At 67.9% G+C, this 113,029-nt stretch carries 108 protein-coding genes and 1 pseudogene (1 of these 109 cut by a window edge); 63 read left to right on the top strand and 46 right to left on the bottom strand.

The annotated features are described in order from the left end of the window. A protein-coding gene (locus ACFU5V_RS02010; protein ID WP_378696428.1) for a class I SAM-dependent methyltransferase crosses the window boundary here: on the top strand, nucleotides 1-426 show its 3' portion. The gene continues 237 nt to the left of window position 1, outside the view; 426 of the gene's 663 nt are visible here — the last part of the coding sequence; its start codon lies off the left edge, out of view; it ends in the stop codon at nucleotides 424-426. Here ACFU5V_RS02010 and ACFU5V_RS02005 read toward each other — a convergent pair. From ACFU5V_RS02005 to ACFU5V_RS01980, 6 genes are all read right to left on the bottom strand, one after another. Continuing rightward, nucleotides 402-1,490, bottom strand: coding sequence for a prenyltransferase (locus ACFU5V_RS02005; protein WP_378696426.1), 1,089 nt, complete (start codon nucleotides 1,488-1,490; stop codon nucleotides 402-404). The two genes, ACFU5V_RS02010 and ACFU5V_RS02005, sit on opposite strands and share 25 nt — an antisense overlap. Further along, nucleotides 1,487-2,227 (bottom strand): class I SAM-dependent methyltransferase, encoded by a 741-nt coding sequence (locus ACFU5V_RS02000; RefSeq protein WP_011597010.1) that lies wholly within the window; start codon nucleotides 2,225-2,227, stop codon nucleotides 1,487-1,489. The genes ACFU5V_RS02005 and ACFU5V_RS02000 overlap by 4 nt, the downstream gene beginning before the upstream one ends. Then, nucleotides 2,221-3,468 carry a glycosyltransferase family 4 protein gene (locus ACFU5V_RS01995; RefSeq protein WP_378696424.1) on the bottom strand — a complete coding sequence of 416 codons (1,248 nt, stop codon included), beginning with the start codon at nucleotides 3,466-3,468 and terminating at the stop codon, nucleotides 2,221-2,223. The genes ACFU5V_RS02000 and ACFU5V_RS01995 overlap by 7 nt, the downstream gene beginning before the upstream one ends. 90 nt (nucleotides 3,469-3,558) lie before the next feature. After that, the gene (locus ACFU5V_RS01990; protein ID WP_378440518.1) at nucleotides 3,559-4,422 is read right to left on the bottom strand and encodes a TIGR03619 family F420-dependent LLM class oxidoreductase; all 864 of its coding nucleotides are present in this window, start codon (nucleotides 4,420-4,422) and stop codon (nucleotides 3,559-3,561) included. Between the two features lie 199 nt (nucleotides 4,423-4,621). Beyond that, nucleotides 4,622-5,536, bottom strand: coding sequence for an SDR family oxidoreductase (locus ACFU5V_RS01985; RefSeq protein WP_378696422.1), 915 nt, complete (start codon nucleotides 5,534-5,536; stop codon nucleotides 4,622-4,624). Then, nucleotides 5,533-6,321 carry an SDR family oxidoreductase gene (locus ACFU5V_RS01980; RefSeq protein WP_378441548.1) on the bottom strand — a complete coding sequence of 263 codons (789 nt, stop codon included), beginning with the start codon at nucleotides 6,319-6,321 and terminating at the stop codon, nucleotides 5,533-5,535. Before ACFU5V_RS01980 ends, ACFU5V_RS01985 begins: the two co-directional genes overlap by 4 nt. Before the next feature lie 61 nt (nucleotides 6,322-6,382). Here ACFU5V_RS01980 and echA20 point away from each other — a divergent pair, with 61 nt between their 5' ends. Genes echA20 through ipdC form a run of 4 tightly spaced genes read left to right on the top strand, consistent with a single transcriptional unit; the run spans nucleotide 6,383 to nucleotide 9,874 of the window. Then, complete coding sequence (echA20, locus tag ACFU5V_RS01975; RefSeq protein WP_072938840.1) at nucleotides 6,383-7,159, top strand: (7aS)-7a-methyl-1,5-dioxo-2,3,5,6,7,7a-hexahydro-1H-indene-carboxyl-CoA hydrolase; 777 nt, start codon at nucleotides 6,383-6,385, stop codon at nucleotides 7,157-7,159. A 5-nt stretch (nucleotides 7,160-7,164) separates the two neighbouring features. Then, nucleotides 7,165-8,058: a cholesterol ring-cleaving hydrolase subunit IpdA gene (gene ipdA / locus ACFU5V_RS01970; RefSeq protein ID WP_124390159.1), complete on the top strand. Its 894-nt coding sequence runs from the start codon at nucleotides 7,165-7,167 to the stop codon at nucleotides 8,056-8,058. Further along, a complete protein-coding gene (gene ipdB, locus ACFU5V_RS01965) occupies nucleotides 8,055-8,816 on the top strand; it encodes a cholesterol ring-cleaving hydrolase subunit IpdB (protein ID WP_378696420.1) in 762 nt (253 codons plus the stop codon). Before ipdA ends, ipdB begins: the two co-directional genes overlap by 4 nt. Further along, on the top strand, nucleotides 8,813-9,874 hold the full coding sequence (gene ipdC / locus ACFU5V_RS01960) for a (3aS,4S,5R,7aS)-5-hydroxy-7a-methyl-1-oxo-octahydro-1H-indene-4-carboxyl-CoA dehydrogenase (protein ID WP_378696418.1): 1,062 nt from the start codon (nucleotides 8,813-8,815) through the stop codon (nucleotides 9,872-9,874). The genes ipdB and ipdC overlap by 4 nt, the downstream gene beginning before the upstream one ends. 57 nt (nucleotides 9,875-9,931) lie before the next feature. On the opposite strand, the gene ACFU5V_RS01955 is transcribed toward ipdC, so the two are convergent. Continuing rightward, nucleotides 9,932-10,210, bottom strand: a complete 279-nt coding sequence (locus ACFU5V_RS01955; RefSeq protein WP_378441817.1) for a DUF2277 domain-containing protein — start codon at nucleotides 10,208-10,210, stop codon at nucleotides 9,932-9,934. Nucleotides 10,211-10,233: 23 nt separating this feature from the next. After that, complete coding sequence (locus ACFU5V_RS01950; protein ID WP_378696416.1) at nucleotides 10,234-11,460, bottom strand: glycosyltransferase family 87 protein; 1,227 nt, start codon at nucleotides 11,458-11,460, stop codon at nucleotides 10,234-10,236. 137 nt (nucleotides 11,461-11,597) lie between these two features. Here ACFU5V_RS01950 and ACFU5V_RS01945 point away from each other — a divergent pair, with 137 nt between their 5' ends. After that, nucleotides 11,598-12,236 (top strand): PadR family transcriptional regulator, encoded by a 639-nt coding sequence (locus tag ACFU5V_RS01945; protein ID WP_378696414.1) that lies wholly within the window; start codon nucleotides 11,598-11,600, stop codon nucleotides 12,234-12,236. Here the strand turns inward: ACFU5V_RS01945 and hutC are convergent. Together hutC and ACFU5V_RS01935 are read right to left on the bottom strand one after the other, a co-directional pair. Continuing rightward, nucleotides 12,169-12,936, bottom strand: coding sequence for a histidine utilization repressor (gene hutC, locus ACFU5V_RS01940; protein ID WP_072938860.1), 768 nt, complete (start codon nucleotides 12,934-12,936; stop codon nucleotides 12,169-12,171). The genes ACFU5V_RS01945 and hutC overlap by 68 nt on opposite strands. 100 nt (nucleotides 12,937-13,036) lie before the next feature. After that, nucleotides 13,037-17,716 (bottom strand): NAD-glutamate dehydrogenase, encoded by a 4,680-nt coding sequence (locus tag ACFU5V_RS01935; RefSeq protein WP_378696412.1) that lies wholly within the window; start codon nucleotides 17,714-17,716, stop codon nucleotides 13,037-13,039. Between the two features lie 227 nt (nucleotides 17,717-17,943). Between ACFU5V_RS01935 and ACFU5V_RS01930 the strand changes: the two genes are divergently transcribed. From ACFU5V_RS01930 to hutG, 4 genes are read left to right on the top strand one after another with little or no spacing between them, the layout of a single operon-like run. Further along, the gene (locus ACFU5V_RS01930; RefSeq protein ID WP_378696410.1) at nucleotides 17,944-19,380 is read left to right on the top strand and encodes a purine-cytosine permease family protein; all 1,437 of its coding nucleotides are present in this window, start codon (nucleotides 17,944-17,946) and stop codon (nucleotides 19,378-19,380) included. Between the two features lie 59 nt (nucleotides 19,381-19,439). Then, the gene (gene hutU, locus ACFU5V_RS01925) at nucleotides 19,440-21,116 is read left to right on the top strand and encodes a urocanate hydratase (protein WP_378433700.1); all 1,677 of its coding nucleotides are present in this window, start codon (nucleotides 19,440-19,442) and stop codon (nucleotides 21,114-21,116) included. Between the two features lie 47 nt (nucleotides 21,117-21,163). Beyond that, nucleotides 21,164-22,387 carry an imidazolonepropionase gene (hutI, locus tag ACFU5V_RS01920; protein WP_378696408.1) on the top strand — a complete coding sequence of 408 codons (1,224 nt, stop codon included), beginning with the start codon at nucleotides 21,164-21,166 and terminating at the stop codon, nucleotides 22,385-22,387. Then, entirely contained in the window at nucleotides 22,384-23,346 is a 963-nt protein-coding gene (hutG, locus tag ACFU5V_RS01915; RefSeq protein WP_378696406.1) for a formimidoylglutamase, read from the top strand. The genes hutI and hutG overlap by 4 nt, the downstream gene beginning before the upstream one ends. 22 nt (nucleotides 23,347-23,368) lie before the next feature. On the opposite strand, the gene ACFU5V_RS01910 is transcribed toward hutG, so the two are convergent. Beyond that, nucleotides 23,369-24,202 carry an alpha/beta fold hydrolase gene (locus tag ACFU5V_RS01910; RefSeq protein WP_378696404.1) on the bottom strand — a complete coding sequence of 278 codons (834 nt, stop codon included), beginning with the start codon at nucleotides 24,200-24,202 and terminating at the stop codon, nucleotides 23,369-23,371. A 230-nt stretch (nucleotides 24,203-24,432) separates the two neighbouring features. On the opposite strand from ACFU5V_RS01910, the gene ACFU5V_RS01905 reads away from it, so the two are divergent. Continuing rightward, entirely contained in the window at nucleotides 24,433-24,636 is a 204-nt protein-coding gene (locus tag ACFU5V_RS01905; RefSeq protein WP_005244612.1) for a cold-shock protein, read from the top strand. 79 nt (nucleotides 24,637-24,715) lie between these two features. Here ACFU5V_RS01905 and ACFU5V_RS01900 read toward each other — a convergent pair whose 3' ends face one another. After that, a complete protein-coding gene (locus tag ACFU5V_RS01900) occupies nucleotides 24,716-25,093 on the bottom strand; it encodes a hypothetical protein (RefSeq protein ID WP_378696402.1) in 378 nt (125 codons plus the stop codon). Nucleotides 25,094-25,277: 184 nt separating this feature from the next. Here ACFU5V_RS01900 and ACFU5V_RS01895 point away from each other — a divergent pair, with 184 nt between their 5' ends. The 5 genes and pseudogenes from ACFU5V_RS01895 to ACFU5V_RS01875 all read left to right on the top strand — a co-directional run bounded on the left by ACFU5V_RS01895 (nucleotide 25,278) and on the right by ACFU5V_RS01875 (nucleotide 29,358). After that, entirely contained in the window at nucleotides 25,278-26,429 is a 1,152-nt protein-coding gene (locus tag ACFU5V_RS01895) for an acyl-CoA dehydrogenase family protein (protein ID WP_378696400.1), read from the top strand. Nucleotides 26,430-26,441: 12 nt separating this feature from the next. Continuing rightward, complete coding sequence (locus tag ACFU5V_RS01890; protein WP_378696398.1) at nucleotides 26,442-27,590, top strand: CaiB/BaiF CoA transferase family protein; 1,149 nt, start codon at nucleotides 26,442-26,444, stop codon at nucleotides 27,588-27,590. A 36-nt stretch (nucleotides 27,591-27,626) separates the two neighbouring features. Then, nucleotides 27,627-28,289, top strand: a complete 663-nt coding sequence (locus ACFU5V_RS01885; RefSeq protein WP_378433707.1) for an IclR family transcriptional regulator — start codon at nucleotides 27,627-27,629, stop codon at nucleotides 28,287-28,289. A 154-nt stretch (nucleotides 28,290-28,443) separates the two neighbouring features. Then, nucleotides 28,444-28,717: pseudogene (locus ACFU5V_RS01880) on the top strand (hypothetical protein); the annotation flags it as partial. Between the two features lie 200 nt (nucleotides 28,718-28,917). Beyond that, on the top strand, nucleotides 28,918-29,358 hold the full coding sequence (locus ACFU5V_RS01875; RefSeq protein WP_378433708.1) for a hotdog fold thioesterase: 441 nt from the start codon (nucleotides 28,918-28,920) through the stop codon (nucleotides 29,356-29,358). Nucleotides 29,359-29,395: 37 nt separating this feature from the next. On the opposite strand, the gene ACFU5V_RS01870 is transcribed toward ACFU5V_RS01875, so the two are convergent. Together ACFU5V_RS01870 and ACFU5V_RS01865 are read right to left on the bottom strand one after the other, a co-directional pair. Next, nucleotides 29,396-30,088, bottom strand: a complete 693-nt coding sequence (locus tag ACFU5V_RS01870) for a MarR family winged helix-turn-helix transcriptional regulator (RefSeq protein WP_378433709.1) — start codon at nucleotides 30,086-30,088, stop codon at nucleotides 29,396-29,398. A gap of 3 nt (nucleotides 30,089-30,091) precedes the next feature. Continuing rightward, nucleotides 30,092-31,756, bottom strand: coding sequence for an AMP-binding protein (locus ACFU5V_RS01865; protein ID WP_378696395.1), 1,665 nt, complete (start codon nucleotides 31,754-31,756; stop codon nucleotides 30,092-30,094). 174 nt (nucleotides 31,757-31,930) lie between these two features. Between ACFU5V_RS01865 and ACFU5V_RS01860 the strand changes: the two genes are divergently transcribed. Beyond that, a complete protein-coding gene (locus ACFU5V_RS01860) occupies nucleotides 31,931-34,027 on the top strand; it encodes a 3-hydroxyacyl-CoA dehydrogenase NAD-binding domain-containing protein (protein WP_378696741.1) in 2,097 nt (698 codons plus the stop codon). Further along, the gene (locus ACFU5V_RS01855; RefSeq protein WP_378696393.1) at nucleotides 34,027-35,172 is read left to right on the top strand and encodes an acyl-CoA dehydrogenase family protein; all 1,146 of its coding nucleotides are present in this window, start codon (nucleotides 34,027-34,029) and stop codon (nucleotides 35,170-35,172) included. Before ACFU5V_RS01860 ends, ACFU5V_RS01855 begins: the two co-directional genes overlap by 1 nt. 82 nt (nucleotides 35,173-35,254) lie before the next feature. Here ACFU5V_RS01855 and ACFU5V_RS01850 read toward each other — a convergent pair whose 3' ends face one another. The 4 genes from ACFU5V_RS01850 to ACFU5V_RS01835 are packed head-to-tail and all read right to left on the bottom strand — an operon-like array spanning nucleotide 35,255 to nucleotide 40,578. Next, a complete protein-coding gene (locus ACFU5V_RS01850) occupies nucleotides 35,255-36,625 on the bottom strand; it encodes an MFS transporter (RefSeq protein WP_378696391.1) in 1,371 nt (456 codons plus the stop codon). A gap of 37 nt (nucleotides 36,626-36,662) precedes the next feature. Next, a complete protein-coding gene (locus ACFU5V_RS01845) occupies nucleotides 36,663-38,225 on the bottom strand; it encodes a long-chain fatty acid--CoA ligase (RefSeq protein ID WP_378696389.1) in 1,563 nt (520 codons plus the stop codon). A gap of 20 nt (nucleotides 38,226-38,245) precedes the next feature. Beyond that, nucleotides 38,246-39,184 carry an amidohydrolase family protein gene (locus tag ACFU5V_RS01840; RefSeq protein ID WP_378433714.1) on the bottom strand — a complete coding sequence of 313 codons (939 nt, stop codon included), beginning with the start codon at nucleotides 39,182-39,184 and terminating at the stop codon, nucleotides 38,246-38,248. Nucleotides 39,185-39,216: 32 nt separating this feature from the next. After that, complete coding sequence (locus ACFU5V_RS01835; RefSeq protein ID WP_378433715.1) at nucleotides 39,217-40,578, bottom strand: MFS transporter; 1,362 nt, start codon at nucleotides 40,576-40,578, stop codon at nucleotides 39,217-39,219. Nucleotides 40,579-40,787: 209 nt separating this feature from the next. Here ACFU5V_RS01835 and ACFU5V_RS01830 point away from each other — a divergent pair, with 209 nt between their 5' ends. The 4 genes from ACFU5V_RS01830 to ACFU5V_RS01815 all read left to right on the top strand — a co-directional run bounded on the left by ACFU5V_RS01830 (nucleotide 40,788) and on the right by ACFU5V_RS01815 (nucleotide 45,398). After that, nucleotides 40,788-41,489 carry a helix-turn-helix domain-containing protein gene (locus tag ACFU5V_RS01830; RefSeq protein ID WP_378696387.1) on the top strand — a complete coding sequence of 234 codons (702 nt, stop codon included), beginning with the start codon at nucleotides 40,788-40,790 and terminating at the stop codon, nucleotides 41,487-41,489. A gap of 294 nt (nucleotides 41,490-41,783) precedes the next feature. After that, a complete protein-coding gene (locus ACFU5V_RS01825; RefSeq protein WP_378696385.1) occupies nucleotides 41,784-43,565 on the top strand; it encodes a bifunctional 3-(3-hydroxy-phenyl)propionate/3-hydroxycinnamic acid hydroxylase in 1,782 nt (593 codons plus the stop codon). After that, complete coding sequence (locus tag ACFU5V_RS01820; RefSeq protein WP_378696383.1) at nucleotides 43,562-44,425, top strand: alpha/beta fold hydrolase; 864 nt, start codon at nucleotides 43,562-43,564, stop codon at nucleotides 44,423-44,425. Before ACFU5V_RS01825 ends, ACFU5V_RS01820 begins: the two co-directional genes overlap by 4 nt. 31 nt (nucleotides 44,426-44,456) lie before the next feature. Beyond that, nucleotides 44,457-45,398, top strand: coding sequence for a 3-carboxyethylcatechol 2,3-dioxygenase (locus ACFU5V_RS01815; RefSeq protein WP_378696381.1), 942 nt, complete (start codon nucleotides 44,457-44,459; stop codon nucleotides 45,396-45,398). Between the two features lie 411 nt (nucleotides 45,399-45,809). On the opposite strand, the gene ACFU5V_RS01810 is transcribed toward ACFU5V_RS01815, so the two are convergent. Continuing rightward, nucleotides 45,810-46,700 (bottom strand): LysR family transcriptional regulator, encoded by an 891-nt coding sequence (locus ACFU5V_RS01810; RefSeq protein WP_378696379.1) that lies wholly within the window; start codon nucleotides 46,698-46,700, stop codon nucleotides 45,810-45,812. A gap of 181 nt (nucleotides 46,701-46,881) precedes the next feature. Here ACFU5V_RS01810 and ACFU5V_RS01805 point away from each other — a divergent pair, with 181 nt between their 5' ends. Genes ACFU5V_RS01805 through ACFU5V_RS01795 form a run of 3 tightly spaced genes read left to right on the top strand, consistent with a single transcriptional unit; the run spans nucleotide 46,882 to nucleotide 49,983 of the window. After that, nucleotides 46,882-48,363 (top strand): sodium:solute symporter, encoded by a 1,482-nt coding sequence (locus ACFU5V_RS01805; protein ID WP_378696377.1) that lies wholly within the window; start codon nucleotides 46,882-46,884, stop codon nucleotides 48,361-48,363. A 28-nt stretch (nucleotides 48,364-48,391) separates the two neighbouring features. Continuing rightward, the gene (locus tag ACFU5V_RS01800; RefSeq protein ID WP_378696375.1) at nucleotides 48,392-49,027 is read left to right on the top strand and encodes a TetR/AcrR family transcriptional regulator; all 636 of its coding nucleotides are present in this window, start codon (nucleotides 48,392-48,394) and stop codon (nucleotides 49,025-49,027) included. Continuing rightward, nucleotides 49,024-49,983: a C-terminal binding protein gene (locus ACFU5V_RS01795; protein ID WP_378696373.1), complete on the top strand. Its 960-nt coding sequence runs from the start codon at nucleotides 49,024-49,026 to the stop codon at nucleotides 49,981-49,983. Before ACFU5V_RS01800 ends, ACFU5V_RS01795 begins: the two co-directional genes overlap by 4 nt. A 28-nt stretch (nucleotides 49,984-50,011) precedes the next feature. On the opposite strand, the gene ACFU5V_RS01790 is transcribed toward ACFU5V_RS01795, so the two are convergent. Both ACFU5V_RS01790 and ACFU5V_RS01785 read right to left on the bottom strand, forming a co-directional pair. Beyond that, the gene (locus ACFU5V_RS01790; RefSeq protein ID WP_378696371.1) at nucleotides 50,012-50,794 is read right to left on the bottom strand and encodes a class II aldolase/adducin family protein; all 783 of its coding nucleotides are present in this window, start codon (nucleotides 50,792-50,794) and stop codon (nucleotides 50,012-50,014) included. A gap of 110 nt (nucleotides 50,795-50,904) precedes the next feature. Continuing rightward, nucleotides 50,905-51,489 carry a TetR/AcrR family transcriptional regulator gene (locus tag ACFU5V_RS01785; protein WP_378696369.1) on the bottom strand — a complete coding sequence of 195 codons (585 nt, stop codon included), beginning with the start codon at nucleotides 51,487-51,489 and terminating at the stop codon, nucleotides 50,905-50,907. A 98-nt stretch (nucleotides 51,490-51,587) separates the two neighbouring features. On the opposite strand from ACFU5V_RS01785, the gene ACFU5V_RS01780 reads away from it, so the two are divergent. From ACFU5V_RS01780 to ACFU5V_RS01770, 3 genes are all read left to right on the top strand, one after another. After that, nucleotides 51,588-52,985 carry a cytochrome P450 gene (locus tag ACFU5V_RS01780; protein ID WP_378696367.1) on the top strand — a complete coding sequence of 466 codons (1,398 nt, stop codon included), beginning with the start codon at nucleotides 51,588-51,590 and terminating at the stop codon, nucleotides 52,983-52,985. Nucleotides 52,986-53,062: 77 nt separating this feature from the next. Then, nucleotides 53,063-54,586 carry an MFS transporter gene (locus ACFU5V_RS01775; RefSeq protein WP_378696365.1) on the top strand — a complete coding sequence of 508 codons (1,524 nt, stop codon included), beginning with the start codon at nucleotides 53,063-53,065 and terminating at the stop codon, nucleotides 54,584-54,586. Next, nucleotides 54,576-55,172 carry a TetR family transcriptional regulator gene (locus tag ACFU5V_RS01770; RefSeq protein ID WP_072938902.1) on the top strand — a complete coding sequence of 199 codons (597 nt, stop codon included), beginning with the start codon at nucleotides 54,576-54,578 and terminating at the stop codon, nucleotides 55,170-55,172. Before ACFU5V_RS01775 ends, ACFU5V_RS01770 begins: the two co-directional genes overlap by 11 nt. Nucleotides 55,173-55,176: 4 nt before the next feature. On the opposite strand, the gene lhgO is transcribed toward ACFU5V_RS01770, so the two are convergent. Next, nucleotides 55,177-56,382, bottom strand: a complete 1,206-nt coding sequence (gene lhgO / locus ACFU5V_RS01765; RefSeq protein WP_378696363.1) for an L-2-hydroxyglutarate oxidase — start codon at nucleotides 56,380-56,382, stop codon at nucleotides 55,177-55,179. A gap of 42 nt (nucleotides 56,383-56,424) precedes the next feature. Between lhgO and ACFU5V_RS01760 the strand changes: the two genes are divergently transcribed. The 10 genes from ACFU5V_RS01760 to ACFU5V_RS01715 all read left to right on the top strand — a co-directional run bounded on the left by ACFU5V_RS01760 (nucleotide 56,425) and on the right by ACFU5V_RS01715 (nucleotide 65,128). Continuing rightward, entirely contained in the window at nucleotides 56,425-56,694 is a 270-nt protein-coding gene (locus ACFU5V_RS01760; RefSeq protein WP_378696361.1) for a helix-turn-helix domain-containing protein, read from the top strand. 80 nt (nucleotides 56,695-56,774) lie between these two features. Beyond that, on the top strand, nucleotides 56,775-57,347 hold the full coding sequence (locus ACFU5V_RS01755) for an ATP-dependent Clp protease proteolytic subunit (RefSeq protein ID WP_378696359.1): 573 nt from the start codon (nucleotides 56,775-56,777) through the stop codon (nucleotides 57,345-57,347). A gap of 65 nt (nucleotides 57,348-57,412) precedes the next feature. After that, nucleotides 57,413-59,719 carry a carbamoyltransferase HypF gene (gene hypF / locus ACFU5V_RS01750; protein WP_378696357.1) on the top strand — a complete coding sequence of 769 codons (2,307 nt, stop codon included), beginning with the start codon at nucleotides 57,413-57,415 and terminating at the stop codon, nucleotides 59,717-59,719. Nucleotides 59,720-59,763: 44 nt separating this feature from the next. Further along, nucleotides 59,764-60,513 (top strand): hydrogenase assembly protein HupF, encoded by a 750-nt coding sequence (locus ACFU5V_RS01745; protein WP_378696355.1) that lies wholly within the window; start codon nucleotides 59,764-59,766, stop codon nucleotides 60,511-60,513. Further along, on the top strand, nucleotides 60,510-61,226 hold the full coding sequence (locus ACFU5V_RS01740) for an SIS domain-containing protein (protein ID WP_378696353.1): 717 nt from the start codon (nucleotides 60,510-60,512) through the stop codon (nucleotides 61,224-61,226). Before ACFU5V_RS01745 ends, ACFU5V_RS01740 begins: the two co-directional genes overlap by 4 nt. Next, nucleotides 61,223-62,323 carry a hydrogenase expression/formation protein HypE gene (gene hypE / locus ACFU5V_RS01735; RefSeq protein WP_378696351.1) on the top strand — a complete coding sequence of 367 codons (1,101 nt, stop codon included), beginning with the start codon at nucleotides 61,223-61,225 and terminating at the stop codon, nucleotides 62,321-62,323. Before ACFU5V_RS01740 ends, hypE begins: the two co-directional genes overlap by 4 nt. A gap of 26 nt (nucleotides 62,324-62,349) precedes the next feature. Beyond that, complete coding sequence (locus tag ACFU5V_RS01730) at nucleotides 62,350-62,622, top strand: HypC/HybG/HupF family hydrogenase formation chaperone (RefSeq protein WP_005244643.1); 273 nt, start codon at nucleotides 62,350-62,352, stop codon at nucleotides 62,620-62,622. A 25-nt stretch (nucleotides 62,623-62,647) separates the two neighbouring features. Further along, the gene (gene hypD, locus ACFU5V_RS01725) at nucleotides 62,648-63,775 is read left to right on the top strand and encodes a hydrogenase formation protein HypD (protein WP_087558187.1); all 1,128 of its coding nucleotides are present in this window, start codon (nucleotides 62,648-62,650) and stop codon (nucleotides 63,773-63,775) included. Between the two features lie 24 nt (nucleotides 63,776-63,799). Next, nucleotides 63,800-64,591, top strand: coding sequence for a DUF6390 family protein (locus ACFU5V_RS01720; protein ID WP_378696739.1), 792 nt, complete (start codon nucleotides 63,800-63,802; stop codon nucleotides 64,589-64,591). Nucleotides 64,592-64,627: 36 nt separating this feature from the next. Continuing rightward, nucleotides 64,628-65,128, top strand: coding sequence for a hypothetical protein (locus ACFU5V_RS01715; protein WP_378696349.1), 501 nt, complete (start codon nucleotides 64,628-64,630; stop codon nucleotides 65,126-65,128). A gap of 7 nt (nucleotides 65,129-65,135) precedes the next feature. Here ACFU5V_RS01715 and ACFU5V_RS01710 read toward each other — a convergent pair whose 3' ends face one another. The 5 genes from ACFU5V_RS01710 to ACFU5V_RS01690 all read right to left on the bottom strand — a co-directional run bounded on the left by ACFU5V_RS01710 (nucleotide 65,136) and on the right by ACFU5V_RS01690 (nucleotide 71,782). Continuing rightward, nucleotides 65,136-65,903: a DeoR/GlpR family DNA-binding transcription regulator gene (locus ACFU5V_RS01710; protein ID WP_378696347.1), complete on the bottom strand. Its 768-nt coding sequence runs from the start codon at nucleotides 65,901-65,903 to the stop codon at nucleotides 65,136-65,138. Nucleotides 65,904-65,914: 11 nt separating this feature from the next. Continuing rightward, nucleotides 65,915-68,143: a 4-hydroxythreonine-4-phosphate dehydrogenase PdxA gene (gene pdxA, locus ACFU5V_RS01705; RefSeq protein ID WP_378436857.1), complete on the bottom strand. Its 2,229-nt coding sequence runs from the start codon at nucleotides 68,141-68,143 to the stop codon at nucleotides 65,915-65,917. A 76-nt stretch (nucleotides 68,144-68,219) separates the two neighbouring features. Continuing rightward, a complete protein-coding gene (locus ACFU5V_RS01700; protein ID WP_378696345.1) occupies nucleotides 68,220-68,924 on the bottom strand; it encodes an SDR family NAD(P)-dependent oxidoreductase in 705 nt (234 codons plus the stop codon). Further along, on the bottom strand, nucleotides 68,921-70,150 hold the full coding sequence (locus ACFU5V_RS01695; protein ID WP_378696343.1) for an exo-alpha-sialidase: 1,230 nt from the start codon (nucleotides 70,148-70,150) through the stop codon (nucleotides 68,921-68,923). The genes ACFU5V_RS01700 and ACFU5V_RS01695 overlap by 4 nt, the downstream gene beginning before the upstream one ends. 57 nt (nucleotides 70,151-70,207) lie before the next feature. Further along, nucleotides 70,208-71,782: an ABC transporter substrate-binding protein gene (locus ACFU5V_RS01690; RefSeq protein WP_378696341.1), complete on the bottom strand. Its 1,575-nt coding sequence runs from the start codon at nucleotides 71,780-71,782 to the stop codon at nucleotides 70,208-70,210. A 397-nt stretch (nucleotides 71,783-72,179) separates the two neighbouring features. On the opposite strand from ACFU5V_RS01690, the gene ACFU5V_RS01685 reads away from it, so the two are divergent. The 8 genes from ACFU5V_RS01685 (at nucleotide 72,180) to ACFU5V_RS01650 (ending at nucleotide 79,171) form a co-directional block, all read left to right on the top strand. Beyond that, the gene (locus tag ACFU5V_RS01685; RefSeq protein WP_378696737.1) at nucleotides 72,180-73,115 is read left to right on the top strand and encodes an ABC transporter permease; all 936 of its coding nucleotides are present in this window, start codon (nucleotides 72,180-72,182) and stop codon (nucleotides 73,113-73,115) included. Further along, on the top strand, nucleotides 73,112-74,056 hold the full coding sequence (locus ACFU5V_RS01680; RefSeq protein WP_378696339.1) for an ABC transporter permease: 945 nt from the start codon (nucleotides 73,112-73,114) through the stop codon (nucleotides 74,054-74,056). Before ACFU5V_RS01685 ends, ACFU5V_RS01680 begins: the two co-directional genes overlap by 4 nt. A gap of 1 nt (nucleotide 74,057) precedes the next feature. After that, entirely contained in the window at nucleotides 74,058-74,873 is an 816-nt protein-coding gene (locus ACFU5V_RS01675; protein ID WP_378696337.1) for an ABC transporter ATP-binding protein, read from the top strand. Then, nucleotides 74,870-75,727 (top strand): ATP-binding cassette domain-containing protein, encoded by an 858-nt coding sequence (locus tag ACFU5V_RS01670; protein WP_378696335.1) that lies wholly within the window; start codon nucleotides 74,870-74,872, stop codon nucleotides 75,725-75,727. Before ACFU5V_RS01675 ends, ACFU5V_RS01670 begins: the two co-directional genes overlap by 4 nt. Continuing rightward, nucleotides 75,727-76,683, top strand: coding sequence for an aldo/keto reductase (locus tag ACFU5V_RS01665; RefSeq protein ID WP_378696333.1), 957 nt, complete (start codon nucleotides 75,727-75,729; stop codon nucleotides 76,681-76,683). Before ACFU5V_RS01670 ends, ACFU5V_RS01665 begins: the two co-directional genes overlap by 1 nt. A 14-nt stretch (nucleotides 76,684-76,697) precedes the next feature. Then, entirely contained in the window at nucleotides 76,698-77,462 is a 765-nt protein-coding gene (locus ACFU5V_RS01660) for an HpcH/HpaI aldolase/citrate lyase family protein (RefSeq protein ID WP_378696331.1), read from the top strand. Between the two features lie 87 nt (nucleotides 77,463-77,549). Continuing rightward, nucleotides 77,550-78,125 (top strand): hemerythrin domain-containing protein, encoded by a 576-nt coding sequence (locus ACFU5V_RS01655; protein ID WP_378696329.1) that lies wholly within the window; start codon nucleotides 77,550-77,552, stop codon nucleotides 78,123-78,125. A 95-nt stretch (nucleotides 78,126-78,220) separates the two neighbouring features. Next, a complete protein-coding gene (locus tag ACFU5V_RS01650; protein ID WP_378696327.1) occupies nucleotides 78,221-79,171 on the top strand; it encodes a ScbA/BarX family gamma-butyrolactone biosynthesis protein in 951 nt (316 codons plus the stop codon). Here the strand turns inward: ACFU5V_RS01650 and ACFU5V_RS01645 are convergent. Next, complete coding sequence (locus ACFU5V_RS01645) at nucleotides 79,168-79,815, bottom strand: ScbR family autoregulator-binding transcription factor (RefSeq protein WP_378696325.1); 648 nt, start codon at nucleotides 79,813-79,815, stop codon at nucleotides 79,168-79,170. The two genes, ACFU5V_RS01650 and ACFU5V_RS01645, sit on opposite strands and share 4 nt — an antisense overlap. Nucleotides 79,816-79,850: 35 nt before the next feature. On the opposite strand from ACFU5V_RS01645, the gene ACFU5V_RS01640 reads away from it, so the two are divergent. Together ACFU5V_RS01640 and ACFU5V_RS01635 are read left to right on the top strand one after the other, a co-directional pair. Then, entirely contained in the window at nucleotides 79,851-80,828 is a 978-nt protein-coding gene (locus ACFU5V_RS01640; RefSeq protein ID WP_378696323.1) for an NAD-dependent epimerase/dehydratase family protein, read from the top strand. A gap of 101 nt (nucleotides 80,829-80,929) precedes the next feature. Then, nucleotides 80,930-81,721, top strand: coding sequence for a hypothetical protein (locus ACFU5V_RS01635; RefSeq protein ID WP_378696321.1), 792 nt, complete (start codon nucleotides 80,930-80,932; stop codon nucleotides 81,719-81,721). On the opposite strand, the gene ACFU5V_RS01630 is transcribed toward ACFU5V_RS01635, so the two are convergent. From ACFU5V_RS01630 to ACFU5V_RS01560, 15 genes are all read right to left on the bottom strand, one after another. Beyond that, nucleotides 81,718-81,972 (bottom strand): HypC/HybG/HupF family hydrogenase formation chaperone, encoded by a 255-nt coding sequence (locus ACFU5V_RS01630; protein WP_276137480.1) that lies wholly within the window; start codon nucleotides 81,970-81,972, stop codon nucleotides 81,718-81,720. The genes ACFU5V_RS01635 and ACFU5V_RS01630 overlap by 4 nt on opposite strands. Nucleotides 81,973-81,975: 3 nt before the next feature. Further along, on the bottom strand, nucleotides 81,976-82,482 hold the full coding sequence (locus ACFU5V_RS01625; protein ID WP_378696318.1) for a hydrogenase maturation protease: 507 nt from the start codon (nucleotides 82,480-82,482) through the stop codon (nucleotides 81,976-81,978). Between the two features lie 6 nt (nucleotides 82,483-82,488). Next, nucleotides 82,489-82,608, bottom strand: a complete 120-nt coding sequence (locus tag ACFU5V_RS01620; protein ID WP_378433342.1) for a DUF6893 family small protein — start codon at nucleotides 82,606-82,608, stop codon at nucleotides 82,489-82,491. Beyond that, entirely contained in the window at nucleotides 82,605-84,017 is a 1,413-nt protein-coding gene (locus ACFU5V_RS01615) for a hypothetical protein (protein ID WP_378696316.1), read from the bottom strand. Before ACFU5V_RS01615 ends, ACFU5V_RS01620 begins: the two co-directional genes overlap by 4 nt. Then, a complete protein-coding gene (locus tag ACFU5V_RS01610; protein WP_378696314.1) occupies nucleotides 84,014-84,661 on the bottom strand; it encodes a DUF6084 family protein in 648 nt (215 codons plus the stop codon). Before ACFU5V_RS01610 ends, ACFU5V_RS01615 begins: the two co-directional genes overlap by 4 nt. Next, entirely contained in the window at nucleotides 84,658-85,302 is a 645-nt protein-coding gene (locus ACFU5V_RS01605; RefSeq protein ID WP_378433345.1) for a DUF5947 family protein, read from the bottom strand. The genes ACFU5V_RS01610 and ACFU5V_RS01605 overlap by 4 nt, the downstream gene beginning before the upstream one ends. Next, entirely contained in the window at nucleotides 85,302-86,258 is a 957-nt protein-coding gene (locus ACFU5V_RS01600; RefSeq protein WP_378433346.1) for a NifU family protein, read from the bottom strand. Before ACFU5V_RS01600 ends, ACFU5V_RS01605 begins: the two co-directional genes overlap by 1 nt. A gap of 10 nt (nucleotides 86,259-86,268) precedes the next feature. Then, on the bottom strand, nucleotides 86,269-88,062 hold the full coding sequence (locus ACFU5V_RS01595; RefSeq protein ID WP_378433347.1) for a nickel-dependent hydrogenase large subunit: 1,794 nt from the start codon (nucleotides 88,060-88,062) through the stop codon (nucleotides 86,269-86,271). An 86-nt stretch (nucleotides 88,063-88,148) separates the two neighbouring features. Beyond that, the gene (locus ACFU5V_RS01590; RefSeq protein ID WP_072938985.1) at nucleotides 88,149-89,204 is read right to left on the bottom strand and encodes a hydrogenase expression protein HypE; all 1,056 of its coding nucleotides are present in this window, start codon (nucleotides 89,202-89,204) and stop codon (nucleotides 88,149-88,151) included. A gap of 160 nt (nucleotides 89,205-89,364) precedes the next feature. Beyond that, nucleotides 89,365-90,150, bottom strand: coding sequence for a hydrogenase nickel incorporation protein HypB (gene hypB, locus ACFU5V_RS01585; protein WP_378696312.1), 786 nt, complete (start codon nucleotides 90,148-90,150; stop codon nucleotides 89,365-89,367). 5 nt (nucleotides 90,151-90,155) lie between these two features. Beyond that, nucleotides 90,156-90,485, bottom strand: a complete 330-nt coding sequence (hypA, locus tag ACFU5V_RS01580) for a hydrogenase maturation nickel metallochaperone HypA (RefSeq protein ID WP_378696310.1) — start codon at nucleotides 90,483-90,485, stop codon at nucleotides 90,156-90,158. Nucleotides 90,486-90,576: 91 nt separating this feature from the next. Next, complete coding sequence (locus ACFU5V_RS01575; protein WP_378696308.1) at nucleotides 90,577-91,725, bottom strand: acetyl-CoA C-acetyltransferase; 1,149 nt, start codon at nucleotides 91,723-91,725, stop codon at nucleotides 90,577-90,579. A gap of 19 nt (nucleotides 91,726-91,744) precedes the next feature. Continuing rightward, nucleotides 91,745-92,350, bottom strand: coding sequence for a TetR/AcrR family transcriptional regulator (locus ACFU5V_RS01570; protein ID WP_378696306.1), 606 nt, complete (start codon nucleotides 92,348-92,350; stop codon nucleotides 91,745-91,747). A 91-nt stretch (nucleotides 92,351-92,441) separates the two neighbouring features. Beyond that, complete coding sequence (locus tag ACFU5V_RS01565; RefSeq protein ID WP_378696304.1) at nucleotides 92,442-93,245, bottom strand: SDR family oxidoreductase; 804 nt, start codon at nucleotides 93,243-93,245, stop codon at nucleotides 92,442-92,444. Then, on the bottom strand, nucleotides 93,242-94,462 hold the full coding sequence (locus ACFU5V_RS01560; RefSeq protein ID WP_378696302.1) for an acyl-CoA dehydrogenase family protein: 1,221 nt from the start codon (nucleotides 94,460-94,462) through the stop codon (nucleotides 93,242-93,244). The genes ACFU5V_RS01565 and ACFU5V_RS01560 overlap by 4 nt, the downstream gene beginning before the upstream one ends. A 48-nt stretch (nucleotides 94,463-94,510) precedes the next feature. Between ACFU5V_RS01560 and fadD3 the strand changes: the two genes are divergently transcribed. Genes fadD3 through ACFU5V_RS01535 form a run of 5 tightly spaced genes read left to right on the top strand, consistent with a single transcriptional unit; the run spans nucleotide 94,511 to nucleotide 100,099 of the window. Further along, on the top strand, nucleotides 94,511-96,058 hold the full coding sequence (fadD3, locus tag ACFU5V_RS01555) for a 3-[(3aS,4S,7aS)-7a-methyl-1,5-dioxo-octahydro-1H-inden-4-yl]propanoyl:CoA ligase (protein WP_378696300.1): 1,548 nt from the start codon (nucleotides 94,511-94,513) through the stop codon (nucleotides 96,056-96,058). Beyond that, a complete protein-coding gene (locus tag ACFU5V_RS01550) occupies nucleotides 96,055-96,927 on the top strand; it encodes an enoyl-CoA hydratase (RefSeq protein WP_378696298.1) in 873 nt (290 codons plus the stop codon). Before fadD3 ends, ACFU5V_RS01550 begins: the two co-directional genes overlap by 4 nt. Beyond that, nucleotides 96,928-98,088: an acyl-CoA dehydrogenase family protein gene (locus ACFU5V_RS01545; protein ID WP_378696296.1), complete on the top strand. Its 1,161-nt coding sequence runs from the start codon at nucleotides 96,928-96,930 to the stop codon at nucleotides 98,086-98,088. Further along, entirely contained in the window at nucleotides 98,085-99,053 is a 969-nt protein-coding gene (locus tag ACFU5V_RS01540) for an acyl-CoA dehydrogenase family protein (protein WP_378696294.1), read from the top strand. Before ACFU5V_RS01545 ends, ACFU5V_RS01540 begins: the two co-directional genes overlap by 4 nt. Then, the gene (locus ACFU5V_RS01535; protein ID WP_378696292.1) at nucleotides 99,050-100,099 is read left to right on the top strand and encodes an acyl-CoA dehydrogenase family protein; all 1,050 of its coding nucleotides are present in this window, start codon (nucleotides 99,050-99,052) and stop codon (nucleotides 100,097-100,099) included. Before ACFU5V_RS01540 ends, ACFU5V_RS01535 begins: the two co-directional genes overlap by 4 nt. 51 nt (nucleotides 100,100-100,150) lie before the next feature. On the opposite strand, the gene ACFU5V_RS01530 is transcribed toward ACFU5V_RS01535, so the two are convergent. Beyond that, on the bottom strand, nucleotides 100,151-100,963 hold the full coding sequence (locus ACFU5V_RS01530) for an HAD family hydrolase (RefSeq protein WP_378696290.1): 813 nt from the start codon (nucleotides 100,961-100,963) through the stop codon (nucleotides 100,151-100,153). A gap of 66 nt (nucleotides 100,964-101,029) precedes the next feature. Between ACFU5V_RS01530 and ACFU5V_RS01525 the strand changes: the two genes are divergently transcribed. Then, nucleotides 101,030-101,911, top strand: a complete 882-nt coding sequence (locus ACFU5V_RS01525) for an aldo/keto reductase (RefSeq protein ID WP_378433359.1) — start codon at nucleotides 101,030-101,032, stop codon at nucleotides 101,909-101,911. A gap of 66 nt (nucleotides 101,912-101,977) precedes the next feature. Here the strand turns inward: ACFU5V_RS01525 and ACFU5V_RS01520 are convergent, their stop codons facing one another. Continuing rightward, complete coding sequence (locus ACFU5V_RS01520) at nucleotides 101,978-103,153, bottom strand: cytochrome P450 (RefSeq protein ID WP_378696288.1); 1,176 nt, start codon at nucleotides 103,151-103,153, stop codon at nucleotides 101,978-101,980. Nucleotides 103,154-103,294: 141 nt separating this feature from the next. Here ACFU5V_RS01520 and ACFU5V_RS01515 point away from each other — a divergent pair, with 141 nt between their 5' ends. The 3 genes from ACFU5V_RS01515 to ACFU5V_RS01505 all read left to right on the top strand — a co-directional run bounded on the left by ACFU5V_RS01515 (nucleotide 103,295) and on the right by ACFU5V_RS01505 (nucleotide 105,100). Further along, nucleotides 103,295-104,146, top strand: a complete 852-nt coding sequence (locus ACFU5V_RS01515) for an SDR family oxidoreductase (RefSeq protein ID WP_378696286.1) — start codon at nucleotides 103,295-103,297, stop codon at nucleotides 104,144-104,146. Continuing rightward, complete coding sequence (locus tag ACFU5V_RS01510) at nucleotides 104,143-104,871, top strand: acetoacetate decarboxylase family protein (RefSeq protein ID WP_378696284.1); 729 nt, start codon at nucleotides 104,143-104,145, stop codon at nucleotides 104,869-104,871. Before ACFU5V_RS01515 ends, ACFU5V_RS01510 begins: the two co-directional genes overlap by 4 nt. A gap of 64 nt (nucleotides 104,872-104,935) precedes the next feature. Then, nucleotides 104,936-105,100, top strand: a complete 165-nt coding sequence (locus ACFU5V_RS01505; RefSeq protein ID WP_378696282.1) for a hypothetical protein — start codon at nucleotides 104,936-104,938, stop codon at nucleotides 105,098-105,100. A gap of 27 nt (nucleotides 105,101-105,127) precedes the next feature. Here the strand turns inward: ACFU5V_RS01505 and ACFU5V_RS01500 are convergent, their stop codons facing one another. Next, on the bottom strand, nucleotides 105,128-106,015 hold the full coding sequence (locus ACFU5V_RS01500) for a LysR family transcriptional regulator (protein WP_378696281.1): 888 nt from the start codon (nucleotides 106,013-106,015) through the stop codon (nucleotides 105,128-105,130). 110 nt (nucleotides 106,016-106,125) lie between these two features. On the opposite strand from ACFU5V_RS01500, the gene ACFU5V_RS01495 reads away from it, so the two are divergent. The 6 genes from ACFU5V_RS01495 to ACFU5V_RS01470 all read left to right on the top strand — a co-directional run bounded on the left by ACFU5V_RS01495 (nucleotide 106,126) and on the right by ACFU5V_RS01470 (nucleotide 112,914). Then, on the top strand, nucleotides 106,126-107,607 hold the full coding sequence (locus ACFU5V_RS01495; protein ID WP_378696279.1) for an aldehyde dehydrogenase family protein: 1,482 nt from the start codon (nucleotides 106,126-106,128) through the stop codon (nucleotides 107,605-107,607). Next, complete coding sequence (locus ACFU5V_RS01490; RefSeq protein ID WP_378696277.1) at nucleotides 107,604-109,322, top strand: hypothetical protein; 1,719 nt, start codon at nucleotides 107,604-107,606, stop codon at nucleotides 109,320-109,322. The genes ACFU5V_RS01495 and ACFU5V_RS01490 overlap by 4 nt, the downstream gene beginning before the upstream one ends. Further along, the gene (locus ACFU5V_RS01485; RefSeq protein ID WP_378696275.1) at nucleotides 109,322-110,326 is read left to right on the top strand and encodes a membrane dipeptidase; all 1,005 of its coding nucleotides are present in this window, start codon (nucleotides 109,322-109,324) and stop codon (nucleotides 110,324-110,326) included. Before ACFU5V_RS01490 ends, ACFU5V_RS01485 begins: the two co-directional genes overlap by 1 nt. Further along, nucleotides 110,323-111,060, top strand: a complete 738-nt coding sequence (locus ACFU5V_RS01480) for a hypothetical protein (RefSeq protein WP_378696273.1) — start codon at nucleotides 110,323-110,325, stop codon at nucleotides 111,058-111,060. The genes ACFU5V_RS01485 and ACFU5V_RS01480 overlap by 4 nt, the downstream gene beginning before the upstream one ends. Beyond that, nucleotides 111,057-111,446 (top strand): RidA family protein, encoded by a 390-nt coding sequence (locus ACFU5V_RS01475; protein ID WP_378696271.1) that lies wholly within the window; start codon nucleotides 111,057-111,059, stop codon nucleotides 111,444-111,446. The genes ACFU5V_RS01480 and ACFU5V_RS01475 overlap by 4 nt, the downstream gene beginning before the upstream one ends. A gap of 127 nt (nucleotides 111,447-111,573) precedes the next feature. Beyond that, nucleotides 111,574-112,914, top strand: coding sequence for an MFS transporter (locus ACFU5V_RS01470; protein WP_378696269.1), 1,341 nt, complete (start codon nucleotides 111,574-111,576; stop codon nucleotides 112,912-112,914). Nucleotides 112,915-113,029: the final 115 nt, after the last annotated feature.

The following is a 113,029-nucleotide window of genomic DNA, read 5'->3' as shown; positions in this document are numbered from 1 at the left end:
CACCAGCCGGGCTGGGAGTTTCACGAGCCGGCGTTCGTCGACCCGCACACCGGTCGGCTCGACACGGTCGGCCGGTTCCGGCACACGATGGCGGATTCGGGGCTCGAGGAGTACGTGGTGGCGGTGCTGGGGCGGTCGTCGACGGTCGCGACGTTCTGGCGCACCCCCGTGGACTTCGTGTTCATCGACGGCGGGCACACGTCGGAGGCGGCGTCGGCGGATCTCGAGGGGTGGGCGCCGTGGGTGAACGTGGGCGGCGCCCTGGTGATTCACGACGTGTTCCCGGATCCGGCCGACGGCGGGCGGCCGCCGTTCGAGATCTACGAACGAGCCCTGGCGTCAGTACAATTCAAGGAGACGTCCGTCACCGGCTCGCTGCGCGTTCTCGAGCGGGTGGGCGGTCAGACCGGCGAACCGCTGGCATGACAGTAGTCGCCGCACCGGTCGGGGCCGATCGGTAGTCCCACGGGCAGCGCCGCGTCCCGGAAGATCCCGTGTCCGGGCGTGGTGCGGGACAACGCGTCCGCGGCGAGGATCATCGCACCGCCCGTCCACGTGGTCTGCTCGACCGGCCACCGTTTGCCGTCGCTGTAGACGAGTCCGGTCCAGTACGAGCCGTCCGGATCCCGCAGGTGCTGCATGGCGGTGAACTGCGCGAGCGCGCGGGCGTGCTCCCCCATCGCGTCGAGCGCCAGCACCAGCTCACACGTTTCGGCGCCGGTCACCCACGGCCGGTGGTCCACGCAGCGGATGCCCAGCCCCTCGACCACGAAATCGTCCCACCGCGAGTCGATACGGTCCGACGCGGCCTCACCGCGGACGGCGCCCCCGAGGATCGGGTAGTACCAGTCCATGGAGTATTCGTCCTTGATCGCGAACGACTCCGGGTGCTGCCTGATCGCGTGCCCAAGTGTGTATTTCGCGAACTCCCATTCCGGTTGCGGGTCGTCGACCAACCGGGCGAGCAGCAGACCACAGTGCAGGCTGTGGTGAATGCTGGAGTTCCCGGTCAGCAGCGCCTCCGCACAGTCCTGCCCGTTCTCGCCGCGGGCCCACCAGATTTCGCCGCTGAGCGCCTGCATGTCGACGACGAAGTCGAGTCCGCCCTGCACCGACGGCCACAGCCTGTCGACGAAGTTCCGGTCGCCGGTGATCAGGTAGTGGTGCCACACCCCGACCGCAAGGTAGGCGCAGAAATTGCTGTCGGAATCGTGATTCTCGACGGTCCCGTCGCGGAACTTCATCGGCCACGAACCGTCCGGTCGCTGCGTGCGCCGCGACCACTCGTACGCGCCCTCCGCCTCGTCGCGCAGTCCGGCCGCGGTGAGCGCCATGGCGGATTCGACGTGATCCCACGGGTCGGTGTGCCCGCCGGCAAACCACGGCAGCGCCCCCGACGACTCCTGCGCTGCCGCGATCGACCGTGCCGTCTGTCGGACCTGGCTCTCCGACAGCACGTTCGGTACCGACGGGACGCCGGCGGCTCTCACCGCGGCGCCTTCACCACGCTCGGTTCCCTGGGCTTCTCGAGGTAGAACACGACGCTCTTGCCGACCACCGGGTTGAGCACCTTCTCCGCGGTGCGCGTCAGCCAGGGCGCTTTCATCATGTCCCACACCAGAACCTGGTGGTAGGCCTTCGCTAGGGGATTGTCGTTGTTCTCCACTCCCACCGCGCACTTGAGCCACCAGTACGGGGAATGCAGGGCGTGCGCGTGGTCGCGGCCCCGCACCTCCAGCCCGGCGGCGGTGAGCTTCTCCGCCAGTTCGTCGGCGCGGTAGATGCGGACGTGACCGCCCTCCACCTCGTGGTACGCGTCGGACAGCGCCCAGCAGATCTTCTCCGGCAGCCACCGCGGAACCGTCACCGCCGCAACACCACCCGGCTTGAGGATGCGAGTCAGCTCGGCGATGGCGCGGCCGTCGCGCGGAACGTGTTCGAGGACCTCGGAGATGAGGACGACGTCGAACGTCGCATCCTCGTACGGCAGGTTCAGCGCGTCGCCGACCTCCACCCGCGCCGAGGCGCCCGCGGGGACCTCGCCGACCTCGGCCATCGCCACGAACATCTTCTCGACGTCCGCGAGTTCGTCGGCGTTCTGGTCGAAGGCGATGACGTCGGCGCCGCGTCGATACAGCTCGAACGAGTGCCGTCCGGCACCGGCCCCGATGTCGATCACCTTGTCGCCGGGCTTCACACCCAGCCGGTCGAAGTCCACGGTCAGCACGATCGGCCTCCTTGACGGGTCTGCGCTATCGCTTCGGCATAGGTTTGCGCGGTTGTCGCGGCCACGGCGGCCCAGCTGTAGCGCTCGAGCACGCGGCGGCGACCACCGTCGCCGAGCAGGCCGCGGCGCTGCGGGTCGTCGAGCAACGCGCCCAGCACGTCCGCGAGTTCCTGCGGGTCGCCGGGCGTCACCAGCACTCCCGCCTCCTCGTCCGTTCCGACCACCTCGGGAATGGCACCTGCACGGCTCGCGACCAGCGGGGTGCCGCACGCCATCGCCTCGACGGCAGGCAGCGAGAAGCCTTCGTACAGCGACGGCACGCACGCGACGTCGGCGGACGCCAGCAGCGCGGCCAGTTCTGCGTCGTCGATGCCCGACACGGTTCGGACGACGTCACCGATGGCCAATTCCTCGATGAGCTTCTCCGTGACTCCGCCGGGTGCCAGCTTGGTGACCAGCACCAGTTCGACGGCGCGCTCGGTGTGCACCTTCGCGACGGCTTCGAGGAGCGTCGACACCCCCTTCAGCGGCATGTCGGCGCTGGCCACGCACACGACGCGGCCCGGAACCCGTTCGGCGGCCGGGGGTCGGAACACCTCGGTGTCCACCCCCAGCGGAACGGTCCGCAGGTTCGCGGCGGGAACGTCGAACGCGGCGCTGATGTCGTCGGCGGACGACTGCGACACCGTCAGCAGTGCGGGGATGGCGCGCGCCACCCGTTTCTGCATGCGCAGGAAGCCGTACCAGCGACGGACCGTCACCTTGCGCCACCACTTCGCCGACGCCAGGTCCAGCTCGCGGTCGCGGGTGATCGGATGGTGGATGGTGGCGACCACGGGGAGCCCGGCCTTCCGGAGTTGCAGCAGCCCGTAGCCGAGGCACTGGTTGTCGTGCACCACGTCGAACTCGTCGGCCCGCTTCTTCAGCAGTCGCGCGGCGCGGAGGCTGAACGTGAGCGGTTCCGGGAAACCGGCCGTCCACATGGTCGCGACCTCGAGCACGTCGACGGCGTCGCGGAACTCACGGGGGTGCGGCGTTCTGAACGGATCCGGCTCGCGGTACAGGTCGAGGCTGGGGACCTTCGTCAGCGTCACCCGGGGGTCGACGTCCGGGTACGGCTGGCCCGAGAACACCTCCACCTGATGGCCGAGTTCGACCAGCTCACGGCTGAGATGGCGGACGTACACACCCTGCCCACCGCAGTGGGGCTTGCTTCGGTACGACAAGAGTGCGATGCGCACGGACTTCGGCCTCTCCTCGAGCAGTTGGCAAGCAATACTAGAACACGTTCTTACTCGGGGTGTGTCCTTGTTCCATCCAACCGCACTCACTCACCCCACCGCGGTCGACTCGCGCAATCCCTCGAGTTTTCCCGCCAGGCGTCCGAGGTAGGCGAGGACCTCCTCCTCGCTGCGGTCGGGCACTCCGTACACCACTTCGGTGACGCCGAGGTCCTTCCATCGGCGCAACTTGTCGACGTCCGGTTTGCCGTCGAGCACGACGATCCGCGGTTCGCCGTCCCTGCCGGCCTCGCGCCACATCCGCTGCAGCGCGGCGACGCGGTCGTCGATGTCCTGCTCGATCGGAGTGGTCATCCAGCCGTCGGCGGATTTCACGATCCACCGGAAGTTCTTGTCGTTGCCGGCGGCGCCGACGACCACCGGCGGCACCCGCACCGGCTTGGGCCACGCCCAGCTCGGACCGAAGCTCACGAACTCGCCGTCATAGGACGCCTCGTCCTGCGTCCACAACGCGCGCATCGCCTCGAGGTACTCCCGCAGCATCGTCCGCCGCCGCCCCGGCGGGACGTTGTGGTCGGTGAGCTCGTCCAGATTCCACCCGTACCCCACGCCGAGGATCACCCGCCCGCCGCTGAGGTGGTCGAGCGAGGCGATCGTCTTGGCCAGCGTGATCGGATCGTGCTCCACGGGCAGCGCCACCGACGTGCCCAGTTCGATCCGCTCCGTGACCGCAGCCGCCGTGGCGAGGGCCACCCACGGGTCGAGGGTGCGCATGTAGCGGTCGTCGGGCAGCGACGCGTCCCCCGTCTGAGGATGCGCCGCATCGCGTTTCACCGGAATGTGTGTGTGCTCGGGCACGTAGAACGAGTCGAATCCGGCGGCCTCTGCACCCCTCGCGGCCGAGGCCGGCTCGATCCCGCGGTCACTCGTAAACAACGTTATGCCGAATTTCACGAATTCTCCTTGGCCGAGAGCCATTTCCTTCATGCACAGTAACTTCTGGACACCTGTTTATCAATGTGTCCAAACAACTATCCAGTTCTCCGCGCGGCCGGACGAACGGGACGCTCGTTCGATCTGACGCAACGGGCGTCCCGTTCGTCCCCCAGGTGAGCGGCAATGCGTCCCCCGGCACACATCGCCACTCACCTGCTCAGGCGCCGTAGACCGGGACCGGGTCCTCCGCCTTCGCGAGCAGGTCCGCGACGACGGGCCCGATCTCCTTCGGCTCCCAGCGCGCACCCTTGTCCTGGGCCGGGCCGTGCCGCCAGCCCTCGGCGACGGTGATCTTGCCTCCCTCGACCTCGAACACGCGACCGCTCACATCCTTCGACTCCACACTCCCGAGCCACACGACGAGCGGGGAGATGTTCTCCGGCGCCATCGCGTCGAAGCCCTCCTCGGGGGCGGCCATCGCCTCGGCCATCGCACCACCGGCGCCCACCGTCATCCGGGTACGGGCGGCGGGCGCGATCGCGTTGACGGTGACGCCGTAGTTCTTCAACTCCGCGGCCGCCTGAATGGTCAGCTCCGCGATCCCCGCCTTCGCGGCGGCGTAGTTGCCCTGCCCGATCGAGCCCTGCAGTCCGGCACCGGAACTGGTGTTGACGACTCGGGCGTCGATCGGATTGCCCGCCTTCGCCTCGGCCCGCCAGTACGCGGCGGCGTGCCGCAGCGTCGCGAAATGCCCCTTGAGATGCACCCGTACGACGGCGTCCCACTCCTGCTCGCTCATCCCGACGAGCATGCGGTCGCGCAGGAATCCGGCGTTGTTCACCAGCACGTCGAGCCGCCCGTACGTGTCGATCGCCGTCCGGATCAGGTTCTCGGCCCCGGCCCAGTCCGCGACGTCGTCGCCGTTGACGACGGCCTCGCCACCTGCGGCCACGATCTCCGCGACCACCTGCTCGGCGGGACTCTCCCCGGTCGCGGAACCGTCGAGTCCGGCCCCGATGTCGTTGACCACGACCTTCGCCCCCTCGGCGGCGAACGCCAGCGCGTGGGCGCGTCCGATTCCGCGCCCGGCGCCCGTCACGATGACGACGCGACCGTCGACCACTCCACTCATGCCTTCTCCTCTGTAGATACTGTTGCTGCCGCCAGGAAGGCGGGTCGTTCCCCGCCGCCGTGGACGGTCAGTGTCGAACCGCTGACGTACGCCGCCAACGGTGAAGCCAGGAATACCGCGCAGTTGCCGACATCCTCGGGGCAGGCCATCCGGCCCAGCGGGACCGTGTTCCCGACGGCCGCGATTCCCGCCTCGTCCCCGTAGTGCAGGTGCGCGAGTTCGGTGCGAACCAGGCCGACGACCACCGAGTTGACCCGCACCTTCGGCGCCCACTCGACCGCCAGGCTGGTGGTCAGGCTGTCGACGCCGGCCTTCGCCGCCCCGTACGCCGCAGTGCCCGGCGAGGGCCGCGACCCGCTGACACTGGAGATGTTGACGATCACGCCACCCGAATCCTGGGTCTGCATCTGAGCGTTCGCGACCTGCGAGACGAGCAGCGGGGCAAGGAGGTTCAGCTCGACGATCTTCGAGTGGAACTTCGGGCTCGCGTCCGCTGCGAGGGCGAACGGCGCCCCGCCGGCATTGTTGACCAGGACGTCGAGGCGGCCGTGCCGCTCGACGATCCGGTCGACGAGACCCTGTACCTGCTCCGGGTCGCGGATGTCGCACGGTAGGAATTCGGCGGCGCGTCCGTCCACCGCCACGGGGTCGTCGCCCGGCCGGCGAGCGCAGGCGACCACCGTCGCCCCCGCCCGCAGGAAGGTGCGGCTGATGCCCGCGCCCACCCCGCGAACTCCGCCGGTCACGAGCACGACGCTTCCGGTCATGTTGGAACCTGTTTCCATCGTGCTACCCTACCAAGCAATTGCTTGGTGCGTGAAGTGCGGATCTGACGAGGAGAAAACAGTGGGAATTCGGAGCGAGACAGATCCGGGGGGCATCACCACGGTCACCGTCGACTACCCGCCCGTGAATGCCATCCCCTCCCGGGGCTGGTTCGAGCTGGCAGACGCCGTGCTCGACGCGGGCCGGAACCCGGACACCCACGTGGTGATCCTGCGAGCGGAGGGACGCGGGTTCAACGCCGGCGTCGACATCAAGGAAATGCAGGCCACCGAGGGGTACGGCGCGCTGGTCGACGCCAACCGGGGCTGCGCGGCCGCGTTCGCCGCCGTCTACGACTGCGCCGTGCCCGTGGTGGTCGCGGTCAACGGGTTCTGCGTCGGCGGCGGCATCGGGCTGGTCGGCAACGCCGACGTGATCGTGGCATCCGACGACGCCGTCTTCGGACTGCCCGAGGTCGACCGCGGGGCGCTCGGCGCCGCCACCCACCTCGCCCGGCTCGTCCCCCAGCACATGATGCGCACCCTGTACTACACGGCGCAGAACGTCACCGCCCAGCAACTCCAGCATTTCGGGTCGGTGTACGAGGTGGTGCCACGCGAGAAACTCGACGACACCGCCCGCGACATCGCCGCCAAGATCGCGGCCAAGGACACCCGGGTCATCCGCTGCGCCAAGGAGGCGATCAACGGCATCGACCCCGTCGACGTGAAGACCAGTTACCGCCTCGAGCAGGGCTACACCTTCGAACTCAACCTCGCGGGCGTCGCGGACGAGCACCGCGACGAGTTCGTCGAAACCGGCAAGCCCCGCTCCAACTCGAACAACAGGAAAGGCTGACATCGATGGCGAGCAAGCGCGACAAGAGGATGTCGCTCGACGACGCGGTCGGGGAACTGCGCAGCGGAATGACCATCGGCCTCGGCGGCTGGGGTTCGCGCCGTAAGCCGATGGCGCTGGTCCGGGCGCTGCTGCGCTCGGACGTCACGGACCTCACCGTCGTCACGTACGGCGGCCCCGACCTGGGGCTGCTCTGCTCGGCGGGCAAAGTGAAGAAGGCGTACTACGGGTTCGTGTCCCTCGATTCGGCCCCGTTCTACGACCCGTGGTTCGCGAAGGCGCGCACCGGCGGCGAGATCGAGGTCCGCGAAATGGACGAGGGCATGGTGAAGTGCGGACTCGAGGCCGCCGCCGCCCGACTGCCGTTCCTGCCGATCCGCGCCGGACTCGGCTCCGACGTCCGGAACTTCTGGGGCGACGAACTGCGGACCGTCACCTCCCCCTACCCCGACGCGTCCGGCCGGTCGGAGACGCTGATCGCGATGCCGGCCCTGAATCTCGATGCGGCACTGGTGCATCTGAACCTGGGCGACAAGCACGGCAACGCCGCCTACACGGGGGTCGACCCCTACTTCGACGACCTGTACTGCGCGGCCGCCGAGAAGCGGTTCGTCTCCGTCGAACGCGTGGTGGAGACCGAGGAACTGGTGAAAACCGTTCCGCTGCAGAACCTGATCCTCAACCGCATGATGGTCGACGGCGTCGTCGAGGCACCGAACGGCGCCCACTTCACCCTCGCCGGCGACAGCTATGGCCGCGACGAGAAGTTCCAGCGCCACTACGCCGAATCGGCGAAGACCCCTGAGGGATGGCAGCAGTTCGTCGACACCTACCTGTCCGGCAGCGAGGACGACTACCAGGCGGCCGTGAAGCGATTTGCAGAGGAGTCCCAGGCATGACCGAGACCACCACCGACGTCACCCGCGCCGAGTACTGCGCGATCGCGTGCGCCGAGATCTTCTCCGGCGCAGGCGAGATCATGGCCAGCCCGATGGCAACGCTGCCGTTGATCGGCGCCCGCCTCGCGCGACTGACCACCGAACCCGACCTGCTCATCACCGACGGCGAAGCACTGATCTTCGCCGACACCCCCGCCGTCGGCGCGAAGGCACCGGTCGAGGGCTGGATGCCGTTCCGGAAGGTGTTCGACGTCGTCGCGTCCGGTCGCCGCCACGTGGTGATGGGCGCCAACCAGATCGACCGGCACGGCAACCAGAACCTGTCGGCGTTCGGCCCGCTGCAGCAGCCGACCCGGCAGATGTTCGGCGTCCGCGGCGCGCCCGGCAACACGATCAACCACCCCACCAGCTACTGGGTGGGCAAGCACACGTCGCGGGTGTTCTGCGACCAGGTCGACATCGTCTCCGGCGTCGGCTACGACCGGATCGACCCCGACAATCCGGCCTACCGGTTCCACCACCTGCACCGCGTGGTGACCAACCTCGGGGTGTTCGACTTCGGCGGACCCGGACACACGTTCCGGGCGCTGTCGCTGCACCCCGGCGTCACCGCCGAACAGGTCGTCGAGAACACCTCCTTCGAGGTCGCCGATCTCGACGACGCACCCGTCACCCGGGACCCGTCCGAGGAAGAACTGCGGCTGATCCGCGAGGTCCTCGACCCCCGCAGCCTGCGCGACCGAGAGGTGTCGGTATGAGCACGCTCCGCACCGCACTGACCGACCTGGTCGGTGTGCAGCACCCGGTCGTGCAGACCGGAATGGGCTGGGTCGCCGGACCACGACTCGTCGCGGGCACCGCCAACGCCGGCGGTCTCGGCATCCTCGCGTCGGCCACGATGACGTATGACGAACTCGCCGCCGCGATCACGAAGACGAAGACGCTCACCGACAAGCCGTTCGGGGTCAACATCCGCGCCGACGCCACCGACGCCCCGCAACGCATCGACCTGCTCATCCGGGAGAACGTGCGCGTCGCGTCGTTCGCGCTGGCCCCCAAGCAGGAACTGATCGCGAAGCTGAAAACCGCCGGGGTGGTGGTCATTCCGTCGATCGGCGCAGCCAAGCACGCCAAGAAGGTGGCGTCCTGGGGAGCCGACGCGGTGATCGTGCAGGGCGGCGAGGGCGGCGGTCACACCGGACCGGTGGCCACCACCCTGCTGCTGCCGTCGGTGCTCGACGCCGTCGACATCCCCGTCGTCGCCGCGGGCGGCTTCTACGACGGCCGCGGGCTCGCCGCCGCCCTCGCGTATGGAGCCGCCGGCGTCGCGATGGGCACCCGCTTCCTGCTCACCCAGGAATCGACGGTCCCCGACTCCGTCAAACAGGAATACCTCGCCCGCGGACTGCAGGACACCACCGTCTCCCGCAAGGTCGACGGCATGCCCCACCGGGTCCTCAACACCGAACTCGTCGACAGCCTCGAACACTCCGGCAACGTCCGCGGACTGGTCGCCGCCGCCCGCAACGCGTCGAAATTCAAGGCCATGACCGGGATGAAATGGTCGACGCTCGTCAAGGACGGCCTCGCCATGAAGAAGTCCGGCGACCGCACCTGGCAGCAGATCATCATGGCCGCCAACACCCCGATGCTGCTCAAGGCCGGGCTAGTCGACGGCAACACCCACGCCGGTGTCCTCGCCTCCGGTCAGGTCGTCGGGCTGCTCGACGACCTGCCCACGTGCAAGGACCTCATCGACGGCATCGTCGCCGACGCGATCAAACGCATCGACGCACTCGGCGCCCTGCGCGCCTGAGACCGAACGAACGGGACGCTCGTTGGATCTGACGCAACGAGCGTCCCGTTCGTCCGTTTAGGGGGTGGCGGCCTTCGCCGCGATGCGCGCCCGGACCTCCGGCCGCCGCAGCGGGGGCACGGTCTGCGGGGGCTGCTTGCGCGCCGGCAGTGCGGCGAGGAGCTTCGTGGTGGCCTCGGTGACGACGGCTACCGCCTCCTCGAACGGTTCACGGTTGGCGTCGGAGAGCTTCTGGATTCCGCTGACCTTCCGGACGTATTGACGCGCCGCCGCCTCGATCTCCTCCGCGGTGGCCGCCGGTTCGAGTCCGCGCAGCTCGGTGATGTTTCGGCACATGACTCGACGATAGCGCCGACGCCTCAGCTTCGGGCGGGCTCCAGCGCGTCGTCGTCGGCGGGCACCGCGGCGGGTTCGACGTCCGGGAGCGGGGTGCGGGACCGCGCGGCCACGACCGCGGCGCCGAGCAGGACGAGGGCGACGAGGCACTGCGAGCTGCCGATCACCTCCCGGACGGCGGCCTCCACCCAGCCGGACGAGGAGGACTGCAGCACGAAGTTGGGGCCGATCAGGAAGATCAGCGTCGCGGCGCCGACCACCGGCCGCCAGCTGCGATACTGCGGTGCGATCAGGATCGGAATCAGCAGGATGCTGTACGCCCAGTGGTGGGTGACGGCGAACGGCGCCGCGAGCAGCGATGCCAGGGCCACGACAGACAGCGCGATCAGGTGTTCACCCGACCGGGTGAACCGGTACGCCGACCATGCTGCGGCGGAGACGATGACGGCCGCGCTGAGCACCCAGAGGACGCTGGCGAGCCTGCCTTCGGCCCCGAGCCGGGCGATGACGCCGGTGACGGCCTGGTTGCGGAAGAAGTCGGGCGCGCCCGCACGTCCGGTGGCGAAGAATTCGGTGGTCCAGAACCACACCGACGACTGCGGCAGCAGCCAGAAACCGAGTCCGACGGTGACGAGGATCGTGGCGAGCGATCGTCCGATCGAGCGGAAGTCGCGGCGGACGAGCAAGACCAGCAGGAAGGCTGCCGGGGTGATCTTGATTGCGGCGGCGAGGCCGATCGCGATTCCGCGGAACCTCTTCGGGATCACCCCGGTGCAGTCGGCGACCACGAGCGCCATCAGGATGATGTTGATCTGACCGAAGTCGAAGTTCGAGCGCATCGGCTCGAGGAGCAGCACCGGGCCCATCGACAGCAGAGCGAGGAGGTCGGGGCGGCCGACGTCGAGTTTCGACAGCGCCACCTTGACCATCCACCACACGAGCCCGAGGTTGAGGGCGCACCACAGCGCCTGCAGGACCGCGGGGTCGATCTCGGCCATCGGTGCGAAGAGGATCGCCGCGAAGGGTGCGTAGATGAACCTGAACCCGGAACTGCTCGGGAAGTCCGCGGAGTAGAGCGGCAGCCCGCTGACGAAGGCGTGGCCGGCGTCGCGGAACACGGAGAGGTCCATCAGGTAGCCCGTTGCCGCATCGAACTCTCGGTAGGCCACCACCCCCACGGAGAGGACGCCCACGAGGAGCGCGACGGCATGGAGACGATAATCCCTGAACTTCGATTCACTCTGTAACAAGAATTTGTTCTTTCATGATCGGCGTCGTGGTCAACGATCCACCGTAGCGGGCCGTGACCCAATCGTGACAAAGGCGAGGTCGTGGCGCCCGAACCGCGCACTTCGTCATAGTTTATTCAGACTGGTATATTTCGATCATGCCCGGACGCGTCCTCGACAATCCGCTCGTCCTGCCGGTGCTCGGACTGCTTCTCGAATCGCCGATGCATCCGTACCAGATGGAGGTCACGCTGCGTGAGCGCAGCGAGGAGGGCCAGTGGCCGCTCAACCGCGGCTCGCTGAACAACGTCGTCGCCGCCCTCGCGGCGGCGGGCTGGATCGAGGAACACGAACGTGCGCAACGGGAGGGTCGGCCCGCCCGCACCGTCTACGCCCTCACCGACGCCGGACGCGCGGAACTGGTGAGCCGATTGGACGTCCAGATCCGCAGTGCCGCACGGGAGTTCTCCCCGTTCTTCGCCGCGATCAGCTACCTCGGTGCGCTGGGGCGCGACGGCGCCGTCGACGCACTCACCGAACGCGCCCAACGACTCACCGCGAGAATCGAATCCGACCACACGAAGCTCACCCGCGCGCTTGGCGACGGAGTGCCCGCCCTGTTCCTCGCCGAAGCGGATTACGCACTCCACGCCGCACGGGCCGAATTGGACTGGATCGCGTCGACGATCGCCGGCATTCGCGACGGTCGCCTCGTGTGGCCCGAACCGATCAGCCCGTCCCGAACGTCCCTTCCAGCCGGTTCCGCGAACCGGGGTGCACGAGACGCGCTGCGCTGACGAGTCCTCGGGACGACCAGGTGCGGCGTCGGATCAGCAGGCAGGGTTCGGAACGCTCGATGTGGAGGAGCCGGCATTCCTCGGGCGATCCGAGGATCGCCTCGACGACGTGCTCGCCCCTCGTCAGCGGAGCTTCCACGCTCAGATAGTGATTGGGCGTCTGCTGGGTGAAGTCCTGATCGAGATAGCCGGGCGCCTCGGCGGGATTGACGAACCGGTCTTCGAGCTGGATCGGCGTGTCGTCCTCGTAGTGGATCATCAGGGAGTGGAACACCTTGCCGCGGATGGAATCCCGGATGAAGGCGTTGGCCGGATCGGCGTCTTCCTCACGCACGTACACCACTTCGGTCCGGTGGCGGTGTCCGCGTTGCTGGATCTCGTCGGCGATGTTCTTGACCTCGAACAGCGGCGACGCCGTCTTCGTGGCCGCCACGAACGTGCCGACCCCCATCAGGCGCACCACGAGGCCCTCGGCGCTGAGTTCGCGCAGCGCGCGGTTGATGGTCATGCGGGACAGCCCCAGTGCGCCGACGAGCTGATTCTCCGAGGGCAGCTGATCGCCCTCCTGCCAGCGGCCGGCGTTGATCTGCGACACGATGAGGTGCTTGACGCGTTCGTACGCCGGGGCCGACTCCGTCCCCGGTCCGTTGTACAACGCAGCAAGCTCCGCGTCGACTACTGCGATCTCTACCACTGACACCCATTCCTCTGCGGCACCGACGAACTTCCCGTGCAGTCGGCCGTCTGCAGTCTATCGGCCGACTGCACGGGTGAGCCGCAATCGTGCGGTGCGCCCGATGTCACCTCACCATGCTGCGGAGCTGCCTGGTCGCCACGGAGAGAGCGGCCAGGTCGTGCTCCCCCGATTCCGTGACGGCGTCGAGCGTGTGGCGGGCCCGCGCCAGCCGGGCCGCGTTGCGGTCCTCCCACTCCCCGATCTTCTGTTCCGCCGTGTCCGCGACTTCGCTGCCCGCGATCACGTCGAGGCACAGGGCCCGCACCGTGTCGTACAACTCGTCGCGCAACGACAACCGGGCCAGCGCGTTCCACCGCGTACCTCGTCCCAGCTGCGAGACCCCGACCAGGAGGTGAACCAGCCCGAGGCACTCCCCGAGCCGGTAGTACACCTCGGCCACCTCGCGGGGGTCGCGTTGGGTGACGTCGGCGATCTCGACGATGTCGAGCAGCGCGAACCGGTCGAGCAGCAGTTGGACGCGCCCGGCCAGGTCCGCGGGGACACCGCGGGCCACCAGCGCCGCCGTGCGGCTGCGGAGACTCTCCGCGTCCCCGCCGAACAGCCAGCCCGCGACGTGCGGTGTCAGGTCCGCGACCCGGTCACGGAATCGGCTGATCTCCGCCCCGACCGCCAGCGGCTGGGGCCTGCGGGTGAGCATCCACCGCGACGCCCGGTCGAGCAGCCGCCGGGTGAACAGGGTCAACTCGTCCGAGAGCGCGGCGTCGAGGTCGGCGTCCCGGATGTCGCGGCGCAGTGACGGCAGGTCGAACACCTCCGAGACCACCGCGAACGCGCGCACGGCGTCGGCGCCGCTCGCACCGGCCTCCTCCCCCAGCCGGAAGGCGTACGTGATGCCGCCGTTGTCGACGACGTCGTTGGTGAGGACCGTGGCGACGATCTCCCGGCGCAGCGGGTGTTCGCCGATGGCGTCGCCGAACGATTCCCGGAGTCTGCGCGGGAAGTACCCGGCGAGCGCGTCCGCGAATGCCGGGCTGTCGGGCAGGTCGCCGGCGAGCAGGTCCGACTTCAGCGCCAGCTTGACGTGCGCCATGAGCGTCGCGAGTTCCGGCGAGGTGAGTCCCGTCTCCGCGCGTTCCCGGGCGGCGATCTCCTTCCGGGACGGCAGCACCTCGATGGCGCGGTCCAGACCGTAGCGGCCCTCCAGATGGCCGATGAGCCGCCCGTGCACCGCGAGCGACGCGGCGGCGTCGGCCCGGCTCGTGCCGAGCACGTCGTTCTGGGCGACGTTGTCGGACAGCACGAGACGCGACACCTCCTCGGACATCTCGGCGAGCAGACCCGCGCGGTCGCCGGCGGCGAGACGGCCGCCGCTGACCAGGGCGTCGAGCAGGACCTTGATGTTGACCTCGTGGTCGGAGCAGTCCACGCCCGCCGAGTTGTCGAGGGCGTCCGTGTTGATCCGCCCGCCGTTGCGGGCGAATTCGATGCGCCCCAGCTGGGTGAGGCCGAGGTTGCCGCCCTCACCGATCACGCGCGCCCGGACGTCGGCGCCGTCCACCCGCACGCCGTCGTTGCCCTTGTCGCCCACGTCGAGGTGTGTTTCGGTGCCCGCCTTCACGTAGGTCCCGATCCCGCCGTTCCACAGCAGATCCACCGGCGCCCGCAGGATCGCCCGAACCAGGTCGGGTGGCGACAGTTCGGTGGTCCCGGGCGCCAGCCCGAGCGCGCGCCGCGCCTCCTCGCTGACCGGAACGCTCTTCCTCGACCGTTCCCACACACCGCCGCCCGCGCTGATCAGGTCGGGCGCATAGTCGGCCCACGACGACCGCGGCATCGCGAACAGCCGTTCCCGCTCCGCGAAGGACGTGGCCGCGTCGGGGTTCGGGTCGAGGAACACATGCCGGTGGTCGAACGCAGCGACGAGCCGGATGTGCGGGCTGGCCAGCATTCCGTTGCCGAACACGTCGCCGCTCATGTCGCCGATCCCGACGGCGGTGAACTCCTCCGACTGGGTGTCGACCCCCATCTCCCGGAAGTGCCGTTTCACGCTCTCCCACGCGCCGCGGGCGGTGATGCCGAGCGCCTTGTGGTCGTAGCCGACGGATCCACCGGACGCGAACGCGTCACCGAGCCAGAACCCGTACTGCGCCGCAACGTCGTTTGCGATGTCGGAGAACGTCGCGGTGCCCTTGTCCGCGGCGACGACGAGGTAGGTGTCGTCGCCGTCGTGCCGCACCACCCTCGGCGCCGGAATGACGGCGCCGCTCGCGAGGTCCACGTTGTCGGTGACGTCGAGCAGTCCGCTGATGAAGCTGCGGTAGCAGCGCACACCCTCGGCGCGCTGCGCGTCCCGATCCCGCGCCGGGTCCCCGGTGGGGACCGGTGGACGCGCGACGACGAACCCGCCCTTCGCGCCGACGGGCACGATCACCGAGTTCTTGACCGCCTGCGCCTTCACCAGTCCGAGCACCTCGGTGCGGAAGTCCTCCTTGCGGTCGGACCACCGCAGGCCGCCCCGCGCGACGGTGCCGAACCGCATGTGCACGCCCTCGACCCACGGCGAGTAGACGTAGATCTCGAAGCGGGGCCGTGGCTGCGGCAGTTCCGGGATCCGCTGCGGATCGAATTTGAACGACAGGACCTCCCGTTCCCGGCCCGCACGGACGTAGCGGTTGGTGCGCAGGGTCGCCAGGACCACGTTGAGGTAGGCGCGCAGGATGCGATCGGCGTCGAGACCGAGCACGGCGCCGATCGCCGTTTCCAGCGAGGCGATCAGGTCAGCGCAGTCCAGAGTGCCGTCCGGATCGAACCTCGCCGCGAACAACCGGATCAGCGCCTGCGAGATCTCCGGGTGATCCCCGAGAACCGTCGCGATGTGGTTCTGGCTGTACGGGAACCCGCCCTGCCGGAGGTACCGCGCGTACGCCCGCAGCACCTCCACCTCCCGCCAGTCCAGGCCGGCCCGGAGTACGAGTTCGTTGAAACTGTCCGTCTCCGCGCGGGATTCCCAGGCTGCCGCGAACGTCTCCGTGAAGCGGTGCGCCAGCGCGTCGTCCACCGGCCCGGCCGATGCGTGCCGAATCCCGAATTCGTACATCCAGCAGCCGGTTCCGCGACTGTTCGCGACCGTGTACGGGCGCTCGTCGAGGACCGCGACACCCATGCTCTGCAGGATCGGGAGCACGTCGCTGAGGGAGGCGGGGGCGCCGCCGACGAAGAAGGTGAAACGCCAGTCGGCGGCCTGTGTGTCGAGCCGCGTCTCGATCGCGCCGTCCGTCAGCGTCTCGAACACCGCGACGTCGGTCCGGGCGCGCTCGGTGTCGAAGTCGTGCTTGTACACCGCGGGGAAATTCTCCGAATAGTGCGCGCGGAGTTCGCGTTCGGCTGCGTCGAACTCGTCGTGGAACCGGTCGTCCCAGGTCCGGCAGGCCCGGACGATCCGGCGCTGAATGTCCAGGCGCCGCGTGTCCGTCACCTCGGTGTCCGAGGGAACGCGCATCGTGAAATGCACCATCGCCAGCGGGTATTCGGACACGTTCGTGGTGTATTCGACGGCGGTGCCGTTCAACTCGTCGAGGAGGACCTGCTGGGCCGCCAGGCGCGTCCGCGTGTTGTACCGGTCCCGGGGGATGAAGACCAGTGCCGACATGCTGTCGCCGGGGACGTCCGTGCGCAGGAAGAGGTGGATGTGTTCGCGCGCGGTGATGCCGGCGACCTCGGTGAGGGCCGAATGCAGCGAATCCGGGCTCGCAGCGAACAACTCGGTCAGCGGCAGCGCCTGCACGACCTGCAGCACGGCCTGTCCGGAGAAGGAGTCGATGTCGAAGCCGGCGCGGTCGAGCAGGGCCCGCACCCGGCGGCCCGCACCCGGGATGTCCAGGACGTTCTCGTGCCTGCCCGCGGGCGTGAACACGCCGACGAAGCGGTGCTCCACCCCCGCGGCCCGGACGCCGACAAAAGACGGATACGCCGAACGGTGCACGGACACCGGGAGCGCCGCCTGCCCGATCGCCAGGACGGGACCGGCATCGGTGGCCGGTGCACGATCGCCCTCGCGGTCGTGAAGGACGCCGAGACTCTCCCGGGGTGCGCCGTCGGCGTCGTATCGCGCGTATCCGAGGACGGTGAAGTTGCCCGCTTCGCACCACCGCAGGAAGTCGGCGGCCTCCCGGAGTTCTTCGGACAACGCGTCCTGCCCGGCCTGCGCGTCGAGTTGCCCGGACACCTGGATCTGGAGTTCGCGCATGCGCGCCAGATCCGCGTTGACCCGGCGCACGTCGGCGAGGACGGCGGTCAGGGATTCGGCGAGTGCGGCGACGACCGCCTTGTCCGTGTCGGCGCGCAGCCCCACGTGGATCCAGGACTCCGCCGTCCCCGCGTCGGTGGCCGGACGCACGTCGATGAGGGTGCCCGACTCCGTGCGGCGGGCGGCGACGACCGGGTGCAGTACCTCCTCGATGGGGGCGCCCACCCGGGCCGCGGTGAGGAGCACCGATTCGACGAGCAGCGCCATGTCGTCGGTGACGATCTGCACGGCGGGTCCGATCCCGCTGGGGTCCGTGGCGTCGATACCGCGCACGACCGCGGCCCCGGGGATCCGGTGCCGTCCCGTCTCGAGATGTGTGTTCGCGATCCGATCACGTGCCTCGGGATCCGCATTGTCGGCGGAGGGGTGACCTGCGGTGCGGAGGTAGAGGTCGAGGAAGCGCTCGCGCGTCTCCTGGTCGGAAAACAGCTGCTCATCGCCCTCGAGCGGATGTGAGGACGTCGAAATTACTCTCATGTCAGTACCTTCCGTCGGGAGCATCGGGACTCCCGGCTGGTGCAGTGGCGGGCCGGCACGCTTCTCGGCTGGGTCCTTGGAGAACGCTTGACAGGGTGTTGTCTATACAGGACTATACATCTAACGCGATAAAAAACGTGAGTCAGAGCACACTGGAATCAGGACATGGGACAGAGCACCCGGGACCGACCCAGCTGCCGGACTCGTCACAGAGAGACATCAGGCCAATGACACACGAGGGACCTCCCGAGATCAGCCTCGCGCCCGAGCGTCGCACCATCGACGTCGTCCCGGACGACGAGCGCCACGGATCTCCGCGCAGCCAGTTCACGCTCTGGTTCGGCGCCAACATGCAGATCACCGCGATCGTGGACGGCGCCCTGGCGGTCGTCTTCGGCGCCGACGCGCTGTGGGCCATCGTGGGCCTGCTGATCGGCAACATCTTCGGCGGCGCCGTCATGGCCCTGCACTCCGCTCAGGGACCCCGTCTCGGCCTGCCGCAGATGATCTCGAGCCGCGCCCAGTTCGGCGTCCTCGGCGCCGTGCTCCCGCTCGTCCTGGTCGTCCTGATGTATCTCGGCTTCGCCGCGACCGGCAGCGTCCTCGCCGGTCAGGCCGTGAACGAGATCCTCCACATCGACAACGCCACCGTCGGCATCCTCATCTTCGGCGCGATGACCGCATTCGTGGCGGTGACCGGGTACAAGCTCATCCACGTGGTCGGCAAGGTCGCGACCGTCGTCGGCATCATCGGCTTCACCTACCTGCTCATCCGCTTGTTCGCCGAGTACGACGTGGCCGCGTTCGTCGGAATCAAGGGCTTCGACATCGTCACGTTCCTCCTCGCGATCTCGCTCGGAGCCGGCTGGCAGTTGACGTTCGGACCGTACGTCGCGGACTATTCCCGCTACCTGCCGCGCTCGACCAGCGAGCGGAAGACCTTCTGGTCGACGTTCGCGGGCAGCGTGATCGGCTCGCAGTGGTCGATGACGCTGGGCGCGCTCGTCGCCGCCGTCGCCGGCGACGCGTTCCTCAGCGACCAGGTCGGCTTCATCGGCGAACTCGCCGGACCCGCCGTCATCGCCCTGATGATCTACCTGGTGATCCTGGTCGGGAAACTCACCGTCAACTGCCTCAACGCGTACGGCGGATTCATGTCGATCCTCACCACCGTGACCGCGTTCAACGGGCAGTCGCGCATCTCGTCCCGGGCCCGCACCCTGTACATCATCGGGTTCGTCGCAGTGTCGATGCTGATCGCGATCGGTGCCAGCGCCGACTTCCTCAACAACTTCAAGAACTTCGTCCTCGTGCTGCTGATGGTCTTCACGCCCTGGAGCGCCATCAACCTGATCGACTACTACCTCATCTCCAAGGAGCGCGTGGACATCCCGGCCCTGTACGACCCGGCGGGCCGCTACGGCCGCTGGAACAAGACGGCGATGAGCTGCTACGCCATCGGCGTCGTCGCGCAGATCCCGTTCCTCGCGCAGAAGCTCTACACCGGCCCGGTGACGGACATGCTGGGCGGCGCGGACATCTCCTGGATCGTCGGCATCGTCTTCACCGCCGCGATCTACTACCCGCTCGCACGGCGCAGCAGCAACCCGCCCCCGGCCATGATCTACCCGGAACACACCGCCATGGCCGATTCTCGACAGTGAATCACGCTGACCCCCAGACTCTTCCACCTCTCTCGTTCGACCATCAAGGAGTACACGACATGACCACCACGACGCCTCCGGTTTCCGGACCCCGCCACGTGTCGGCGCCCCGCGGCACCGAACTGACGACCCTCGGCTGGCAGCAAGAAGGCGCCCTGCGCATGCTGATGAACAACCTCGACCCCGAGGTCGCCGAGCACCCCGACTCGCTCGTCGTCTACGGCGGCACCGGCAAGGCCGCGCGCAGCTGGGAAGCGTTCGACGCGATGGTCCGCACGCTGAAGACCCTGAAGTCGGACGAGACGATGCTGGTGCAGTCCGGCAAGCCGGTCGGTGTGTTCCGCACCAGCGAGTGGGCGCCCCGCGTCCTACTCGCGAACTCGAACCTGGTGGGCGACTGGGCCAACTGGGAGGAGTTCCGCAAGCTCGACGCCCTCGGCCTCATCATGTACGGGCAGATGACCGCCGGATCCTGGATCTACATCGGCACGCAGGGCATCCTGCAGGGCACGTACGAGACGTTCGGCGCCGTTGCCCGCAAGCGCTTCGGCGGCTCGCTCGCCGGCACCATCACCCTGACCGCGGGCCTCGGCGGCATGGGCGGCGCCCAGCCCCTCGCCGTGACGATGAACGACGGCGTCGCGATCTGCGTCGACTGCGACGTCACCCGCATCGACCGCCGGATCGCGCACAAGTACCTCGACACCAAGGCCACCGACATCCACGACGCCCTGCGTCTGGCGATCGAGGCCCGCGACGCGAAGCGTCCGCTGTCCATCGGCCTCGAAGGCAACGCCGCCGAGATCTTCCCCGAACTGCTCGCCATGAACGCCCCCATCGACATCGTCACCGACCAGACGTCGGCACACGACCCGCTGTCGTACCTGCCGCTCGGAATCGACTTCGCCGACATGAAGGCGATGGCCGACAAGGACCCGGTGAAGTTCACCGAGGACTCCCGCGCGTCGATGGCCCGCCACGTCGCCGCGATGGTCGGCTTCCTCGACAAGGGCGCCGAGGTGTTCGACTACGGCAACTCCATCCGCGACGAGGCCCGCAAGGCCGGTTACTACCGCGCGTTCGACTTCCCCGGTTTCGTGCCCGCCTACATCCGTCCGCTGTTCGAGGAGGGCCTCGGCCCGTTCCGCTGGGCGGCGCTGTCGGGCGACCCGAAGGACATCGAGGCCACCGACAAGGCGATCCTCGAACTGTTCCCCGAGAACGAGCACCTCAAGCGCTGGATCACGATGGCAGGCGAAAAGGTGGCGTTCGAGGGTCTGCCGGCCCGGATCTGCTGGCTCGGCTACGGCGAACGGCACAAGGCCGGCCTGAAGTTCAACGAGATGGTGGCGTCCGGTGAGCTGTCGGCGCCCGTCGCCATCGGTCGCGACCACCTCGATTCCGGATCGGTCGCGTCGCCGTACCGCGAGACCGAGTCGATGCTCGACGGCTCCGACGCGATCGCCGACTGGCCGCTGCTCAACGCGCTCGTCAACACCGCGTCGGGCGCGTCGTGGGTGTCCATCCACCAGGGCGGCGGGGTCGGCATGGGCCGGTCCATCCACGCCGGTCAGGTGTGCATCGCGGACGGCACCGACCTGGCCGCGGAGAAGTTGGAGCGGGTCCTGACCAACGACCCCGGCATGGGCGTCATCCGGCACGTCGACGCCGGCTACGACCACGCCGCCGACGTCGCCCGCGAGCGCGGCGTCCGCGTGCCGATGTCCGAGGGATGACCAACCGCCCGAGCGACCGTATCGTCGAACCACTGGAAGGAACAGCAGTGACAGCGAACACCTCCCGCTCCACAGCGCTGACCGGCATCGGCACCCTGGTGACCAACGACCCGACAGTGGGGGAAGGTCCGCTCGGGCTGATCCGCGACGCCGCCGTCGTCTTCGACGGCGGCGTGGTGGCCTGGGTCGGCAGCACCGACGCGGCGCCTGCCGCGGACGTCGGGTACGACCTCGACGGCCGGGCGGTGCTGCCGGGCTTCGTCGAAAGCCACTCGCACCTGGTGTTCGGTGGGGAACGCGCGGAGGAATTCGCGGCCCGCATGGCCGGGCAGCCGTACGCGGCGGGTGGCATCCGCAACACGATCGAGGCGACGCGGAACGCCACCGACGAAGAACTGCAGGCGAACACGCGGCGACTGCTGGACGAGTCGCTGCGGTCGGGCAGCACCACCGTGGAGTGCAAGACCGGCTACGGGCAGACGGTCGCGCACGAACTGCGCAGCACGCGGATCGCGGCGTCCCTCACCGACGAGGTGACGCTGCTCGCCGCGCACGTCCCGCCGCCGGAATACGCGGGCCGCGCCGACGACTACGTCGCCATGGTCTGCTCGGAGATGATCGATGCCTGTGCACCGCAAGCGAAATGGATCGACGTGTTCTGCGAGACCGGCGCATTCGACCGCGATCAGGCGCACGCCGTGCTCACCGCCGGAATGGCGAAGGGGCTGATCCCCCGCGTCCACGGCAACCAGCTCCGCGAGGGGCCCGGAGTCCAGCTCGCCGTCGAACTCGGCGCCGCGTCCGTCGACCACGTCTGCTACACCACGCAGGCCGACATCGACGCGCTGTCGCAGAGTTCGACGGTGGCGACCCTCTTGCCCGGCGCGGATTTCTCGACCCGCAACAAGTACCCCGATGCCCGGGCCCTGCTCGACGCCGGTGTCACGGTCGCGCTGGGCGCGGACTGCAACCCCGGCACCAGCTACACCACCAGCCTGCCGTTCTGCATCGCGATCGCGGTGCGGGACATGCACATGACCCCGGACGAAGCGATCTGGGCGGCGACGGCGGGCGGCGCCCGCGCGCTGCAACGCGCCGACGTCGGGGTCCTGCGTCCCGGAGCGCGGGCCGACGCCCTCGCCCTCGACGCGCCCTCGTACCTGCACCTGGCCTACCGGCCCGGCGTCCCCCTGGTCAGCGATGTGTGGCGGGGCGGCGAACTCGCCTGGTCCGCGCACGTCGGTCACGAGAAAGCGAGGGCATTGCGATGATGGAGAACCTGTTGATACCGCCGCCCCCCTGGGTCGGCCGGACGGACGGCACGTCGAGTCACCACCTCCGCTGGCACCAGGCGGTGACCCCGATGCGGGACGGCGCCGAGCCGGGCGCCTGCGTGTTCATCGGATTCTCCAGCGACGAGGGCGTGGAACGGAACAAGGGGCGCCGCGGGGCGTCCCGCGGTCCGGACGCGCTGCGGAGCGCGTTGTCGTCGATGGCGCTCGCCGAACCGCTCCGCGCGTACGACGCCGGCACCGTCGCGGTCACCGACAATCGTCTCGAAGCCGGGCAGGAGGCGCTGGGCGCGGTGGTTGCCGCGACGCTCGACGCCGGCCAGTTCCCGGTTGTCCTCGGCGGCGGCCACGAAGTGGCATTCGGGACGTACCTCGGTCTGGCGCAGGCGGCGGTCCGGACCCCGCGCAAGCGGGTCGGGATCCTGAACCTGGACGCGCACTTCGACCTGCGGTCCGATCCGGTGCCGAGTTCGGGCACACCGTTCCGGCAGATCCTCGAACGGGAACACGCGGCGGGCACCACCCTGCAGTACTCCGTGCTCGGCATCAGCCAGCCCAGCAACACCACCGCGCTGTTCGACACCGCACGCGGATACGACGTCCGGTACCTCCTGGACGACGAGTGCTCGGTCTCCGACCGGCACCGCGTGGCCGTGTTCGTCAGCGAGTTCCTGTCGGACGTCGATCTCGTCTACCTCACCATCGACCTCGACGTCCTGCCCGCCGCGGTCGCGCCGGGAGTGAGCGCTCCCGCCGCGTACGGGGTGCCCGCGGAGACGATTCAATTCGTGTGCGACGCGGTCGCGGCCAGCGGGAAACTCGCGGTTGTCGATGTCGCCGAGCTCAATCCGGCGTTCGACATCGACAACCGCACCGCCCGCACCGCCGCCCGGTTCCTCCATCGGATCGTCACGAAACGCATTCCGATCGTCGGCTGAGGTCGCCCGCGCGGCCGCGAGCTCAGCCCTCCCGCAGCACTGCGCGCAGGCGGGTGACGAATGCGTCCGGGTCGTGGGCGAAACCGATGTGATCACCCGGGAACAGCGTGGGCTCGATCCCCAGATCGGCGGCGAGCGCCCGCGACGTCCGATCGCAGAGTTGACCTCCCGACTCCTCGCCGATTCCGACCACGATGCGCGTGGACGCCGAGCACAGCGCGGCGAGGTCCGGGCACCAGCGGGTGGTCGGGCGCAGCATGTGCGCGTGCTGGAAGTACTCGTCCGCCTCGGTCTGCTCGTCCCGCTCGCCCCCGACCATCTGCTGGAACACCTCCTCGGGCAGGTGGATGTTCGCGAGATCCAGGAACTTCCTCCACGCCCCCACGACATCCCCGCCGAGGTGGGCGTCGATGATCTCGTCGGTCTTCACGCGCAGGTGCTCGCGGTCGTCGAGCAGTTCGTCCAGCGGCGGCTCGTGAGCGATCACGGTGTGCACCAGCTCGGGATGCGCCTGCACGAGCGCGAGAGCGCTGACGGCGCCGCCACTGGAACCGAACACCACGGCAGGGCCTGCGTCGAGGTGCCTCAGCAGCCGGGCGAGGTCGTCGGCGCGCATCTCCGGGGTGGAATCGCGGTCGCGGTCGTCGACCGGGCTGCGGCGGATGCCCCGCGGGTCCGTCGTGAGCACGGTGTGTTCGGCGGCCAGCAGATCGGCCGCGGGCGCGAAGGCGTCGGCGTCCATCGGGGCGCCGACGAGCACCACGACGGGACCCGAGCCCCGTACCTCGTAGTACAGCCTGGCACCGGGCACGTCGAGGGTCCGGGCGCGGGTGGTGGCGGTCGATGCGGAATTCATCGAGTTCTCCTCGTTGCAGGTGATCATCGGTCGCAGGTAGGACCGCCCCCGACGGGCAGAATCATCGGTTCCGTGGGGGAAATTTCTCGCCCACGACCTCCCGAGAGCCCCGGATCCGGAGGATTCGTGGGCCTACCACTGGAAGCACACGCGGCTAGATGACAGGATGAGATTTACGCGAACGGGATCTCGATGTGAGATCCCGGGCGGCAACTCAGGGAGTGAACGGTATGGCGCAGGGTGTTGTGAAGTGGTTCAACAGCGAGAAGGGCTTCGGATTCATCGCGCCGGACGACGGTAGCGCGGACGTGTTCGTTCACTACTCCGAGATCTCGGGCAGCGGCTACAAGTCGCTGGAGGAGAACCAGCGGGTGGAGTTCGAGGTCGGACAGGGCCAGAAGGGCCCGCAGGCCCAGAACGTGCGGGCCGTCTGACCGACGCCCCGATAACACTGTGACGACGAGGTCGCACCCGAGAGGTGCGGCCTCGTTGTCGTAGCAGGCCCCGGGACAGCTATCTCGAGAGGCCGAAACTTCCCACCTGGCTGCCGCCCACGTAGACGGCCCCGGTGTAACTCCCGTCGGCGTTGGGGGAGATCCTGTCGGTCAGGAACCCCAGACCTGATGGGCTGTAGTCGATGACGGTGTTTCCGTTCCCGTCCTGCGACGTCGTGCCCGCGAGTCCGGTCAGTCCGAACGCGAAGTTGTTGACGACCGTGTCGCCCTGAAAGGTCTTCCCCTTCCAGATCAACTCTCCCGCGGGTGTGGTGGTCGTTCCCTGATAGGTGCCGGACGGCGCGGCCGCAGGTTCCGCCACGGCCGCCCCCGCGCCGGCGATGACGGCGCCGATCGCCGTTCCCGCGGTGACGATCCCTCGTGTGATCGCACGCATTCTTGCCTCCCTCTGCCGTGCCGGACGGGATGTGGACTGTCCGTGCTTCGTCGAGTACCCCCTCCTGCGCGTGGGACACCGGCGCCTCTGGACAAATTCGGCGTTCTCCTTCATAGTCGATATGCCACCAAGTGGCATTGCTATTTCACTAGATGGCAATTTTGATCTTCCGACAGGAGTTCCCGTGACCGATCAGCTGCTCGATGCCGCCGAGTTCCGTTCCACAGTCCGCGCGTTCGCCAACCGTGAGATCCACCCCGGCGCCGCGTTCCGCGACGAGACGCGGGAGTTCCCGGCGGAGCTGGTGAAGCGACTGGGCGAACAGGACCTGATGGGCATCTCGGTGCCCGAGGAGTTCGGCGGACTCGGCCTGTCCACCAGGACCCAGCTGATCGCCATCGAGGAGGTGGCCCGCACCGACGCCGCCCTCGCCTCGATCTACACCGCGCACTACCTGGGGCTCGAGCCGATCCTCGTCGGCGGAACCGAGGAGCAGAAGCGCCGGTGGCTGCCCCGGCTCGCCTCCGGTGAACTGCTCGCCGGGTTCGCCCTCACCGAACCGGACGCCGGCTCCGACATCGCGTCGATGCGCACGACGGCACGGCGCGAGGACGACGGGTGGCACCTGTCGGGATCGAAGACGTACATCTCCAACGCCAAGGAGGCCGACCTCGTCGTCCTCTTCGCCAAAACCGATCCGTCGGCAGGCTTCCGCGGCATCACCGCGTTCGTCCTCCCCCAGGGCACTCCCGGCGTGAGTTACTCGGAGCCGCAGGACAAGCTGGGCATCCGATCGGCGCCCACCTACACCGTGTACCTCGACGACGTCGTCCTCCCCCACGACGCCGTGGTGGGCACCGAGGGTCGCGGCGGCAACATCGCGCTCACCGCCCTCAACCGCGCCCGCATCGACGTGGCCGCGATGGCGAACGGAATCGCGCTGCGCGCTTGGGAACTGGGCCGGTCCTACGCGGCCGAGCGCAAACAGTTCGGACACCCCATTGCCGAATTCCAGGCGATCCAGTTGCTACTGGGTGCGTGCGACGCACAACTCGTCGCCTCCCGGGTCACCGCGGACTGGGCGGCGGACGTGAAGGACGCCGGCGCCGACCTACGCCGCGCCGCGTCGGTGTCGAAGTACGTGGCGACGGAGGCCTGCTTCTCGATCGTCGACCAGACCGTGCAGATTCACGGCGGCGCCGGGTTCATGCGCGAATCCGAGATCGAACGCCTCTACCGCGACTGCCGGATCCTCCGGATCTTCGAGGGCACCTCGCAGATCCAGCTGCTCACCATCGCCGCCAACGCGCCGTCGCCGCGCTCGACCGAATTCTGAGAAGGGCTCGTCATGCCTACCCTGCCTCCCCTCGACGGCATCCGCGTCGTCGATCTCTCCCGCGTCCTGGCCGGACCGTACTGCACGGCTCTGCTCGCGGACGCCGGCGCCGACGTCGTCAAGATCGAACCTGCCGTCGGCGAGGACTCGCGGCACCTCGGCCCGTTCCGCGACGGCGAGAGCATCTATTTCAATGTGCTGAACCGCGGAAAGCGCTCACTGGCACTGAATCTCAAGGACGAAGCGGATCGCGCCGTGTTGTTCGATCTCCTCGACACGGCAGATGTTCTCGTCGAGAACTTCCGGCCCGGCGTGACCACCCGGCTCGGCATCGACTACGACACCGTCCACGCCCGCAATCCCCGGCTCGTGTACGCGTCCATCTCCGGTTTCGGGCAGGGCGGGCCTCTCGCGGGCGCGGCCGCCTACGACCTCGTCGTGCAGGCGATGTCGGGGGTCATGAGCATCACCGGTTCCCCCGAATCCGGCCCGACCAGGCTCGGAGAGTCGTTCGGCGACCTCGTCGCGGGACTGTTCGCTGCGTGGGGCATCAGCTCCGCCCTCGTCGGCACCCGGGAATCGGGTGTGGGGCAACACCTCGACGTCGCCATGTTCGACAGCATGCTGGCGATGCTGCCCACCGCGCACAGTCAGCTGCAGGCCTCCGGGGTCGCGCCGGCGGGAGTGGGCAATCGGCATCCCGTCTCCACCCCGTTCGACACGTACCGGGCGGCGGACGGACTGTTCGTCCTTGCCGTCGCCAGCCAGTCCGGGTTCGAGAAGCTCGCGCACACCATGGATCGCGCAGACCTTCTCGGCGACGACCGGTTCGCCGACGACACCTCCCGCACCGATCACGAACCCGCCCTGCGCACCGAGATCGAGATCTGGGCGAAGGACAAGACGGTCGCCGAGGTGGTCGCGATCCTCGGCGCGGCCGGATTGGCGAGCTCCGAGATCTGGAACGTCGAACAGGCGTTGTCGTCCGAGCAGAGCAGGCACCGGGGACTCGTCGAATCGTTCGAGCATCCCGTTGCGGGAACCATCGACTACGTCCGGCAGCCGGTCGTGTTCGGCGACAGCGCACGCCCCCGAGTCCGCCGCAGCCCGCTGCTCGACGAACACCGGCAGCCCCTGCTGTCCGAGATCTCCGCACGGTAGATTCACGCCGACACCCGCGACCGTCAGGAGAGACCCATGGCCCCCGGAGAGGTGACCCGCAGCGCGAGCCGCACCTTCGAACTGCTCGGCGCGATCACCGAGCAGGGCGGGCTGACGCTCGGTGACGCCGCGAAGGCCGCTGGTCTCGCCACGAGTACCGCGCTGCGCCTGATCCGCAGCATGGAGCAGAGCGAGTTCCTGGTCCGCGGCGACGACAACGTGTACCGGGCCGGGCCGCGGCTTCTCCAGATCGGCGCCCGGGCGATCAGCGACAACCAACTGCTGTCCCGGGCCCGGCCCGCGATGGTCGCGATCGCGGAGGGAACCCGCGAATCCACGTACCTGTCGACGCACGGCCCGAAGGGCACCGCCCTGTATCTCGCGCAGATCGAGGGCACCCACGCCATCCGGCACATGGGATGGGTCGGGCAGACGGTGCCGCTCGACGGCACAGCCGTCGGCGCCGCGCTGCGGGGCGACCTGCAGAGCGAGGGATACGCGATCGCCCACGACACCATCGAGGACCACTCGACGGGTGTGGCGGCCCCGATCTACGACGCTGTCGGGCGGATCGTGGGCGCGCTCAGCGTCATCGGGCCGACGTTCCGCCTCGACGACGCGCTGTGCGCGCGGCACGGTCTCGTCCTCGTCGAACACTGCCGTGCGCTGTCGGCGGAACTGGGCTCCCCCGCTACGTGATCGGCGCGTGACACCGGGCACACCGACGGGACGGTCGGCGCACCGTCGACGGTGACAGGGGTCTCGCCCGAGAACTCGAGCGGGCCGGTGGACCCGCACGGCAGGTCCGTTCCCCCGATCACGGCGTCGACGATGTCGATCGAACGCCTCACCGCTGATCGACGAACTAGTGCAACGCATCCGCGCCGACGTCCGCACTCGCCTGTCGCCGCGACACTGTCCCCGACGAGGTCATCCTCGCCCCCGGCATCCCGCACACCCGCACCGGTAAGAAGTTGGAGATCCCCGTGACCGGCATGCTCGCCGGCCGTGACGTGAACGTCGACCCCAAGTCCGTCGACGATCCCGACCTCCTCGCCTGGTACGAGGAACAGGGACGCACGCACTGTGGTACGCCATGCATCGGTACGCCATGCATCCGAATGTGACCCGCGGCCACTCAGAGGTCGCCCGTCCGGGCATGTCCACTCGGCCGGCTCGAGGACGACAGCGTGGCCGGCGACCGACGCGGCGGGTGAACTTGGGGGCTTACCGAGGAGAAATCGTTCACCCCATCGACATTGAAATCTGCCCGGTCGCCCACGTATGATCAATTGTCAGATCACTGACAATCTTGAGAGGCTCCTGCATGAACATCGACAGTGCGATGACCCCCTTGCCGGACGAGGTCGCACTTGCCTTGATGGCGGGCGATCGGTGCGCACAGTCCCACGGCATCGAGTGCCGAGAAATCGACGAGGGGTTCGCCGTGATGGCGATGACCGTCCGCGAAGACATGGCCAACACACTCGGAATTTGCCACGGCGGAATCATTTTCCTGCTCGCGGATACTGCGTTGGCATATGCGGCCAGTGCATCGAATCAGGCAAGTGTGACGACTACGGCCAATATCTCCTATCCTGCCGCGGCACGGACCGGAGACAATCTGCTCGCCGAGTGCTGGGTGTCGCACCAGGCGGGTAGAGCGGGAATTTACGACGTAGTGGTGCGCAGAGACGACGGACAACTCGTAGCGGTTTTTCGCGGTAACACCCTTCGGACCGGGGCACAGATTTTGCCCGCCGATTGAACGCTGACTGCGGTCGAAGCACGCTGTCCGGAAATAGCTACGGCGCAGCGTGTTTGGAGTGCTTTATCTGGGTAGCGACCCGATCGAGCAAGTTCTTGAGCAGGTCGCGTTCTTCGGGGCTCAGACAGCCGAACCATTCGGTTTCGAGTTCGTTCTGCTCAGTGAATGCCTCGTCGATGGCTTCGAGGCCTTTCGGGGTGAGAGTGACCGAGACCAGCCTCCTGTCGGTGCTCGAAGTGCGCTCTCGTTGTACGAAGCCATTGCTTTCGAGGTTGGACAGCACGCTGGATGCGGTTTGGCGAGTGACACCGGCCAGTCGGGCAATGTCGCGGGCTTCGATTTCGCCGAACAACCAGATCATGTACATGAGGTGGAATCCGCTCCAACTCCATCCATGCGGACGGTGGATCCGGCGCTCCGATTCCTGCATGTGCGCGTTCGAGACACGGATGATGGTCAGCCCAAGGGCGACCGCTTGGTCGTCGAGTCCTGCGTGACGTTCGCGGGTCAACCGCGCAGCAACCTCACCGAACTCCGAGCCCCTGACCGCCGACGCGGAGATGCCAGCGGAACCGGTCGGAGGAGCTGAGCCCTGCTGCGCCTTTGCCATGGCATGCATGATATTGCCTGGCCGATTGCTCCTGTCGGGCACGGTGCGGGTACGAGCGGCGTCGGCTACGATCTCGGCGCGACCCCGGGTTGATGTAGAGGCGGCGGCAGCGCGGTTCATGGCTTACTCCTTGTATACGTGGTCTGCGGTGCGAAGCGCGCGCCGCAGAATCTTCCCACTCGACGTTTTGGGCAGGTCCGGGAGAATCTCGATCACTCGCGGATACTTGTAGGCGGCCATTCGCTCACGACACCACGCTGTCAATTCGTCCGCGGTTGCGTCTGTTCCGGGTTGGAGAGCAACCACGGCCTTGACCGTCTGTCCTCGGTACGGATCCTCGATACCGATGACAGCAGCTTCCCGTACCGCCGGGTGCTGGTAGAGGACGGACTCGACCTCCCCGGGCCACACCTTGAATCCGGAGGCGATGATCATGTCCTTGATCCGATCGACGACGTACAACATGTGACGGTCGTCGAGGAGCCCGATGTCACCGGTGTGGAACCACCCGTCACGTAAGGCTGCGGCGGTCTCGTCCGTCTTTCTCCAGTAGCCGGTGGTGACGATGGGACCGCGCACCAGGATCTCGCCACGCTCGCCAGTCTCCACGGTCGCACCGGCCTCGTCGACGATGCGCAGTTCGACATCAGGGAATGGCAGGCCGTTCGCCAGCGCAGCGGTGACGTCATCGACCTCGCCTCGCTGCCCGGGCGGCATGAGAACGCATGCGGCGGAGGTTTCGGTGAGACCGTAACCATTGCGAATGTAGTGGCCGAAGTGCTCTTCGAACCGGTCCACGACCGCCGGAGACAGCGGTGCTCCGCCGGCCAGCAGGATCGTGAAGGACGAGAGGTGTTCACGGCTTGCACCTTCGGTCGCCATGAGTGCGGAGTAGGCGGTCGGGGGTCCCACCGTGAAGTGGGGGCGATACTCGGTGAACAGGTCGAGGGCAACGGAGGGAACGAACCGGTACGGCAGAATCAGGGTGCCGCGAAGGATGAGCGATTGCACCAGTTCGACGACGAGCCCGGTGATGTGAAACAGCGGAGCCATGGCAAAGATGCGAACACCGGCCGGAAGGCCGAGCGACTCGGCGGTGCCCACACCGCCCAGTAGAAGGTTGGCGTGCGTGAGCATCGCCCCCTTGGGTGGGCCGCTGGTGCCCGATGTGTAACAGATGACTGCCAGGTCCTCGGGCCGCGTGACGGCGAGAGCCGTACCGTTCGGCTTCTGCGTGTGAGCGACCTCGATCAAGTCGTCGACACCGGCGTGTACGCGACGCTGGACGGGACCGAACACCGCAGGCAGGTTCCGCGTCTGGAAGTCGAGTTCACCGGTGGTCACGGTGACCCGGACCGCGGTGCCCGTGATGACGTCACCGAGTATGCCGGCGTACCCCTCCTCCGAACACACCACGACCACGGCACCGCTGTCGTCGAGCAACTCACGCACCTCACGCGCGCGGTACATCGGGTTGACGGGGACGATCACGCAACCGGCCTTCCACGCCCCGAGCACGGTGATCACGAAGTGCGGTGAGCTCTGCAGTTGGACAGCCACCCGGTCGCCCGACACAACACCATGAGCCTGCAAGTAATGGGCGAAACCGGTGGCGAGTCGATCGAGAGTCGCGTAGCTCAGCTCGCCGTCGAAATAGGCGATCACCGCCCGATCCGGGACCCTCCGAACCGCTTCCTCGAACATCTCCGGCACGGTGTTCGCAACGAGGATCGCAGGGCCGGAATCATCAGTGGTCTTCAGAAGACGTCCTGCGCTCGTATGTGTCATTACCTATCCCCGTTGGCTGCGGCTCCCGCGAGTCGGCGGGACTTACATCAGCAGTATTCTTGTCAGAGGTTTGACAGTCAATAGTGCGACACTCTTTTATGTGAGAGTGATCCCACTGCCGAGTTCCCCCACGTACCTGGCTCCGAATCCGATTCCCCCGCCACCTGTGTCGCCATCGAACGCCGCTCCTCCGTCGCGGTGTTGCAGATAGCGAACCCACCCGTCAACGCCCTCGACCAGCCCACTCGATCGGCCCTTCACGCTGCCTTGACACAGATCGAGCACGATGATTCCGTGGCGGCCGCAGTGCTGACGGGTGCGACGTCGTTCTTCAGTGGCGGTGCCGATCTGACCGAATTCGACGCAGGAACAGCTTTCGCCTCTCCCTCCCTGCACCGTGATATTCACACGCTCCTGGATTCCATGCAGACGCCGGTGGTGGCCGCACTGAGCGGCTACGCATTAGGCGGTGGTTTGGAGTTGGCCCTGGCCTGCCACTACCGAGTCGCCGAGCCAGACGCACTGCTCGGGCTCCCGGAATCGACACTGGGATTCATTCCTGGCGCTGGTGGCACCCAGCGGCTGCCCCGGGCGATCGGAATTCCTCGGGCGCTCGCCGCGATCGTGTCCGGGAAGCGATTCACAGCGTCGGAAATGGCCGACACCGCACTCATCGATCAACTGTATGACACAGAGTTGCTGGACCGGGCGGTGGCGTTCGCCGCCTCAATAGCATCTGCTCGTCCCATTCCCCGATTGCGGGACCGCCCGATCGATGTCGGATGGGATGTCGATTCTCTGGATCGCCTCGCCCAGGACCTCATGACCTCCAACGTAAATACGTCTCGCCGTATCGCCGTCGCGGCGGTGCGTGCGGGACTGACCTGCCGCACCTTCGAGGAGGGTTGTGCCAGCGAGGAGTCGCTGTTCTTGTCGCTGATGTCCACCGACGAGGCCGCGGCTGCCCGCTACCGATTCCTCTCCGAGTCGTCCGTCGCCTGGCCGCGCCGGTTCGGCGAGCGTGCCCGACCGATCACGCGGGCCGCGGTCATCGGTGCAGGCACGATGGGACGGGGGATCGCCCTGTCTCTGCTCTCCGGAGGTCTCGAGGTCGCCATCCACGACACCTCGGTGCAAGGTCTGCAAGCCGGTGTGACCGCGGTCCGTGATTCGCTCGAACGAGCGGTCCGCAAAGGCACCCTGCCGAGACTGGAGGGCGACATGCGGCTGTCTCGCGTACGGGCCGCGGAAAGCCTCGACGAACTCGCCGAGGCCGACATGATCATCGAAGCTGTCTTCGAGAACCCTGAAGTCAAGCAGGACGTCTTCCGCGCGATCGGCGCCATCGCCAAACCTGAAGCCGTGCTCGCTACCAATACCTCGACCCTCGACATCGATCCCATCGCTGCCGCGTCCGGCCGCCCCGCCGACGTGGTTGGCATGCATTTCTTCAGCCCGGCTCAGATCATGCGGTTGGTCGAGGTCATCCCTGGCACTGATACGGGCGAGGCCGCCCTCGCCACAGCGCTGACACTCGGGAAGCGGCTCGGAAAGATTCCCGTGATCGCCGGCAATGACGACGGCTTCATCGGAAACCGGCTCGTGGACAAATACCTTCGGCAAGCACTGCAAATATGCGTCGAGGGCGCGGCACCCTGGCAGGTCGATGCCGCCCTGCAGCGCTGGGGGATGTCCATGGGCCCGTTCCGGATGATGGACCTCGTCGGAAACGACATCCTGCGGCAGGCCCGAACGGCTTCACCGCACCGGCCCGACATCGGCAGGGACTGGGCGATCGCGGACGCGGTGTGTGAACAGGGCTGGTTCGGACGCAAATCAGGCAAGGGCTGGTACTGCTATGGCGATTCCGCCACACCGAATACGGATGTGACGGCCATGGTGCGTGAACACGCGGCAGCAAGGTCCATTCCGGCGAAAGAATGGCGGGACGACGCCATCGTCGACCGCTGCATCTTCGCGTTGGTGGCGGAAGGGGCACGCGCCCTCGAATCGGGGGTGGCTCTCCGCGGAGCCGACATCGACACCGTTTTCCGCCAGGGCTACGGCTTTCCGCCAGCCAAGGGCGGCCCGCTGTTTCACGCCGACCTCGTCGGCCTGGCCGGCACCGTCGAGCGTATGGAGCGATTCCGATCGGCCACCAACGATCCGTTCTGGGAACCTGCGCTACTGCTCCGCGACCTCGCCGCGACGTCGTCACGCATCAGCGCCTTCACCAACACCGACCGCACCAACGAGAACGAGGACCTGTGATGCACCGCCCCGTCTACACCGCCGACCACGACGACTTTCGCACCGTCGCCCACAATTTCGTCGACCGCAGCCTGCGGGCGAACGAGGAGAACTTGCTCCGGGCGGGGATGATCGACCGTGCGATCTGGTTGGATGCCGGCGCCCACGACCTACTGGGTTTGCACGTCCCCGAGGAGTACGGCGGCGCCGGCGTCGACGATTACCGATACAGCGCAGTGCTCGGCGAAGAGCTCGGCAAGTTCACCGCCGGCGCGGCCTCCTCGTTCGGCATCCATGTCGACTGCGCCGCCCCGTACCTCGTCGAGCTGGGCACCGACGAACAACGGCGGCGTTGGCTGCCAGGATTCTGTTCCGGCGAGATCATCACCGCGATCGGAATGACCGAGCCCAGCGGTGGCTCGGATCTGGCGGCCCTGAAGACGACCGCGATCGCCGACGGTGACGATTGGATCCTCAAAGGCTCGAAAATCTTCATCACCAACGGTATTCAGGCAGACCTGGTCATAGTGGCAGCACGGACCTCTCCGGAGAAGGGAGCCAAAGGGATCACCCTCTTCGGGGTGGAGGCTGGAATGGCGGGCTTCGTTCGCGGACGCAAACTCGACAAGGTCGGCCAGCTCGACTCCGACACGGCGGAGCTGTTCTTCGACGACGTTCGGGTACCGGCGACCAATGTGATCGGGGAGGTCGATCGCGGTTTCGTCGCAATGATGGAACGACTTCCGCAGGAACGGATCAGCGGCGCGGTGAACAACATCGCCAACGCCGGCCAGATCCTCACGGAAACCATCGGGTACGTACGCGAGAGGAAGGCGTTCGGCCAGGCTGTCGGGTCGTTCCAGCACAATAAATTCCTGATCGCCGAGCTGGTCACGAAGGTCGAGATCACCCAAGCCTTCGTCGATCGGTGCATCACCGAACATGCCGCCGGTCAGCTCTCCGCGGTCGATGCGGCGAAAGCGAAATGGTGGACTGCCGAGGTGCAGAACCAGGTGCTCGACGCGTGTGTGCAGCTACATGGCGGGTACGGCTTCATGAACGAGTACCGTGTCGCGCGTGCGTGGAAGGACGCCAGGGTGACCAAGATCTGGGCGGGGTCGAACGAGATCATGAAGGAATTGATCGGCCGCGACCTCGGACTGTGACCACGCTCCTTCCCGCTCACACGGAAGCACCCTCTCGCCCCGGCGGGAGGGTGCTTCCCTGTGCCCGGACGGTCTGTCGCCGTCAGCGAGCCGGTACCGTTGGTTCCTCGATGCTGGCCGGTGCGACAGTTTCTGGGGTCTCAGGGTTTTCGCTGAGCCCGCGGTAGCTGCGATCGAGTAGGAACACGAAGACTCCTGCGAGGACGAGCACGGCCCCGAAGAGCCGGTACAGATCGACCGGCGCCCAGCCCAGCTTCAGCAGGTAACCCGTGAGGATCGGGGCGACGATGGAGATCAGCCGTCCCACTCCGATCATCACTCCCACCCCGGTACCCCTGATGGCTGCCGGGTAGATCGACGGGCTGATCGCGTAGAAGCCGGCGATGCCCCCGTTGGCGAACATCCCGACCGCGACGGAGAGCACCATGCCGAGGGCGACGAGCTCGAAACCCGCAGCGTAGGCCACGAAGGCCACGGCACCACCGAACATCAAGATCATGTTGGCCAGCCGTGGCCGTAGCACGAGCGTCAGTGCCGCGAAGCCGAGTGCGCCGATCACCCCACCGACGTTGATCAGCACCCCGGCGGTCACCCCGATGTTCGGGTCGCCGGTGGCGTCCGTGAGGAGCTTCGGGGTCCAGGTGTTGGCGAAGTAGAAGGCTGCGACCAGGCACGAGTAGCCGAGCCACAACAGCACCGTCCGTCGACCCATGACCCCGGCGAACAGACCAGAGCGTACCGAGCGGGCAGCGCTGGCAGTGGTTGGTTCGGGCAACGAGGTGGACGCTTGGTAGCCGAGGCGAGCTGCGATCTTGTTGTACTGCGAGAGCGCATTCTTCGGCCGCTTCTCAATGAGGAACTCGGTCGACTCGGGCAGGGACCGGACCACGATGACCAGCATCAGCGCCGTGATCGCGGTACCGAAGACGAAAGCTGATCGCCACCCGTACTGGGCGATCAGTACCCCGGAGATGGCGCCGCCGATCGCGACACCGGCGGGCAGGCCGATGCCGTAAACCCCGAGCGCTGTGCCCCGGCGCCTGTCGGAGCTGTTCTCCGAGACGAGGATGTTGAGATTGGCGACGAGTCCACCGATTCCGATTCCGGCGAATGCGCGGTAGACGATCAACTGTTCGAGATCGCCGGCGATTGCGGACAGGCCCATCCCGATCGTGATCAGTACCAGGCACGCGATCGTCGTCGGCCGGCGCCCGATCTTGTCGGCGAGCGGCGAGAGGAGGAACGCACCTGCGGCCATCCCGATCAGCCCGGCGCTGAGCAGGTAGCCGACCTGGACGGCGTCCAGATTCCACTCCTTGCTCAGGTGCGGGGCCACGAACGCCATGATCAGGATTTCGAATCCGTCGATCATGCTCAGTACGAGGCAGATCGCGATCGTCTGTATCTGGTATCGGCGCATCGGTTGCGTGCGGATATGGGTCCGAATATCCATTCGAGGTACTTTCTGGAGTTCTGACGGAGGCGAGAATTCACGTCCGGGTATCTACCGGCGTGGATTCACGTCCAGTTATCTGTTCGCGCAGTTGATATTTGACGATTTTTCCCGACGGGTTTCGCGGCAGCCCGTCGACCACGTGAAGCTTGGTGGGCAGTTTGTACCGCGCCAGGCTTGCGCTTCCGAATTCACGCAGCTCCTCCAGCGTCGCGGCGTCGTGACCGGGCCGGAAGGTGACGACGGCGGTCACCGCCTCACCCCACCGCTCGTCCGGGACACCGATGACCGCGACGTCGGCAACAGCGGGATGTCCGTGGAGGACGCTCTCGACCTCCGCGGGATAGATGTTCTCCCCACCGGAGATGATCATGTCCTTGATGCGATCGACGATGAACATGAATCCGTCCTCGTCGCGGTATCCGACGTCGCCGGTATGGAACCATCCTTCCGGGTCGATGGCGCGGGCGGTGTCCTGCGGCCGATTCCAGTACCCGGTGGTGACGTTCGGTCCGCGTACGCAGATCTCGCCCTGCCGATGTGGTTCGTCGAGGGTGCGCCCCTCGGCGTCGACGATCTTGACGTCGGTCAGGATCGGCGGTGTCCCTGCGGAGCCCAACTTGGTCAATGCGTGTTCGGCGACCAGGAATGTGGCGCTGGGGGCGGTCTCGGTGAGTCCGTACCCTTGCAGGATCTGGATGCCACGGCCGGCGTAGAGCCGCAGCAGCGCCTCCGGGACCGGGGCGCCGCCGCAGATCGCCATCCGCACACTGCTCAGGTCCGCGTCCGCGAACGCGTCGGTCTGGCTCATGAATGAGAAGATGGCGGGGACACCGAACATCGTCGTGACCCGGTGCCGCTCGATGGCGGTCAGGCACTCGTCGGCGTCGAACGATCGCTGCAGAACGACCTCACCACCCTTGAACCAGGTGGTGAAGGTGGTCACGTTCAATCCGGCAATGTGAAACAGTGGCGCGGCGACGAGGGTGACGTCGTTCTCGAGCACATCGAACTGCGAGAGCAGGTTGATGTTGCTCCACCACAGGTTGGCGTGGCTGAGGATCACACCCTTCGGGCGGCCGGTGGTACCCGAGGTGTACATGATGATCGCGGTGTCGTCTGCACCAACCCGGTCTGGGGCCGAAAGTGGGGCATGCGTTTTGATCAGATCTTCGTAGGGGTCCCAGCCGTGCGCTGCCGTTCCGATCCCGAGGTAATCGCGGACGGGCAAGTCGGGGCGGATCCGAGTGATCGCCGGTTGATGCGCACTGTCGGCGACGAGGGTGTGTGCGCCGGCGTCTCGGATGATGTAGGCGAGTTCGGGTCCCGCGAGGCGAAAGTTCAACGGGACGAACACGGCGCCGAGTCGTGCGGCGGCGAGGAGCGTCTCGAGGAAGGCCGGCTGGTTCGCGCCGAGGAACGCGATCCGATCACCCCGAGACAGGCCCCGGGCGCGCAGTGCCGCTGCCAATCGGTCGACCCGGTCGAGAAGGGCGCCGTAGGTCAGAGTGTTGTCCTCGAAGGTCAGCGCGCTCCGATCGGCTGAGCGCGCGGCGCGGGCTCCGAACCAGTGGCCGAGGCCGATGTCCGGCGAATTCATGGGCCTTCTTCCTTCTTCCTTCAGCGTGCGGCGGCCGGGGTGGTGGCCAGCCGCGGGAACAGGGACTCCGCGTTCGCGCGGTTGATCGCCGTGTGGTCGGCGTCCTCGTAGTCGTCGAAGGATCGGGTGAACGACGTCGCGCGGGCCGCGGGCGCGTACGGCCAGTCGCTGCCGAAGGTGATGTGGGTGGGGTCGGCGAAGGCCAGCAGGCTGGGCAGCGCGTAGGGCGAGCCGGACAGTGCGGTATCGAAATAGAATTTGCGCAGGATGCGCAGACCGTCTTCATCGGTTCCCTGCGGGGACGCCACGTTGGCTGTGCGTTGCGCGGCGTAGGGCAGGAAGCCTCCGGCGTGAGAGAGGATCACCTTCAGGTTGGGGAACCGGTCCATGCAGCCGCTGCGGGCGAGGTTGAGGGCGGCCCGGGTCGTGTCGAGCAGAAAGTCTGCCGCGTAGGGCGGCAAACCCGGTACCGGATCGGCCGGCAGATGCGAGGGATGGACGAAGACGACGGCGCCGCGTCGGTCCAGTTCCTCGAGGAGAGGGTCGAAGGCACTGTCGCCCAGGTAGATTCCCTTCGAGTTCGCGAGCAGGACGACACCGTCGGCATCGAGATTGTCGAGGGCGTATACCGCTTCTTCCAGCGCCCCGTCCACGTCCGGGAGTGTCACAGTGGCGAAGAACCCGAAACGGCCCGGATTGTCGGCAACGACTTGGGCGGTGAACTCGTTGAGTTCGCGGGCCAGAGCACGTCCTTCCGTGACGTCGTCGGCTGGTTCGACGCCCGGAGTCGACACCGACACGATCGCCGTGTCGATGCCGTTTTCGCCCATCAACTCCAGTGCGCCCTCGGTGCTCCATTCGGGAATCGCCCGCCCACCGGCGGTCAAGCCCTTGTCGAGGAGCCAACGGCGGTAGCGAGGTGGGACGATGTGTTGGTGGGTGTCGATGCGGCCAGGCATGGTTTCTCCGTTCGAGGTAAAGGAAGCGCGAGTCAGCGGGTGACGTCGACTGCGGGGATGGATGAGGCGGACTTGGTCCCCGGTGTGGTCGGGTAGGCGGAGGTCCTCGGCTTCGGCACCATCGAGATGACGACACCACCGATCAGCGCCGGAACTGCCAGCGCGTAGAACTTCGCATCGAATCCGAGGCCGGCTGCGACGAGCCAGCCGAGATACATCGGACCGAGGATGCCGCCCACGCGGCCAACGGAGAGGTTGAGGCCGAGGCCGGTGGAGCGGACGCGGGCCGGATAGTAGGTACCGACGAATGCGTTGATCAGTGTTTGCAGCCCCGTGGTACCGAGGCCGACGACCGCGACGAGAAGGTACGCCACGACGACGGGTGGGGTGAGGGCCAAGGCGACCAGAGCCGCTCCGGCGGTGATGAAGGTGGTGGTCACCACCACCTTCTGCCCGAACTTGTCGGCGAGTTGCGCAGCGGCCAGCACACCGACCACGGCGCCGCCCTTGAGGGCGATGAGGAATCCGAGCGACGCGGTCAGTCCGTAGCCGGCCGAGCGCATCAGGTCCGGCAACCAGGTGCTGACGCCGAACGTCACGAGGAGGCAGAAGAAGGTGGCGATCCAGAACAGCACGGTGCCGATCCCGCGACCGTCACCGAATACCAATGCGAATCGGTTGCGGCGGGCCTCGATCGGTTCTTCGACGGATTCTGCGGTGGTGAGCGTCTGGGGCAGCGGAAGCTGGTGACGGCGCGCGAGTTCCTCGGCTTCCGCTGTACGTCCCTTGGCGGCGAGCAGGGCGATCGATTCCGGCAGGTACCGGAGCAGGAACGGCAGGACGAGGACCAGCGGCAACGCACCGACCAGACACATGGCGCGGAATCCGAACGTGGGTACCAGCCAGATGGCCAGGGCGCCGGACAACATGCCACCGACCCCGACCCCGATGAATCCGAGGGCGGTGTTGCGGTTGCGGCGGTCCGCCGGTGCGAATTCGATCAACGTCGCGGCCACGGTGGGCATGACGGCGCCGGCGCCGAGCCCGACGAAAAAGCGTAGTACCAGGAAGATTTCGGGATTCGGTGCGAACGCGGATAGGCCCATTGCGGCGGAGAACGTGGCAACCGCAGCGATGATCACCGGGCGCCGCCCGATTCGGTCGGCGAGTCCGGCGGCACTGAGTGCGCCGCAGAGCATTCCGATCACCGACGCCGATCCCATGTAGCCGATCATGGCCGGCGTCAGTGACCAGGCTTCATAATCGCGCAACGATGGTACGACGCTGCCGAACATCGCCAGGTCGTATCCCTCGGTCATCAGAATGGCGAAACAGACCGCGATGACCGACCAGCTTCCGCCACCGCGAAACACAGCCCTTTTCTCAGTGCTCATCAGAACTCCAGATGTCGCCCGCCCGAAGACGGGATGGAATGAGTACGCGCGGTGCGCGTCTACGAGGGCCGTCGTGTACGCGTCGCGCACCTACGGTGACATCGGTCACGCAGAATGTCAATAATCTGACAGTCAGATACCTGCCCATCCTCGAACCGGCCGTGGCGCGGCGCCGACACCCCGACCCCCGGCCCGTCATACAGTGAGTTGTGGCTACTTCCGAAACGAACTCTTCGCCTGCCCGGGCGGCAGGCGCGCAAACTCTTGCCCGCGGCCTTCGTGCGCTCGAGTTGATCGCCCAGACTCCGGGCGGAATGACGATTCAGGATGTCGCGGACGAATTGGGTGTCCACCGCAGCATCGCCACCCGACTCCTGTCGACGGTCGCCGAGTTCCGCTTGATCAACCGCGGACCGGACGGCCGCTACCGCGCCGCTGGAGGATTGGCCGCCCTGGCACGCGAGGTCTACGCCGGATTGCGCGATCAGGCCACCCCGCCGATGCGTCAGCTGGCCAATACACTCGGTGCGAGCGTGGCATTGTTCGTGGCCGAGGCCGAGGACGCCGTGGCTGTGGCTGTCGTGGAGCCGGCCGATGCGCCCCTCAGGGTGGCTTTCCGGCAAGGAGGACGCCATCCGCTCGATCGCGGGGCCGCCGGATATGCGCTGCTCGCGGCCCAACCGGAGCGGCCTGGTGAGAATCCGCGGGTCACGGAAGCACGCCAGCGCGGGTATGTCATCAGCTTCGGCGAGGTCGCGCCCAGCTTCTGGGGCCTCGGCGTCCCACTGACTCGGCCGGTCAATGAGCAGGCCGCATGCCTGACGCTGATCAGCGCTTCCAGGGAACTGGTCGAGAGCGCTCCGGACTCCCTCTTGAAGGTGGCGACCGAGCTCAGCTCCTACGCGATCTAGCACACCACGAACGGGTCGGCATCGAGCCGGCCCTCCCGCTCCTCGGCCCGCATCGGCCATCTTTCCGGTGCGGGCCGAGGTGTTTCCATACCCCTCCAGAGTTGTCAGAGTATTGACAAACAGGGGTGTGTCCGTGTTCACATAGACATCGTAACGTGCAACTAACGCTCAACATAGAGCGAAATGCGATCACTCCATCGGGCCGGATGGTAGTTCCTCGCAAGTGCACTGGCTACGATATCGTCAAATAATGATCGCGACTGTGCGATATTTGCACATGCTAGGTAGGGAGTTATGGACACCACCCACGACAGTGACGTTCTCATCGTCGGGGCCGGCCCGGCCGGCCTCATGCTCGCGAATATCCTCGGCATGTATGGCCGCACGGTGACCGTGCTCGAAGCACTGGACCAGCTCATCGACTACCCTCGCGGCGTCGGACTCGACGACGAGTCCTTCCGCACCATCCAGGCCGTCGGACTCGTCGATACCGTTCGCCCACACACCAATCCGCAGCACATCATGCGACTGGTCAACGGTGCCGGGAAGGTCATGCTGGTGAACAACCCGCAGACCGACGAGTTCGGGTGGGAACGCAAGCACGGGTTCATTCAGCCCGAGGTCGACCGCGCCCTCTATGAGGGCCTGGCGCGTTTCCCCCACGTCCAGGTGCATTTCGGGCACCGCGTCGAGAACGTCGAGGAGGACCGCGACTCGGTCACGGCCATCGCCGTGGTCACAGGCATGGACGGGAAGACGGTGGAGCACCGTTTCCACGCCCGCTACCTCGTCGGCTGCGAAGGGGGCAAGTCCCCTACCCGCAAGCGCCTCGGCGTCAGCTTCGAAGGTGAATCCCCCTCCACTCGCTGGCTGGTCGTCGATGTCGAGAACGATCCGTTGGGGACGCCGAACGTATTTCTCGGCGCCGACCCGAAGCGTCCCTACGTCTCCATCGGCCTTCCGCACGCGGTTCGCCGGTGGGAGTTCATGCTGCACGAGGGCGAGACAGAGGACCAGGTCACCGATCCCAACTACGTGAATGCACTCCTCGCAGAGCATGTTCCGGATCCCGCGTCGCTCGACTTCATCCGCCGCCGGGTGTTCACCCACCACGGCCGGGTCGCCTCGAGCTTCCGCACCGGGCGGCAGATGATCGCCGGCGACGCAGCACACCTGATGCCGGTCTGGATGGGTCAGGGCTGGAACTCCGGGATGCGTGATGCGACCAACCTCGGGTGGAAGCTGTCGGCGGTGCTGTCGGGGCAGGCCGGCGACGCTCTCCTCGACACCTACACCAGCGAGCGCAAGGACCACGCGCAGGCGATGGTGGACCTGTCGCTGACCTTCGGCAAGTTCATCAAGATCACCAATCCGATCGCGGCCACCGCACGCGACGCCGCCTCCTCGGTGCTCAATCGGTTCCCCCAGGTCAAGAGCTACTTCGCCGACATGCGGTTCAAACCGATGCCCCGCTACACCCGCGGCGTGTTGGCTGATCCCAGCACGCAGGAGAGCGGACGGGCCCGGGCCAGGATCACCAGCAAGCTCATCCCCGTCCGTACCGCGAACACCACCGTTTCCCCGGTCGGCGTGCAATTCCCGCAGCCGCGGGTGAACACCCGCGGCTCGGCGAACATCCTGCTCGACGACGCGATCGGCAACTGGTGGACCGTCCTGGTCTGGGGCAACAACCCGAAAGATGTTCTCCCCCAGCCGTCACTGGAGAAGCTGGCTGCTCTCGGTGCACGGCTGGTCGCCGCGGTCCCCGAGACCCAACGCGAATGGGCCGAACAGTACATGGACAACGACGTCCTCGTCGTCGGCGATCACACCGGACGGCTCAAGAAGTGGTTCGACGACCGTCCCACTCCACTGGTGTTCCTGCGCCCCGACCGATTCGTCGCCGGCGCCTGCCTGACCCAGCACGCCCCCGCCACCCTCGACGCGATCCTGCACGCCATGGCGTTCACCGGGAGCCCCGCGGCCACCCTCCTCGACGACGCACCCGCACCGCCATCCGACTCCGCCGCCTCGCCGTCCCACCCCCAGCCCACACAGGAAGAACTCGCCTCATGACCACCACCGCAATTCCCTCGTACATCACCGATTCGTTCTTCGGGCTCGAGGACAAGTGGATCGAGACCGCGCCCGGCGAGCTCACCCATTACCACGAACTCGGCGAGGGCACGCCGATCCTGTTCCTGCACGGGTCCGGAACCGGCGTCACGGCTGCGGCGAACTGGTGGCTGAATTTGCCGACGATCAGTGAGCACGGCCGGTGCATCGCCATCGACTCGATCGGCTACGGCCAGAGCGTGGTCGCCGACGGCACCGAGTACGGCATCAAGGAATGGGTACGCCACGCCGTCCGGGTTCTCGACTCCCTGGGCATCGAGAAGACCTGGATCGTCGGAAACTCCCTCGGAGGTTGGCTCGCTTTCCAATTCGCGATCGACTTCCCCGAACGACTGTTGGGCATCGTCTCGATGGGCACCGGCGGCGCCACACTCACTGGTGCCCTCGCCGGACACGCCAACCCGACCCTCACCGAAGAGGGCATCCGCAAGACCCTCGAGCTCTTCGTGGTCGACAAGTCACTCGTCACCGACGAACTGGTCGCGCTGCGATATCAAGCCGCGCTCAACGACACCGCCTCCGACCGTCTCGCCGACGTCGTCGCCGCCCGCGACCGCGACCGGCACGCACTGCCGCTGGACTTCGGCGTCCTGGCGAAACTGAACATCCCCGTCCTGCTCATTCACGGCACCCAGGACGTCGTCATCCCGGTCTCGCGCACCTGGGATCTCCTCAACGTGATCCCGCACGCCGACACGCACATCTTCAGCCAGTGCGGCCACTGGTCGCAGGTCGAGCGAGCCGATGACTTCAACGCCGTGATCACCCGGTACCTCAACTCCCACGGCGTCAGCCGGTGACCAGCGCCCAGGGCAGAAAGGAAACTCGGTCATGACACAGGCATTGGTGTGCATGTCGCACAGCCCGCTGCTGCACCACACTCACCCACCCGCCGAAACGAAGGCCGCCGTCGAAGCCGCGTTCGAACAGGTCCGCGCGTTCGTCCGCGACTTCGATCCGGACCTGATCGTCAATTTCGGCCCGGACCACTACAACGGCTTCTTCTACGACCTGATGCCACCGTTCTGCATCGGATATCAGGCCACCGGCACCGGTGACTACGACTCGTTCTCCGGAACACTGGACGTGCCCACCGAGATCGCAGAAGGACTCGCCCAGCACGTGATCGACCGCGACATCGACGTCGCGATCTCCCGTCAGATGGTGGTCGACCACGGCGCCGTGCAGCCGATGGAGATCCTCTACGACGGTGACGTCGCGGCGAAACCCGTTGTTCCAGTGTTCGTCAACTCGGTCGCCCGCCCCTTCGCGAAAATGTCCCGGGTCCGCCGATTCGGTCAGGCCGTCGGCGAATTCTTCCGGGACTCCGACAAGAAGGTGCTGTTCATCGGTTCCGGTGGTCTGTCGCACGATCCGCCGGTGCCGCAGATCGCCACCGCCACCGAGGCCCAGCGCAAACTCCTTACCGACGGCCGCAACCCCACTCCGCAAGCACGTGCCGCCCGGCAGGCCAACACGATCGCCACCGCCGTCAAGTTCGCCGCCGGAGAGGCCGACATCATGGACCTCAACCCAGATTGGGACCGGGAGTTCCTCGACGTCTGCCGGTCCGGCCGGCTCGAGGACTTCGACAGCTACACCGCCGACGAGATGGACGCCACCGCGGGTCACTCCTCGCACGAGGTCCGCACCTGGGTTGCGGCGTACTCCGCGTTGAGGGCGTGCGGTCCATACACCGTGGACTATCAGTTCTACCAACCGATCAAGGAGTACATCGCCGGTTTCGCCATCACTACCGCTCGGCCGCACTGACAACGACCTGTGCTTCGGCTTCTCGAGGGCCGCGTGTCATGCCGCAGGCCTACGGTGTCACCGAACAACACCTCGATCCCCGCTGTCGGTCAGCGCTCGTGTGATGCTCGGTGCGGTGGTGTGCACGGCGGGCCCGACGCTCCGGATGTCGACCTACCTTGACGCCGCTGCGCTCGAGAAACCCACCTTCTTCGTCGAAGAATGCCGAATCATCGGAAGCCATGATGTCCGCACCCTGACCAAAGAACTCGAGAGCAGCCGCCGATGCCCTCGCACAATCCTCCAGTAAGTGCCCCAGTGCGAGCGCGACCACGATCTGGCCCTACGCACCGTCGGGAGCGCAGACTCGCCCCTTGCCCGCCTTCGCGCTTTCTGCAGGGACGGGTTGATGTCCTCGCCGGTGAGCGACGGTCAGCTGTCCATGCTGGTCCGGACGAACTCGCGGAACGTGAGGACCATCGGTTCGCGGGCCCGGCCGCGCCGGTAGATCAGCGAGAACGGCGCCTGGTAGCCGAACGACGCGGGCAGGATCGGGCGCAGCCGGTTCCGGTCGACCCAGTACTCCGCGTAGTGCTCGGGCAGGTAGCCGATGTAGGCGCCGGACAGCACGAGGATGAGCTGCGCCTCCATGTTCTCCACCGTCGCCGAGGGTTGCGGGAATCCCTGGCGGGCGAGTTCCTGCTCGGACCAGTAGCCGCGGGTCACCATCCGCTGTTGCGTGATGACCTCCGGCGGCACCCGCTTCCTGCCGAACAGCGGATGTTTGTCGCTGCAGTACAGCCAGTGCTGCTCCCGGTGCAGAGCCTGGGAGACGAGGCCGTTCATCGGTGACGCGAACGCGCCGACCGCGACGTCGATCCGGTCGTCGAGCACCCCGACCTGCAGCTCGTGCGGCGTCTGGATCTTGAGGTCGAGGTAGACGGCGGGATGGTCCTTGCTGAACACGCCGATCACGTCGGCGAGCGGCAGGGTGGCGTCGGTGACGGTGGAATCGAGAACCCCGATGGTGAGGGTGCCCCGCAGTTCGCCCTGCAACGCGGCACCGTAGCGTTCGAAGCCCTCGAGCTCCCCCAGGATGCGGAGGCATTCCTTGTGGTAGAGCTCGCCCTTGCTGGTGAGACCGAATCCGCCCCGGCCACGGTGGCACAGGACGATGCCGAGGTGGCGTTCGAGCTGACTCATGTACGTGCTGATCGCCGAGGCCGACAGTCCGAGTTCCTGCTGGGCGGGCGCGAACCCCTGGTGCCGGACGACGGCCGCGAAGATCTGGAGGAGCTTCAGATCGGGCAGCGCGCTGCGCATCGTGCTCCTCCGGCGGGGTCGAAACAGGGTGTGAGCTGGTTCGCACCATTACTTCACGATTTTCTGAAGCGATTATTTGTATCAAGTGATTTATTTCACGTCAATGTTCTCCTACCGTCTAGGGCAACGGTCTGACGAGACCGGCACCGACCGATCCGCTAGGACACGTGAAGGACGCACCATGGACATCACCATCATCCTGATCTACCTGGGCGCGATGCTCGCGTTCGGCTGGTGGGGCAAACGCAGGGCGAGCAACTCCAGCGAATACCTCGTCGCCGGCCGCCGCCTCGGCGGATTCCTCTACACCAGCACGATGGCGGCGGTCGTCATCGGCGGCGCCTCCACCGTCGGCGGCGTCGGCCTCGGCTACAAGTACGGCATCTCCGGAATGTGGCTGGTCGTGTCGATCGCCGCCGGCGTGCTGCTGCTCAGCCTGCTCTTCGCGGCAAGGATCCAACGCCTGAAGGTCTACACCGTCTCCGGGATGCTCAGACTCCGCTACGGCATCGACGCCACCGGCGCGTCCGGTCTCGTGATGATGGCATATACCCTCATGCTCACCGTCACGTCCACGATCGCCTACGCCACCATCTTCAACGTGCTGTTCGGCTTCGACCGGACGCTGTCGGTGGTCCTCGGCGGCCTCATCGTCGTGGCCTACTCCGCGATGGGCGGCATGTGGTCGATCACGCTCACCGACGTCGTCCAGTTCGTCATCAAGACCATCGGTGTCTTCGTCCTGCTGCTGCCGTTCACGTGGAGCAAGGCGGGCGGGTACGCCGGCATCAAGGAACGCGTGGGCGAACAGGCACTCGGGCTCGGCACCATCGGCACCGGCACCATCGTCACGTTCTTCGTCGTCTACACCCTCGGCATCCTCATCGGACAGGACATCTGGCAGCGCGTGTTCACCGCGAAGTCGCCCGAGGTCGCACGGTGGGGCGGCGTCACCGCCGGCATATACTGCCTGCTGTACGGCGTCGCCGGCGCACTCATCGGCCTGGCCGCATCCGCCCTCATGCCCGACATCGGTTCGTCCGACGACGTCTACGCCGACGTCGCCGTCCACGTCCTGCCCGTCGGCCTCAGCGGCATCGTCCTCGCCGCCGCGGTGGCCGCGATGATGTCGACCGCGTCCGGCGCGCTGATCGCGACCGCCACGGTCGCGCGGCAGGACGTCCTTCCGCTGGTCGCCCAGATCTTCGGCCGCACCCGACCCGAACTGGACACGTCCGATCCGGAAGCCGACGTGCGCGGCAACCGCCTCTACGTGATCGTGATCGGCCTCGTCAGCATCGTGATCGCCGCGCTCATCAACGACATCGTCTCCGCGCTGACCATCGCCTACGACATCCTGGTCGGCGGGCTCCTCGTCCCCATCCTCGGCGGGCTGGTCTGGAAGCGCGCCACGGGCACGGCGGCCATGGCGGCCATGGCGGTGGGCACGGTGGCGACCATCACGACGATGTTCGTCGTCGGCGACGTCATGGCCAACGAACCGGTGTACGTCGGACTCGTCAGCGCCCTGGTGGTGTTCGTGGCCACCAGCCTGTTCACCGCACCCACCCCGGCCGATGTGATGTCGGTGTGGAACGCGCGAGTGTCGGGAAAGGCCGAGGACGAGGAAGAACCGGAGCGGGCCCCGGCACCGATAGCCTGATTGGCGACAGCGCGTACTACCGGGAGGAATGATCGTGCCGAAGATCGTCGACCACGACGAGCGGAGACAAGCGCTCGCCGACGCCGTTCTGGCGTTGATCGCCCGGGAGGGAATCTCCGCCGTCACCACGCGAGCGGTGGCGGAGGAGAGCGGATGGTCGACCGGAGTGCTGAACCACTACTTCGGGTCCCGCCACGAACTGCTCCTCGCGGCGCTTCGCCGGGCCGGCGACATCCAGGGCGAGTTGTACCGGGTGATCCTCGAGGAGGAGGGCGCCGGTCCGATCGAGAAGCTGCGGAACATCACCGCGAGCATCCTGCCGCTCGACGAACGCCGACTCGCGATGACCCGCGTCTTCCTGTTCTTCTATGCGGAGGGGGCGGCCGAGGACACGGCCCGCGGTGAGATCGCGGGCTTCCTCGCCCGCTGGCGCGGCGTCGTGCGAGAGGCGGTCGTCGCCGCACAGCGGGAGGGCATCGTCTCCGCCGACCTCGACGCGGACGCCGTGACCGTCGCGCTGGTGGCGCTGACCGACGGGCTCGCACTTCAGGCCATTCTGGATCCCGTTGTCATGGAAGCGATCAGCACCGGGGACGCGGCCGCCCGCTGCGTCGACGCCGCAGTGCGGCGGACCACCGAAGAAGCGGGAGCGGTGGGCACATGACCGACCGTGTCGTCGTCCTCGACGACTTCATCCCGGCCGACGTCCTGTCCGATTCTCTTGCTGCCGCTGGCATTTCCGCGGCGGTGGTCCGTCAGTCCGAGTTCCCTTCCGGACCGGGTGTCGTCGCGCTGCTGGTGGGTCCGGAAAACACCGGACTTGAGTCGCGTCACCTGTCGGAACTCCCGGATCTGCGCCTGTTGTCGGCCACCTCCGCCGGGTACGACCACCTGCCGGTGTCGGCGGCGCACGAACGCGGCCTGTGGGTCACGCGGGCTGTGGACTACTGCACCGAGGAGGTCGCGGACCACGCGTTCGCGCTCACCCTCGGGCTGCTCCGATCCACCCACACCCTCGACGGTTCCGTGCGCGCCGGCGAATGGGACGTCACCGCGGCGGTGCCGCGGCGCATCGCCGGAACCGTGTTGGGCCTCTACGGCTTCGGCCGGATCGCCGGCGCGTTCGCGCGCCGTGCCCGAGCCGTCGGCATGACCGTGCTCGTCAGCGGCCGCGGGTTGGGCGACCGCGCCGCCGAACTCGCGGCCGACGGCATCGAGGTGGTCGGGTTCGAGGAACTGCTGCGCCGCTCCGACGTGCTGAGCCCGCACGTTCCCCTGACCCCCGAGACGCGCGGGCTGATCGACGAGCGTGCGCTGTCGAGGATGCGGCCCGGCGGGTATCTGGTGAACGTCTCCCGCGGCGGACTCGTCAACCACGACGCGCTCGGGGCCGCACTGCGCAGCGGGCACCTGGCCGGGGCGGCCGTCGACGTTCTTCCGAACGAACCGCCGGCACAGGATGATCCGATCCTGCAGATCCCGAATCTCGTGATCACCCCGCATGCCGCGTGGCACTCGCCGCAGGTCGCGCGCACGCTGGCGGAGCAGTCGGCCCGCAACATCGCCGCGGTCCTGACGGGCGAATCCCCGGTGGGAGTCGTTGCCCCACCGGGGATGTGATCGCCCCTGCCAGTCCTTGTGGCGCCGTTCAGTCCTTGTAGTCGGGGGCGGTCCGGTCCAGCATCCGCAGCAGCGCCGCCCACGCCATCTCGTAGGCCTGGTCGTCGGCGAAGTCGTCCGTGGCCTCGCCGGCGAACTGCCGCGCCGTGCGCTCGGCGATCTCGGGCGACGGCACGCGCAGGTCGCCCGACACCTGGGCGGCGATCTGGATGTCACACGCCTTCTCCAGGTAGAACATTCGCAGAAACGCCTCGGCGGCGGATTCGCCCACGGTGAGCAGACCGTGATTGCGCAGGATCATCGCGGGGCGGTCGCCCAGGTCCTCGACCAACCGCACCCGCTCGGCCGTGTTGAGGGCGATGCCCTCGTAGTCGTGGTAGCCGACCCGGTTGTAGAACTCCATCGAGATCTGGTTGAGCGGCAGCAGTCCGTGCTCCTGCGCGGCCACCGCGCACCCGGCCTTCGTGTGCGTGTGCAGCACGCACTGCGCGTCCGCCCGGGCCTCGTGGATCGCGCCGTGGATCACGAATCCCGCAGGGTTGACGTGGTATTCGGACGGTTCGACGAGTTCGCCGTCGAGTCCGATCTTCACCAGGTTGGAGGCGGTGATCTCCTCGAAGAGCAGCCCGTACGGGTTGATGAGGAAGTGATGTTCGGGCCCGGGCAGCCGGACCGAGACGTGCGTGAAGATCAGGTCGGTCATCTTGAAATGCGCGAGTAGGCGGTACACCGCCGCGAGTTCACGACGCAGTTCCGTCTCGGTCTTCGCCGGATTCGCCCGGCCCTGCGACGTGACGGTGGGTGCACTCATGCGGGATCTCCTTGATCACGGAACGGATTTCGGCTTAAATGTATCAACTGATTTATATAAACGCCAGGCTTTGGCCCCACGTCACCGCCGGGCGACAACCGGTGCGCGGCTCAGTCGAGCCGCCCACCCAGCATGCCGCGGAGCGAGCGGAGGCAGAGCTCTCGTAGCTCGCTCTCGGCGATCGAGGGGTGGTCGAGCCAGTCCATGCAGACGGCGCGGACGAAGGCGATCCATCCGCGCACGGCGACGCCGACGAGTTCCCGCTCGCCGGCGGGGGGATCGAGCGCGTCGACGATGCGGCGCTGCTGGGCGTCGAGTTCCCGGTCGACGATGGCCCGGATGTCGGCGTCGGCCGACAGCGCGCCGCGGTTGATGGCCCGGACTCCGTGCCGGTGGCTCGCGACGTGCTCGAAGTACGCGTCGAGTCCGGCCGCGACCTGTTCCTCGACGGGGAGTGCGGGGTCGGGGGCTGTCACGTCGAGCAGTCGTTCGGATTCGCGTTCGACGATCGCGGCGAAGAAGTCGCGCTTCGTCGGGAAGTAGTGGTACATCAATCCGCGCGATACCTCGGCGAGTTCCGCGACCTCTTCGATCCAGACGTCCTCGTACGGGCGGTCCGCGAACAGCCTCGCGCCGATGTCGAGCAACTGCGCACGCCGCTGCTCCGGGGCGAGTCGACGGCGGGCGCTGGTCATGCCAGCCACCGTACTGCTTGACACCGGTTCAGTAAGGCGTACCTTGCGTACTAGACATCAATTCAGTAACGCGGGCCACATCGACACGGGGGTCGACAATGAGCGTCGGATCACTGCACACCACGGCGGAGGCGACCATTCCGCATCCTCGATGGCGGCTCCCCGTCGTCGGCGACGTGTTCGGGATCAGCATCCGCACTCCCGTGCAGAATTCGATGGAGATCGGCAGAAAACTCGGGCCCATCTTCGAGCGCAACATTCTCGGCAACCGGTTCGTGTTCGCGTCCGGCGCCGACATGGTCGCGGAACTCTCCGACGAATCCCGGTTCGCGAAGCACCTGGCGCCCGGCGTCGCGTCGCTGCGCGAGGTCGGCGGCGACGGGTTGTTCACCGCGTACAACCACGAGCCGAACTGGAGCAAGGCGCACAACCTCCTCGCACCGGCGTTCACGAAATCCGCGATGCGCTCGTATCACCACACGATGCTCGACGTCGCCGGCGAACTGACGGAATACTGGGACGAGCGCGTGGGCGGCACCCCCGTCGACGTGTCGTCCGACATGACGAAGCTGACGCTCGAGACCATCGGGCGGACGGGGTTCAGTTACTCGTTCGATTCCTTCCGACGCGAGCGGCCGCACCCGTTCGTGCAGGCAATGGTCGGCGCGCTCAGCCATTCGCAGCGCACCACGTTCGTGAAATCGACGGCACTGGGACGACTGCTGGCGCGTCGGTCGGATCGCCGCAACGTCGCCAACCTGGAACACATGGCCGAGGTCGTCGACGAGGTGATCCGCGCCCGCCGCGACAGCGCCGAGGCCGGACCCGAGGACCTGCTCGAACTCATGCTGCGGGCGGCCCGGGAGAACGACCCCCACCGGATCGACGAGCTGAACATCCGCCACCAGGTGGTGACGTTCCTGGTCGCGGGGCACGAAACCACCTCCGGCGCGCTGTCGTTCGCCCTGTACTACCTGTCGCGGCACCCCGACGTCCTCGCGAAGGCGCAGGCGGAGGTCGATGCGGTGTGGGGCGACGAGGAACCCGCGTTCGAGCAGGTCGCCAAACTCCGCTACGTGCGCCGGGTACTGGACGAATCGCTGCGGCTGTGGCCGACGGCGCCCGCGTACGGCCGGGAGGCCACCGTCGACACGACCCTCGTCGGCAAGTACCCGATGAAGGTCGGCGACTGGATGCTCGTCCTCATCCCCGCACTGCACCGCGACCCTGTATGGGGCGAGAACCCCGAGGCATTCGATCCCGACCATTTCCTCCCCGAGCGCATCCGGTCCCGTCCCGCGCACGTGTACAAGCCGTTCGGGACCGGCGAGCGCGCCTGCATCGGACGACAGTTCGCCCTCCACGAGGCGGTCCTGGTTCTCGGCACGATCCTGCGTCGGTACGACATCGTGGGCGACCGCGACTATCAGCTGAAGGTCGCCGAGCGGCTCACCCTCATGCCGGAGGGATTCACGCTGCAGTTACGCCGACGCTGAGCACTGCCGAACCCTTGACAACCACAAAGTGAAAGTTACTATCAAAATATAGTAACTTCCTTTCGAGTGGAGCTGTCATGAGCGAAACGACGGTCATCGAAGTCACCCCGCGCCGCTGGTGGGCGCTCGGCGCCCTGTCCGTGGCCATGCTGACCATCGGTCTCGACATCACGGTCCTGACGGTGGCGCTGCCCACGCTGGCGGTCGATCTCGGAGCGGACAACTCGCAATTGCAGTGGTTCAGTTCGGCGTACACCCTGGTCCTCGCCGCGGCGCTCCTGCCTGCCGGGGCGCTCGGCGACCGGTACGGCCGCAAGAAACTGCTGCTCGGTGCACTCGTCCTGTTCGGTGCCGCGTCGCTGCTCTGCAGCTACGCGAGCACGTCGGGTCAGCTGATCGCCGGACGCGCCCTGCTCGGACTGGGGGCCGCGGTGATGATGCCGCTGTCGATGGCCGTGCTGCCCGTCCTGTTCCCCGACGCGGACGAACGGTCGCGGGCACTGACCATCTGGGTGACGTCCACCGCGATCGGCCTGCCCCTCGGCCCGATTCTCGGCGGCTGGCTGCTCGGGCACTTCTGGTGGGGATCGGTGTTCCTGATCAACGTGCCCCTCGTCGTCGTCGGCGCGATCGCCGTCGCGACCCTGGTACCGGAATCGCGCAGCGAGGAGCGGTCGACCACCGACTACCTCGGCGCCGTGCTGTCGTCGCTCGGATTACTCAGCCTCACTTATGGTTTCATCGGGGCCGGCCAGGACGGCTGGGGCGACGCACTGGCCTTGACGTCGATCGCGGCGTCCGTGGTCGTGCTCGGGCTGTTCGCGATGTGGGAACGGCGGTCACGGCATCCGCTGATCGACACGTCGCTGTTCGCCAGCCCCGGATTCCGCTGGGGCACGATCTTCACGACGCTCGTCAACTTCGGGATGTTCGGGCTGTTCTTCACGGTGCCGCAGTACTTTCAGGCCGTGCTCGGAGTGGACGCGCTGGGCAGCGGCCTCCGTCTGCTGCCGTTGATCGGCGGACTGCTGGTCGGCACCCGGCTCTGCGACCAGCTGCTCCGGCGGGCAGGCGCCCGGCCGGTCATCGTCATCGGGTTCGCACTGCTCACCGCGGGTCTCGCGACCGGCACACTGACGTCCGTCGATTCCGCGTACTGGTTCACCGCGACGTGGATCGCGCTCGTCGGCGCGGGAATGGGTTTCGTGATGCCCGCGGCGATGGGAGCCGCCCTGGGGGCGTTGTCCGCCGAACGGTCCGGTTCCGGCTCGGCGCTGATCCAGGCGCTGCGACAGGCGGGCGGAACGATCGGGGTCGCCGTGCTCGGCACCGTCCTCGCCACCCGCTACCGGTCCGAACTGGGCGAACTGGACGTGGATCCGGTCCGCGACGGCGTCAACGCCGGCGTCGCGGTGGCCAAGGCAACCGGCGACCCGTCGGTCCTCACACACGTCCAGGCGTCGTTCGTCTCCGGGATGAGCCTCATGCTGTGGATCTGCGCGGGAATCTGCGCCGTCGCGGTCGTGCTCGCAGCGCGTTTCACACCTCGCGAGACCCCGGCCCAGGAGCAGGATGAGTCAGAATCGGTACATGTCCACTGATGCCCGACCAGGCCTCCGGGAGCGCAAGAAGGCGCGCACCCGGCTGACCATCCGCGCCGAGGCGTTTCGGCTGTTCCACGAACAGGGCTACGCCGACACCACGATCGAGCAGATCGCGGAGGCCGCGGACGTGTCGCCGAGCACGTTCTTCCGCTACTTCCCCACCAAGGAACAACTGGTCCTCGCCGACGATCTCGATCCGCCCATGATCGAGGCCATCGAGGCGCAACCGCCGGACGTCCCGCTGATCACCGCGTTCCGGAAGGCGGCCGAGTCTGTGTTCGCCGGCCTGTCCGAGGCAGATATGGAGTTCGAGCGGACGCGTCAGGAACTGATGTATTCGGTCCCGGAACTGCGCGGGGCCATCATGCAAGAGATGGTGCGCAGCATCGACATGATCGCGGGCGTCACGGCGCGCAGGGTCGGGCGCACCGCCGACGACTTCGAGGTCCGCGCGCTCGCCGGGGCCATCGTCGGCGTCGTCCTCGGTGTGGTCGATCTGCTGCCGGGGAATCTGCCGCTCGCCCTGCGCGCACTGGAATTCCTCGAGGACGGGCTGCCGCTCGGGCGCGACACCACGTCGTGAACCGTCACGTGGACGTGCGTTCGAGAACTTCCGTCACGACGTGTTCGGCGATGGCGAGGGACGACGTCGCACCCGGTGACGGCGCGTTGCGGACGTGGATCACGCGGTGTCCCCCGGTGATGACGAAGTCGTCCTCGAGGCTGCCGTCGGCGTTCATCGCCTGGGCGCGGATGCCCCGGGGGCCGCGGGTGACGTCGGAGCGTCGCACGTCGGGCACGTACTTCTGTGCCTCCTTCACGAACTGGCCCGTGCTGAGGACGGTGCGGGCCTCGCGGACCGCCGCCGCCGTGTTCCGCGCCGCGAACCGCCAGAATCCGGGGAAGCCGACCGCCGACAGCACGTCCGACGCCGACCATCCCCGACGGTCGTACGCCTCCCGCCCGAGGGAGAGGAAGGCGTTCGGCCCGAGCATGATTCGACCGTCGATCCGCTTGGTGAGGTGGACCCCGAGGAACGGGTACCGCGGATCCGGGACCGGGTAGATCAGCCCCTTCACGAGTGAAGACCGCTCCGGCTCGAGCAGGAAGTAGTCGCCGAAGAACGGCACCACCCGCGGTGTTCGCGGTTCCCCCGACAGCAGCGCCACCCGATCGGACTGCAGTCCGGCGCACGTGACCACCAGGTCGAAGGCCTCATTGCCGTTCCCGGTCGTAACCACCGTCTCCGACGCCCGGCTGTCCAGGCCCACGACCTCCCGGCCGAGGAGTACGCGTCCGCCCGCGGCGGCGATGTCCGCGGCGAGGGCCTCCGCGATCGCCACGTAGTCGATGATCGCGGTGTGCGGCGAGTGCAGGGCGGCGACCCCGCGGGCGTGCGGTTCGATCTCGGGGATCTCCGCCCCCGCGATCTTGCGGATACCGGGGACCCCGTTGGCCACCGCTCGGTCGAAGATGGCATCCATCCGCGCCACTTCGGACGAGTCGTGAGCGACCACCACCTTGCCGCATTCCTCGTAGGCCACGCCCTTGTCTGCTGCGTACTGCTGCAGAAGGGTGACGCCGCGGCGGCACAGGCGCGCCTTGAGGCTGCCCGGCGGGTAGTAGAGGCCGGCGTGGACGACGCCGCTGTTGTGCCCGGTCTGGTGGGCCGCGACCCGCGACTCCTTCTCGAACAGCGTCACCTCGACGGCGTCCATCCGGTGCAGAAGTTCCCGGGCGACCGCCAGACCGATGATGCCGCCGCCGATGACGGCCGCACGAACCTTCGCCATGAGCACCCCTCCGTATACCGTTTTCGAGATATCATCGATGGTATGTCGACCACACCTCGACGCACGTCGTTTCCCGGACTGGGGCACCTGTCCGATCGGCGTCGAGCGCTGCTGGACGAGCTCGTCACCACCCGCCGCGAGCGGGGTCTGACGCAGACGGAGATCGCCGCCCACATGGGCACGTCGCAGTCGGCGGTGGCCCGGCTCGAACGCGGCGACGTCGATCCGCGCCTCTCGACACTCGAGCGGTACGCGGAGGCCGTGGGCCGGACGGTCGACTGGACGATCTCACCGCACCGGGAGTCATCATGATCTGGCCACCACCCACCCCACCGTCGGTCCCGCCGTTTCACACGCCCTGGCAGCCGGACCCCCGGTTACCGGCCGCACCGATGCCTGTCACGTCCGTCGGTGCTACCGGTGGTCCCGACTGGCTGGCCGAGCGCCTGTTCGACAAGCGGATCGTCTCGCTCACCGGCCGGCTCGACGCGGAAGCCGAGAACCGCGCGGCGGCGTCGCTGGCGCTGCTCGACGCGTCCGGCGACGACGAGGTCCAGTTGTGGCTGCACGGCGTCGACGCCGATGTCGACGCAGCCGCCACGCTCCTCGACACCCTCGACCTGATGGGGGTCGAACTGCACGTGCACTGCCGCGGCGACGTACGCGGAATGGCGATCGCCCTCCTCGCGCCCGCGAACCGCCGCACGGCGGCGGCGCACACCTCGTTCCACCTCCGCGAACCGCGAACGTCCTGCACCGGTCCGGCGTCGGACGTCGCCATCGCCGCGCAACAGCACGAGCAGCAACTCAGGAGGCTGCAGCAACGGATCGCCGATTCCTGCCGGCGTCCCGTCGACACGGTGATCGCAGACATGCGGGACCACCGGATCCTCACCGCCGACGAGGCCCGTGATTACGGGCTGATCGACACGATCACCGGTGCGCGCTCCGTCGACAGCGAGTGATCCGGCAGCCCCGACCGCGACCGCGGCTCTTGCGCCCCGCACCTCGGCGGGGGAATCATCCGAGGATGACGGTCGAACGATCGCGCATCACGGTCCACGGGGTCGTGCAGGGGGTCGGTTTCCGCCCGTTCGTCGCGCGACTGGCCGATGACCTGGGGCTGCACGGCCACTGCGGCAACGACGACGTCAGCGTGTTCATCGAAATCGAGGGCAAACCGGCGTCGGTGTCGGCGTTCGTGCGGCGGCTCCGCACGGACGCGCCGCCGATGGCCGTGATCGTCGACGCGACGGTCCAGCCCGTGCCGGTGCGCGGGGACGAGTCGTTCCGGATCATCGACAGCAGGCACGTCCCCGGCGCACGAACGCTGGTGTCGCCGGACGTGGCGACGTGCGCGGATTGTCTTCGCGAACTGGCCGATCCCCGCGATCGCCGCTACCGGCATCCGTTCGTCAACTGCACCAACTGCGGGCCGCGGTTCACGGTGATCACCGACCTTCCCTACGACCGGCCGAACACCACGATGGCCGAGTTCCCAATGTGCGACGTGTGCCTGGCCGAGTACCGCGACCCCGCGGATCGCCGGTTCCACGCGCAGCCGGTGTGCTGCCCCGACTGCGGTCCGCACCTGTTCGCCGAGATCGACGGTCGCCGGGTGGACGGGGACGACGCCGTGCTCACCGCGGTGCAGGGGGCGTTGCGGGACGGCCGGATCGTGGCGGTCAAGGGTCTCGGCGGGTTCCACCTCGTCTGCGACGCCGCGAACCCCGCGGCCGTCGAGACTCTGCGGGCACGCAAGCACCGCCCGGACAAACCGTTCGCGGTGATGACCGCGGACCTGCCGGTCGCCGCCGAACTGTGCGAGATCTCCGAACCCGAGAGCGCGCTGCTGAGGCATGCGGCGAGGCCGATCCTGTTGCTGCGCAAGAAGAACACCGCGTCGGTCGCCGACTGCATCGCGCCCGGGATCGACGACCTCGGCGTGATGCTGCCGTACACCCCGCTGCATCACCTGCTGTTCACCCGGACACCCGGCAGCGACGTCGAACCACCGCGGGTGCTGGTGATGACGTCCGGCAACCTCAGCGGCGAACCCCTGTGTTTCGACAACGACGACGCCCGCACCCGGCTGCGGGACATCGCCGACGCATTCCTGTTCCACGACCGCCGGATCGCGGTGCCGTGCGAGGATTCCGTGCTGGCGGTGGCGGACGGGGCGGTGCTGCCGATCCGGCGCTCGCGCGGGTTCGCGCCGCTGCCGGTGGTGCTGCCCGCGCGGGGCCCGGAAATCCTGGCGGTGGGCGCGGAGATCAAGAACACCTTCTGCTTGACCCGGCAGGACTACGCGTTCTGTTCGGCGCACCTCGGCGACATGGGCAGCCTGGAGAGTCAGCACGCGTTCGAGACGTCGGTGCGGCAGTTGGCGCATCTGCACGGGATCGCCCCGGAAGCGGTGGTCGCCGACCGTCACCCCGGCTATTCGACGCACCACTGGGCCCGCCGCTACAGCGACAGCACCGGCGTCCCACTGCTCACCGTGCAGCACCACCACGCGCACGTCGCATCGCTGATGGCCGAACACGGGCTGGTCGGGACGACGGTGCTCGGGGTCGCGTTCGACGGAACCGGATACGGGTGCGACACCACCGTGTGGGGCGGTGAACTCCTCCTCGTCGGCCCGGACGTCCTCGACTCGCGGCGGGTCGGGCACGTGCAGCCGTTCTCGCTGCCGGGCGGCGACGCGGCCGTCCGGAATCCGGTGCGGGTAGCGCTGGCGCTGCTGCACGAGTGCGGGATCAGCGACGTCGACGGCCTGCCGTGCGTCGAGGCGATCCCCGCCGCGAAACGCGCGGCCGTGGAATCGCAACTCGTCTCGGGTGTCGGATGCATCAGGACGACGAGCGCGGGCCGCCTGTTCGACGGCGTCGCGTCGCTGCTCGGGGTCCGGCACCGGGTCACGTACGAGGCGCAGGCGGCCATCGAACTCGAGGCCCTCGCCCGGACCGCCCCGCACCCCGCGCCCCTCACCATGCAGGTGGAGAACGACCAGCTCACTCTGCCTCTTCTGGTGTCCGGCATTGTCACAAGTCTGCGCGACGGAATCCCGCCCGCGGCGCTCGCGCTCGGCTTCCACCATGCCCTCGCGGCCGCGACGGCGCACCTCGTCGACCGGGCCGCCACCGCGACCGGTGCGTCGACGATCGGGCTGACCGGAGGAGTCTTTCAAAACCGTTTATTCCTCGCACTGGTGAGAGCACACTGGGAGAGCAGCGGTTATCGAGTCCTCACCCACCACCGGGTGCCTCCCAACGACGGAGGACTCTGCCTCGGCCAGGCGGTGATCGGTGCCGCGGCGACCATGCGCGGACCGTGACGTCGGCAGCCCCCGACCGGCCGGTCCGGGACGGGAGCTAGTGAATGACCACCACCGCAGAAACGGGCGGGCACCTCGTCGACACGGACCTGTCCGCGGATCTCGCCGCCGCGGCCTTGTCGCTCGCCCGCAAATTCCATGACGGCGCGACGCTCTGGGTGATCTCCCCGCAATGGGAACCGCACGCCCATCACGTCGCCGTCGAATTCGTCCATCCCGTGATCATGGGCAAACGGGCGCTGCCGTCGGTGGCCCTCGTCGAACCCGATCCGGTGGCGCAGGCCCGGGTGGCGAGCAGGCCCGGCGACATCCTGCTGGCGGTGGCGTCCGCGAACGAACCCGCCGTGGTCGACGCGATGCGCCGCGCGCCGGCGTGGGGGGCGATGACGTTGTGGATCGGGGCGGGCCCGCGGCCGCCGGCCGGCGCGGCGAACCACATTCTCTGGGTCGACTCGGACGATCCGATGGTGCCGGCCACCGGCCGGTTCGTTCTCATGTACCACCTGCTGTGGGAACTCACGCACGTCTGCTTCGAGCACTCGGGACTGCTGAAGCCCGACGCCGACGGGTGCGACGAGACGGTCTGCGTCACGTGCAGCGACGAGGGCCGTCTCGGTGAGGTGGTGATCGAGCCGGCCGAACCCCTCGGCCCCGCCCTGGTCCGCACGGCCGCCGGCGAGGAATGGGTGGACGTCAGCGTCCTCGGCGACGTCCGGCCCAACGACCTCGTCCTGGTGCACGCGGGCGCGGCGATCACGCGACTCGACGACCCGGGCCAGGAGGCGAACCGATGACCACCCACGACTCGGAGAGCACCAGCTTCCTCTACCCGTTCATCGACTCGGAGGAAACCGACGCCCAGAGCCTCCTCGACGACCTCGCCGCCTCCGCCCGGGGGAAGGCCGCCGAGAGCGCGCGCCTGCAGAAGGAGTCCCTCGACGAATACGGGGACGGTCTCACGGCGGCCGGGATCGACATGGCCGACCGGTTCCGCCGCGGCGGCCGACTGTACACGTTCGGCAACGGCGGCAGTTCCACCGACGCCGCCACCCTGGCGTCACTGTTCAGCCGTCCCGCCCGCGGACGTCCGGTGGCGGCCTGGTCGCTGGCCGCCGATCAGGCCGTGGTGACGGCGCTGGGCAACGACGTCGGCTTCGATCTGATCTTCAAACGGCAGATCATCGCCCACGCCCGGGACCGCGACGTCGCGATCGCGCTGTCGACGTCGGGCAACTCGGACGACCTGATGACCGCGCTCACCGAGGCGAAGCAGCGGGGGTTGCTGACCATCGGGTTCGCCGGACACGAGGGCGGCCGGATGGCGGCGATGGCGTCCGCGGGCGAACTCGACTTCTGCTACACCGTCCACTCGCAGAGCATCCACCGGATCCAGGAGAGCCACGCGATGCTCGGGTACCGACTGTGGTCGGTGGCCCAGGAACACATGTCGCGGCCCGCCCCGAATTCTGCCGAGCGGGTCGCTCCCGATTCTGGGGAGGCTTCATGAGCACGACCGAACCGGCCACGTCGGCGGAACGCGAAGACCGGGTGCTGGAGCGGATCGACAAGTTCCGGCAGCGCAGGCCGCGATTGTTGGACGAGGTGGTGACGCTCGCGCACGGCGCCGGCGGAAAGTCGTCGGCCGCGCTCGTCGACGCGGTGTTCGTGGAGGCGTTCCGCAACGAGGAACTCGAGCAACTCGGTGACGCCGCCGCGCTCACGATGCCCTCCGGTGAGCGGCTCGCGTTCTCGACCGACTCGTACGTGGTTCAGCCGCTGCGGTTTCCCGGCGGTTCCATCGGGCATCTCGCGGTGCACGGGACCGTCAACGATCTCGCCGTGTCCGGTGCGCGCCCCCAATGGTTGTCGGCGGCGTTCGTCATCGAGGAGGGTTTCCCGATCGCCGAACTGCGGGAGATCGTCGCCGACATGAGCGAGGCGGCCGTCCTGTCCGGCGTGCAGATCGTCACCGGCGACACCAAGGTCGTCGGCAAGGGCGCCGCCGACGGCGTCTACATCTCCACCGCCGGTGTCGGGGTCATCCCGGAGGGCAGGCGGCTGTCGCCCGACCTCGTGCGCGCGGGCGACAAGGTGCTGCTGTCGGGCACCATCGGCGCCCACGGGATGGCCGTGATGCTCGCCCGCGGCGACCTCGCCATCGAAGCCGACATCGCGTCCGACACGGCCCCCGTCAATTCCCTGGTGGAGACGCTGCTGGAGGCGGCCCCGTCGACGCGGTGGATGCGGGACGCCACCCGCGGCGGCGTCGGCACCGTGTGCAACGAACTTGCCCACGCCTCACAACTCGCCGTCATCATCGACGAGCAGTCGCTGCCCATCGAGCCTCAGGTGCTCGGCGCCTGCGACATGCTCGGCATCGACCCGCTGTACGTCGCGAACGAGGGCAAGTTCGTCGCCATCGTCGCGGCGGAGGAGGCGGACGCGGCCGTCGCGGCGCTGCGGGCCCACCCGCGGGGAGCCGCCGCGACCGCGGTGGGCGAGATCCTGGCCGAACCGCCGGGCATCGTCGCATTGCGAACCTCGTTCGGCGGCAGCCGGATCGTCGACATGCTCGTCGGCGACCCGCTCCCCCGAATCTGCTGAAGTACAGCCCGAGAAGGAGAACCACGATGTGTCTGGGGATACCCGGTCAGGTGGTCGACATCGTCGACGCCGAACAGCATCTGGCCAAGGTGGACGTGAACGGCGTCCAGAGAACGATCAGTGTGCGACTGCTCGCCGAAGAAGGTCTCGTCGTCGGTGACTGGGTGCTCGTGCACGTCGGCTTCGCGATGGCGAAGATCGACGAGATCGAGGCGCAGCTGACGTTGGATCAGGTGCAGAAGATGGGCGCCGACTACGTGAACGAGATCGACGCGTTCAACTCGTCCGAAATCGCGTGACAACAGCAAGAACGAGGTAACAGGGATGAAGTTCGTCGACGAATTCCGGGACCCGGCGGCGGCGCGCGCCCTGGTCAAATCCATCACCGAACTGGCCCGCGGGGACGAGTTCAAGTTCATGGAGGTGTGCGGCGGGCACACCCACACCATCTACCGGCACGGCATCGAGCATCTCCTGCCGGAATCGGTCGAACTGGTGCACGGCCCGGGATGCCCGGTGTGCGTCATCCCGATGGGCCGCGTCGACGACGCCATGTGGCTGGCCGAGCAGCCCGGTGTCATCTTCACGACGTTCGGCGACATGATGCGGGTGCCCGGATCCAAGGGCAATCTCATCGAGGCCAAGGCCCGCGGCGCCGACGTCCGCTTCGTGTACTCGCCGCTGGACGCGCTGAAAGTGGCCCTCGACAACCCGGACCACCAGGTGGTGTTCTTCGCCGTCGGGTTCGAGACCACCGCGCCGTCCACCGCGGTGACCCTGGTGCGCGCGCGGGCGCTGGGCGTGACGAACTTCAGCGTGTTCTGCAACCACGTCACGATCGTGCCGCCGATCAAGGCCATCCTCGAATCCCCCGACCTGCGGTTGTCCGGATTCCTCGGCCCGGGCCACGTGTCCACCGTGGTGGGTCTGCGGCCGTACCGGTTCGTGTCCGAGGTGTACGGGAAACCGATGGTGGTCGCGGGTTTCGAACCGCTCGACATCCTCGCGTCGGTGCACATGCTGCTCCAGCAGATTCGCGAGGGCCGCTGTGAGATCGAGAACCAATACAAGCGGGTGGTGCGCGCGGAGGGCAACGTGCAGGCACTGAAGCTGATGGCCGAGACGTTCGAACTGCGCCCGCATTTCGAATGGCGCGGACTCGGTTTCATCTCGCAGAGCGCGCTCAAGGTCCACCGGAACTACGCCGAGTTCGACGCCGAGGAGAAGTTCTCGATGCCGGGTGTGCGGGTGGCTGATCCGAAGGCCTGCCAGTGCGGCGAGGTCCTCAAGGGCGTCATCAAGCCGTGGGAATGCAAGGTGTTCGGGACGGCGTGCACCCCGGAAACCCCGATCGGCACGTGCATGGTCTCCCCCGAGGGTGCGTGCGCCGCGTACTACAACTTCGGCAGGCTGCACCGCGAGACGGCGCAATTGCTGGGTCAGCGAGGCTGACCGGTGACGGCGCGCGAACACTCGATGCCGTCCGGGCACCGCGTGTTCGCGCAGTACGCGCACGCCCCGAATGCCCTGGGGTACTGCGGTCCTCCGGGCTCGGAGCGACTGCAGGCCGTCGCGTGTGGCGGCGCGCCGGACACCGATGTGGCGGCGATTGCGAGGCAGTTCAGCGGCGCGTGGCCGTACCAGGAGGTGATCGCCCGTCTCGCCGGAATCGCGGACCCCTTGGACGAGAGGGTTGTCCGGGGGTACTGGATCGCGGACGAACTGTCCGACCACATCGACCGGGCCGAGTTCGGCTCCGCTCTGCTGTCGCGCCTCGCGTCGCAGGCCGGCCACTACTGGAAGCACCTCACCGCGGACCTGCTCGGGGAGGCGGCGCCCACCCACAACTTTCACGTGTTCGGGGTGTACCCGTGGTCGCGGCTCCTGGACACCGGGATGCCGCAGCCGCTGCAGGTTCTCGACTCCTGCCGCATCCGCTGGGGTGAGGTGGTGGGGGTCGACCACGATCGTGCGCTCGTCCGGTCGTGTCGCCTGTCGTGGGACGGGACCCGGCTGTCGCTCGGGCCCGAGCAGGACGACCCGGCCGACTACCGCGTGCCCGAGGGAACTTTCGTGCACGATCTCGCCGTGGGTGATCGGGTGGCGGTGCACTGGGATTTCGTGTGCGACCGCCTCGGCCCAGACCAGGTCGATCGGTTGGCCCGGCAGACGGAATGGCAACTTGCGCAGACCAATCGACGACTCTCCCGGGAGGTGACCACCTCTTCACCGAAACGGACCGACGGGAACGTTTCCCGGTTACCATGACCACAACCCACGGCCTGTGGCCGGATCGGAGCCGACATGAACAAGATCCTGAACTCACTGTCCGAAGAAGAGTTCGTGCTGATCCGCGAGACGAAGAAGGCGCAGATGGCCGACTTGGACGAGGACACACTGATCAAGCTGCACACCCGTGTTCGGCGCGCCCGCAACAAACACGTCAAGCTGTACCGCCAGGAGGGCGCCGCGAAGGTCGAATTCAAGGGCGCGCGCGGGGCCGGTAAGGCGGCCAACGTCCGCAACGCCGAGAAGGCGGAAGTCTTCGAGGCCGCGCTGAGCAGGGTGAGCCGCCGGTTGGCGACGGCCGCCCGGGCGAGCGCACGCGAACTGAAGGATGAGCGCCTCGCCCGCGCCCGCACAGACTCCCCGTCCTTCAGCGAACTGGGCGACAGCGACGGCAAGGTCGCCTCGTCCGGCAAGGCCCGCGTCGACGCCACCCGGAAATCTTCCGGCCGCAAGAAGTTCGAAGCCTCCACCATCGCCGCGGGCGCCCGGAAACAAGCGAAGAAGGACAAGCGGTAAACCGGCGTCAGACGCGCACGACACGCATCCCGGCGGCCTCGAAGGACGCCGTCTCCCCGGTGTCGGCGGAGTCGTCGGTGACGATGGTGGTTCCCGGGGGAATCGGCGCCCAGGCGTGGAACGGGCGCTGCCCGAGCTTCGCCGCGTGCGCCAGCACGTACACCTCGTCGGCGCGGGCGATCATGATCTCCTTGAGGCGCGTCTGCTCCAGTTCTGCTTCGCAGATCCCCAGATCCGCGGTGACCGCGTCCGCGCCGAGAAACGCGCGATCGAACGTGACGCGCTGGAGCGTCGCCTCGGCCAGCGGTCCGACGAACCCCTGGCTGAGATGACGGAGTGTTCCGCCGATGCACTCGACCCGCACGGAGTCGGCGTCGGCCAGCGATTCGAGGGCCGTCAGGCCCGCCGCGATGACGGTGATGTCCTCGATCTCGCGCAGGAACTCCCCCATCGCACCCACGGTCGTGCCCGCGTCGAGGAGGATGGTCTCACCCGGGCGGACCTGGCTCGCGGCCCACTCGGCGATCGCGCGCTTCGCGTCAAACCCCTCGAGAGCGCGCTGGCGGAGTGATGATTCCTGCTGGGGGTCGAGCGCGATCGCACCGCCGTACGTTCGGGCGATCAGCCCCTGGGACGTCAGCTGGCTCAGGTCGCGCCGGATGGTGGAGGCGGTCACGCCGAACTGCGCCGACAGGTCGTCGACGCTGGCCAGCCCGCTCGACCGGGCCAGCCGCACGATCTCGGATCGGCGTGCTTCCGACTCACGAACCGCCATGTCTCGTCCCCCTACTTCACAACCGCTGTGCTGGTTGCCAATTCGGCAGCCTGACGAAGAGCTTCGACCATACTACCGGCCTCCGCAATACCCTTGCCCGCGATGTCGAACGCCGTGCCGTGGTCGACGGACGTCCGGATGACGGGCAGCCCCACCGTGATGTTGACGCCCGCCTCGATGCCGAGGACCTTCACCGGACCGTGGCCCTGATCGTGGTACATCGCGACGATGAGGTCGTAGTCGCCGCGGCCCGCGAGGAAGAACGCCGTGTCCGCCGGCAGGGGACCGTGGACGTCGATCCCATCCGCCTTCAGCACCTCGACGGCGGGGATGATCTTCTGTTCCTCCTCGCCGTACCCGAACAGCCCGTGCTCGCCGGCGTGCGGGTTGATGCCGCAGACCCCGATCTTCGGCTCCGGGATACCCGAGCGCACCAGTGCCTCGTGTCCGCGCCGGATGGTCCGCTCGACCAGTCCGGGTTCGATCTTGGCGACGGCGTCGAGCAGGCCCATGTGGGTGGTCACGTGGATGACCTTGAGCTTCGGCGTCGACAGCATCATGGACACTTCCTCGGTGCCGGTGAGGTGCGCGAGCAGTTCCGTGTGCCCCGGAAAGATGTGGCCTGCGGCGTGCAGGGCTTCCTTGTTGAGCGGGGCCGTGCAGATGGCCTGCACCTCGCCGGCCACCGCGAGTTCGCTGGCGACGCGGATGTACTCGTACGCGGCGTGACCGGCGACCGGCGACAGTTCACCCCACGCCAGGTCTTCGGGGAGAAGGTCGAGATCGATGACGTTGACGCGCCCGGGCGCCGACTGCGCGTCGGCGATCGATTCGACGGTCACGATGTCGACGTCGATGCCGAGGACGTTCGCCGCGAGACGCAGTCGCTTGGCGTCGCCGATGACGACCGGGTTGCACCAGGATCGGGTGGCCTCGTCCAGCAGGGCGGGAACGATCACCTCGGGGCCGATTCCGGCGCCGTCGCCCATGGTGACGGCGACGGCGGGAAGGGTCGCGGTATCTGTTGACGCGCTCATGTGGGGTCCTCGCTGTGTGGGGGTGTGGGTGGGCGGCTGATGGCCGCGCAGGTAGGCCGCGATCGCGGAGAGACTGGTCGAGTCGCCGAAACTGCCGGGCCTCGTGACGACACGACGGCCGTCGGATGCGACGGAGACGACGGCGCCGTGGTGCACCTCGTGGACCGGTCGGAGCGACGTGATCCCCAGCGCGTCGACGACGGCGCGCGCCGTCTCGCCGCCGGTGAGGACGAGATCGGATCTTCGGTCGCGCTGCACGGCTCCGGTCAGCCGGCCGAGCGCCGCCGACAGAGTCCGCGCATTCGACGGGTCGACGTCTCCGGACACCGTCACGACGGCGTGACCGTCGTCGAGCGCCTGGCGGAGTGGTGTCGTGTCCACCCCGTCGCGGTGGAGGTCCGACGCGTCGACCGGAACGTGCCGGACGCCATCGGCGACGAGTGCGGCAACCTGTTGCACAGCAATGGGTTCCGCCGTTCCGACGACGATCAGGATGGAGTCCGCGGGCTCCGGCATGGCGCTGGGAACGGGCCGGATCGGCAGCGTGCGTGCCACGGCCGCCGCGAGGGCGGACGTCCCGACCAGTCGCACTCCGGGAATTGTGCGGCAGGTGAGGACGACCGCGTCGAGGTCGTCGTCGGTCTCGATGTCGCAGATCGCGATGGCGCCGTCGGACGCCGCGCGGGCCAGCGCCTGTCCGACTCCGGGACCGCGGGGCACGCACCGCGTGGGACGGCCCGGGAAGAGTGCGGCCACCGATTCCGGCGGCGGCGCGGATTCCGCCGACCAGACGCCGGCGGCATGGAGCGGCGTCGAACCGACGTGCACGACTCCGCCGCGCACGGTCCGGTCGAGTGCGGGCAGGCCCGCTGCGAGGACCACCGGACCGCCGTCGGCGAGAATTCCCACCTCGGCCCCGATGTTCCCGCGCAGAAGTGAGTCGATCTTCTTCACCACGAGCGTGCCGGGCGGCACGCCGTCGAGGGCACGGCGCGTCGTCCGGGCCGCATCCTCGGCGCTCATCGAGCGCGTGTCGAGATCCGCCACGACGACTCCGCCCGCCTCGTGCGCCTCGCCGGCGCCGAGACGCAGCGACAGGGACGCACTCCGGTCGAGAAAGGCGCTCGCCACTTCCGCCGCGCCGGACAGGTCGTCGGCGAAGACCGCGACGGTCGGATCCAGTCCGATCGAGTTCGGTCTCATGATGCCGCCTTTGCCCGATTAAATGCGCGTTCCGTGCATTTGATGCTAGCAGTTATGCGCGTTACGCGCAGACTGTTCACAGGGAAGCCCCGGCGCACTGCACGATCGCCTGACCCGTGATGTTCCCGCCGAGCGGCCCGACGAGGAAGCCGATCAGCCCCGCCACCTCCTCCGGCGCGATGAAACGGCCGAGCGGCGGAAGCTTCGGGGGCGTCGACGTGCGTGCCGGATCGTTCAGCATCGGAGTGTCCGTCGGCCCCGGCGCGACCACGTTGACCGTGATCGCCCGGTCCACGATCGCCCGGTCCACCAACTCGGCGGCCCAGGACCGCGACATCCCCACAAGGGCCGACTTGGTGGCGGCGTACTGACTCTTGCCCGCCGTCCCGGACATCGTGCGGCTGCCGACCAGGACCACCCGGCCTCCGTCGCGCATCGACGGGGCCAGTGCATTGACGAGGACCTCGGCGGCCGCGACGTGAATCCGCCACATCGCCAGACCGTCGTCGACCTGCAGCTTCCCGAGAGGCGCGGACGACTGCAGACCTGCGGCGTGCACGACGGCGTCCACCGGACCGACCGCCGTCGCGTGCTCCGACAGTGCATCGAGATCACCGAGATCGACGGCGGTCCAAAGGAATCGGTCGTCGTCGATGCCGGGATCCCGGCGGCTGAATCCCGTGACCGCCCACCCGTCGCCGAGAAGCCGGCGGGCGGTGGCGGCGCCGATTCCGGAGCTGACGCCGGTCACGACGGCCCGCTTCGAGTCGCCGTGCGTCACGACCTGCTCCCGTCTGCGACCCAGCCCTGATCGAGTTCGACGTATTCGATCGCCTGCCGAAACCGGGTGAACGCCACGTGCAGGTGACCGTCGTTCCCGGCGGTGATGCTGGGGTACGAGTATTCGCGGTTCAGGCCATCGCGGGAGTTGTTGGACAGGCAGTAGCCGTCGCCGACCTCGATGTCGCGGCGATGCGGCCACGTCCGGCCACCGTCCTCGGACATCGCCAGCGTCATCGGCGCGCGCGGGGCACCCCAGAACGCGCTCCGGCTGTCGCCGTCGTCGAGAGGTTCCGGTTCCGCGTCCGCCGCCGCGGGCGGTGCGTCTGCGAGGCCGTCGTCGTCGATCTCGTCGTACAGGGACGTCCGCCGAGCGGTGGCGTTCGCGGCGCTGGACTCGTTGAACACCAACGCGAGCCGGTCGCCGGACAGCACGACGAACTGGATGGACGAGTTGTTGTTGGGAAGTTCGGTGGCCTCCGGCTCGGTCCAGGTGTCGCCGTCGTCCGTCGAGACACTGCGGTAGATCGAGTCCGCCCAGCGGCTGCGGTAGAGGGCGACGAGAGTGCCGTCGGAGAGGCGGCCGATGTTCATGTGGACGCAGCCGACGCTGCCCGGAACTGACACCTCACGCCAGGAGTCGCCGTCATCGTCGGAGATCATCACGCTGCTGTAGTCGCGATCGCCGACCCATTTGCGGCCCTCGATGCGGACGCAGTGGAACACGGGGAGCAGGAGCCGCCCGGCGGGGAGCACGATCACCGGTTGCCGCACGAACACGCCCCCGGCGTCGGTCTCCGGCAGCAGGATGTGCGCCTCGCCCCACGTTCGGCCGCCGTCGTCGGAGATGCGCCGCATGACACGCGCCGTGTCCTGGTTGCCGGCGTGCTGGGACGTCCACAGCAACCACACGGCACCCGTCTTCGTCACGTGCAGAACGGGATTCTGCTCCGACCGCGTCGGATCGTCGGACAGCTGCACCGGCTCGGACCACAGATCCGTTCCCGGGACCAGCCGGGAGAACCAGACGCTGATGTCGGGCACACCTTCCTGGGTGCCCGCGAACCACACGCACCCGAGGGAGCCGTCGGGCAGGACGGTGAGATTCGCCGCGTGATTCTGCACCTGCGGCGCGGGGAGCAGAGCGTCGCGGCGACCCGCCTCGACGGCGGCACGGACCACGCCGTCGGCCGGTCGGGTAGCGGTTGCGGGACTCGGTGTGGTCATCGGCGTCTCCAGTGCGTCGTGAGGGGCGGGCGGATTGGTGCGGCGGTCGCGTCAGGTCTAGGCATGCAGCGCCGCGACACTCAGGTCGTAGGAGTTCGTGGGCCGCAACGCGACACCGTCGATCCGCGAGCGGCGCGCGAGGACCGCTTTCGGGACGAACGACCACAGACACGGGCACGTGTCCCAGATCCGGCGTTGCGCCTCCGCGAGGAGTTCGCCGCGCCGGGTGGCGTCGGCCTCCTCGGAAGCCCGGGTGATGGTCTGGGTGATCTCGGGAAAGATGTACCCGTGGTAGGTGTCCCGGGTCGCTTCCTTCTCCGCGGTGCCGGCGTACATGCCCTGCATGATGGTCAGGGCCAGACCGGTCGGGCTCGGGAAGCCGTTGCCGAGCACGTCCCAGTCGCCGGCCTTGCCCTGACGCCACTGCGAGATGTCGCCGCCGGGTTCGAACTGCTGGAGGGTGGTTCGCACGCCGACCGCCGACAGCATCTGGAGCACCGATTCCATGATGTCGGTGTCGGCGGCGAACTCGCCTGTCTCCCAGATGATCTTCAGCTCCAGGTCGCGGACGCCGAGGGCGTCGAGCTCGCCGCGGGCACGCGCCGGGTCGTAGATGTATTCGCCGGTCTCGACGGCGCCGTCGAGGGTGAGGGGAATGACCCCGCGCGACTGGGTGGCGGAGCCCTGGAGAACCTGGTCGACGAGGGCTCGCCCGTCGATCGCGTACGTCAGGGCCCGGCGCACCCGCGCGTCGGCCAGCGGATGCCCCTGCGGTTTCCGGAAATTGAAGAAGAGCTGGTTCAGTCGCACGCCGTCGATCCGGTCGATCGAGACACCCGACAGTCCGGCGAGCTGGTCGGCCGCGTCCGGGGTGATGGAGTCGATGACGTCGACCTCGCCGCTCCGCAACGTCACGACGCGGTTCGACTCGTCGGGCACGAAGCGGACGCGCACCGATTCGATCTGCGCCGGCGTTCCCCAGTAGTTCTCGTTGCGCACCAGTGTGTAGTTGCCGGTGCCGCGGTCGCTCTCGGTCACGACGTACGGTCCGGTTCCCACACCGGACTGCAGTTCCTCGGGAAGGTTGGCGGCCGCCGGGGTGACGAGGATGTTCGACATGAGGTAGTCGAGCACCGGGACGGGGCGCTCGGTGTTCAGGGTGAAGCTGGTGTCGTCGATCTGCTCGACCGTGGGCCATTCGGGGAAGAACCCGCCGACGAAGGACCCGTCGACCTGGCTGTACATCTGCAGCGCGGTCGCGACGTCCCGCACCTGCACCGGGGTGCCGTCCGAATAGCGGATGCCGGGCCGCAGGTGCACGAACCACTGGGTGGGCGACACGAGCTCGAACCGGTCGGCCAGCACCAGCTGGGGCCGCAGGTTCCGGTCGATCTCGGTGAGGGCCTGCCGCACCCCGCGCTGGACGGTGAGCGCCGCGTCGAACTGGTTCAGCTTGTTGTCGAGGCTGACGAGCGATCGGTTCAGGGCCAGGCTCACGGTCCTCGGTCCGGGTGTTCCGGTCGGCGTCGCGCATCCCGCTGCGGATCCGAGCGTGAGGCCGGCGCCGAGCAGAAGACCCGACCGGAGCAGCGTTCTCCTCGAAAAACGCTGTTCGAAAAGAGAATTGGTCATCGTCGACCTCTCGGGACTATGGGTGTGGGGCGCAGCGATCAGGCACGGCGCGAGGCGGTTACCCACCAGGCGATGTGATCGCCGGCACATACGAACTCTACTCAGAGTTGCTTGAGATGCGCAAGATGGCGCTCAAGACTTGCGCACAACGCGCAGAAGTGGGATTGTGAGCTGAGTTACAAATGAAGCTGCTGTACCCGACACGCCGCGGTGTCGACTCCTCCATCGCGGGCGTTATCGAAAGGTCGACGATGACCCCTCACGCAGACCCCGAACGGCCGGTGACCTCATGACGCAGCACGCCGCCGACACGGCGCTTGCAGCCCAGCCCCCGGGCTCGGCATCATCGGCTCCCCGCCGGACCCGCTCCGCCGTCCCGAAGGTCCTGACGGCGGCCATGCCCCGCTACGTCGTCAAACGCCTCGGACCGAGCGCGCTCGCCGTCTTCCTGACGCTGACCACCGTGTTCGTCCTCATCCGGATGGCGCCCGGCGACCCCGCCTACTCGATGGCCGGGCCGCTGGCCACCACCGAGGATCTCGACCGCATCCGAGCGGACATGGGCCTCGACCAATCCGTGTTCACCCAGTACCTGCTGTACTTGCGCGGCCTTCTCCACCTCGATCTCGGCACCTCGTACTCGTTCCAGGCGCCCGCGCTCGACGTCGTCCTCGCCCGGCTGCCCTACACGATCACCCTGTCCGTCGCGGCGATCGTGCTCACCACGCTGGTGGCCATCCCGCTGGGCGTGTGGATGGCACGCCGCGCCGACACCCGCCGCGAACTCGGTGCCAACGTCGTCACGATCGCCGGCCAGTCCATGCCCGACTTCTGGACCGGACTGATGCTCATCACCGTGTTCGCGGTCCTGATCCCGATTTTCCCCGCGGCCGGATTCACGACGTGGTCCAGCCTGGTGCTGCCCACCGTGACCGTGGCCGTCCTGCAGATCGCTCTGATCTCCCGCATGGTGCGCCGCGAGATGGTCGGCGCGTTCTCCTCGCCGTACATGACAGTGGCCCGCTCGCGGGGTGTCCCGGAGCGCGAGCTCATCTGGCGGTACGCCCTGCGGAACTCCGCGATCCCCGTGCTGACCGCGCTCGGCACCCGGTTCGCGTCCATGCTCAACGGCGTCGTCGTGGTCGAGGTCGTCTTCGCCTGGCCCGGCGTCGGCTCGCTGGTCGTGCGCGCACTCGAGACGAGGGATTACCCCCTCATCCAGGCCACCGTCCTGGTGACCGCGGTGCTCGCCGTCCTCGTCCAGCTCCTCGTCGACCTCTGCTATCCGCTGTTGGATCCCCGTGTCCGGCTCGGGAAGGGAACGAGTAAATGACCACCATCGTCGATCCCCCGGCGCATGCGCGCCCGTCCACGGTCACCCGCCGCGACATCGCCCGGGCCGGTGCCACCCGTGTCGCCCGCGACAGCCGGGTGAAGATCTGGATCGGCAGCATCTGCGCCCTGGCCGTCATCGTGCCGGTCGCCTGCGCACAATTACTGCCCCTGCCGTCTCCGGACGCCACCGACCTCGCCCAGCGCCGGCTGCCACCGCTGACACCCGGGCACCTGTTCGGCACCGACCAACTCGGCCGCGACCTCCTCTCCCGCGTCCTCTACGGCGGGCAGGTATCGCTCACGGTCGGAATTCTCGCGGTGGTCGTGTCCGGACTGATCGGCCTGTGCCTCGGCGCACTGGCCGGCTACCTCGGCGGCTGGGCCGACACCGTCGTCAGCCGTCTCCTCGAAGCCCAGCTGTCGCTGCCGCTCCTCATGATGCTGCTGCTCGTCGTCGCCCTGTTCGGCCCGTCGATCCCGGTCATCACGTTCGTCATCGCCATCGCCCAGTGGCCGGAGATCGCCCGGCTGACCCGCTCACTCGTCCTCGTCGAACGCGAGAAACCGTATATCGCGGCGTCCCGCGTGCTGGGACTCGGACGCACCGCCATCCTGCTCCGCCACATCGTCCCCAACATCATCAAACAGGCGTCCCTCGTCGTGCTGCTGCTGCTCGCGCAGGCCGTGCTCCTCGAGAGCGCGCTGAGCTACCTCGGTGCCGGACCGCAACGTCCCTTCGCCACCTGGGGCCGGATCATCTCCGACGGGCAGGACTACATCACCACCTCGTGGTGGCTGGTGACGCTCCCCGGGCTCGTCATCGTGCTGCTCGTCGTCGGTGTCAACCTGCTCGGCGACGGGCTCCGGGATCGGCCGAAGTCGCTGCGACTGCAACCGGGCGTACTACAGCGACTCCGGGCGTGGAAGGGAATTTCCTGACATGACGAATCTGCTGCGAGTCGACGAACTGCAGATCGAACTCATCACCGCCCGGGGCGTCATCCGCGCAGTGGACGGCGTGTCGTTCAGCATCGACGCCGGCGAAACCGTGACCATCATCGGCGAGTCCGGATCGGGAAAATCGACCACCGCGATGGGCCTGCTCGGTCTGCTGCCCGACGACCTCGCCGTCCTCTCCGGCGCGGTGCGGTTCAAGGACTGCGACATCCTCGGGAAGCCGAAGGCGCTCGCGAAGGTCCGGGGCCGGCACATCGCCCTCGTCCCGCAGGACCCGATGACGGCTCTGAGCCCGGTGCACACCATCGGATCCCAGCTGCGGGAAGCGGTGCGCCACAGCGGCATCACCGGAAAGTCGAAGGAAACCGCGCGGGCCGTGGAACTGCTCGAGCAGGTGCGGATCCAGAACCCGGCCGGCCAACTCGGGAAATACCCGCACCAACTGTCCGGCGGAATGCTGCAGCGCGTGCTGATCGCCTGCTCGCTCGCGTCGGGTCCCGAACTGATCGTCGCCGACGAACCCACCAGTGCCCTCGACGTGACCGTGCAGGCGAGCATCCTCGACCTGCTGCTCGAACTCCAGGAGCGCACCGGCGTCGGAATGCTCGTCATCACCCACGATCTCGGTGTCGCCCGGTTGATGTCGGACCGCATCTACGTCATGAAGGACGGCCGGTTCGTCGAGAACGGCGGAGCCGAGGACCTCGTTCTTCATCCTCGCAGCGCCTACACCAAGAAACTGCTCGATGCCGTGCCGCGGCTCGGCGACTTCACCACGACCGTAGGAGCGTCGACATGAATGCCCCTCTGCTGTCCGTCGAGGACCTCGTCGTCGAATACCCGGTGCCCGACGGGGTGTTCCGCGCCGTCGACACCGTCAGTTTCTCGGTGGACAAGGGCGCGACCCTCGCCGTCGTCGGTGAGTCGGGATGCGGGAAATCGACCATCGCGAAATCGATCGTCCGGCTGCTCACACCCACCTCCGGCCGCATCCTCGTGGACGGCGCCGACATCGCGCAGCTGTCGGAGAAGGCGCTGCGCCCCTTCCGGTCTCGCGTGCAGATGGTGTTCCAGGACCCGTACGGATCGCTGGACCCGCACCTGACGGCCGTCGACATCGTCGGTGAACCGCTGCGCCTGCAGGGCGTCCGGAGCAAGTCCGAGCGGGCGCGCAGGGCCGCGGAGCTGATCGACCGCGTCGGCCTGCCCGCCACCGCGCTCCACCGCCGCCCCGCCGAGTTCTCCGGCGGTCAGCGGCAACGCATCGGCATCGCCCGGGCACTGGCGAGCGGACCGGAACTCCTCGTGTGCGACGAGGCCACCAGCGCACTGGACGTGTCCGTGCAGGCCCAGGTGCTCGATCTGCTCCGCGAGATCCAGCACGACACCGGCCTGACCTACGTCTTCATCTCCCACAACCTCGGCGTGGTCCGGGAGATCAGCGACACCGTGATCGTCATGTCGCGCGGACGGGTGGTCGAAAGCGGTTCCACCACCGACGTTCTCGAACATCCCGCCGAGCCGTACACCCAGGCCCTGCGCGCCGCCGCGCTCGACCCCACCACCATGGTCGGGATCAAACCCCGACACCTCGTCTCGCGCCCGCCTGGCGCAACGGACGTTCCCCGCACCGCATCCCGAGGAGTAGCCTGATGCCCGAACTCGACCTGACCTCACTCGTTCTCGGCACGATGACGTTCGGCGACACCGTCGACGTCGACGGCGCCGCAGCGATGGTCGACGCGGCGCTCGACGCCGGAATCACGCACATCGACACCGCCAACGGTTACGCCGGCGGAGAGTCCGAGAAGATTCTCGCCCGGCTGCTGGCCACCCGGCGCGACCGCGTCACCCTCGCCACCAAGGCGGGAATGCCCCACCCCGACGCGGGCGACCACTCACCGCTGTCGCCGGCGGGGCTCCGCGCGAGCGTCGAGGCGAGCCTGAGGCGGCTGGACACCGACTACGTCGACCTGTTCTACCTCCATCAGCCGGACCGGGCCACCCCGATCGCCGACACCCTGTCCACCGTCGCCGAACTCGTGTCGGAGGGCAAGATCCGCGCCCTCGGCGTCTCCAACTTCGCGGCCTGGCAGATCGCGGAGCTGAACCACACCGCCGACGCCGTCGGCGCACCCCGGCCGATCGTCGCCCAGCAGCTCTACAACTTGCTGGCCCGGCGCATCGAGGAGGAGTACGTCGAATTCGCGGCGGTCACCGGCCTGATCACCATGGTCTACAACCCGCTCGGCGGCGGCCTCCTCACCGGTCGGCACTCGTTCGACACGGCGCCCGCGGACGGCCGCTTCGGTGATTCGCGGTTGGCGCAGATGTACAAGGACCGGTACTGGAACACCGCGATCTTCGATGCGATCACCCAATTGTCCGTGATCGCCGACAAGGCCGGTATCCCGCTCACCGAACTCGCGCTGCGCTGGCTCGTGTCCAAGCCGGCCGCCGGGCCGATCCTGCTCGGCGGTTCAAAGGTCGCTCATCTGCAGTCGAACATCGCCGCCGTCGCGAAGGGCACACTCGACGACGACCTGATCGACGCGTGCGACGAAGTGGGCAGCGCCCTGCGCGGACCCATGCCCAACTACAACCGCTAGGAGACAACGCCCTCATGAGTGCCCAGGATTTTGCCGCCCGCCTCCGCCGCCGCGAACGGATCGTCGGCTACTGGTCCGTCATCGACAGCCCGGTGTCGACGGAGTGGCTCGCCCACGTCGGCTGGGACTACATCGCCCTCGATCTCCAGCACGGCCTGATCGGATACTCCGGCATGGTCGCGGGGCTCACCGCCATCGACGCGTCCGGCTCCACCGTCGGCATGATCCGGGTCGAGTCGAACGATCCGACACCGATCGGCCGGGCGCTCGACGCCGGCGCGGCGGGAGTGATCGTCCCGCTGGTGAACACAGCGGAGGAAGCCGCCAAGGCCGTTGCTGCCGCGACGTATCCCCCTACCGGAGTGCGCTCGTACGGTCCGATGCGTTCACAGCTGCGGATCGGCCCCACCCCGGCGGAGGCCGACCGGGACACGGTCGTCGTCGTGATGATCGAAACCCCGCAGGGGCTGGCGAACGTGGAGGAGATCTGCGCCGTCCCCGGACTCGACGGCGTCTACGTGGGGCCGTCCGACCTGCGCCTCGCCGTGGGAGGTGCGCACCCGAACGATCCGAGCGTCGACGACGAGTTCGAGGCGGCCGTGACCCGTGTCCGGGAGGCCGCCGCAGCGGCGGGCATCGCGGCGGGCATCCACACCGCAGACGGGTCGGTGGCGGCCCGCCGACTCGCGGAGGGATACACGTTCGCCACCGTCGCGTCCGACCTCACCCATCTCAAGGCGGCCTCCGCCGCGCATCTCAAAGCCGCGACCGGGGGCTGACAGGCGCTCCGCGCCCGTGCGCCTTTTTGGTAGCGCGAACAACCAAAAAGGCGCACGGGCGGCGGAGCCGCCTGATGCAATCGAAGCATGCCTGACATCATCGAGTTGATTTTCGACGACCACGAGTGGTTCCGGCGGCAGTTCGCCGCACTGGACGAATTGAAGTCTCGGCGCCGGGTGGAGATCACCGCCGTGGAGGCGGTGTGGACGCCGCTGGCGAAACGCCTCGATCTGCACGCTGCAGCGGAAGAGGAAATCTTCTACCCCCAGCTTCTCCGCGTCGGCGAGGACGGGGAGGCGGAAGCGGAGACCCTCGACGCGATCGGGGACCACAACGACATCCGCGACGGCGTCCGGGCGGCGGCGGGGAACCCCATCCTCTCCGAGGAGTGGTGGGCGGCAGTCGGCCGCACGCGCAGGGCCAACGACGAGCACATCGCCGAGGAGGAACGGGAGGGCCTCGCCGATTTCCGGACCGCCCCGGATGATCTTCGCGAGTCGCTCGGGCGGCGGTTCGCCGAATACTTCCTCGTGCACCGCACCCTGTCGGGCGTGGACACCTCGGACAAGGACCCGAAGGAGTACGTCCGGGAGGTAGAGGAGGACCTCGACGAGGACGACAACCCCGGATCGCTTCGAATCGGCAGCTTGAAGGGCCGGTAGCAAGCACTCCCCACATCACAGACCGCGCGGTCTGTGTTCTATAGTTCGGTCGGTCCGCGGCATCGGGCCGGCCGGTTCTGTGGGGAGATGGGGTTGTGGCACGAATTTCCCGTCCGGTGCCCGATGCCCTACCTCCGATGTCGTTCGAGCGGACCGTGCCCCGCAGGTACGTGCACCGCCAATCCGTGGCCGAGGTCTTCCTCACCGACTGCGTGTCGCTGCCGGTGCCGGATCGGTTCGTCGTCGCCGCACAGTGGCCCCGCCTGCACGGCTTCTACCGCACCCGAGACGGGCACTACGACACCATGCTGCTGGCGGAAACACTCCGGCAGACCGCCATCTACCTGGGACACACCCGCTTCTCCGTCCCGCTGCCGAACCGGTTCGTCATGCAGCACCTCGAGGTGCACGCGGTACCCGGAGCGCTCGCGGTGGGTGCTGCGGCCGCAGAAGTGGTCGTCGAGGTCACCGTGTCCGAGCACGTGTACCGCGGCGGCGCGCTGTCCTCGTTCCGCGTGAACCTGCGGTTCCGGCTGGGTGACCGGGACGCCGGCACCGCGACCGGTCACGCGGTGGTTTTCCCTCCGGCCGCATACGCACGCGCCCGGTGGGGTGAGCGCGGCCCGCGGGTGATCGGTGTGCCGTGGTGCCCGACTCCCGTCCCGGCTGTGCTGGTCGGTCACGTCGACGACGCGCACGTGGTCCTCGGCCCGCGACGCGCTGAGAACGAATGGGAGTTGCGGATCGACCACACGCACCCCGTGCTGTTCGACCATCCGTGCGATCACATTCCCGGGATGTTGCTGCTCGAGGCGATGCGGCAGGCGGCCTGCACCGGCCTCGGCCTACCGGACGCACACCTCGCGTCCCTGGGCGCCACGTTCCACCGTTTCGCCGAACTCGACGAACGAACCACGATCCGGCTGAACGCGGTGGACGACGGCGCGTTGTCCATCAGCGGGTCGATACGGCAGGGCGGTGTGGCGGTGGTGCGGGGAACCGCGGCGCTCGCACCGACCGCGGTGAGCGCATGCGCGCCCGGCTAGTCGGCGTCGTCCGGTACCCAGCGGGCCCGACGGATCCGGGCGATGTCGTGGTGCCGGGTCGCGGGCATGATCCCGGGGAGCAGGAACCCCCACATGTCATCGACGCGCTGTTCGAGGTCCGTGCGCTGCGTCAACACCTGGGAGACGGTCTGGACGCCGGTGAAGGCGCCGATGACGAACCGCGCCAGCCTCGGCGGGTCGATGTCGGCGAGGAGGTCGCCCTGCTCGACGGCCCGAGTGGCGAGTATCTCGCAACTGTTGATCCAGTCGAGGTAGGGATCCGCGGGGCCTTGGTCGTCGGCGCTGAGTTCGAGGGTGATCCGGATACCGGCTCGCACGATCGGGTCATTCACGATCTGCCGCGCCATTTCGTGACACAGCATCACGATCTGCTCGATCGCCGACACCTGCTCACGGCCGATCGCCTCGACCGACGCGATGGAGATCCGGTGTTGCTCACCGATGATGAAACGCGCCAGATCCTCTTTCGAACGGAAATGGAAGTACAAGGCCCCCTTCGTGATTCCGGCGTTCTCGACGATGTTGCCGAGTCTGGCTCCTTCGAAACCCGACTTCTCGAACATCTCCGCCGCCCCGCGGACGATCTGCTGTCGAGTCGCCGCAGCACGCGCCTGCTGAACCACGTTCACACCTTTCCCTGCCGCATGAGAGAAGAACGATGACGATGAAAGCACGGAACACGCGCCCATTGCCCGGAGAGACGGTACCAGCGTCGACCGAAAGCGAGCGCGGTCGAACACCCTCCGCGCCGGTACGTGTCGCGGTCGTGGGAGCGGCGGGCTTCATCGGGTCCGCCACCGTGCGGGCCCTGGTATCGGCCGGGATTCCGTGCACCGCGGTCGCCCGCACACCGTTGAACCCGGACATTCCGGGCGTCGTGTCCGCGCAGGCGGATCTGACCGCTCCGGCAAGTCTCGGCTCGGCGCTCACCGGCGCCGACGTCGTGATCCACGCCGCGTCGTACACCGGCAGCGACCCGGCGCACTGCACCGCGGTGAACGTCGGCGGCACCGAGAACCTCCTGGCCGCCGCCGCCCGGAACGGCATCCGCCGGATGATCTACGTCAGCACCATCGGCGTGTACGGCGCCGGACCGCACAGCGGAATCGGTGAGTTCGACGCCACGCCCGCACCCGTGTCGGCGCTGAGCGCGAGCAGGCTGACCGCCGAACACCGTGTCCTCGAATCCGGCGGTTGCGTCGTCCGACCCGGATTCGTCCACGGCCCCGGCGACCGCTGGTTCGTCCCCGGATTCGTCCGGATCCTCGAGACGCTGGGCGCCTGGGTGGACGAGGGGCGGTCCCGGATCTCGGTCGTCGCGGTGGCAGACCTCGCGCGGCTGCTCGCGACCCTCGCCGCGCAGGCCCCTGCACACTTCGGCGACGTGTTCCACGCCTGCCATCCCGACCCGGTCACCGTCCGCGAACTCGGCCGGGCTCTCGCGGACTCGGGCCGCCTGCGACTGCCGGACAACTCACTCACCTTCGACGACGCCGTCGCCGCCGGAACCCGCCGCGGCCTCACCGATCGGCACCTCGACCTGATCGGCCGCGACCACTGGTACGACCCCACCCGCCTGCTGGCCGCCACCGGCGCGACCTTCGGCCACGGCGCACTGCACAACCTCCCGGCGTGACGAGGTCCGGCGGGAAGTCGGTGGGCGGAACGTCGTTTGCGGTCCGTGGTCGGGGTGTATACCCGGAGAGAGACCGTTCCCCCACCTGACGGAGTGTCGAGATGGCCCTTCACACCGAGATCATCGTGGACACCGAAGGCGACAGCCGGATAGTGGTCCTGTATCCCGTGATGTGGCTGTTCATCGCGGTTCTGGTGACGTTCGTGATCACCCGGCTCATCACGCGACGCATCCGCTCTCGAGGAGCGCAGCCCACGGACGACGCCGCGGACTCGGGGGGCGGTCTGATCGGCGACATCACCGTCGGCGGCGTGCACCTGCACCACCAGGTGTTCGGGATCCTGTTCATGACTCTGGCCGGGCTGGCGCTGATCGCGACCACCCCGGAGGGCACGGCACTCAACGTCTTCGCCGCGCTGTTCGGAGTCGGTCTGGCACTGACCTTCGACGAGTTCGCGCTGTGGGTGCACCTCGACGACGTGTACTGGAGCACGTCCGGACGAAAGTCCGTGGACGCGATCTTCTGCGCGCTCATGGTCACCGGCCTGATGATCACCGGCGCCGAACTCGTGAGCGGGCGGATCGGCACCGCCCAGTGGTGGACGTCGATCGGCTATTTGGCGATCTCACTCGGCATCTCGCTGATCTGCCTGCTCAAGGGCAAGTTCGTCACGGGGATCGTGGGGATCGTGTTCCAGCCCGTCGCGATCGTCGGCGCGATCCGGCTGGCCAAGCCCGATTCCTGGTGGGCAGTGCGCCGCTACGGCACCCGACCACGGCGGCTGGCCCGCTCGCAGGCACGATTCGGGGAGCGCTACCACGCCCGCTGGAACCGGGCGCGCGACTTCGTCGCCGGACCGCCGGACCCCCGTCACGCCGGAACGCAGAGCTAGCCTTCGTCCGCCGACCGCGAGCGTCCCATCATTTCCAGCCCCGCCATCGCCTTTTCGGCGCCGGCCTCGTCCACCTTTTCCATCGCGAATCCCATGTGGATGACGATCCAGTCGCCCGGTTCCAGGCTGACGTCCTCGGGCAGCATCCCGACGTTCACCTTGCGCTGTTCACCGACGACGTCGACGAGCGCGAGTTGGTTGCCGTAGCCCTCGAGCATGCGCACCACCCGGCCGGGAATTCCGAGACACACGATTCAGCCCTCCGTCTTCTCCGGTTGCAGCGCGGCTGCGGTAGGCGCCAGGAGTTGGTCGACGATCTCGAAGACGGCGTCGACGGCCGGTGCGACGGCGGCGGCGACGCGCGGTGACAGCCCGATTCCCTCGTCGGTGTTGTCCACCTGGCAGCCGAGGACCACGGCGCGCGGCAGGGTTCCGCCGAGCGCGCGGAGACTGGCGAACACCGCCCCCGGATCCATGCTGTGCGCGTCGAGCGGCGCCGCGGGCACCGAATCGGGTCCCACCTCGAACGCCCTCAACGCCCCCGGCTCACCTCGATCGGGAACCGCGTCGACCAGCAGCAGCGCACCCCACCCGTCCAGCAGTTCGTACGCCAGATGTGTTCCGCGGATGCCGAAATCGATGGCCCGGACTCCCGGCGGCAGCGGCCTCGTCGCGACACCGCGCAGCACCTCGGGACCGAATCCGTCGTCGCCGAAGAAGATGTTGCCCACACCGGCAACCAGCACCCGCCTGTCCGTCACGTGGCCTCACATCTTGCGCATACGCAGGTACCGCTTGATGTCGGGAAGCGAGAAGACGGCGACCGCCACGCCGGCGACCGCAACCAGCGCCAGCGCGGCGGTGGTGGCCTCTCCGAGAATCTTCATGACTGTTCATCCTTTCCGGTGTCTGCCGATACGGGCTCCACCTCGTCCGGGGCGAAATACAGATACCTGCCGTACCACTCGTGCAACTCCGAGGCCGGGTCGTCCATCAGCACCACGCCGACGTGGGTGCCACCGTCGACGTCGGCGTGCACGGTCACCACCCGAGCGAGTTGTCCCGCGAAGAACAGGTCCTGGGCGTCGGCGCGGCGCGACGGGTGGATCCGCACGACGGTGCCCTTCGCCACCCGGACGCCGTTCACGATCACGCCGTCGACGTCGGGGCGGACGGCGGTGTCGGCGTCCGGATCCCACCACGGCACGTCGTCGGTCAGTTCCGGGACGAGACCCATGTCGGGGAGGCCGCGCTGCTCCGGGATGTCGGGGCTCGGGAAATGCGGGTTGCGCAGGACGCCGTGCATCTGGGCGAGCGTCGCCGGCGACATCTGCTCGCAGCGGTCGATGATCTGGGCGGCGAGCGGGTCGGTGGCGCGGGCCTGACGCTTCTCCTCCTCGGTGAGCGTCATGACCCGCAGGGTGAGGATTTCGTCGATCTCGGTGGCGTCGAACAGGGCGCCGTCGCTCTGCTCGGCCACCTCCGGGTGGTCGTACAGGATGATCGGCGACACCAGCACGAGGTCCGTCTCCCCCGGCAGCCCGGCCAGCACGGGGTAGCAGCGTTCCTGATGGCAGGTCGACGCGAGCGGCGCGGCGTCGTCGGGCGGCTCGAGCAGCGACACGAACTCGGCGTCCTCCGCGGCCAACATCAGATGCGCGCCGATCAGCGAATGCCTGATGGCCGAATCCTTCGACCACGTGCCGATCGCGTCGATCTTCACGTTCTCGATCGACACCCGCAGCACGTCCAGTCCGTCGTGCCGGTCACTGCCGACGCGGACGACGGCGCGCAGCGGCCACCTGGTCCGCACCACACGCCCGGCGAGGGTGCCGTCGTCCTCGCGCAACTCCTCGACGTCCACGCCCCCGTCGACGTCCACGTCGAGCCGGCAGTCCTCGAGCTCCTCGGCCGGGAACACCGCGCCCAGGTCGATCTCGCGTTCCACCGCCTCGTCCCACGACAGCCAGCTGCGGCCGGCGACGGTGAGTTCCCCGACCGGCTCGAACCCGGACCCCGCGGCATTCTCGACCTCACGCACCTGCAGTTGCAGGAAGCGGACGGTCACCGCGACGCCGGGCCGCCCACCCGGACGGGGACGCATCAGCGTCTGGCAGGACAGGCGTGGTTCCTCGCCGACTCCCGATTCCGCCGCACCCGGCGGCCCGAGGACGCCGAACTGCCACCGGGATTGGTTCTTCGACGAACTCGCACGATACGGATACAGCAGGTAACCCTCGTAGAGGACCGCGTCGGCCACGGCCCGTACTCGCTGCAGGGACGCCGGGGAGATCATGCGATCACCTCCCCGGCTCCCTGCAGCAGGTTCGCGACGGCGACGTCCAGTCCGAGCAGTCCGTGCGCCGCCTTGTATTTCGCCAGTACCGCCAGCGTGTCGTGGTCGAGGCGCACCCAGCCCGTGTTCGGGTAGTGCGCCTGGACGAGTTCGCGCCACACCGCCACCGGCAGGTCGTACGTCGATTCCCGGTCCCACGGGATCCGTTCGACGCCGAACCCGGCGACGCCGCGCGTGAAGACCGTTCCGCTGAACAGGAACACCAGCGGCACCGTCGACCCGGCCTCATCCAGGGCGTGCAGGTACTTCGAAGCCGTCACCTCGAAGTCGTACGTGCACGGAAGCGGCAACTCCACCACGCTCGACCCGGTGAACCCCTGGGCCACGGTGCTGGTCTGCATCCACTGGAACGGCTTCAGCGTCGACGTCCACCGCTCGCGGGGCCCGAACAGATCGAGCAGGCCCTCCACCTCGGCGTCCGTGTAGCGGCGGCGCTGCGGGTCGATGCGGACCTGACACCGCACGGCCATCGCGTGCACGACGGCGCCGCTCGACTCCGTCACCTCCACCCGCGCAGTCAGATTCGGCGCAACCGCGAACGGTTCCGGGAACACGTCTTCCACACGGAACGACAACTCGGTCACGTCGGCTCCTTCGCGACGCGACTGCGCGCCCGCACGTCGTCGAAGAACGTGTCGATGACCCTTCGTGCGTCCTGGCCGCCGTCGAATCCCCGCCACACCTGCCGCAACCGGCCCACCAGCTGGTAGCAGGCGTCGATGGGAACGAGGTAGCACTCGGGGTCGCCCTCGCCGTGCTCGGGGACCCGCAGCAACAAGGCTTCCGTGTCGGCGGCCAGCCGGCCCAGCGCCGGGTTCGCCGCGAGCACGTCGTCCCAGGCGTCGAGGGGCAGTTCCGATTCGGTCGCGCCCGCCGGACCGGGGTAGAACGCGACGGTCTTGGCCAGCAGCGAGTTCCGGAACACGAACGCGAGCCCGACGGGGATCTCCAGTTCGTCCCAGCGTCCGGGGGCGAGTTCGAAGTTCGGAAACGACAGGTAGCGTTCCGGGACGGCCCGGAACCGCAATTCGGCGTTCTCGTCGGTGAACAGCAGGTAGCACCCGCGGCACACGCACATCAGTTGCCGGTCCTGCACGTTCACGACGTGCTGGTGGGCGTCGGCGATCGGCACGGCGCACATGTCGCACCGTTCCCCGACCACCGGTGTGGGCCGCTCGGACGCGATGCGCTGCAGAATGCGCAGTCCGTTCCCCGACGGGCTCATCACGCCACCTCCGCGGCGGGCACGGCCACGGAGACGACGCCGTCGCGCACGAGGACCGGGAGCGGCGAGAGCGGTTCGGCGTCCGTGTCGCCGTCCAGGCGCAGGCCCGCGCGACGCGCGTCGAAATGCGCGCGGCACGACGGGCAGCGCAGCACCGCGTCCCCCACCTGACCGCCCGCCTTCCGCTGCAGCGTGGCCCCGGCCAGCGAGTGGGTGCAGGAGGCGCACCGGTCCCGGTAGGCGAACAACTGCTCCCCGATCCGGCACACCAGAATCGGCAGCCCGGCGACGGAGAACCCGGCCACCTCCCCGGGTGTCAGTTCCTCGAGTTCGGGCACCGACACCCACGTCCCCGTGCCGCTCGACCCGTCCATTCCGTTCGGATGAACATGGGAGAACAGCGATTCCGCGGCGATCAACCCGGACCCGGCGGCGGGGGTTGCGCCCACCACCTCGATGTCCACGGTCTCCGGCGCGGCGGCCAGCACGGCGTCCTTGACGGCGAGTTCCAACGTCACCGCAGACGACGGGCAGCTCTGACAACTGCCGGTCAGCCGTAACCGCACCACCCCGTCGACCACGCCGAGCAGTTCGACGTCACCGCCGTGCGAACCCAGGTAGGGGCGCACGCTGTCGAGTGCGGTGGCGACCCTCGTCTCGACGTCGTGCGGATGGAGTCCGTTCACGAGGAGCAGGCTGGCCACGAGTTCGTCGGCAGCGAGGCGTTCGACGAGGTCGTCGTCGCGGTCGCCGATGATGTCGAGGACGCGCTCCAACCCGGCGCCGTAGAGTTCGACCACCTCCCGGACCAGCTGCTCGGCGCGCTCGCGGGCCACCGAGCCACCCGTCGAACTCGCGTCCAACAGGCTGTCGATCCGTTCGCCGGCTGTCCGCCACCGATCGGGGTCGTCTGCTACTTCGTCACTCCCCCACGTCTCCGATCCGCCACTCTCCATGCGTACTCCGTCACTCGCCGGTCACGGACTGGGTGGGCGAATGCAGCTTCTCCAGCGTCTTTCCCTCACCGAGATACATGTGCACGCCGCACGGCAGGCAGGGGTCGAAACTGCGGACGGTCCGCATGATGTCGATGCCCTTGAAGTGCTCCCGGTCGTTCTCCTCGAAGATCGGCTGACCCTGCACCGCGTCTTCGTACGGTCCCGGCGTACCGAAGCTGTCGCGGGGGTTGGCGTTCCACGGGGTCGGCGGATAGGGGTGGTAGTTCGCGATCTTGCCGTCACGAATCACCATGTGGTGCGACAGGACTCCGCGCACCGCCTCCGTGAAGCCGCAGCCGATCCCCTCGTCGGGGACGTCGAACTTCTCCCACGTCTTCGTGTGCCCGGCCCGGATCTCGGCGAGCGCCTGCTCCGCGAAGTGCAGCGCGCACGCCGCCGCGTAGGCCTGGAAGTAGGTCCGCGCCCGGTCCCGCTCGATCGTGTTGCTGCCGTGCTGCGGGATCTTCCATTCGAACTCCACCGGGCCCTTCAGCGCGGTCTTCGGCAGGTTGATCTTCACACTGTGCCCGGTCGACTGCACGTACCCGATGTCGACGAGGCCGGCGAGGGCGGTGCTCCACAGCCGGGCCAGCGGCCCGCCGCCGGTGTCCAGTGCGAGGTGGTCGGTGCCGTCGAACCACCGCGGCGACATGACCCAGCTGTACTTGTCCTCCATGTCGCGTTTCTGCGGGTGCGGGTTGGTGTGCTGGTTCCACGGATGCCTGCGGTCGACCTGGTTCCCGAGCGGGTCGTTCCTCACGAACATCTCCTGGTCGGTCCAGTCGTCGTAATACGAACTGCCCAACAGGATTCGGATACCCAGGTTGATGTCGACGAGGGACGTCGTCACCAGCTTTCCGTCGACCACGACGCCGGGCGTCACGAACATCGCCCGTCCCCACTTCTCCATGTCCTTGTAGGAGAAGTTGCACACCGCCGGATCCTGGAACGACCCCCAGCAACCGAGCAGGGTCCGGCGCAGGCCGACCTTCTCGTAGCCGGGCATCGCCTCGTAGAAGAAGTCGAACAGGTCGTCGTGCATGGGGACGACCTTCTTCATGAACTCCACGTACCGCATCAGACGCGTCGTGTAGTCCGTCATCAACTGAATCGTCGCGACCGTTCCCACACCACCCGGGTAGAGGGTGGACGGGTGCACGTGCCGACCCTCCATGAGACAGAACATCTCTCGGGTCCACCGGCTGACCTGCAACGCCTCCCGGTAGAACTCACCGGTGAACGGATTGAGCGACCGCATGATGTCGGCGATGGTCTTGTAGCCGTGCTCCCCGGCGTGCGGCGCCTCGGTCTTCTCGGCCTGCGCCAGCACCCCCGGATTCGTCTCGGAGACCATCTTCTCGCAGAAGTCCACACCGACGAGGTTCTCCTGAAAGATGTTGTGATCGAACATGTATTCCGCGGCCTCGCCGAGGTTGACGATCCACTCGCCGATGTTCGGGGGTTTCACTCCGTAGGCCATGTTCTGGGTGTAACACGAACACGTCGCGTGGTTGTCACCACAGATGCCGCAGATCCGGCTCGTGATGAAGTGGGCGTCGCGGGGGTCCTTCCCCTTCATGAAGATCGAATAACCGCGGAAGATCGACGAAGTGCTGTGGCACTCCACGACTTCCTTCTGCTTGAAGTCGATCTTCGTATAGATGCCCAGGCTACCCACGATGCGCGTGATCGGATCCCACGCCATCTCGACCAGGCCGTCGGATTCCGACTTGTGCGAAGGTTCCGGAATGATCGTTGTCATCGACGTACCTCTCAGTGCTCCACGGCTGGGCAGCCGCCCAGTGGGGTTCGAGGCCGGCGGACCACCGCCCGACACCCCGAGCGTGACTACCAGGTGCGTGTCGCGCCCGTGGTCAGTTTCGTACCGCGACTGCGCCAGTGCGGTTCCTTGTCCAACGTGTTCTTGGTGATCTTGCGCAAACTGCGAATGGCGGATCCGTACAGCCCGGACGCCGTCGTGGAGAGTTTGCCGCCCGGCGGTTCGTCCATGAACGGCATGAACTTGTCCGGGAAGCCCGGCATCGTGCACCCGATGCAGATACCGCCCACATTCGGGCACCCACCCACACCGTTGATCCAGCCCCGCTTGGGGACGTTGCACTTGACGACAGGACCCCAGCACCCCAGTTTCACGATGCACTTCGGTGAGCCGTACTCGGTGGCGAAATCACCCTGCTCGTAGTAGCCGGCGCGGTCGCAGCCCTCGTGCACCGTGGCGCCGAACAGCCACTGCGGACGCAGCGCGTCGTCGAGCGGAATCATGGGCGCCTGCTCGGTGGCCATGTAGAGGAGATACGTCAACGTCTCCGACAGATTGTCCGGCTGAATCGGACAACCGGGAACGCAGACGATCGGAATGCCCGCCTTCGACTTCCAGTCCCAGCCGAGATAATCGGGAACACCCATCGCACCGGTCGGATTTCCCGCCATCGCGTGGATGCCGCCGTACGTCGCGCACGTGCCCGCCGCGACGATCGCCGTCGCCTTCGGAGCCAGACGATCGAGCCATTCGCTCGTCGTCACCGGCTGACCGGTCTCGGGATTGTTGCCGAAACCGCACCAGTAACCCTCGTCGTGAAGTTGCTCGTTCGGGATGGAACCCTCGACCACCAGCACGAAGGGCTCGAGTTCGCCGCGGTCCGCCTTCCAGAACCATTCCAGGAAGTCGTTGGCGCCGCCCTCCGGACCGTTGTCGAAGTCGATCAGCGGCCAGTGCACGGCCACTTTGGGCAGGCCCGGCAGGGCTCCCAGGGCAATCTCCTCGACACTGGGCTGCGTCGCAGCCGTCAAGGCCACCGAATCGCCGTCGCAACTGAGTCCCGCATTGATCCACAGCACGTGAATCAGGGTGTCCTCGGCGTTGATTGCTTCCTGTGTCGGCATATCAGGTCGCTTTCCGGAGTGAACACAACTCCTGTCGCCACCGGAGTCGACCGTCGGCCCACCTGCGTGGCGCTGATATTTATTTAGCTCCGCCGTCGAGCGGATGTCAACGGTCCCCGGCGCGTCGCGCCGCGTCGCCCGGCCCCGTCGTGTAGAGGCGTCATTGCTTCGCGATCCAGTCGTACCACTGCTGGATGCCCTGACCGGTCGTCGCCGACAAGGTGATCATCTGCAGGCCGGGGTTCACCGACCGGGCATACTTCGCGCAGAGGTCGACGTCGAAGTCCACGTACGGCAACAGGTCCGCCTTGTTCACGATCACGAGATTCGCCGCCGCGAACATGTGCGGATACTTGAGCGGCTTGTCCGTCCCCTCGGTCACCGAGATGACCACCACCCGGCTCTTCTCACCGAGATCGAACAGTGCCGGGCAGACGAGATTCCCCACGTTCTCGATGAACAGCAGCGAATCCGGTTCAGGGTCGAGGGCGGTCAGCGCGTCCCGCATCATCTCGGCGTCGAGATGACACCCGGCGCCCGTGTTCACCTGCACCACAGCGCATCCCGTCGCCTTGATGCGGTTTGCGTCGAGCATCGTCTCCTGGTCGCCCTCCACCACCGAGACCCGACGCTGCCCGCCGATGTCGGCGATGGTGCGCTCGAGCAGCGTCGTCTTCCCGGACCCGGGCGAACTCATCACGTTGAGGGCGAGCACCCCACGACCCGCCAGCCAGCCCCGGTTGCGCTCCGCCGTGAGGTCGTTCTTCGCCAGCACCTTCTGCTCGAGGGTGACCGTCTCGGTCGGGTGCTCGTGGGGGTGTGGGTGCTCGTGCTCGTGGGGGTGTTCGTGAGTGTGCTCGTGCGGGTGCGCGTGGTCGTGCGGGTGCTCGTGGGGCACCCTGATCCTGGTCCCCGTCTCGTCTCCGCATCCACAGGTGGCACACATTTGCGTCAGCTCACTTCCATCGAGAGGATTCGTAGTTCCCGACCCGACGTGACCTCCACGTCCGCACTTCCGCACGGGCACAGCAACACCAGGTCCGTGAGCACGAAGTTCTCGCCGCATTCACGGCAGTGCGCACCGCCCGGCGTGTGGTCGATGTCGAGACGGGCACCGTGCGCGACGGTCCCTTCGGTGACCAGTTCGAAACAGAACTGCATCGAATCGGCGACCACCGCGGTCAGCGCCCCCACCTGCACCCGCACGCTGTGAACCGTCCGTCCCGCAGCGGTCTCGCAGACGGCGTCGACGACGCTCTGGGTGATTGCCAATTCGTGCATCACGGCCCCGTTCAGGACTCGTCACTATCCTGTTCGAGCGTAGCGCTTCGCACCCGTGAGTACTTCTTAACCGCCGGCGGTTAAGAAGTACTCACAGGCGTTCGATGATCGTGGCATTCGCGGTGCCGCCGCCTTCACAGATGGTCTGCAGACCGTAGCGGCCGCCGGTGCGTTCGAGTTCGTTGAGGAGCGTCGCCATCAGCTTGGTGCCGGTCGCACCGAGGGGGTGACCGAGGGCGATCGCGCCGCCGTTGACGTTGACCTTCGCCGGGTCGGCGCCGATCTCCGCGAGCCACGCGAGGACCACCGGCGCGAAGGCCTCGTTGATCTCGACCAGGTCGATGTCGTCGATGCTCAGGCCGGTCTTCTCCAGCGCGTACCGGGTCGCGGGAATCGGCGCGCTGAGCATGAAGATCGGGTCGGCGCCGCGGGCACTGAGGTGGTGGATGCGGGCGCGGGGCGTCAGGCCGTACCGCTCGACCGCTTCCGGTGAGGCCAGCAGCACCGCGCTCGCACCGTCGGAGATCTGGCTCGCGACCGCGGCCGTGAGACGTCCACCGTCGGTGAGCGTCTTCAGGGCGGCCATCTTCTCGAGGCTGGTCTCGCGCGGACCCTCGTCGGTGGTGAAATCGCCCACCGGCACGATCTCGCGGTCGAAGCGACCCTCGGCGATGGCGGTCCGCGCCCGCTCGTGGCTCTGCAGCGCCCAGCGTTCGAGGGCCTCGCGGCTGATGTCCCACTTGTCCGCGATGAGTTCGGCGCCGTGGAACTGCGACACCTCCTGGTCGCCGTAGCGTTCGGCCCAGCCCGTCGATCCGCCGAACGGGGTGTCGAATCCGTACTGCTGCCCGACCACCATCGCCGATGCGATCGGGATCTGGCTCATGTTCTGCACACCGCCGGCGACGATCAGGTCGGCGGTGCCGCCGAGGATCGCCTGCGCACCGAAGTGGACGGCCTGCTGGCTCGACCCGCACTGACGGTCGACCGTGACGCCCGGGACCTCCTCCGGGTAGCCGGCGGCAAGCCACGCGGTGCGGGCGATGTTGCCCGCCTGCCCGCCGATCGCGTCGACACAACCGAAGACGACGTCGTCGACACCGGCCGGGTCGATGCCCGTGCGCTCGACGACGGCCTTGACGACGTGCGCACCCAGGTCGGCGGGATGCACGCCGGACAGGCCGCCGTTCTTCTTGCCGATCGGGGTGCGAACGGCGTCGACGATGTAGGCCTCGGTCATGTGAAACTCCTAGTCAGTGTTAAGGACTCGCAAGTCCGTCGAGGACGATCGAGAGGTATTGCTTGGCCACGGTGTCGACCGTGACGGATCCGCCGGGCCGGTACCAGCGGACGGCGACCCAGGCGGTGTCGCGGAGGAAGCGGAAGGCGAGTTCGACGTCGATGTCGGCCCGGAAGCTGCCGTCCTTCACCCCCGCCTCGAGCACACCCATCCACAGGTCGCGGAATTCGGTGTTCAGTTCGGACAGGTACGTGAAGCGCTCGTTGGCGACGAGATGCTTCACCTCGTCCTGGTAGATCGCGACCGCCGCATGCGACGCGTCGATCGCCTCGTAGGACGTGGTGACCAGCGCTTCGAGGGTCGCGCGGCTGTCGAGTCCGGATGCGACGATCTCGCGGTACTTGCCGAACAGGTCGTCGAGGAAGCCCCGTAGGATTTCGTCGACCATCGACTCCTTGGAGTCGAAGTGGTGGTACAGGCTGCCCGACAGGATGCCCGCGGCGTCGGCGATGTCGCGCACGGTGGTGGCCCTCAGGCCGCGTTCGGCGAAGAGGGTGGCCGCGATGTCGAGGAGTTCGGCCCTGCGTCCGGTCTTGCCGGAGGTGTCGTCGGGGGGTGGAGTCATCGTCACATCCTATCAACCAAGCGCTTGCTAGGGCCTCCGGCCCCGTGAGTGGTTAACGAGTCCAGACACTCGTTAACCACGCACGGGGCGGCTACGCCCTCTGCGACGAGATCGACACGACCTCGCCGGTGAGGTAGGTGGTGTAGTCGCTGGCGAGCATGGCGATGGTGGCGGCGATTTCCCACACCTCGGCGGCGCGGCCGAAGGCCTCGTCGGATGCCAGCTTGTCGAGGAGTTCCTCGCTGGTGACCTTGGCGAGGAAGGCGTGCCGGGCGATGGACGGTGCGACGGCGTTGATCCGGACCCCGTATTCGGCGGCCTCGATCGCGCTGCACCGGGTCAGGGCCATGACGCCGGCCTTCGCCGCCGCGTAGTGCGCCTGCGAGTGCTGCGCACGCCAGCCGAGGACGGACGCGTTGTTGACGAGGACGCCGGTGTGCTCGACGCCCTTGAAGTAGCGCAGCGCCGCGCGGGTGGCCCGGAACGTGCCGTTCAGGGTGATGTCGAGGACGCGATCCCATTCCTCGTCGGTCATGTCGACGAGCGCCGTCTCGCCGCCGAGTCCGGCGTTGTTGACGAGGACGTCGATCCGGCCGAGGGCGTCGGCCGCCCCGGCGATCAGGGCGTCCACCTGTTCGGTGCTCGACACGTCGCACGTCAGCGCCTCGACGGCCTGCCCGGGAAATTCCGCGGCCAGTTTCTCCTTCGTCTCGGTGAGGCGGCGTTCGTGCCAGTCCGACACCAGGACGTCGGCGCCCTCGAGCAGGGCACGGCGCGCGGACGCGTAGCCGATGCCGGTGCCCGCGGCGGCGGTGACGACGACCTTCTTTCCTTTCAGTAGGTCGTGGCCCGGCGTCTCGACGGGTGCGGTGGCGAGCGGTGCGGGTTGTGTCACGGTCGTGCCTCTCGGGGGAGTCCGAGCACGCGCTCGGAGATGATGTTGCGCTGGATCTCGTTGGATCCGCCGTAGATGGTGTCGGCGCGGGTGAACAGGAACAGCCGCTGCCATTCGCCGAGTTCGAGATGTTCGGGATCGGTGGTGTCGGACGTCGGGTCGGCGGGGGCGAGGAGCGACGACGCACCCTGCACCTCCATCGCCAACTGCCCGAGGTCGCGGTGCCAGTTCGCCCACAGCAGTTTCGCGACCGATGCCTCGGGTCCGGACGTTCCGGCGTCGACGGCTTCGAGGGTCCGCAGGGCGTGGGCGCGCATGACGCGCAGCCCCACCCAGGCGCGGGCGATCTTCTCGCGAATGTTCGGGTCGGATGCTGCGCGGGTGGTTTTCGCGAGGTCGACGACGCCCTGAAGTTCGCGGGCGAATCCGATCTGCTGCCCGAGTGTGGACACGCCGCGTTCGAAGGTGAGAAGCCCCATCGCGACGCGCCAGCCGTCGCCGGGTTCCCCGACGACCAGATCGGCATCGGTGACGGCGTCGTCGAAGAACACCTCGTTGAACTCGGACGTGCCGGTGAGTTGCTGGATGGGCCGGACAGTGACGCCGGGCTGGTCGAGAGGCACGAGCAGGAAGCTCAGCCCCTGGTGCCGCTTCGACCCGGGATCCGTGCGGCACAGCACGAACGCCCACTGCGCGACGTGTGCGAGCGACGTCCACACCTTCTGGCCGTTGATCACCCACTTGTCGCCGTCGAGTCGTGCGGTGGTCGCGACGTTGGCGAGGTCGGAACCGGCGCCGGGCTCGGAGTAGCCCTGCGCCCACAGTTCGGTGACGGTGTTGATCCCGGGCAGGAAGCGTCGCTTCTGATCCTCGGTGCCGAACGCGATGAGCGTCGGTCCGAGAAGTTCCTCGCCGACGTGACTGACGCGGGCCGGCGCTCCTGCCTTCGCGTATTCCTCGTGGAACACGACCTGTTGCGCCAGCGTCGCTCCGCGGCCGCCGTATTCCTTCGGCCAGCCGAGGCACGTCCATCCGGCGGCGGCCAGGTGCCGGTCCCACGCGAGCCGTTCCTCGAAGAACTCGTGCTCGCTACCGGGGCCGCCCTTGCCCTTCAGCCGGGCGAAGTCGCCGGTCAGATTGTTTTTCAGCCACGTTCTGACGCTCTCGGCGAAGTCGTCGTCGGTGATCAGCCCGTCCGGGCTCTCGCTCTGGTCCACGTCTGTAAGATAACCTACCAAGCACTTGCTAGGTAGGTAGGGAGCCCAGTGACCGAACATCCGAGAACCATCCCGTCCGCCGTCATCCACGCCGCGCGTGCATACGGCGAGCTTCCGGCGGTGTCCGACGGCGACGTCCGTCTGACCTTCACACAACTGCACGACCGTGTCCGCGATTTCGCCGCCGCACTCTGCTCGCAGGACGTGCGGCCCGGCGACCACGTCGCGGTGTGGTCGCCCAACACGTATCACTGGGTGGTCGCCGCGCTCGGCATCCACTACGCCGGCGCGACGCTCGTCCCGATCAACACCCGGTACACCGCACCGGAGACCCTCGACATCCTCGAGCGCACCAAGACGACCGCACTCGTCGTCGCGGGCAACTTCCTCGGCACCGACCGGTACGCGTCGCTGCGCGACGAGTCGAGCACCCTCGACCTGCCGACGGTCGTCCGCGTGCCCGTCGACGGCGGCGACGCCCCGGCCCCGGGTGTCGTCGACTTCGACGACTTCCTCGCCCTCGCCGACGAGGACACCCGCGCCGAGGCCGACGCCCGCGCGGCCGCCGTCTCCCCCGACGACGTCTCCGACGTCATGTTCACGTCGGGCACCACGGGCCGCAGCAAGGGGGTGATGAGCGCGCACCGGCAGTCGGTGGGCATCGCCCGGGCGTGGGGTGAGTGCGCGGAGGTGACGTCGGACGACAACTACCTCATCATCAACCCGTTCTTCCACACCTTCGGCTACAAGGCCGGGTTCCTGGTGTGCCTGCTGAACGGGGTCACCGTGGTGCCGATGGCCGTGTTCGACGTCCCCAAGGTGATGGCGACCGTGCACGACGAGCAGATCACCGTGCTGCCCGGCGCCCCCACGATCTTCCAGTCGATCCTCGACCACCCCGACCGCCCGAAGTACGACCTCTCCAGCCTGCGGGTCGCGATCACCGGCGCGGCCGCCGTGCCCGTCGCCCTGGTCGAACGCATGCAGTCGGAACTCAGCTTCGACGCCGTCCTCACCGCCTACGGCCAGACCGAGGCCGTGGTGGTCACCATGTGCCGGACCGACGACGACCCGGTGACCGTCTCGACCACGTCCGGTCGCGCGATTCCCGGGATGGAGGTCCGGATCGGTGACCACGGCGAGATCCTGGTGCGCGGCGAGAACGTGATGCTCGGCTATCTCGACGACCCCGAAGCGACGGCCAAGACCATCGACGCCGACGGCTGGCTGCACACCGGCGACGTCGGCACGCTCGACGACCGCGGGTACGTCGACATCACCGACCGCCTCAAGGACATGTACATCTCCGGCGGGTTCAATGTGTATCCCGCTGAGGTGGAGAACGCCCTTGCCAGGCTCGACGGTGTCGCGGAGTCTGCCGTCATCGGTGTTGCCGACCAGCGGATGGGCGAGGTCGGGCGCGCGTTCGTCGTGGCGAAGGCGGGTACCGCGCTCGCCGAGGACGACGTGATCGCGTTCTGCAAGGAGCGCCTCGCCAACTTCAAGGTGCCCCGGTCGGTGCGCTTCGTCGACTCCCTCCCCCGGAACCCCTCCGGGAAGGTCATGAAAAACGTTCTGCGTGAGGAGAAGAAATGACGGTTCCGGACGAGGGTGACGTCGTCACCTACGACGTGCGCGACGGTGTCGCTTTCGTGACGCTCAACCGCCCCGACTACCGCAACGCCCAGAACTCGGTGATGACGTATGCCCTGGACGCCGCGTTCGAGCGGGCCGTCGAGGACGACGACGTGAAGGTGATCGTCCTCGCAGGCAACGGCAAGCACTTCAGTGCCGGGCACGACATCGGGACCCCGGGCCGCGACCATCACGTCCATTACGACAACAAGGCCGTGATGTGGTGGGACCACGTCGACAAGCCCGGCGGCGACCAGCGCTACGCCCGCGAGATGGAGGTGTATCTCGGGATGTGCCGTCGGTGGCGGGAGATCCCGAAGCCGACGATCGCGATGATCCAGGGCGCCTGCATCGCCGGCGGTCTGATGCTGGCGTGGGTGTGCGACCTGATCGTGGCGTCCGACGACGCCTTCTTCTCCGATCCGGTCGTACGTATGGGCATTCCCGGGGTCGAGTACTTCGCGCACCCGTGGATGCTGGGACCGCGGTTCGCGAAGGAAATCCTGTACACCGGTGACCGGTTCACCGCGCAGCGCGCGTACGAGGTGGGGATGGTCAACCGCGTCGTGCCGCGCGAGGACCTCGAGGCGGAGACCCTGGCGATCGCCGGCCGCATCGCCGCGATGCCCCGGTTCGGTCTCGCGCTCACCAAGAAGGCCGTCAACCAGTGCGAAGACCAGATGGGCATGCGGAACGGCATGGACTCGGTGTTCGGCCTGCATCACTTCGCGCACGCACACAACGCCGAGGTCGACACGGATTCCCTCGGCGGTATGGACGCGAAGTCGATGGCGGCGAGCGCCCGCAACTCGAACGAAGGAGCCAAGTAAGTGGATCTCGAGTTCGACGACGCCACCGTCGCCTTCCGCGAGGAGGTGCGAACCTTTCTGCGCGACAACGTTCCCGCCGAGCCGCTGCCGTCGATGGACACGGCGGAGGGTTTCGAGGCGCACCGCGAGTGGGAACGCACCCTCGCCGACGCCCGGCTGTCGGTCGTGTCGTGGCCGGAGGAACTGGGCGGACGCGACGCGTCGCTGCTGGAATGGGTGGTGTTCGAGGAGGAGTACTACCGCTCCGGTGCGCCCGGGCGGGTCAGCCAGAACGGCATCTTCCTGCTCGCCCCGACGCTGTTCGAGCACGCGAACGGCGAACAGCTGGCGCGGATCATGCCGCGCATGGCCCGCTCCGACGACATCTGGGCGCAGGCATGGTCGGAGCCCGAGTCGGGCAGCGACCTCGCGTCGCTCCGCTCCACCGCCCGCCGCGTCGACGGCGGCTGGGTACTGAACGGGCAGAAGACGTGGAGTTCGCGGGCGAGTTTCGCGGACTGGGGTTTCGGGCTGTTCCGATCCGACCCGGACGCGCAGCGGCACAAAGGCATCACGTACTTCATGTTCGACCTGCGGTCGCAGGGTGTCACCGTTCGCCCGATCGACCAGCTCGACGGCGAACCCGGTTTCGCGGAGATCTTCCTCGAGGACGTCTTCGTGCCGGACGACCCGGCAAACCCCGGCGAGTCGGGGGTGATCGGCGGCGTGAACGAGGGCTGGCGGGTGGCGATGAGCACCGCGTCGAACGAGCGCGGACTGTCGCTGCGCAGCCCCGGACGGTTCCTTGCCACGGTGGACCGGCTGGTCGCGCTGTTCGAGACCTCCGGCCGCACCGACGACACCGCGTTGCGCGACCGGGTCGCCGACGCCTGGATCGGCGCCCGCGCCTACCAGCTGAACACGTTCGGCACCGTCACCCGGCTCGCGGACGGCGGGCAACTGGGCGCCGAGTCGTCGATCAACAAGGTGTTCTGGTCGGAGTGGGACATCGCCACGCACGAGACCGCGCTCGAACTGCAGGGCGCCTCGGCGGAGCTCGCGGACAACTGGACGGACGGCTACCTGTTCTCCCTGTCCGGCCCGATCTACGCCGGCACCAACGAGATTCAGAAGAACGTGATCGCCGAGCGCCTGCTCGGCCTACCGAAGGCGGATCGATGAGATTCACACTCGACTCCTCCCATCAGGACTTCGCGTCCAGTATCGACGCGCTGCTGTCGAAGGCCGACATGCCGGCGGTGATCCGGTCGTGGAACACCGGCGACACCGGCCCGGGCCTGAAGGTGTGGCAGCACCTCGCCGAGACGGGCGTGAACGGATTGCTGGTGTCCGAGGAACACGACGGACTCGGCGCAGACGCCGTCGACCTCGTGGTGGCCGTCGAACAACTCGGACGCCATGCCGTTCCCGGACCGGTGGCCGAGACCGTCGCCGTCGCACCGGCGCTGCTCGCGCAGGCGGATCCGGACCGGTTGTCGGCGTTGGCCTCCGGGTTGCTCGCCACGGTTGCCGCGGCGCCGCATGTACCGTTCGCGGTGGACGCGGACTCGGCCGATCTGGTCCTGCTGGTCGACGGCACGACGCTGAACCTCGGACAGGCCAGTGCGGTGCAGAACTCGGTGGACCAGTCGCGGCGGTTGTTCCCGCTGACCGCCGGCGAGACCCTCGGTGACGTGGACTTCGGGCAGGCATTCGATCTCGGCGCCCTCGCGACCGCGGCACAACTGCAGGGGCTCGGGCAGACCCTGCTCGACGTCACCACCGACTACGCCAAGCAGCGCAAGCAGTTCGGCAAGCCGATCGGACAGTTCCAGGCCATCAAGCATCACCTGGCGGAAGTGGCTGTCGGGCTGGAGATGTCGCGGCCGCTACTGCACGGTGCGGCGCTGGCCGTGCGGGACGGGTCCGCCGACAGTTCCCGGGACGTCTCGGCCGCGAAGGTGGCGTGCGGAGATGCCGCGTACCGGGCGGCGCGGGTGGCGCTGCAGGTGCACGGCGCCATCGGGTACACGCAGGAGCACGATCTGTCGCTGTGGCTGACGAAGGTCCGTGCGCTCGTGTCCGCTTGGGGCACACCGGCCTTCCACCGCGGACGCGTCGTCGATTCGCTGGTGGAGGCGTCATGAGTTTCGACAACGAGGAACGGTCCGCGCTCCGGTCGTCGGTCCGGGATCTGCTGGGTAAGCATTCAGACTCCGCCGCCGTCCGCCGGGCGATCACCACCGAGCACGGCTACGACAATACGCTGTGGTCGAAGTTGTGCGAGCAGATCGGTGTCGCCGCGCTCGCCGTTCCGGAGAAGTACGACGGCGTCGGGGCGTCGCTGCTGGAAGTCCATGTGGTGCAGGAAGAGCTGGGCCGCACGCTGACGCCGTCGCCGATGCTCGGCAGCGCGGTGCTGGCCGCGCAGGCGCTCGTGTTGTCGGGCGACGACGACGCGTGCGCCCGGCTGCTCCCCGGCATCGCGGCGGGCTCGGTGGCGGCACTGTGCTGGGCGGGTGCGGACGGCTGGTCCGGTTTCGGCGTGACGGCGTCGGGCGAGACGCTGTCGGGGACGGCGTCGTACGTCCTCGGCGGTGACGTCGCGGACGTGCTGCTGGTCCTCACGTCCGAAGGCCTGTTCGAGGTCGACCCGGCCGCGGACGGCGTCACCCGGCGTCGGGTGCCGGCGATGGACCCGACGCGCACGCTGTCGGAGGTCGTGTTCGACGGCGTCGTGGCACGCAGGCTCGTCTCCCCCACCGACCTCGTCGAGCAGGTACGTACCGTCGCGCTGGTCGCGCTGTCGGCGGAACAGGTCGGCGCGGCGGCGGCGGCGCTGGAGCAGACGGTCGAATATGCGAAGTCGCGCAAACAGTTCGGGCGTGCCATCGGATCGTTCCAGGCACTGAAACACCGCATGGCCGACATGTACGCGCTCGTCGAGACGTCCCGGTCGATGTCGTACGCGGCGGCGCTGTCGGGGACGCACGACGATGCCGTCGTCGCGAAGGTGTACTGCTCGGAGGCGCTTCAGAACGTCGCGGCCGAGGCCATCCAACTGCACGGCGGCATCGCCATCACGTGGGAGCACGACGCGCAGTTGTACTTCAAACGCGCGCACGGGAGCGCACAGCTGTTCGGGCAGCCGCGCGACTACCTCGCCGAGCTCGCTACCGCCGCCGGACTGTAGGCGGCTCCGCCGCCCGTGCGTGGTTGAAGAGTCTCTGCACTCGTCAACCACTCACGGGCGCAGCCCCTCCAGGTAGCTGGCGACCCCGTCCTCGTCGTTGCTGGGCAGGACGTGGTCGGCGAGGGCCAGGACTTCCGGCAGCGCGTTGGACGGGCACAGCGCCGTGCCCGCCCACGTCAGCATCGGGACGTCGTTGATGGCGTCGCCGGCGACGGCGACCTCTGCCGTCGAGATCCCGTCGACCGCGCACAGTTCGGCGAGCGCACTCGCCTTGGACACACCGGATGCCGCCATCTCGACGTACGGTGCGCCGGAATGCGTCAGTTCGACGCCGTCGACGCCGGCCGCCACCGCCGCGCGGTACAGGTCCGCGCTCGGAATCTCGGGGTGCCGGGCGACGATCTTCACCATCGGCTCGTCGATGTCCGGCAGCAGTTCCGACAGCATCATCTCGTGCGGATGCCGGTGGTGGTCGGCGAACTCGCACAGCGCCGCATACGCCGGTTCGGCGACGAAGCGCGTCGCGCCGATGTTCGCGAACACGACACCGGGCATCAGCGTCCGCACCCGGTCCATCGCCGCCGCGGCCGACGCCATCGCGATGGTCGTCGTCGCCGTGATCACCGGGGTCCCGTCGGCCAGGTCGAGAACCACCGCCCCGTTCGCGCAGATCGCCTTGCCGCGGAATCCACACGACTGCGCGAGTTCGTGCACCGAGTGCCGGGCGCGGGCCGTGGCCCACACCACCTCGACCCCCGACCGTCGGGCGTCCTCCATGGCCTTCGCGGTGCGCGGGGAGATCGTGCGGTCCGACCGCAGCAGGGTGCCGTCGAGGTCCGTCGCCAATAGCCGAATTCGGGTCACCTCCGCATGATGCCAGGCGGCGAATGTACCCCTCACGCCCCCACGACAGTCGATAGCCTGGACAGCATGAGTCCTCGAGTACCCAGCATCGTGCTGAATTCCGGAACCATCGTCCCCCAGCTCGGCTTGGGGGTCTGGCAGGCCGACAACGACGAGACCGAACACGCCGTCGGATTCGCCCTGGACGAGGCGGGTTACCGGCACATCGACACGGCCGCCGCATACGGCAACGAGGAAGGTGTGGGCCGCGGGATCGCGAACTCGGGCGTCGCCCGCGAAGACATCTTTCTCACCACCAAGTTGTGGAACTCCGATCAGGGGTACGAGCCGGCGTTGAAAGCGTTCGACGCCAGCCTCGGACGTCTCGGCGTCGAGTACGTCGACCTGTACCTGATCCATTGGCCGCTGCAGGACGACGACCGCATCCTCCGCACGTGGGATGCGCTGGAGAAGATCGCCGAGTCCGGGCGCGCGAAGGCGATCGGTGTGTGCAATTTCGAGCCGCGTCACCTGCAGTTGCTGATCGACCGGGGCGGCGTCGTCCCGGCGGTCGATCAGGTGGAGTTGCACCCGCACCTGGCGCAGCAGGAGGTCCGGAATTACGCCGTCGACCACGGCATCGCCGTCGAATCGTGGAGTCCGCTCGGCGGCACCAGCAACTCGGGGTGGGGCGACGACTCCAAGCCGAACGTCCTGCTCACCGATCCGATCATCACCCGCATCGGCGACCGGCACAGCAAGTCCGCAGCCCAGGTGCTGATCCGCTGGCACTTGCAGAGCGGGCTGATCGTCATCCCCAAGTCGGTCCACGAGTCGCGGATCCGGGAGAACATCGACGTGTTCGATTTCGAACTCAGCGAGCAGGATCTCAGCGAGATCGAGACGATGGACGACGGCGCCCGCGTCGGTGCGCACCCGGACGAGTTGAACATCGGCGCCCCGGAGTAGGCGCTTCGCGCTCGTGCGCGGTTAGCGAGTCCAGAGACTCCTTAACCACTCACGAGCCCGAAGGGCCTATACCTTCACCGGCATCTCCTCGAGCCCGGACACGAAGTTGGCGGGACGACGCCGCAGCGGGGTGTCGTCGACGAGCATCATGTCGGGCAGCCGCGACAGCAGTTGCTCGAACATGATCTTCGCTTCGAGCCGGGCGAGTTGGTTGCCGAGGCAGAAGTGGGTGCCGAAGCCGAATGCGACGTGCGGGTTCGGTGACCGTCCGATGTCGAAGACGTCGGGGTCGTGGAATACCGCCTCGTCGAAGTTGGCGGATTCGAAGAGCAGCATCATCTTCTCGCCCTCGCGGAGGGCGGTTCCGAAGAAGTCGACGTCGCGGGTGACGGTGCGGCACATGTTCTTGATCGGCGACGACCAGCGCAGCATCTCCTCGACCGCCGTTGGGATGCCGCCGGGGTCGTTCACGAGACGTGCCTGCTGTTCGGGGTGGCGCAGCAGTTGTTCCATGCCGCCGCTGAGGACGTGCCGGGTGGTCTCGTCGCCGCCGATGAGGATCAGCAGGGTTTCGCCGACGATATCCGCATCGCTGAGCCGGTGCCCGTCGATTTCGCTGTGCACGAGGATGCTGGTGAGGTCGTCCGTCGGGTTCTGCCGCCGTTCCTCGATGGTGCGGAGGGTGAACTCGTTGAACGCCAGGTAGGCGTCGGCCTGCGCCTGCAGTCCTTCCGGGGTGGCGTTGCTGCCGAGCGCGTTCATCAGGTCGTCGGACCACTGCAGGAACAGGTCGCGTTCCTGGGGGCGCACGCCGAGCATGTCTCCGACGACGGCCATCGGGAGCGGCGCCGCCAGATCGCGCACGAAGTCGACGTTCTCCTTGTCGCAGGCGGCGTCGATGAGGTGGTCGCAGATCTCGCGGATCCGGCCGACCTTCGCCTCGACCTGTTTGCGGGTGAAGCCGGCGTTGACGAGGCGGCGATGCTGCAGGTGCTGGGGGTCGTCCATGTCGATCATCTGGGGTAGCGGGCCCACCCCGGGCCGGATTCCGCCCGCGTTCGAGAACAACTCCGGATCGCGTTCGGCGGCCAGGACGGCCTCGTACGACGCGGCGCCGAGAATACCCTCGGCCCGGTACACCGGTTCGTGGGCGCGCATCCAGGCGTATGCCTGCCGGGGGTCACCGAGTTCGCCCGAGTAGAACCGTCCGTCGATGAGATCGAATTCCGGCCTGTCCGTCATCGAGACGCTCCTCCGCATTGAATCCCGCCGTTCGTGCCCCGATAATAGAACGTGTTCCTACGATGGCGCAGTGGTATAGCAGCAGTTTTCACAGATCCATGGCTCGAAAATTGACACGAGTTCTATTCCCTGGAGGTGTGCGTGGTTACCAACGACGGCAGCAGCGGGCTCGCGAAGACGTCCGTACTCGTCACCGGCGGCGGCAGTGGCATCGGACTGGGCATCGCCACCGCGCTGGCCGCCGAGGGCGTCCACGTCACGATCTGTGGTCGGAACGAGGAGAAACTGGCACGCGCGGCGGAACAGATCAGCGGCGACAATCCCGCGGGGACGGTCGACGCGGTGACGGCCGACGTCACGAACGAGGACGACGTCGCCCGCGCGGTCGCGAAGGCGAGCGAACGCACCGGTCGGCTCGACGGCGCCGTCACCTGCGCGGGCGGCAACGAAACGGTCGGGCCCGTGACCCAACTCGACGTCGACGCCTGGCGCAGAACGGTCGACCTCAACGTCACCGGCACGATGCTGACGATCAAGCACGCCGCCCGGGCACTGGTCGCCGGGGGCGGCGGTTCCATCGTCACCATCTCCTCGATCGCGAGCAGCAACACGCACCGCTGGTTCGGCGCGTACGGCCCGTCGAAGGCGGGCGTCGACAACCTGACGCGACTCGCCGCCGACGAACTCGGGGCCAGCAACGTCCGGGTCAACTGCATCCGCCCCGGACTGACCCGTACCGACCTCGTCGCGCTCATCACCGACGGCGGACCCGTCCTGGACGACTACCTGGCCAACACGCCGATCTCGCGGGTCGGCGAGGTCACCGACATCGCCGCGCTCGCCAAGTTCCTCCTCGGCCCCGACTCCACCTGGATCACGGGTCAGATCATCAACGTCGACGGCGGCCAGATGCTGCGGCGCGGCCCCGACTTCGGGTCGATGTTCGAGCCCATGTTCGGCGCCGACGGCCTGCGCGGGGTGGTCGCGCCGTGACGTCGCATCAAGTTCTGGGCAAGCAGGTCGACATGCCCGTGCAGATCCGGGCCGCGTCGGCGTTCACGGCGATGTATTCGGTGCCGACCGCCGCGGCCCAGACGCTGATCGACTCCACCGGACTGGAGATCCTGCAGTTCCGGCCCGGGCGCGGTGTGTGCGTGCTGGTGTTCGTCGACTACGTGGACGGCGACCTCGGCCCGTACAACGAATTCGGGGTGTCGTTCCTCGTCCGCGACCACCGGGCCGCCGGCACCTCGGTCCCGCAGGACCTGAAGGCGCTGGCCCGGGGCCGGGCCGGTGCGCTGATCCACCACCTGCCGGTCGACGGCGACTTCACCCTGGCCGCCGGCCGCGGCATCTGGGGGTTCCCGAAGATCCTCGCCCATTTCGACGCCGACCACTCCGGGTCCGTCAAACGCGGGTCGGTGAGTCAGGGTGGTCGGCTGATCGCCCAATTGAGCGTCAAGCAGGGCATTCCGGTGCCGGGTTCGGGCGCGAGTACGTCGCTCGCCGCGTACTCGCACCTCGACGGACTGACCCGGTTCACCACCTGGAACATGAGCCCGACCGGCGTCCGCTCCCGGCCGGGAGGCGGGGAACTGAAACTGGGCAGCCACCCGATCGCCGACGAACTGCGGTCGCTCGGGCTTCCGAAGCGGGCGCTCCTCACGTCGTCGATTCCCGACCTGAGGATGACGTTCGGGGACGCGCAGCCCGTCTGACAGGTGAGTGGCGAAGTGTGCGCGGGGACGCTTTGCCACTCACCTGGGAGGGGTTCAGCACCCGGTGGGCCAACAGGTCACCGTCGAGTTCGCCACCGGACACCCGCGCAACAACCCGCGCCGTGGGAGAACGGTTCTCGAGAGGGTGCAGCACTTCAGCGACAGCCGGGACGCGGCGGGAGCGGTCACCTCGTTCACCGCGACGTCGAACGACTTCGACGTCGAGTAGCCGCCCGGAACCCGATCGTCCCGGACGCTAGGACAGGTCCAGCGCGGTCGCCACGTCGAGGAAGTGCCGGATCGCCGGGATCTGTTGCCGGTCGGCGCGATACGCGACCGACACCGTCGACACCGCCTGCGCGTCGGAGAGTGCGACGTACCGGAGGTCCGGGAGGTGCAGAGCCCGGAGGCTGGCCGGCACGATGGTGACTCCTGTGTTCGCCGCCACCAGCCCGAGGAGGGTGGGAAACTGGACGGCCTCCTGGGCGGCGTCCAGCCGGAAGCCCGCGTGATGGCACAGGGCGGCGATGTGGTCGTACAGCCGCGACACCTGGCCGCGCGGAAACGTGAGGAACCGTTCGTCGCGCAGTTCCACGAGCCGCACCGACTCCCGGCCGGCGAAGGGATGCGACGAGTGCATCGCCACCAGCAGAGGCTCGCGGGTCAGCGGCCGGACCACGATGCCGTCCGCGCGGTCGACTTCGCGGACCAGCCCGATGTCGAGGTTGCCGTCGGCGATCGCCGACAGCTGGCGGTCGGTCGTCGATTCGGACAGTTCCACCTGAACTCCGGGCCACTCCTTCTGCAGGGCCAGCACGGTCGCGGGGACGATCCGCAGTGCCGCGGAACTGACGAATCCGATGCGGAGCAGTCCCACCTCCCCGTGCGCGACCTGTTCCACCGCGGCGAGCGCGTGATCGGCTTCCGCCAGGACGCGCCTGCCCTCGTCCAGCAGCACCCGGCCCGCGTCGGTGAGCTCGACGCGTCGCGTCGTCCGCTCGAACAGGGTGGTGCGCAGTTCTTTCTCGAACTTGCTGATCTGCTGACTGAGCGCGGGCTGCGCGATGTGCAGGCGTTCGGCGGCGCGCCTGAAGTTCATCTCCTCGGCCACCGTGACGAAGTATCGAAGCTGCCGCAGTTCCACCCGATTGATACTTGCAACTTATCAGTCGGTTGACAATAGGTACTTCTGCACCATGGTCGCCGCGCCTAGCGTTGAAGGCACCGAATTACCAGCCCTTCGAGGAGTCAGCAGTGGAGCACCATCTCACCGCACCAGACACGGACACCCGTCTCCGCCACCTGATCGGCGGCGAGTGGGTGGACGGCGACGGTCCGGTCGCAGCGACGACGAACCCGGCCGACGAGACGGTCGTCGCGGAATACCATCCGGCCGACAGCCAGCTCCTCGACGCGGCGGTGGCTGCCGCGGTGTCGGCACGCCGCGAGTGGGACGACCGCGGAATCATCGCACGCGGACTCGTCCTCCGCCGGGCGGCCGAGATCCTCGCCGAGCGTGCCGACGCGATCGCGGAACTCATGACCCGGGAGCAGGGAAAGACGCTCCCCGAATCGCGGGCCGAGGTGGGAGCCACCGTCGAGACCCTGCACTACCACGCGGCGCAGGCGCGCAACGCCGACGGCGCCACCTACCCGTCGTCCCATCCCGACGAGGTGATCCGCACGGTCCGCCGACCGCTCGGCGTGGTCGCCGCGATCACCCCGTGGAACTTCCCGCTGCAGATTCCGGCGTGGAAGCTCGCGCCGGCGCTGCTGTGGGGCAACACGGTGGTCTGGAAACCCGCCAGCGACACGGTGGCGGTCGCGACAGCCTTCGCCGAAGCCCTTGCTGCAGCAGGGGTTCCGTCCGGGGTCCTCAACATGATCCTGGGCCCGGGGACGATCGGCGCCGAACTGGTGGCGCGGGAGGAGATCTCGGGAGTGACCTTCACCGGATCGGTTCCGGTGGGCAGGTCGATCCAGGCCGCCGCGGTTCCGCGCGGCGCGAAGGTGCAGATGGAACTCGGCGGGCACAACGCGGCCATCGTGCTCCCCGACGTCGATCCGAGGGACGCAGCGACGGTCCTGATCGCCGGGGCAATGGGAAGCAGTGGCCAGAAGTGCACGGCGACGCGGAGGATCATCGCCGTCGGCGACGCCTATGACGACCTCGTGCCCGAACTCGTCGCACGGGTCGAACAATTGGTCGTCGGCGACGGGCTTGCCCCCGAGTCTCAGATCGGACCGCTCGTCTCCGCCCGCGCGGCAAAGGAAGTGACGGCCGCGATCGACCAGGCGCTGTCCGAGGGCGCGGAACTGCTGGGGTCTGCTCCACTCCCCACGTCGGGTGCGGCGTTCGTGGCCCCGACGCTGCTCGCCGGCACGCCGGCGCTGACCATCAGCCGGGAAGAGGTGTTCGGTCCGGTCACCCTCGTCTTGCGTGCGGACGATCTCGACGAGGCCATCGACCTCGCGAACGCGACGTCGTTCGGTCTCACCGCCGCCGTATTCACGTGCGACGAGCGGGTCGCCCGCCGCTGCATCCGGGACCTCGACGCCGGCCTGATCAAAGTCAACGCACCCAACACCGGCTCCGAACTGCACGCTCCCTTCGGCGGACTCAAGGATTCGTCGTTCCCCGCGCCCCGCGAGCAGAACGCCGCGACGAGCGCCGAGTTCTTCACGTGGAGCAAGATCGCCTACTCCCGCACCGGAACACCGAGGAGCGAGGCATGAGACCGACCGAACTGCTGCGGCGGACGCAGACATCCGCCCGGTCGCCCGAACAGGTTCTGGACCCGGCCGACATGGGAGCCGCCCGCTACACCCGGCACAGCTTCGCCCGGTCCTTCCTCAGAACCGCGGCCGCCGAGAACTGGCGGGTGGAACGCGAGCGGTGGGACGTCGGCGCCGACGGCCGCGGCGAGGTCGTGTACCGCGTCGTGATCGGCGGCCGGGAGGTGAGATTCGTCGTGTTCTCGACGACCCTCGCCGAGAGCGACCGAACGGACCGCGTCATCGCCAAGGCGTGGGACGTCACCGCAGCCTTGATCGAAGGTCCGCTCACCGAGAGTCGTTCGCGTGCACTGCGAATGCAGGTGCCGCGGCAGGAAGAAGGCCGAGCGGACGACGGCACCCTCATCTGGACCCGGGCGAACCGCAGTGCACGGTTCTTCGACTACGTCGCCGATCGCTTGTCCGCGGGCGGCCAACCGGACATCGCGACGATGGGCGACGCCGCCTACATCCTGCGGAGCACCGCGTTCTACAGCAACGGAAAATTCGGGCTGGCAGATTTCGATCGGCTCGGTGCCGACCATCCCCTGCGACTGCCGTACCGGGCACACATGCTGACTGCCTGGTTGCTGCGTGAATTCAGCTACGACCTGGTCGAGCACTGCGCCCGGGCCCGGAACCCGCGGGCGGCGCGGCTGTCCGGAGACTGGCGACGCTACCTCGGACTCGGCAATGCGACCGGTCTCGGCATGGTGCCGTACGTCGTCAATCATCCGCAGGTGCTCGACGCCTGGTGCGCCACCCGCGAACTGCCCCTCGCCCACGCGCTGGCGCAGACGACCGCGCCCGGCGGCCCGCGGATCCACCGCGCCCGAGACCTGCTCGACCGTGCCGCGCTCTACTTCGGCGAGAGAGCAGACATGCCGACCGCGCCCTTCGTCACCTGCGGCGAGATCGCCTCCCAACTCGACGTGCTCCACGGCGCGCTGTCCGAGTACATCGGGTCGGGGACCGTCGGCGGGACGCCGACCGACCACGCCTGGCGGGCGCTGCACGACCGGGCCGCGTCCATCGGCGCGGAGGCCCGCGGAGTGATGGACTCCGTGATCGTCGAGGTCCATCCGGAACTCGACACCGAGGTCGAGGAATTGCTGTGCTGCGATCAGCGACTGGCCGTCGAACCGGCGCAGACCTGCGCCGAACTCCGCGCCGTCCTCCGGGACCGTTACGCGTGGGTGGAGCGGTTCGACTTCGACGATCCCGACGAGCAGGCCCATTTCTGGTTCTCGTCCGAGAACAACGAGGAGCCGCGACGGGGACGCCGCGGTGCCGATCCGGGCGAGCACGTCGAGCATCCGATCGATGTCGCCCGATCCGTGACCGCCCTGGAACGCGATCTGGCGTCCGTCGGCGACGACACCACTGTCGCCGCGTTTCTCGTCGAACACCCGCGGCACCGCGGCATCGTCGCCCGCGTCCAGACGCTCACCGGCGTCCCGTACGCGGAGGCCCACGACAACCTGCTCGGCCGGAACTTCCTGCCCCTGAATCTACAGCGCTTCCAGCTGGCGATGTACGGGATGGACAACTACATGCCGCAATCGACCGACTGGCTCCGGGTGACGCTCTACTCGGGAGCCCCACGGGCCGAAGACGTCGCCGCCGGGGTGGACGACGACTGGATCTTCACCCGCAAGCCGCGAAAGGACGCCTAGTGCACACGCTCACACACTCCGACCTGCTGGTGGTCGACGGACTCCAGATCAACAATTGGGACCGGAAGGTCCTCGAAGAATTGCGCGCCGGTGGCGTCACCGGCGTGAATGCCACCTGCGCGGTGTGGGACGGTCCGGCCGACACGCTAGGCGCCGTCGCACAGTGGTATCAGCTCGCCGCCGACAACGACGACATCGTCACCCTCGCGGAAACCTCCGACGACATTCGCAACGCGAAGCGGGACAACCGGATCGCCGTGCTGCTCGGGTTCCAGAATTCGTCGCCGTTCGGGGACGACTACCGCATGGTGGAGATCTTCCACCGACTGGGGGTGCGCGTCGCGCAGCTCACCTACAACATTCAGAACCTGGCGGGCGGCGCCTGCTACGACGAGCATGATTCCGGACTCACCGCGTTCGGGCGCATCATGATCGCGGAGATGAATCGGGTCGGCATGCTCGTCGACCTCTCCCACGTCGGGAACCGCACCTGTCTGGACGCGATCGACGCATCGCGCACACCCGTCGCGATCACGCATTCGAACCCGACCTGGTTCGTCGACAGTCCCCGCAACAAGCCGGACGAGGTCATCGACGCGCTGGCCGCACGCGGCGGTGTGATCGGCTGCTGCCTCTACCCGAATGTCCTGGGAGGGGAAGCCACGTCCAGCGCTGATTTCGCGGTCATGGTCGCGCGGCTCGTCGACCAGATCGGTCCCGACCACGTCGCGATCGGCAGTGACTGCACCCGCAACTGGTCGGAGGACTACGTCGCGTGGTTGCGGAACGGTCGCTGGCGACCGCCCAGCCAGAATCCGGTCGAACCCGAGTGGCCGATGTGGCCGAACTGGTTCTCGGGCCCGGCGGACTTCCCGGTTCTCACCGAATGCCTGCAGAAGGTCGGCCTCGACGACGCGACCATCGCGATGGTCCTCGGCGAGAACTGGTTGCGCATCTTCGACGACGTCTTCCCCGGACTGCCCGAATCACAGGAACGCCGATGACCGACATGCTCACCCACACCCTCGAAGACGACACCACTCTCCTACCGGGAAACCGAATCAGGCTGTCGGTACGGGAAGTTCGCGAGACGGCATTCCGCGCCCTCTACGCCGCGGGCGTCAGCGCGGGCGAAGCCGGCGGCGCGGCCGACGTCGTGACGGCGATGCAACTCCACGCCCGCAACGGCATCGACACACTCCTGGCGACGATCGCCGAACTCGAGTCACCGAACGGGGCCGCCGACGTCACGCTGACGAGAAGCCCGGAAGTCGACATCGTCGACCGGTCACCGCGGAGCGCACTGCTCACGGGTCCCCTGGCGGTCGATCTGGCCCTGTCGCAGTCTCGTCCGGTTCTCCTGCCCCGGATCGTCGATCACGACGCCGCCGCCTGGTACGCCCTGCACGCCGTCTCCCGGTCCGGTGCCACGCTGTGCCTCGTCACACTCGACGACGGTGGGCGCCCGGCCGGCGCGACCGTCGTGACGGGGGCGGGCGACATGTACCGCGACGTCGCCGCCGCGGCGCTCACCACCGACGTACCGGCCATCGGCGCGGGAACCCTCCTCCGGACCGCGCCGCCCGCTGCACACCTGTCCCGTCCCGTCCACACCGCCTCCGAACGCGAGACGCGTTACCGCCACGCCGTCTCCTACGGCGTATTCGTCGACGCCGCGACGTGGTCGCGCGCCTACGAACTCGGCAGGCGATTCCTCGTCCCGGAGGCACATTCGTGACCGATCAGCGTGAACTCGTCCCACATCCCGCCGGCACCGAGCGACCGTACGCGCGGGCGGCGGTGTTCGCCGGCACCATCTGGGCCTGCGGGCAGATCCCCACCACCGCGGACGGACGGACCCCGACCGCGATCGGCGACCAGGTCCGGGTCGCGCTCGACAATCTGGAGGCCACCCTCCACGCTGCGGGTGGTGGCCTGCGCACCCTGCTGAAGGCCACGGTGTACCTGGCCGACCTGTCGGAGTTCGATGAATACAACACCGCGTATCTGGCCCGGCTGGACGGCATTCCCCTGCCGCCGCGGACGACGGTCGAGGTTGCTCGGTTCCGCGGCGACAAGCGAATCGAGATCGACGGGATCGCGGCCGTCGACCCGGCGAATTGATAAGCACAGAGCATGAATTGGTAGGAGATTGGTAATTCCGCGCCGCCAATTCTCTTCCTACTGTGGCAGCAACCACATCACGTGGGGACACACCCTCAAGCCCACACCCCCCGATGGGATTCCTCAGATGAACCTCGACACCACCGTCTCCGCCCGATCGGGCGTCACACTGGACAGCGCCACGCTCAACGGCTTTCACGCCAAACTCGCCCTCTTCTCCTCGGGCGGCCCCTTCCTCGACGGCTACATCCTCAGCATCATCGGCATCGCGATGGTGCAGATCCAGGCACAGTGGGACATGAGCGCACTGTGGGCCGGTCTCATCGGATCCTCCGCGCTCATCGGGGTGTTCCTCGGTGGGGCCGTGTTCGGTGCGGTGACCGATCGGATCGGCCGGAAGTTGATGTACACCATCGACCTGATCGTGATCATCGTCTGCTCGGTGCTGCAGTTCTTCGCCGCGGACGAGATGCAGTTGTTCATACTGCGCTTGATCATCGGCATCGCGGTCGGCGCCGACTATCCGATCGCCACCGCGCTGGTGACGGAATTCGCGCCGAAGGCGTGGCGTGCCAAACTCGTCGGCGGCCTCAACGCCATGTGGTTCGTCGGCGCAACGGCGGCCGCGTTCGTCGGATACCTGCTGCTCAGCAACCCCGACGGATGGAAGTGGATGCTGCTCTCCTCCGCGATTCCCGCCACCCTGATCGTCGTCGCACGCACGAGCATCCCGGAGTCTCCCCGGTGGCTGCTGAGCAAGGGGCGGTCCGACGAGGCACTGACCGTGCTGCAAAAGACGATCGGGGCGGATGCCACGCTGGACGACCTGCCCGACGAAGAGGGAAGCACGTCCCTCCGCGGAGTGATGCGCGGCGGATACCTGAAGCGCGTCGTGTTCATCTCGGTCTTCTGGACGTGCACGATCGTGACACTGTTCGCCATCTACGCTTTCGGCCCGCAGATCCTCGAACTCTTCAACCTCGGTTCCGGAAATCTCGCCCACATCGGATACGGCCTCATCAACCTGTTCTTCCTGATCGGCAACGTCGTCGCACTGCTCCTCGTCGATCGACTGGGGCGACGGCCGATCCTGATCTGGGGTTTCGTGCTCTCCGGCCTCGGACTGCTGTTCCTCGCGATCGAGCCGGACGCGGGCCTGTGGGTGATCGCATTCGCGTTCGCGATCTATGCGCTCTTCAACGGCGGACCCTCCATCCTCGAATGGATCTACCCCAACGAACTGTTCCCCACCGAGGTGCGGGCCACCGCCGTCGGCCTGTGCACGGGAATCAGCCGGATCGGTGCGGCGATCGGCACGTTCGCCACCCCGTGGGCGCTGTCCAACCTCGGACTCTCCGCAACGATGTACATCGCCGCGGGTATCGCCGGAGTGGGCGCACTCGTCAGCTTCCTCATGGCCCCGGAGACTCGGGGAACGGACCTGAGCGACGCGGCGTCACTGCGCTGAGTTCTCCCCGAACCCGGCGCTTCCCCCCGGGACGGGGCCCCAGCCGCCACGGAGCCTTCCCTTCCCCCCCCCCCCCCCCCCCCCCCAGGCCTCCCCCCCCCACCTCCTCCCTCCT

The sequence above is a fragment of the Rhodococcus sp. NPDC057529 genome (genome assembly GCF_042802055.1).
Classification (GTDB): Bacteria; Actinomycetota; Actinomycetes; order Mycobacteriales; family Mycobacteriaceae; genus Rhodococcus_F.
This window is presented reverse-complemented; position numbering and strand designations above follow the sequence as displayed.

Coding starts and splice junctions, on each gene's coding strand:
- ACFU5V_RS01665 (WP_378696333.1), top strand. CDS start 75,727: ATGCCCGAACTCGACCTGACCTCACTCGTTCTCGGCACGATGACGTTC.
- ACFU5V_RS01785 (WP_378696369.1), bottom strand. CDS start 51,489: ATGACCAGCGCCCGCCGTCGACTCGCCCCGGAGCAGCGGCGTGCGCAG.
- ACFU5V_RS01690 (WP_378696341.1), bottom strand. CDS start 71,782: ATGACCAATTCTCTTTTCGAACAGCGTTTTTCGAGGAGAACGCTGCTC.
- ACFU5V_RS01520 (WP_378696288.1), bottom strand. CDS start 103,153: ATGACGGACAGGCCGGAATTCGATCTCATCGACGGACGGTTCTACTCG.
- ACFU5V_RS01810 (WP_378696379.1), bottom strand. CDS start 46,700: ATGCGCAGCGCGCTGCCCGATCTGAAGCTCCTCCAGATCTTCGCGGCC.
- ACFU5V_RS01835 (WP_378433715.1), bottom strand. CDS start 40,578: ATGAGCACTGAGAAAAGGGCTGTGTTTCGCGGTGGCGGAAGCTGGTCG.
- ACFU5V_RS01730 (WP_005244643.1), top strand. CDS start 62,350: ATGTGTCTGGGGATACCCGGTCAGGTGGTCGACATCGTCGACGCCGAA.
- ACFU5V_RS01755 (WP_378696359.1), top strand. CDS start 56,775: ATGCCTGTCACGTCCGTCGGTGCTACCGGTGGTCCCGACTGGCTGGCC.
- ACFU5V_RS01845 (WP_378696389.1), bottom strand. CDS start 38,225: ATGAATTCGCCGGACATCGGCCTCGGCCACTGGTTCGGAGCCCGCGCC.
- ACFU5V_RS01670 (WP_378696335.1), top strand. CDS start 74,870: ATGAATGCCCCTCTGCTGTCCGTCGAGGACCTCGTCGTCGAATACCCG.
- ACFU5V_RS01600 (WP_378433346.1), bottom strand. CDS start 86,258: ATGGAGAGTGGCGGATCGGAGACGTGGGGGAGTGACGAAGTAGCAGAC.
- ACFU5V_RS01800 (WP_378696375.1), top strand. CDS start 48,392: ATGATCGTGCCGAAGATCGTCGACCACGACGAGCGGAGACAAGCGCTC.
- hypF (WP_378696357.1), top strand. CDS start 57,413: ATGACGGTCGAACGATCGCGCATCACGGTCCACGGGGTCGTGCAGGGG.
- ACFU5V_RS01615 (WP_378696316.1), bottom strand. CDS start 84,017: ATGATCTCCCCGGCGTCCCTGCAGCGAGTACGGGCCGTGGCCGACGCG.
- ACFU5V_RS01840 (WP_378433714.1), bottom strand. CDS start 39,184: ATGCCTGGCCGCATCGACACCCACCAACACATCGTCCCACCTCGCTAC.
- ACFU5V_RS01935 (WP_378696412.1), bottom strand. CDS start 17,716: ATGAGAGTAATTTCGACGTCCTCACATCCGCTCGAGGGCGATGAGCAG.
- ACFU5V_RS01820 (WP_378696383.1), top strand. CDS start 43,562: ATGACCACCACCGCAATTCCCTCGTACATCACCGATTCGTTCTTCGGG.
- ACFU5V_RS01955 (WP_378441817.1), bottom strand. CDS start 10,210: ATGTGCCGAAACATCACCGAGCTGCGCGGACTCGAACCGGCGGCCACC.
- ACFU5V_RS01805 (WP_378696377.1), top strand. CDS start 46,882: ATGGACATCACCATCATCCTGATCTACCTGGGCGCGATGCTCGCGTTC.
- ACFU5V_RS01655 (WP_378696329.1), top strand. CDS start 77,550: ATGCCTGACATCATCGAGTTGATTTTCGACGACCACGAGTGGTTCCGG.
- ACFU5V_RS01790 (WP_378696371.1), bottom strand. CDS start 50,794: ATGAGTGCACCCACCGTCACGTCGCAGGGCCGGGCGAATCCGGCGAAG.
- ACFU5V_RS01890 (WP_378696398.1), top strand. CDS start 26,442: ATGCCTACCCTGCCTCCCCTCGACGGCATCCGCGTCGTCGATCTCTCC.
- ACFU5V_RS01540 (WP_378696294.1), top strand. CDS start 98,085: ATGAGATTCACACTCGACTCCTCCCATCAGGACTTCGCGTCCAGTATC.
- ACFU5V_RS01635 (WP_378696321.1), top strand. CDS start 80,930: ATGGCCCTTCACACCGAGATCATCGTGGACACCGAAGGCGACAGCCGG.
- ACFU5V_RS01695 (WP_378696343.1), bottom strand. CDS start 70,150: ATGACCACACCGAGTCCCGCAACCGCTACCCGACCGGCCGACGGCGTG.
- ACFU5V_RS01865 (WP_378696395.1), bottom strand. CDS start 31,756: ATGACACATACGAGCGCAGGACGTCTTCTGAAGACCACTGATGATTCC.
- ACFU5V_RS01815 (WP_378696381.1), top strand. CDS start 44,457: ATGACACAGGCATTGGTGTGCATGTCGCACAGCCCGCTGCTGCACCAC.
- ACFU5V_RS01855 (WP_378696393.1), top strand. CDS start 34,027: ATGCACCGCCCCGTCTACACCGCCGACCACGACGACTTTCGCACCGTC.
- lhgO (WP_378696363.1), bottom strand. CDS start 56,382: ATGGCGAAGGTTCGTGCGGCCGTCATCGGCGGCGGCATCATCGGTCTG.
- ACFU5V_RS01525 (WP_378433359.1), top strand. CDS start 101,030: ATGAGTCCTCGAGTACCCAGCATCGTGCTGAATTCCGGAACCATCGTC.
- ACFU5V_RS01850 (WP_378696391.1), bottom strand. CDS start 36,625: ATGGATATTCGGACCCATATCCGCACGCAACCGATGCGCCGATACCAG.
- hypD (WP_087558187.1), top strand. CDS start 62,648: ATGAAGTTCGTCGACGAATTCCGGGACCCGGCGGCGGCGCGCGCCCTG.
- ipdC (WP_378696418.1), top strand. CDS start 8,813: ATGAGCACGCTCCGCACCGCACTGACCGACCTGGTCGGTGTGCAGCAC.
- ACFU5V_RS01490 (WP_378696277.1), top strand. CDS start 107,604: ATGAGACCGACCGAACTGCTGCGGCGGACGCAGACATCCGCCCGGTCG.
- ACFU5V_RS01945 (WP_378696414.1), top strand. CDS start 11,598: ATGCCCGGACGCGTCCTCGACAATCCGCTCGTCCTGCCGGTGCTCGGA.
- ACFU5V_RS01745 (WP_378696355.1), top strand. CDS start 59,764: ATGACCACCACCGCAGAAACGGGCGGGCACCTCGTCGACACGGACCTG.
- ACFU5V_RS01740 (WP_378696353.1), top strand. CDS start 60,510: ATGACCACCCACGACTCGGAGAGCACCAGCTTCCTCTACCCGTTCATC.
- ACFU5V_RS01685 (WP_378696737.1), top strand. CDS start 72,180: ATGCCCCGCTACGTCGTCAAACGCCTCGGACCGAGCGCGCTCGCCGTC.
- ACFU5V_RS01575 (WP_378696308.1), bottom strand. CDS start 91,725: ATGACCGAGGCCTACATCGTCGACGCCGTTCGCACCCCGATCGGCAAG.
- hypE (WP_378696351.1), top strand. CDS start 61,223: ATGAGCACGACCGAACCGGCCACGTCGGCGGAACGCGAAGACCGGGTG.
- ACFU5V_RS01885 (WP_378433707.1), top strand. CDS start 27,627: ATGGCCCCCGGAGAGGTGACCCGCAGCGCGAGCCGCACCTTCGAACTG.
- ACFU5V_RS01715 (WP_378696349.1), top strand. CDS start 64,628: ATGAACAAGATCCTGAACTCACTGTCCGAAGAAGAGTTCGTGCTGATC.
- ACFU5V_RS01720 (WP_378696739.1), top strand. CDS start 63,800: ATGCCGTCCGGGCACCGCGTGTTCGCGCAGTACGCGCACGCCCCGAAT.
- ACFU5V_RS01760 (WP_378696361.1), top strand. CDS start 56,425: ATGTCGACCACACCTCGACGCACGTCGTTTCCCGGACTGGGGCACCTG.
- ACFU5V_RS01535 (WP_378696292.1), top strand. CDS start 99,050: ATGAGTTTCGACAACGAGGAACGGTCCGCGCTCCGGTCGTCGGTCCGG.
- ACFU5V_RS01595 (WP_378433347.1), bottom strand. CDS start 88,062: ATGACAACGATCATTCCGGAACCTTCGCACAAGTCGGAATCCGACGGC.
- ACFU5V_RS01620 (WP_378433342.1), bottom strand. CDS start 82,608: ATGAAGATTCTCGGAGAGGCCACCACCGCCGCGCTGGCGCTGGTTGCG.
- ACFU5V_RS01930 (WP_378696410.1), top strand. CDS start 17,944: ATGACACACGAGGGACCTCCCGAGATCAGCCTCGCGCCCGAGCGTCGC.
- ACFU5V_RS01640 (WP_378696323.1), top strand. CDS start 79,851: ATGACGATGAAAGCACGGAACACGCGCCCATTGCCCGGAGAGACGGTA.
- ACFU5V_RS01675 (WP_378696337.1), top strand. CDS start 74,058: ATGACGAATCTGCTGCGAGTCGACGAACTGCAGATCGAACTCATCACC.
- ACFU5V_RS01590 (WP_072938985.1), bottom strand. CDS start 89,204: ATGCCGACACAGGAAGCAATCAACGCCGAGGACACCCTGATTCACGTG.
- ACFU5V_RS01660 (WP_378696331.1), top strand. CDS start 76,698: ATGAGTGCCCAGGATTTTGCCGCCCGCCTCCGCCGCCGCGAACGGATC.
- ACFU5V_RS01775 (WP_378696365.1), top strand. CDS start 53,063: ATGAGCGAAACGACGGTCATCGAAGTCACCCCGCGCCGCTGGTGGGCG.
- ACFU5V_RS01550 (WP_378696298.1), top strand. CDS start 96,055: ATGACGGTTCCGGACGAGGGTGACGTCGTCACCTACGACGTGCGCGAC.
- hutU (WP_378433700.1), top strand. CDS start 19,440: ATGACCACCACGACGCCTCCGGTTTCCGGACCCCGCCACGTGTCGGCG.
- ACFU5V_RS01905 (WP_005244612.1), top strand. CDS start 24,433: ATGGCGCAGGGTGTTGTGAAGTGGTTCAACAGCGAGAAGGGCTTCGGA.
- ACFU5V_RS01770 (WP_072938902.1), top strand. CDS start 54,576: ATGTCCACTGATGCCCGACCAGGCCTCCGGGAGCGCAAGAAGGCGCGC.
- ipdB (WP_378696420.1), top strand. CDS start 8,055: ATGACCGAGACCACCACCGACGTCACCCGCGCCGAGTACTGCGCGATC.
- ACFU5V_RS01980 (WP_378441548.1), bottom strand. CDS start 6,321: ATGGAAACAGGTTCCAACATGACCGGAAGCGTCGTGCTCGTGACCGGC.
- ACFU5V_RS01605 (WP_378433345.1), bottom strand. CDS start 85,302: ATGAGCCCGTCGGGGAACGGACTGCGCATTCTGCAGCGCATCGCGTCC.
- ACFU5V_RS01870 (WP_378433709.1), bottom strand. CDS start 30,088: ATGAACCGCGCTGCCGCCGCCTCTACATCAACCCGGGGTCGCGCCGAG.
- ACFU5V_RS01795 (WP_378696373.1), top strand. CDS start 49,024: ATGACCGACCGTGTCGTCGTCCTCGACGACTTCATCCCGGCCGACGTC.
- ACFU5V_RS01470 (WP_378696269.1), top strand. CDS start 111,574: ATGAACCTCGACACCACCGTCTCCGCCCGATCGGGCGTCACACTGGAC.
- ACFU5V_RS01875 (WP_378433708.1), top strand. CDS start 28,918: ATGAACATCGACAGTGCGATGACCCCCTTGCCGGACGAGGTCGCACTT.
- ACFU5V_RS01480 (WP_378696273.1), top strand. CDS start 110,323: ATGACCGACATGCTCACCCACACCCTCGAAGACGACACCACTCTCCTA.
- hypA (WP_378696310.1), bottom strand. CDS start 90,485: ATGCACGAATTGGCAATCACCCAGAGCGTCGTCGACGCCGTCTGCGAG.
- hypB (WP_378696312.1), bottom strand. CDS start 90,150: ATGTGTGCCACCTGTGGATGCGGAGACGAGACGGGGACCAGGATCAGG.
- ACFU5V_RS01780 (WP_378696367.1), top strand. CDS start 51,588: ATGAGCGTCGGATCACTGCACACCACGGCGGAGGCGACCATTCCGCAT.
- ACFU5V_RS01910 (WP_378696404.1), bottom strand. CDS start 24,202: ATGAATTCCGCATCGACCGCCACCACCCGCGCCCGGACCCTCGACGTG.
- ipdA (WP_124390159.1), top strand. CDS start 7,165: ATGGCGAGCAAGCGCGACAAGAGGATGTCGCTCGACGACGCGGTCGGG.
- ACFU5V_RS01985 (WP_378696422.1), bottom strand. CDS start 5,536: ATGAGTGGAGTGGTCGACGGTCGCGTCGTCATCGTGACGGGCGCCGGG.
- hutG (WP_378696406.1), top strand. CDS start 22,384: ATGATGGAGAACCTGTTGATACCGCCGCCCCCCTGGGTCGGCCGGACG.
- ACFU5V_RS01710 (WP_378696347.1), bottom strand. CDS start 65,903: ATGGCGGTTCGTGAGTCGGAAGCACGCCGATCCGAGATCGTGCGGCTG.
- ACFU5V_RS01825 (WP_378696385.1), top strand. CDS start 41,784: ATGGACACCACCCACGACAGTGACGTTCTCATCGTCGGGGCCGGCCCG.
- pdxA (WP_378436857.1), bottom strand. CDS start 68,143: ATGAGACCGAACTCGATCGGACTGGATCCGACCGTCGCGGTCTTCGCC.
- ACFU5V_RS01900 (WP_378696402.1), bottom strand. CDS start 25,093: ATGCGTGCGATCACACGAGGGATCGTCACCGCGGGAACGGCGATCGGC.
- ACFU5V_RS01680 (WP_378696339.1), top strand. CDS start 73,112: ATGACCACCATCGTCGATCCCCCGGCGCATGCGCGCCCGTCCACGGTC.
- ACFU5V_RS01570 (WP_378696306.1), bottom strand. CDS start 92,350: ATGACTCCACCCCCCGACGACACCTCCGGCAAGACCGGACGCAGGGCC.